The 113,227-nt window shown below is 62.0% G+C and carries 105 protein-coding genes and 1 pseudogene (1 of these 106 cut by a window edge); 51 read left to right on the forward strand and 55 right to left on the reverse strand.

Going from position 1 to position 113,227, the window contains the following annotated elements; translation table 11 throughout:
• The 11 genes from BLP76_RS05020 to BLP76_RS05070 all read left to right on the forward strand — a co-directional run.
• Positions 1 to 313, forward strand: the 3' portion of a protein-coding gene (locus BLP76_RS05020; RefSeq protein WP_092810257.1) for a DapH/DapD/GlmU-related protein. The gene continues 311 nt to the left of window position 1, outside the view; only the last 313 of its 624 coding nucleotides appear in the window; the start codon falls outside the window, past its left edge; its stop codon occupies positions 311 to 313.
• 133 nt (positions 314 to 446) lie between these two features.
• Positions 447 to 1,325 carry a phosphonate ABC transporter ATP-binding protein gene (phnC, locus tag BLP76_RS05025; protein ID WP_092810259.1) on the forward strand — a complete coding sequence of 293 codons (879 nt, stop codon included), beginning with the start codon at positions 447 to 449 and terminating at the stop codon, positions 1,323 to 1,325.
• A gap of 56 nt (positions 1,326 to 1,381) precedes the next feature.
• Positions 1,382 to 2,389: a phosphonate ABC transporter substrate-binding protein gene (gene phnD, locus BLP76_RS05030; protein ID WP_092810261.1), complete on the forward strand. Its 1,008-nt coding sequence runs from the start codon at positions 1,382 to 1,384 to the stop codon at positions 2,387 to 2,389.
• A 63-nt stretch (positions 2,390 to 2,452) separates the two neighbouring features.
• Entirely contained in the window at positions 2,453 to 3,262 is an 810-nt protein-coding gene (gene phnE / locus BLP76_RS05035) for a phosphonate ABC transporter, permease protein PhnE (protein WP_092810263.1), read from the forward strand.
• A 23-nt stretch (positions 3,263 to 3,285) separates the two neighbouring features.
• Positions 3,286 to 3,993 (forward strand): DUF1045 domain-containing protein, encoded by a 708-nt coding sequence (locus BLP76_RS05040; RefSeq protein ID WP_092810265.1) that lies wholly within the window; start codon positions 3,286 to 3,288, stop codon positions 3,991 to 3,993.
• Positions 3,990 to 5,129, forward strand: coding sequence for an alpha-D-ribose 1-methylphosphonate 5-triphosphate diphosphatase (locus tag BLP76_RS05045; RefSeq protein ID WP_092810267.1), 1,140 nt, complete (start codon positions 3,990 to 3,992; stop codon positions 5,127 to 5,129). The genes BLP76_RS05040 and BLP76_RS05045 overlap by 4 nt, the downstream gene beginning before the upstream one ends.
• Positions 5,126 to 5,710, forward strand: coding sequence for a phosphonate metabolism protein/1,5-bisphosphokinase (PRPP-forming) PhnN (gene phnN, locus BLP76_RS05050; protein ID WP_092810269.1), 585 nt, complete (start codon positions 5,126 to 5,128; stop codon positions 5,708 to 5,710). Before BLP76_RS05045 ends, phnN begins: the two co-directional genes overlap by 4 nt.
• 70 nt (positions 5,711 to 5,780) lie before the next feature.
• Positions 5,781 to 6,770 carry an ABC transporter substrate-binding protein gene (locus BLP76_RS05055; protein WP_092810271.1) on the forward strand — a complete coding sequence of 330 codons (990 nt, stop codon included), beginning with the start codon at positions 5,781 to 5,783 and terminating at the stop codon, positions 6,768 to 6,770.
• Positions 6,771 to 6,810: 40 nt separating this feature from the next.
• The gene (locus tag BLP76_RS05060) at positions 6,811 to 8,499 is read left to right on the forward strand and encodes an ABC transporter permease (protein ID WP_092810273.1); all 1,689 of its coding nucleotides are present in this window, start codon (positions 6,811 to 6,813) and stop codon (positions 8,497 to 8,499) included.
• Entirely contained in the window at positions 8,487 to 9,539 is a 1,053-nt protein-coding gene (locus tag BLP76_RS05065; protein WP_092810275.1) for an ABC transporter ATP-binding protein, read from the forward strand. Before BLP76_RS05060 ends, BLP76_RS05065 begins: the two co-directional genes overlap by 13 nt.
• On the forward strand, positions 9,539 to 10,621 hold the full coding sequence (locus tag BLP76_RS05070) for an MBL fold metallo-hydrolase (RefSeq protein ID WP_139163690.1): 1,083 nt from the start codon (positions 9,539 to 9,541) through the stop codon (positions 10,619 to 10,621). Before BLP76_RS05065 ends, BLP76_RS05070 begins: the two co-directional genes overlap by 1 nt.
• A 3-nt stretch (positions 10,622 to 10,624) precedes the next feature.
• Here BLP76_RS05070 and BLP76_RS05075 read toward each other — a convergent pair whose 3' ends face one another.
• The 28 genes from BLP76_RS05075 to BLP76_RS05210 all read right to left on the reverse strand — a co-directional run bounded on the left by BLP76_RS05075 (position 10,625) and on the right by BLP76_RS05210 (position 41,984).
• Entirely contained in the window at positions 10,625 to 11,746 is a 1,122-nt protein-coding gene (locus tag BLP76_RS05075; RefSeq protein WP_092810279.1) for an ABC transporter permease, read from the reverse strand.
• Position 11,747: 1 nt separating this feature from the next.
• Positions 11,748 to 14,519: a ribosome-associated ATPase/putative transporter RbbA gene (gene rbbA / locus BLP76_RS05080; protein ID WP_092810281.1), complete on the reverse strand. Its 2,772-nt coding sequence runs from the start codon at positions 14,517 to 14,519 to the stop codon at positions 11,748 to 11,750.
• Positions 14,516 to 15,640 (reverse strand): HlyD family secretion protein, encoded by a 1,125-nt coding sequence (locus BLP76_RS05085; protein ID WP_092810283.1) that lies wholly within the window; start codon positions 15,638 to 15,640, stop codon positions 14,516 to 14,518. The genes rbbA and BLP76_RS05085 overlap by 4 nt, the downstream gene beginning before the upstream one ends.
• Before the next feature lie 211 nt (positions 15,641 to 15,851).
• Positions 15,852 to 16,688, reverse strand: coding sequence for a CheR family methyltransferase (locus tag BLP76_RS05090; RefSeq protein ID WP_092810285.1), 837 nt, complete (start codon positions 16,686 to 16,688; stop codon positions 15,852 to 15,854).
• Positions 16,685 to 17,878 (reverse strand): protein-glutamate methylesterase/protein-glutamine glutaminase, encoded by a 1,194-nt coding sequence (locus tag BLP76_RS05095; RefSeq protein ID WP_200170567.1) that lies wholly within the window; start codon positions 17,876 to 17,878, stop codon positions 16,685 to 16,687. Before BLP76_RS05095 ends, BLP76_RS05090 begins: the two co-directional genes overlap by 4 nt.
• Positions 17,875 to 18,252, reverse strand: coding sequence for a response regulator (locus tag BLP76_RS05100; RefSeq protein WP_092810289.1), 378 nt, complete (start codon positions 18,250 to 18,252; stop codon positions 17,875 to 17,877). Before BLP76_RS05100 ends, BLP76_RS05095 begins: the two co-directional genes overlap by 4 nt.
• A 27-nt stretch (positions 18,253 to 18,279) precedes the next feature.
• Positions 18,280 to 18,750 carry a chemotaxis protein CheW gene (locus BLP76_RS05105; RefSeq protein ID WP_092810291.1) on the reverse strand — a complete coding sequence of 157 codons (471 nt, stop codon included), beginning with the start codon at positions 18,748 to 18,750 and terminating at the stop codon, positions 18,280 to 18,282.
• Positions 18,747 to 21,500, reverse strand: a complete 2,754-nt coding sequence (locus tag BLP76_RS05110; protein ID WP_092810293.1) for a hybrid sensor histidine kinase/response regulator — start codon at positions 21,498 to 21,500, stop codon at positions 18,747 to 18,749. Before BLP76_RS05110 ends, BLP76_RS05105 begins: the two co-directional genes overlap by 4 nt.
• 35 nt (positions 21,501 to 21,535) lie before the next feature.
• Positions 21,536 to 23,215: a methyl-accepting chemotaxis protein gene (locus BLP76_RS05115; protein ID WP_244514455.1), complete on the reverse strand. Its 1,680-nt coding sequence runs from the start codon at positions 23,213 to 23,215 to the stop codon at positions 21,536 to 21,538.
• Between the two features lie 533 nt (positions 23,216 to 23,748).
• A complete protein-coding gene (locus BLP76_RS05120; protein WP_092810295.1) occupies positions 23,749 to 25,425 on the reverse strand; it encodes a methyl-accepting chemotaxis protein in 1,677 nt (558 codons plus the stop codon).
• Between the two features lie 78 nt (positions 25,426 to 25,503).
• Positions 25,504 to 27,177, reverse strand: a complete 1,674-nt coding sequence (locus tag BLP76_RS05125; protein ID WP_092810297.1) for a methyl-accepting chemotaxis protein — start codon at positions 27,175 to 27,177, stop codon at positions 25,504 to 25,506.
• Between the two features lie 72 nt (positions 27,178 to 27,249).
• Positions 27,250 to 28,926, reverse strand: a complete 1,677-nt coding sequence (locus BLP76_RS05130) for a methyl-accepting chemotaxis protein (protein WP_092810299.1) — start codon at positions 28,924 to 28,926, stop codon at positions 27,250 to 27,252.
• 42 nt (positions 28,927 to 28,968) lie between these two features.
• Entirely contained in the window at positions 28,969 to 29,424 is a 456-nt protein-coding gene (locus BLP76_RS05135) for a hypothetical protein (protein WP_092810301.1), read from the reverse strand.
• Positions 29,424 to 29,801, reverse strand: a complete 378-nt coding sequence (locus BLP76_RS05140; RefSeq protein WP_092810303.1) for a hypothetical protein — start codon at positions 29,799 to 29,801, stop codon at positions 29,424 to 29,426. The genes BLP76_RS05135 and BLP76_RS05140 overlap by 1 nt, the downstream gene beginning before the upstream one ends.
• Positions 29,802 to 29,814: 13 nt before the next feature.
• A complete protein-coding gene (locus BLP76_RS05145) occupies positions 29,815 to 30,381 on the reverse strand; it encodes a rod-binding protein (protein WP_092810305.1) in 567 nt (188 codons plus the stop codon).
• A gap of 49 nt (positions 30,382 to 30,430) precedes the next feature.
• The gene (locus BLP76_RS05150; RefSeq protein WP_092810307.1) at positions 30,431 to 30,829 is read right to left on the reverse strand and encodes a hypothetical protein; all 399 of its coding nucleotides are present in this window, start codon (positions 30,827 to 30,829) and stop codon (positions 30,431 to 30,433) included.
• A 4-nt stretch (positions 30,830 to 30,833) separates the two neighbouring features.
• Entirely contained in the window at positions 30,834 to 31,589 is a 756-nt protein-coding gene (gene fliR / locus BLP76_RS05155) for a flagellar biosynthesis protein FliR (protein ID WP_092810309.1), read from the reverse strand.
• The gene (flhA, locus tag BLP76_RS05160) at positions 31,586 to 33,676 is read right to left on the reverse strand and encodes a flagellar biosynthesis protein FlhA (RefSeq protein ID WP_092810311.1); all 2,091 of its coding nucleotides are present in this window, start codon (positions 33,674 to 33,676) and stop codon (positions 31,586 to 31,588) included. Before flhA ends, fliR begins: the two co-directional genes overlap by 4 nt.
• Positions 33,677 to 33,718: 42 nt before the next feature.
• The gene (gene fliQ / locus BLP76_RS05165; protein WP_092810313.1) at positions 33,719 to 33,985 is read right to left on the reverse strand and encodes a flagellar biosynthesis protein FliQ; all 267 of its coding nucleotides are present in this window, start codon (positions 33,983 to 33,985) and stop codon (positions 33,719 to 33,721) included.
• Between the two features lies 1 nt (position 33,986).
• A complete protein-coding gene (flgD, locus tag BLP76_RS05170) occupies positions 33,987 to 34,388 on the reverse strand; it encodes a flagellar hook assembly protein FlgD (RefSeq protein ID WP_092810315.1) in 402 nt (133 codons plus the stop codon).
• Positions 34,389 to 34,458: 70 nt separating this feature from the next.
• Positions 34,459 to 34,869, reverse strand: coding sequence for a flagellar biosynthesis repressor FlbT (gene flbT, locus BLP76_RS05175; RefSeq protein ID WP_274605716.1), 411 nt, complete (start codon positions 34,867 to 34,869; stop codon positions 34,459 to 34,461).
• Positions 34,866 to 35,213: a flagellar biosynthesis regulator FlaF gene (flaF, locus tag BLP76_RS05180; RefSeq protein ID WP_092810319.1), complete on the reverse strand. Its 348-nt coding sequence runs from the start codon at positions 35,211 to 35,213 to the stop codon at positions 34,866 to 34,868. The genes flbT and flaF overlap by 4 nt, the downstream gene beginning before the upstream one ends.
• Before the next feature lie 23 nt (positions 35,214 to 35,236).
• Positions 35,237 to 36,277, reverse strand: a complete 1,041-nt coding sequence (locus BLP76_RS05185) for a flagellar hook-associated family protein (protein WP_092810321.1) — start codon at positions 36,275 to 36,277, stop codon at positions 35,237 to 35,239.
• 4 nt (positions 36,278 to 36,281) lie between these two features.
• Positions 36,282 to 37,748: a flagellar hook-associated protein FlgK gene (gene flgK, locus BLP76_RS05190; RefSeq protein WP_092810323.1), complete on the reverse strand. Its 1,467-nt coding sequence runs from the start codon at positions 37,746 to 37,748 to the stop codon at positions 36,282 to 36,284.
• A 34-nt stretch (positions 37,749 to 37,782) separates the two neighbouring features.
• Entirely contained in the window at positions 37,783 to 39,039 is a 1,257-nt protein-coding gene (locus BLP76_RS05195; RefSeq protein WP_092810325.1) for a flagellar hook protein FlgE, read from the reverse strand.
• Positions 39,040 to 39,113: 74 nt separating this feature from the next.
• A complete protein-coding gene (fliI, locus tag BLP76_RS05200; RefSeq protein ID WP_092810327.1) occupies positions 39,114 to 40,436 on the reverse strand; it encodes a flagellar protein export ATPase FliI in 1,323 nt (440 codons plus the stop codon).
• 42 nt (positions 40,437 to 40,478) lie between these two features.
• A complete protein-coding gene (gene flgF / locus BLP76_RS05205) occupies positions 40,479 to 41,201 on the reverse strand; it encodes a flagellar basal-body rod protein FlgF (RefSeq protein ID WP_092810330.1) in 723 nt (240 codons plus the stop codon).
• Positions 41,202 to 41,204: 3 nt separating this feature from the next.
• Positions 41,205 to 41,984 (reverse strand): DUF1217 domain-containing protein, encoded by a 780-nt coding sequence (locus tag BLP76_RS05210; RefSeq protein ID WP_092810332.1) that lies wholly within the window; start codon positions 41,982 to 41,984, stop codon positions 41,205 to 41,207.
• 174 nt (positions 41,985 to 42,158) lie between these two features.
• Between BLP76_RS05210 and motA the strand changes: the two genes are divergently transcribed.
• The 25 genes from motA to BLP76_RS05335 all read left to right on the forward strand — a co-directional run bounded on the left by motA (position 42,159) and on the right by BLP76_RS05335 (position 65,689).
• A complete protein-coding gene (gene motA, locus BLP76_RS05215; protein WP_092810334.1) occupies positions 42,159 to 43,049 on the forward strand; it encodes a flagellar motor stator protein MotA in 891 nt (296 codons plus the stop codon).
• Positions 43,050 to 43,052: 3 nt separating this feature from the next.
• A complete protein-coding gene (locus BLP76_RS05220; RefSeq protein WP_092810336.1) occupies positions 43,053 to 43,982 on the forward strand; it encodes a flagellar motor switch protein FliM in 930 nt (309 codons plus the stop codon).
• Positions 43,963 to 44,112 carry a hypothetical protein gene (locus BLP76_RS18755; RefSeq protein WP_170130499.1) on the forward strand — a complete coding sequence of 50 codons (150 nt, stop codon included), beginning with the start codon at positions 43,963 to 43,965 and terminating at the stop codon, positions 44,110 to 44,112. The genes BLP76_RS05220 and BLP76_RS18755 overlap by 20 nt, the downstream gene beginning before the upstream one ends.
• A gap of 64 nt (positions 44,113 to 44,176) precedes the next feature.
• A complete protein-coding gene (fliN, locus tag BLP76_RS05225; protein ID WP_092810338.1) occupies positions 44,177 to 44,554 on the forward strand; it encodes a flagellar motor switch protein FliN in 378 nt (125 codons plus the stop codon).
• Positions 44,555 to 44,564: 10 nt separating this feature from the next.
• Complete coding sequence (locus BLP76_RS05230; protein ID WP_092810341.1) at positions 44,565 to 45,593, forward strand: flagellar motor switch protein FliG; 1,029 nt, start codon at positions 44,565 to 44,567, stop codon at positions 45,591 to 45,593.
• Positions 45,594 to 45,604: 11 nt separating this feature from the next.
• Positions 45,605 to 46,690: a flagellar biosynthesis protein FlhB gene (gene flhB, locus BLP76_RS05235; RefSeq protein WP_092810343.1), complete on the forward strand. Its 1,086-nt coding sequence runs from the start codon at positions 45,605 to 45,607 to the stop codon at positions 46,688 to 46,690.
• The gene (locus tag BLP76_RS05240) at positions 46,668 to 47,120 is read left to right on the forward strand and encodes a hypothetical protein (protein WP_139163691.1); all 453 of its coding nucleotides are present in this window, start codon (positions 46,668 to 46,670) and stop codon (positions 47,118 to 47,120) included. Before flhB ends, BLP76_RS05240 begins: the two co-directional genes overlap by 23 nt.
• A 102-nt stretch (positions 47,121 to 47,222) precedes the next feature.
• Positions 47,223 to 47,606: a flagellar basal body rod protein FlgB gene (flgB, locus tag BLP76_RS05245; RefSeq protein WP_092810347.1), complete on the forward strand. Its 384-nt coding sequence runs from the start codon at positions 47,223 to 47,225 to the stop codon at positions 47,604 to 47,606.
• Positions 47,606 to 48,025 (forward strand): flagellar basal body rod protein FlgC, encoded by a 420-nt coding sequence (flgC, locus tag BLP76_RS05250; protein ID WP_092810349.1) that lies wholly within the window; start codon positions 47,606 to 47,608, stop codon positions 48,023 to 48,025. Before flgB ends, flgC begins: the two co-directional genes overlap by 1 nt.
• Positions 48,025 to 48,348: a flagellar hook-basal body complex protein FliE gene (gene fliE / locus BLP76_RS05255; protein ID WP_244514459.1), complete on the forward strand. Its 324-nt coding sequence runs from the start codon at positions 48,025 to 48,027 to the stop codon at positions 48,346 to 48,348. Before flgC ends, fliE begins: the two co-directional genes overlap by 1 nt.
• A gap of 10 nt (positions 48,349 to 48,358) precedes the next feature.
• Entirely contained in the window at positions 48,359 to 49,147 is a 789-nt protein-coding gene (gene flgG, locus BLP76_RS05260) for a flagellar basal-body rod protein FlgG (protein WP_092810351.1), read from the forward strand.
• A gap of 8 nt (positions 49,148 to 49,155) precedes the next feature.
• A complete protein-coding gene (flgA, locus tag BLP76_RS05265; protein WP_092810353.1) occupies positions 49,156 to 49,686 on the forward strand; it encodes a flagellar basal body P-ring formation chaperone FlgA in 531 nt (176 codons plus the stop codon).
• Positions 49,683 to 50,852 (forward strand): flagellar basal body P-ring protein FlgI, encoded by a 1,170-nt coding sequence (gene flgI, locus BLP76_RS05270; RefSeq protein WP_092810355.1) that lies wholly within the window; start codon positions 49,683 to 49,685, stop codon positions 50,850 to 50,852. The genes flgA and flgI overlap by 4 nt, the downstream gene beginning before the upstream one ends.
• Positions 50,853 to 50,916: 64 nt before the next feature.
• A complete protein-coding gene (locus BLP76_RS05275) occupies positions 50,917 to 51,582 on the forward strand; it encodes a MotE family protein (protein ID WP_092810357.1) in 666 nt (221 codons plus the stop codon).
• Complete coding sequence (flgH, locus tag BLP76_RS05280) at positions 51,579 to 52,286, forward strand: flagellar basal body L-ring protein FlgH (protein ID WP_092810359.1); 708 nt, start codon at positions 51,579 to 51,581, stop codon at positions 52,284 to 52,286. The genes BLP76_RS05275 and flgH overlap by 4 nt, the downstream gene beginning before the upstream one ends.
• Positions 52,286 to 52,804 (forward strand): flagellar basal body-associated FliL family protein, encoded by a 519-nt coding sequence (locus BLP76_RS05285; protein WP_092810361.1) that lies wholly within the window; start codon positions 52,286 to 52,288, stop codon positions 52,802 to 52,804. Before flgH ends, BLP76_RS05285 begins: the two co-directional genes overlap by 1 nt.
• A gap of 38 nt (positions 52,805 to 52,842) precedes the next feature.
• Positions 52,843 to 53,622 (forward strand): flagellar type III secretion system pore protein FliP, encoded by a 780-nt coding sequence (gene fliP / locus BLP76_RS05290; protein ID WP_092810363.1) that lies wholly within the window; start codon positions 52,843 to 52,845, stop codon positions 53,620 to 53,622.
• 164 nt (positions 53,623 to 53,786) lie between these two features.
• Positions 53,787 to 55,481: a methyl-accepting chemotaxis protein gene (locus BLP76_RS05295; protein ID WP_092810365.1), complete on the forward strand. Its 1,695-nt coding sequence runs from the start codon at positions 53,787 to 53,789 to the stop codon at positions 55,479 to 55,481.
• A 302-nt stretch (positions 55,482 to 55,783) separates the two neighbouring features.
• Entirely contained in the window at positions 55,784 to 57,067 is a 1,284-nt protein-coding gene (locus BLP76_RS19150; RefSeq protein WP_092810367.1) for a flagellin N-terminal helical domain-containing protein, read from the forward strand.
• 187 nt (positions 57,068 to 57,254) lie between these two features.
• Positions 57,255 to 58,907, forward strand: a complete 1,653-nt coding sequence (gene fliF / locus BLP76_RS05305; protein WP_092810369.1) for a flagellar basal-body MS-ring/collar protein FliF — start codon at positions 57,255 to 57,257, stop codon at positions 58,905 to 58,907.
• A complete protein-coding gene (locus BLP76_RS05310) occupies positions 58,907 to 59,578 on the forward strand; it encodes a hypothetical protein (protein ID WP_210183562.1) in 672 nt (223 codons plus the stop codon). Before fliF ends, BLP76_RS05310 begins: the two co-directional genes overlap by 1 nt.
• Positions 59,571 to 60,851 carry a flagellar motor protein MotB gene (locus BLP76_RS05315; protein ID WP_092810373.1) on the forward strand — a complete coding sequence of 427 codons (1,281 nt, stop codon included), beginning with the start codon at positions 59,571 to 59,573 and terminating at the stop codon, positions 60,849 to 60,851. Before BLP76_RS05310 ends, BLP76_RS05315 begins: the two co-directional genes overlap by 8 nt.
• Before the next feature lie 485 nt (positions 60,852 to 61,336).
• Entirely contained in the window at positions 61,337 to 63,478 is a 2,142-nt protein-coding gene (locus BLP76_RS18550; RefSeq protein ID WP_139163692.1) for a hypothetical protein, read from the forward strand.
• A 2-nt stretch (positions 63,479 to 63,480) separates the two neighbouring features.
• The gene (locus BLP76_RS05330; protein ID WP_139163693.1) at positions 63,481 to 65,106 is read left to right on the forward strand and encodes a flagellar hook-length control protein FliK; all 1,626 of its coding nucleotides are present in this window, start codon (positions 63,481 to 63,483) and stop codon (positions 65,104 to 65,106) included.
• Positions 65,057 to 65,689 carry a transglycosylase SLT domain-containing protein gene (locus tag BLP76_RS05335; protein WP_092810381.1) on the forward strand — a complete coding sequence of 211 codons (633 nt, stop codon included), beginning with the start codon at positions 65,057 to 65,059 and terminating at the stop codon, positions 65,687 to 65,689. The genes BLP76_RS05330 and BLP76_RS05335 overlap by 50 nt, the downstream gene beginning before the upstream one ends.
• 153 nt (positions 65,690 to 65,842) lie before the next feature.
• Here BLP76_RS05335 and BLP76_RS05340 read toward each other — a convergent pair whose 3' ends face one another.
• Positions 65,843 to 69,529, reverse strand: coding sequence for an NACHT domain-containing protein (locus tag BLP76_RS05340; protein ID WP_092810383.1), 3,687 nt, complete (start codon positions 69,527 to 69,529; stop codon positions 65,843 to 65,845).
• 670 nt (positions 69,530 to 70,199) lie between these two features.
• Between BLP76_RS05340 and BLP76_RS05345 the strand changes: the two genes are divergently transcribed.
• Positions 70,200 to 72,827 carry a putative bifunctional diguanylate cyclase/phosphodiesterase gene (locus BLP76_RS05345; protein WP_092810385.1) on the forward strand — a complete coding sequence of 876 codons (2,628 nt, stop codon included), beginning with the start codon at positions 70,200 to 70,202 and terminating at the stop codon, positions 72,825 to 72,827.
• A 127-nt stretch (positions 72,828 to 72,954) separates the two neighbouring features.
• Here BLP76_RS05345 and BLP76_RS05350 read toward each other — a convergent pair whose 3' ends face one another.
• The 3 genes from BLP76_RS05350 to BLP76_RS05360 form a co-directional block, all read right to left on the reverse strand.
• Entirely contained in the window at positions 72,955 to 73,917 is a 963-nt protein-coding gene (locus BLP76_RS05350; RefSeq protein WP_092810387.1) for a hypothetical protein, read from the reverse strand.
• 767 nt (positions 73,918 to 74,684) lie between these two features.
• Positions 74,685 to 75,134 carry a GNAT family N-acetyltransferase gene (locus BLP76_RS05355; RefSeq protein ID WP_092811305.1) on the reverse strand — a complete coding sequence of 150 codons (450 nt, stop codon included), beginning with the start codon at positions 75,132 to 75,134 and terminating at the stop codon, positions 74,685 to 74,687.
• 177 nt (positions 75,135 to 75,311) lie between these two features.
• The gene (locus tag BLP76_RS05360) at positions 75,312 to 76,055 is read right to left on the reverse strand and encodes an AraC family transcriptional regulator (protein ID WP_170130498.1); all 744 of its coding nucleotides are present in this window, start codon (positions 76,053 to 76,055) and stop codon (positions 75,312 to 75,314) included.
• Positions 76,056 to 76,264: 209 nt separating this feature from the next.
• Here BLP76_RS05360 and BLP76_RS05365 point away from each other — a divergent pair, with 209 nt between their 5' ends.
• Positions 76,265 to 77,236, forward strand: coding sequence for a threonine dehydratase (locus tag BLP76_RS05365; protein ID WP_092810391.1), 972 nt, complete (start codon positions 76,265 to 76,267; stop codon positions 77,234 to 77,236).
• 217 nt (positions 77,237 to 77,453) lie between these two features.
• Here BLP76_RS05365 and BLP76_RS05370 read toward each other — a convergent pair whose 3' ends face one another.
• Positions 77,454 to 79,565, reverse strand: coding sequence for an ankyrin repeat domain-containing protein (locus tag BLP76_RS05370; RefSeq protein ID WP_139163694.1), 2,112 nt, complete (start codon positions 79,563 to 79,565; stop codon positions 77,454 to 77,456).
• A 304-nt stretch (positions 79,566 to 79,869) separates the two neighbouring features.
• Here BLP76_RS05370 and BLP76_RS05375 point away from each other — a divergent pair, with 304 nt between their 5' ends.
• The 4 genes and pseudogenes from BLP76_RS05375 to BLP76_RS19240 all read left to right on the forward strand — a co-directional run.
• Positions 79,870 to 80,691: a hypothetical protein gene (locus tag BLP76_RS05375; RefSeq protein WP_092810395.1), complete on the forward strand. Its 822-nt coding sequence runs from the start codon at positions 79,870 to 79,872 to the stop codon at positions 80,689 to 80,691.
• Positions 80,692 to 80,985: 294 nt separating this feature from the next.
• Positions 80,986 to 81,804 carry a DUF2711 family protein gene (locus BLP76_RS05380; RefSeq protein WP_092810397.1) on the forward strand — a complete coding sequence of 273 codons (819 nt, stop codon included), beginning with the start codon at positions 80,986 to 80,988 and terminating at the stop codon, positions 81,802 to 81,804.
• 205 nt (positions 81,805 to 82,009) lie between these two features.
• Entirely contained in the window at positions 82,010 to 82,579 is a 570-nt protein-coding gene (locus BLP76_RS18905) for a cupredoxin domain-containing protein (RefSeq protein WP_092810399.1), read from the forward strand.
• Positions 82,563 to 82,736, forward strand: a pseudogene (locus tag BLP76_RS19240) (GNAT family N-acetyltransferase); the annotation flags it as partial. The gene BLP76_RS18905 and the pseudogene BLP76_RS19240, both read left to right, overlap by 17 nt.
• Positions 82,737 to 83,114: 378 nt before the next feature.
• On the opposite strand, the gene BLP76_RS18910 reads toward BLP76_RS19240, so the two are convergent.
• Together BLP76_RS18910 and BLP76_RS19040 are read right to left on the reverse strand one after the other, a co-directional pair.
• Complete coding sequence (locus BLP76_RS18910) at positions 83,115 to 83,486, reverse strand: hypothetical protein (RefSeq protein ID WP_200170577.1); 372 nt, start codon at positions 83,484 to 83,486, stop codon at positions 83,115 to 83,117.
• 419 nt (positions 83,487 to 83,905) lie between these two features.
• On the reverse strand, positions 83,906 to 85,114 hold the full coding sequence (locus BLP76_RS19040; protein WP_244514461.1) for a TetR/AcrR family transcriptional regulator: 1,209 nt from the start codon (positions 85,112 to 85,114) through the stop codon (positions 83,906 to 83,908).
• Between the two features lie 102 nt (positions 85,115 to 85,216).
• Between BLP76_RS19040 and BLP76_RS18915 the strand changes: the two genes are divergently transcribed.
• Positions 85,217 to 85,690 carry a hypothetical protein gene (locus BLP76_RS18915; protein ID WP_200170568.1) on the forward strand — a complete coding sequence of 158 codons (474 nt, stop codon included), beginning with the start codon at positions 85,217 to 85,219 and terminating at the stop codon, positions 85,688 to 85,690.
• 91 nt (positions 85,691 to 85,781) lie between these two features.
• Here the strand turns inward: BLP76_RS18915 and BLP76_RS18760 are convergent, their stop codons facing one another.
• Positions 85,782 to 85,970, reverse strand: a complete 189-nt coding sequence (locus BLP76_RS18760; RefSeq protein WP_420867624.1) for a SecDF P1 head subdomain-containing protein — start codon at positions 85,968 to 85,970, stop codon at positions 85,782 to 85,784.
• 564 nt (positions 85,971 to 86,534) lie between these two features.
• Here BLP76_RS18760 and BLP76_RS05405 point away from each other — a divergent pair.
• The gene (locus BLP76_RS05405; protein ID WP_092810403.1) at positions 86,535 to 87,875 is read left to right on the forward strand and encodes a hypothetical protein; all 1,341 of its coding nucleotides are present in this window, start codon (positions 86,535 to 86,537) and stop codon (positions 87,873 to 87,875) included.
• Between the two features lie 363 nt (positions 87,876 to 88,238).
• Here BLP76_RS05405 and BLP76_RS05410 read toward each other — a convergent pair whose 3' ends face one another.
• The 3 genes from BLP76_RS05410 to BLP76_RS05420 form a co-directional block, all read right to left on the reverse strand.
• Positions 88,239 to 89,045, reverse strand: a complete 807-nt coding sequence (locus BLP76_RS05410) for a hypothetical protein (protein WP_092810405.1) — start codon at positions 89,043 to 89,045, stop codon at positions 88,239 to 88,241.
• A 136-nt stretch (positions 89,046 to 89,181) separates the two neighbouring features.
• Entirely contained in the window at positions 89,182 to 89,883 is a 702-nt protein-coding gene (locus tag BLP76_RS05415) for an SDR family oxidoreductase (protein ID WP_200170569.1), read from the reverse strand.
• 186 nt (positions 89,884 to 90,069) lie between these two features.
• Positions 90,070 to 90,933, reverse strand: a complete 864-nt coding sequence (locus tag BLP76_RS05420; protein ID WP_092810407.1) for an SDR family oxidoreductase — start codon at positions 90,931 to 90,933, stop codon at positions 90,070 to 90,072.
• 110 nt (positions 90,934 to 91,043) lie between these two features.
• On the opposite strand from BLP76_RS05420, the gene BLP76_RS05425 reads away from it, so the two are divergent.
• Positions 91,044 to 91,937, forward strand: coding sequence for a LysR family transcriptional regulator (locus BLP76_RS05425; protein WP_092810409.1), 894 nt, complete (start codon positions 91,044 to 91,046; stop codon positions 91,935 to 91,937).
• A gap of 39 nt (positions 91,938 to 91,976) precedes the next feature.
• Here the strand turns inward: BLP76_RS05425 and BLP76_RS05430 are convergent, their stop codons facing one another.
• Together BLP76_RS05430 and BLP76_RS05435 are read right to left on the reverse strand one after the other, a co-directional pair.
• The gene (locus BLP76_RS05430; protein ID WP_092810411.1) at positions 91,977 to 92,348 is read right to left on the reverse strand and encodes a SecDF P1 head subdomain-containing protein; all 372 of its coding nucleotides are present in this window, start codon (positions 92,346 to 92,348) and stop codon (positions 91,977 to 91,979) included.
• A gap of 96 nt (positions 92,349 to 92,444) precedes the next feature.
• Entirely contained in the window at positions 92,445 to 93,113 is a 669-nt protein-coding gene (locus BLP76_RS05435; protein ID WP_139163696.1) for a hypothetical protein, read from the reverse strand.
• 179 nt (positions 93,114 to 93,292) lie between these two features.
• Here BLP76_RS05435 and BLP76_RS05440 point away from each other — a divergent pair, with 179 nt between their 5' ends.
• Entirely contained in the window at positions 93,293 to 93,706 is a 414-nt protein-coding gene (locus BLP76_RS05440) for an ASCH domain-containing protein (protein WP_092810415.1), read from the forward strand.
• A gap of 118 nt (positions 93,707 to 93,824) precedes the next feature.
• On the opposite strand, the gene BLP76_RS05445 is transcribed toward BLP76_RS05440, so the two are convergent.
• Entirely contained in the window at positions 93,825 to 94,841 is a 1,017-nt protein-coding gene (locus BLP76_RS05445; RefSeq protein ID WP_092811308.1) for an NADP-dependent oxidoreductase, read from the reverse strand.
• Positions 94,842 to 94,993: 152 nt separating this feature from the next.
• On the opposite strand from BLP76_RS05445, the gene BLP76_RS05450 reads away from it, so the two are divergent.
• Entirely contained in the window at positions 94,994 to 95,542 is a 549-nt protein-coding gene (locus BLP76_RS05450) for a TetR/AcrR family transcriptional regulator (RefSeq protein ID WP_092810417.1), read from the forward strand.
• A 57-nt stretch (positions 95,543 to 95,599) separates the two neighbouring features.
• Here BLP76_RS05450 and ptsP read toward each other — a convergent pair whose 3' ends face one another.
• The 3 genes from ptsP to dhaK are packed head-to-tail and all read right to left on the reverse strand — an operon-like array spanning position 95,600 to position 99,866.
• Entirely contained in the window at positions 95,600 to 98,140 is a 2,541-nt protein-coding gene (ptsP, locus tag BLP76_RS05455) for a phosphoenolpyruvate--protein phosphotransferase (RefSeq protein WP_092810419.1), read from the reverse strand.
• A complete protein-coding gene (dhaL, locus tag BLP76_RS05460; RefSeq protein ID WP_092810421.1) occupies positions 98,137 to 98,796 on the reverse strand; it encodes a dihydroxyacetone kinase subunit DhaL in 660 nt (219 codons plus the stop codon). Before dhaL ends, ptsP begins: the two co-directional genes overlap by 4 nt.
• A 2-nt stretch (positions 98,797 to 98,798) precedes the next feature.
• A complete protein-coding gene (gene dhaK / locus BLP76_RS05465) occupies positions 98,799 to 99,866 on the reverse strand; it encodes a dihydroxyacetone kinase subunit DhaK (protein WP_092810422.1) in 1,068 nt (355 codons plus the stop codon).
• Between the two features lie 695 nt (positions 99,867 to 100,561).
• On the opposite strand from dhaK, the gene BLP76_RS18920 reads away from it, so the two are divergent.
• Positions 100,562 to 101,275, forward strand: coding sequence for a hypothetical protein (locus BLP76_RS18920; protein WP_200170570.1), 714 nt, complete (start codon positions 100,562 to 100,564; stop codon positions 101,273 to 101,275).
• A 71-nt stretch (positions 101,276 to 101,346) separates the two neighbouring features.
• Here the strand turns inward: BLP76_RS18920 and BLP76_RS05475 are convergent, their stop codons facing one another.
• From BLP76_RS05475 to BLP76_RS05485, 3 genes are all read right to left on the reverse strand, one after another.
• Positions 101,347 to 102,009 carry a cytochrome b/b6 domain-containing protein gene (locus tag BLP76_RS05475; protein WP_200170571.1) on the reverse strand — a complete coding sequence of 221 codons (663 nt, stop codon included), beginning with the start codon at positions 102,007 to 102,009 and terminating at the stop codon, positions 101,347 to 101,349.
• Between the two features lie 94 nt (positions 102,010 to 102,103).
• The gene (locus tag BLP76_RS05480) at positions 102,104 to 102,559 is read right to left on the reverse strand and encodes a c-type cytochrome (protein ID WP_092811310.1); all 456 of its coding nucleotides are present in this window, start codon (positions 102,557 to 102,559) and stop codon (positions 102,104 to 102,106) included.
• 340 nt (positions 102,560 to 102,899) lie between these two features.
• Positions 102,900 to 103,586 (reverse strand): protein phosphatase CheZ, encoded by a 687-nt coding sequence (locus BLP76_RS05485; RefSeq protein WP_092810424.1) that lies wholly within the window; start codon positions 103,584 to 103,586, stop codon positions 102,900 to 102,902.
• Positions 103,587 to 103,758: 172 nt separating this feature from the next.
• Here BLP76_RS05485 and BLP76_RS05490 point away from each other — a divergent pair, with 172 nt between their 5' ends.
• Positions 103,759 to 104,142, forward strand: a complete 384-nt coding sequence (locus tag BLP76_RS05490) for a response regulator (RefSeq protein WP_092810425.1) — start codon at positions 103,759 to 103,761, stop codon at positions 104,140 to 104,142.
• A 641-nt stretch (positions 104,143 to 104,783) separates the two neighbouring features.
• Positions 104,784 to 105,452: a response regulator transcription factor gene (locus tag BLP76_RS05495; RefSeq protein ID WP_092810426.1), complete on the forward strand. Its 669-nt coding sequence runs from the start codon at positions 104,784 to 104,786 to the stop codon at positions 105,450 to 105,452.
• A gap of 189 nt (positions 105,453 to 105,641) precedes the next feature.
• Here the strand turns inward: BLP76_RS05495 and BLP76_RS05500 are convergent, their stop codons facing one another.
• From BLP76_RS05500 to BLP76_RS05525, 6 genes are all read right to left on the reverse strand, one after another.
• Complete coding sequence (locus BLP76_RS05500) at positions 105,642 to 106,445, reverse strand: response regulator (protein ID WP_244514464.1); 804 nt, start codon at positions 106,443 to 106,445, stop codon at positions 105,642 to 105,644.
• A gap of 340 nt (positions 106,446 to 106,785) precedes the next feature.
• Entirely contained in the window at positions 106,786 to 107,211 is a 426-nt protein-coding gene (locus BLP76_RS05505; RefSeq protein WP_092810428.1) for a response regulator, read from the reverse strand.
• Positions 107,211 to 108,959, reverse strand: coding sequence for a sensor histidine kinase (locus BLP76_RS05510; RefSeq protein WP_092810429.1), 1,749 nt, complete (start codon positions 108,957 to 108,959; stop codon positions 107,211 to 107,213). The genes BLP76_RS05505 and BLP76_RS05510 overlap by 1 nt, the downstream gene beginning before the upstream one ends.
• Entirely contained in the window at positions 108,949 to 109,311 is a 363-nt protein-coding gene (locus tag BLP76_RS05515; protein WP_139163698.1) for a putative pterin-binding protein, read from the reverse strand. Before BLP76_RS05515 ends, BLP76_RS05510 begins: the two co-directional genes overlap by 11 nt.
• Positions 109,312 to 109,985: 674 nt before the next feature.
• Positions 109,986 to 110,519, reverse strand: a complete 534-nt coding sequence (locus tag BLP76_RS05520; protein WP_171904372.1) for a hypothetical protein — start codon at positions 110,517 to 110,519, stop codon at positions 109,986 to 109,988.
• A gap of 67 nt (positions 110,520 to 110,586) precedes the next feature.
• Positions 110,587 to 111,288: a GntR family transcriptional regulator gene (locus tag BLP76_RS05525; protein WP_139163699.1), complete on the reverse strand. Its 702-nt coding sequence runs from the start codon at positions 111,286 to 111,288 to the stop codon at positions 110,587 to 110,589.
• Between the two features lie 169 nt (positions 111,289 to 111,457).
• Here BLP76_RS05525 and BLP76_RS05530 point away from each other — a divergent pair, with 169 nt between their 5' ends.
• Positions 111,458 to 111,871, forward strand: coding sequence for a DUF3830 family protein (locus BLP76_RS05530; protein WP_092810433.1), 414 nt, complete (start codon positions 111,458 to 111,460; stop codon positions 111,869 to 111,871).
• Positions 111,872 to 111,961: 90 nt separating this feature from the next.
• Here the strand turns inward: BLP76_RS05530 and BLP76_RS05535 are convergent, their stop codons facing one another.
• Complete coding sequence (locus tag BLP76_RS05535) at positions 111,962 to 112,948, reverse strand: aldo/keto reductase (protein ID WP_092810434.1); 987 nt, start codon at positions 112,946 to 112,948, stop codon at positions 111,962 to 111,964.
• Positions 112,949 to 113,227 lie beyond the last annotated feature (279 nt).

Consider the following 113,227-nt stretch of genomic DNA (forward strand, 5'->3'; position numbering starts at 1 on the left):
AGACAATCCGGTCGTGATCGGCCATGACGTTTGGATCGGCCACGGTGCCATCCTCCTGCCGGGCGTGACGGTCGGTGATGGGGCGATCGTTGCGGCCGGCGCGGTCGTCTCCCGGCCTGTCGGGGCCTACAAAATCGCGGCGGGCGTGCCGGCGCGGGTCATCAAACGGCGATTTCCCGAAGAGATTGCGGTGCGGCTCCAGGGGCTTGCGTGGTGGGACTGGCCGCATGCTCGCCTACGTGCGGCGCTTGCGGATTTCCGGGCGCTTTCGGTCGAAGATTTTCTGACAAAATACGAAGAAAAGGCCGTCTGATCAGTTGCTTGCCGGACATTTCCGTAGGCTTTTCCTGCGACTTCGAAATGTCATGAAAGCGAAATCGAAGCGATAAAGTCGACTGTTAGGGAACGGTTATCGATAAGCCCGGCTGGCCGGGCAGGTGAGGCCGATGCCCATAACCGCTTCTGCGAATGTTCCTGCAGTCCGTGTCGAAAAGCTGTCGAAGCGCTACGGCAAGACGCTCGCCTTGCGCAATGTCAGCATCGATGTCGCCCCGGGCGAAATGGTGGCGCTGATCGGCGCCTCCGGCTCGGGCAAATCCACGCTTATCCGCCATATCGCCGGTCTGGAGCGCGGGAGCGGCGATGAATGCCGCGTGACGGTGCTCGACCGCATCATGCAGGCGGACGGACGGTTGTCGCACGATGCGCGCCGCATCCGCCGCGAGATCGGCGTCATCTTTCAGCAGTTCAATCTGGTCGGGCGCCTGTCCGTTCTGACCAATGTGCTCGTCGGCTGCCTCGGCAGCGTGCCGGCCTGGCGTGGAACGCTCGGTCTGTTCACACGGGGCGAACAGGAGAAGGCGATGCAGGCGCTGTCCCGTGTCGGCATTGCCGAGACGGTGCGGCAACGCTCATCGACGCTGTCCGGCGGGCAGCAGCAACGCGCCGCGATCGCCCGCGCTCTGGTTCAGGGCGCCAAGGTCATCCTCGCAGACGAGCCGATCTCCTCGCTCGACCCGTCATCCGCACGGCGGGTGATGGAAGCGCTCGGCGAGATCAACCGTGCCGACGGCATCACCGTCATCGTCTCCCTGCATCAAGTGGAATATGCGCGCCTTTATTGCCCGCGCACCCTGGCGCTGCGCGATGGCGAGGTCGCTTTCGATGGGCCGTCCGCGGCCCTGACCGACGATTTTCTGCGCGAGATCTACGGCGATGCGAGCGAGGAGCTCGTTCTTCCGGGCGCGCCGGCCGAGCAGCCGCAGCCAGTGAAACGCCCCGAGCCCGCGGTCGCCAAGATGGCCCGCGAATTGGCTGTGACTTGATCCGCCACGAGGCGGTGAACTCCCGCCCCCGCGGCGGAGCAATCGAGGAGTGAAACATGAATCGACTGACGAAAGGTATTGCCGCCGCCGCCCTTCTGGCTGCGTTCGGCACCTCCGGCGCCTTTGCGCAGGATCAGAAGGAACTGAACTTCGGCATCATCTCGACGGAATCGAGCCAGAACCTGAAGACGGTTTGGGATCCGTTCCTGGAGAACATGTCCGAACAGACAGGCCTCAAGGTGAATGCCTTCTTCGCCTCCGATTATGCCGGCGTCATCGAGGGCATGCGCTTCGGCAAGGTCGATGTCGCCTGGTACGGCAACAAATCCGCGATGGAAGCCGTCGATCGCGCCAATGGCGAGATCTTCGCGCAGACCGTCGATGTGGAAGGCAATCCCGGCTACTGGTCGGTGCTGATCACGCAGGCCGACAACGACAAGATCAATTCGCTCGACGACGTCTTGAAATGCGACAAGTCGCTCGATTTCGGCATCGGCGATCCGAACTCCACCTCCGGTTTTTTGGTGCCGACCACCTTCATCTTCGCCAAAAACAGCGTGACGCCGCAGGATTGCTTCAAGACGGTGCGCAACGCCAATCATGAGGCGAACGCCATGGCGACGGCCAATGGTCAGGTCGACGTCGCCGCCAACAACACGGAAAATCTCCGCCGCCTGGAAGTGACGGCGCCGGAAGCGCGCAAGAAGATCAAGGTGATCTGGCAGTCGCCGCTGATTCCGTCCGATCCGCTCGTCTGGCGCAAGGATCTCGACGAGGAGACCAAGCGCAAAGTCTACACCTTCATCATGAGCTACGGCCGCCTCGGCACGCCTGAAGAGGTCGCCGGTGCGCGCGAAGTCCTCGAGGGTCTGGGCTGGGCGCCGTTCAAGCCGTCTTCCGATGCGCAGCTTTATCCGATCCGCATCATGGAGATCACCAAGCAGGAAGCGAAGATCGAAGCCGCCGACACGATGTCGGACGATGAGAAGAAGAGCGAACTCGAAAAGCTCGATGCCGAAAAGGCCGAGATCGAGAAGCTGATGGACAAAGTTCCGCAGGCCTAAGGCCGCAACCCTTGCTGATCTGGCGCCGGACCCGAGGTCCGGCGCTTTTCACTGGAGAGACGAATGGCGGTCGCCACACAGGCTGAGAAGACAGTTTCGGTTCCCCCGCGCGGCTTTACCGAGCGGCTTTATGGGTACATCGTCTGGGGCGGCATCGCACTGGTGCTGATCTGGAGCTGGGGACCGGCCGAGATGGTGCGCTTCCTCAACCTCTTTACCGACGCTAGCAATATGGCCGACTACGCGGGCGGCTTTCTCTCACCGAACTTCCGTGACTGGCATTATTACGTCGAGGAGATGATCCTCACCGTGCAGATCGCTGTCTGGGGCACCGTGCTGGCGATCGTCGTCGGCATCCCTTTCGCGCTTCTGTCGTCCTCGAACATCGCGCCGATCTGGATCGTGCAGCCGGTGCGCCGTCTGATGGATGCGACCCGTGCGATCAACGAGCTCGTCTTCGCTGTTCTCTTCGTCACGGCCGTCGGGCTCGGCCCCTTTGCAGGGGTAATGGCGCTTTTTGTGCATAATACAGGTATTATCGCGAAGCTCTTCTCGGAGGCCGTGGAGGCGGTCGATCCAAGGCCCGTCGAAGGCATCCGCGCCACCGGCGCGACGCGCCTGCAGGAGATCGTCTTCGGCGTCGTGCCGCAAGTGGCTCCTTTGTGGATCTCGTTTTCGCTTTACCGCTTCGAGACGAATGTGCGTCAGGCGACGGTTCTTGGCATCGTCGGAGCGGGTGGTATCGGGCAGGTGCTGTTTGAATCGATCCGCTCTTTCCTCTACGCCGAGACGGCGGCGATCATCCTGATCGTCATCGTCACCGTCTCCATCGTGGACATCCTTTCGGCACAATTGCGCAAAGTGGTGATCTGAGGAGATACCAACGAAAGATCCCCATGCGCGTCGCCATCTATTTCACTCCGGCCGTCGACCATCCGATTACCCAAGCCGCCAATGACTGGATCGGCCGTGATCTGTCCGATGGTCCGGTCCGGCAAAAGGCTGTGGGTGCCTTGAGTGCCGAGGAAGTGCGCGCCATCACCGAGGCGCCGCGGCGTTACGGCTTCCACGCCACGTTGAAGCCGCCGTTCGCCCTCGTCGACGGCGCGTCAGAGGAAGATGTGGATCAGGCCTTGCGCAACTTCTGCGCCGAGCATGGTGTCATCGAACTCGGGCCGCTCGAGATCCGCGCCATCGGGCCTTTCTTCGCCCTTGTGCCGCAGAATGACGTCCCCGCGGTCCGGGCGCTCGCGGACGCCGCGGTGGAGGCGTTCGAGCCGTTTCGCGCGCCTTTGAGCGATGAGGATCGTGCACGCCGCCGGCCGGAGGAGCTCACCGAACGCCAACGCGAATATCTCGATCGCTGGGGCTATCCTTATGTCTTCGATGAATTCCGCTTCCACATGACACTGACGGGCCCGGTCTCAGACGAGCGGCGCTCGATCGTACAGGGCGCGCTTCACCAGCATTTCGGTTCCGTCATCGAAACCTCGCTTGCGCTCGACGGCGTCTCGCTTCTCACCGAGCCGGAGCGCGGAGCCTTTTTTCAGATTCATGCCCGCTGCAATCTGCGCGGGCCCAGCGAGAGAAAAGCTATCTCATGAGCGAAGTCGTTTTTCGCAATGCCCGCATGGTTCTTGCCGATTCCGTTGAGGACGGCGATCTGATCGTCGCCGGAGAGACGATCCGTGAGATCGCGGATCCGGGGTCCGGCTCTGGCGGCGTTGATCTCGAAGGCGACTGGCTGTTGCCGGGGCTCGTGGAGCTTCATACCGATCATCTCGAAGGCCATTTCGCGCCGCGTCCCGGCGTCAGGTGGAACCCGGCCGTTGCCGTGCAGGCGCATGACGCTCAGGTCGCGACTTCCGGCATTACCACGGTCCTCGATGCGCTTCGGGTCGGCGCCGACGAGGATGCCCGCGTCCAGGTCCAGGAAATGCGCGGTCTCGCCGATGCGATCGAGGAGAGCCAGGACAAGGGCCGGCTCAGAGCCGAGCATTTCGTGCATCTCAGGTGCGAGGTTTCAGCCTCCGACGTGATGGACGGTTTCGCGCTTTTCGAGAACGATCCACGTCTTAAGCTCGTCTCGCTGATGGATCACACGCCCGGACAGAGGCAGTTTGCGAGCTTTGACGCCTACAAAATCTATTATCAAGGCAAGACCGGTATGGACGACGAAGCTTTTCAGAGTTTCGTCGATCGCCGCATGGCGGAGGGGGGGCGCTGGTCCGCCCAACACCGCAAGCTCATTTCCAATCTCTGTCGTGAGCGCGGTATCCGGCTGGCAAGCCATGACGATGCGACCGAGGCCCATGTCGCCGAGGCCGTCGAGTTCGGTGTGCATGTGGCGGAGTTTCCAACGACAGTCGCCGCTGCTCGCGCCTCCAAAGAGGCGGGCATGCAGGTCTTGATGGGGGCGCCCAATATCGTGCGCGGTGGCTCGCATTCCGGGAATGTCGCCGCTGCCGAGCTCGCTGCGGAGAACCTCCTCGACGTGCTTTCTTCGGATTACGTGCCGTTCAGCCTCATCCAGGCGGTCTTCGCGATATCGGAGGCCGTCGAGGGTGTGGATCTGCCGCAAGCCGTGGCCATGGTCTCGGCCAATCCGGCAAAAGCGGTCGGGCTCGACGACCGCGGCGTCATTGCGCCAGGAAAGCGCGCCGATTTCGTTCAGGTGCGTTTCGACGACGGCGTGCCGGTGGTGCGGTCAGTCTGGCGCCAGGGGCGTCGCGTCGCGTGAATGATCCACAGCCTTTTCACCTCGGCACCTTGGTGCTGGTCGTCGGTCCGAGCGGGGCCGGCAAGGACAGTCTGATCGACTATGCGCGGCAGAGGCTTTTGGATGTGCCTCACGTGGTCTTTCCCCGTCGCACGGTGACGCGGAGCGAAAGCGATTTCGAAGACAATCTCGCTTTGAGCGAAACGGAGTTTGCCGAAGCGGCGACGGCGGGCGCCTTCGCTCTTTCCTGGCGGGCGCATGGGCTCGCCTATGGCATCCCGAAGGCGGTCGAGGCGGATCTTGCCGGAGGGTCCTCGGTCGTCGTCAATGTCTCACGCATGGCGATTGAGCCGGCGCGCGCGAAATACCGGCCGTTGCGCGTCGTCGTGGTGCATGCGCGTCGGGAGGTCCTTTTTGAAAGGCTCACCGCGCGCGGGCGCGAGAGCTCGGAGGAAATCGCGCGCCGTCTCGATCGGGCCGATCTCGTCTCGGTCACCGGCGAGGACGTCACCGTCATCGACAATTCAGGTCCGATCGAAGCGGCAGGCGAGGCGTTTGTGTCGCTCTTGCAAGGCTGTATCCGAGGCAGGCAAGAGCGTTAGACAAGTGTCACATGCCTCTGTTAGCCGGTGGCGGGTTTTCGCCTGCCTCTACCTCAAAAGGACGTCCAACATGATTAAGCCAATCCTCGGGCTTGCGGCTGCGGCCTTTGCTTTCGGCATGGCCGGCAGTGCTGCCGCCGACCCCTCCGGCACGCTCACGGTCTACACCTCGCAGCCGAGCGAGCAGATGCAGAGCGTGATTGCAGCCTTCAACAAGGATTATCCGGACGTCCAGGTGGAACTCTTCCGCTCAGGAACGACCGAGGTGATGAACAAGCTGCTCGCGGAGTTCGCCTCAGGTTCCTCGCCCGCCGATATCGTGCTCATCGCCGATGCCGTCGCCATGACGCAGCTCAAAAACGACGACCGTCTGATGACCTATGACGATGCGCCGATCGCCGATATTCCCGATGCGCTGATCGATCCCGACCACACCTTCTTCGGCACCAAGCTCATCACCACCGGCATCGTTTACAACACCAATCTCGTCGATAAGGCGCCGACCTCCTGGGCGGACCTGAAGGCCGAAGACGTCGCTTCCAAGACGACCATGCCGTCGCCGCTTTATTCAGGTGCCGCCGTCATCCATGTCGGCACCATGGTGCAGCAGCCCGAGTTCGGCTGGGATTATTATGAGGCGCTTGCCGACAACGGCGCCATCGCCGGGCAGGGCAATGGCTCCGTCATCGAGGCCGTCGCCCGCGGCGAGAAGGCCTATGGCATCATGATCGAATACATGGCCTTCAACGCCAAGAAGAAGGGCTCGCCGGTCGAGTTCGTGTTTCCGCAAGAGGGCGTGACCGCGATCTCTCAACCCGTGGCGATCCTGAAGTCGACCGACAATGCGGAAGCCGCCAAAGCCTTCGTCGATTGGCAGCTTTCCAAGAAAGCGCAGGAACAGTCCGTGGCTCAGGGCTATTTCCCGATCTTCGACGATGTGACGCCGCCCGAAGGATATCCGAAGGTGGGCAACCTCAAGATCCTGCCGACAGACGCCGAGACGCTTCTTGAAAACGACCAGGCCAACAAGGAGAACTTCGCTGAGCTCTTCGGCGGTTGATGTCGGTGCGGCGGGCGCGGCCTCCTCGCGCCTGCCTCTCTTGCGCTTTTTTGAGCGCCATTTCCTCCTCGTTCTCGTTGCCCTCTATCTTGCGGCCTTCGCTTTGTGGCCGCTTGGACAACTTTTCGCCGAGGCTCTGGCGCCAAACAAGGACGGCGTGCTTTTCGGAACGTTCCTCGATCAATGGGAAAGCCGCTCAGCGATCCGCGCCCTGAGCCATACGCTCGAGGCTTCGTTTCTCTCCACGCTCGTTTCCGTCTTCATCGGGGCCGTTGCCGCCGTGCTCCTCGTTCTCACCGATATGCGGTGGAAGAGCGCGATCGTCTTCATGCTGCTTTTGCCGCTCCTGATCCCGTCGCAGATCATGGCGCTCGCCTGGATCGAGCTCACGGGTCCGACGAGCCCGATCCTCGCGCCGCTCGGGCTTGCGCCCGAGCCCGGCACGACCAACCCGCTTTATTCCAAATGGGGTATCGTCATCGTCATGGGGGTGGAGCATGCCGCTCTCGTCTTTTTGACGGTGCGCGCGGCGCTTTCTTCGTTGCCCATGGATATCGTCGAGGCGGCGCGGCTCGCCGGCGCCCGGCCTCTTCGCATCGTCATGCGCATCTTGATGCCACTCGCCTTTCCCTCCGTCCTGAGCGGAGCCGCGCTCGCTTTCGTCGCGTCGATCGGCAATTTCGGCGTGCCGGCGCTTCTCGGCATTCCGGGGCGCTACACGATGCTGACGACGCTCATCTATCAGCGCCTGCAAGGTTTCGGGCCGCAGGTGCTTGGTCAGGTCGCGGCGCTTGCCGTCATTCTGACGCTGATCGCCGCTGCCGGTCTTCTCCTGCGCAGCCTCGTCGCACGGCGGTTCGGGGCTGCCATCGAACGCTCCAGCGCGCCTCTCGTGCCGTTCCCGCTCGGCCGCGCGCGTTTGCCGGTCGAGGGTGTGTTTCTCGCCTTTCTGGCCGTCATTGCCATCCTGCCGCTCTTCGCCCTCGTCGGCACGTCGCTGTTGCCGGCGCTTGGCGTGCCACTGTCGCTCGAGACTCTGACGCTGGAGAATTACCGCTTCGTGCTTTTCGGCTACGAGGCGGCGCAGCGTGCCTTTATCAACAGTTTCGCTCTCGCGCTTTCGGCAGCGATGATCAGCGCGGCGGTGGCACTGCCGCTCGCTTATCTTTCGGTGATTGAGCGGCGTCCGCTTGCGCGCCTTCTCGACCTTTTCGCCGATGCGCCCTATGCCATTCCCGGCACGGTGCTCGCCATCGCCATTATCGTCGTCTTCCTGCCGCCGCTTCCTGGTCTCGGCGTCAGCCTCTACAATACCGGCTGGATCATCTTGGTCGCCTATCTCGCCCGTTTTCTCGCCCTCGTTCTGCGCCCGACGGTTGCCGCCATGGAAAGCCTCGATCCGGGCATGGACGAGGCGGCCCGTGCTGCCGGCGCCGGCATGCTCACACGCCTCAAGGCGGTCGTCGCACCGCTTCTGGCGCCAACGCTAGCGGCCGGTGGACTTCTCATCTTCATGCAGGCTTTCAACGAGCTCACCGTCTCGGCGCTTCTGTGGTCGAGCGGCTGGGAAACGCTCGGCGTCATGGTCTTCTTCCTGCACCGGGAAGGAAACACCACGGCGGCTGCGGCGCTGGCGACGCTCGCGCTAGTCGCGGCGCTCGGGCTTGCCGGCATCGCGGCGCTCTTTGCCCGCAGACTGCCTTCCGGAGTTGTGCCATGGCGGGGATGACGGCCTCGGGTCTCGGTAAGCGTTTCGGCGAGACGGACGCGCTGCGTGCGGTCGACCTTGCCATCGAAAACGGAGAGTTCCTGGCGCTTCTCGGGCCTTCCGGTTGCGGCAAGACCACGCTTTTGCGCTTGATCGCCGGCTTTGAAGTGCCGGATGCGGGCGAATTGCATCTCGGTGACGAGGTGGTGGCGCGGGCGGGCTGGGCCTTGCCGCCCGAAGAGCGCAACGTCGGCATGGTGTTTCAGTCCTACGCGCTCTGGCCGCACATGTCGGTCGCCGACAATGTCGGTTTCGCGCTCAAGGTGCGCGGTCTAGAGGCTGGCGAATGCCGTCGGCGGATCGAGGATGCGCTCGAACTTGTGGGGCTCGGCGGCCTTTCCAGGCGCAAGCCGGCGGAGCTGTCGGGCGGACAGAAACAACGTGTGGCACTTGCCCGCTGTCTTGCCATGCAGCCCTCTGTCGTTCTTCTCGATGAGCCGCTCGCCAATCTCGACGCGCATCTGCGCGAAGCGATGCAGATCGAATTCCGCCGCTTTCACCGTGAGATCGGCGCCACCTTCGTCTACGTGACGCACGACCAGAGCGAGGCGATGGCGCTTGCCGATCGGGTCGCGGTGATGGATCGCGGGGCTTTGCAACAGGTCGCGGCGCCGCGGGAGCTCTACGCGGAGCCCGCAACCGAGATGGTGGCACGTTTCGTCGGACGCGGCATGGTCCTACCGGTGACGGTTGTCGGCCAGGACAGCGGCTTCATCGTCGCGGAGGCCTTTGGTGCGCAGATGCGGGTGAGGGGAACGGCGGCGGCCGGCGAAGAGCGCCTTCTCTGCGTGCGACCTGCCGATCTCGCGCTTGATGGTGCCGGTATGGAAGCGCGCGTCACCGCGGCTGCTTTCCAAGGGGCGGCGACCATCGTGTCGGCGCAGATCGAACAAGGAGAACATGTTTTGAGGCTCGAATGCCATGGCCTGCCGCCTGAGGAAGGCGCGGCTGTCAGAATTTCCGTGCGCGATGGTTGGTTGTTGCCCGCGGGGCGCGCGTGATGGGATTGATGTTCAAGGCGCTGTCCGGTCTCGGCCCGAAGCAGCCGGCGACCTTTCTCGTCGAGGCTGAGGGGCGGCGCATCATCTTCGATCTCGGAGAGGAGAAGGCGACCGGTCGACGTGCCGATCTATCAAATCTCGGCAAAGTCGACGCCGTCGTCATCAGCCATGGCCATTTCGACCATATCGGTGCGCTCGAAAACTTGGAGATGCTCGGCAATCCGGCACTTTATGCAAGCGGATCGGTGCTTGCGCGTATCGACCGGCCGGCCAATGCGCAGGAACTTCCCGTGTATGGCGAGACGGAAATCGCCGGTCTTCGCGCGAAGACCGGGCGCGACGGGCATGCGATCGGAGGGGTCTGGACCTTCCTCGATGTCGCTGGCGGCTTCATCTATATGGGCGACCACACGGATGAATCGAACGTCTTCGCCTTCGATCCGCCGCCGCCGGCGGCGACCATCGTGCTCGATGCCTCCTATGGTGATGCGGACGAGCCGCGGTCGGCCCAAATCGGTGACATTCTGCAGCTCACCGCAAACGGGCGCGTGCTCATCCCGATCCCTCCCGATGGACGCGGCATCGAGATGGCGTTGATCGCCGACGAGGCCGGGCGCAAGATTGCGATCGACGAGAACGTTCGGAAATATCTTCGGCGCATCGCCGGTCCCGATCGCGAGTTTGCTTTGCCGGGCGTTGCGGAACGCGCCGGGCACCTCGCCGAAAGCGCAGATGATGCGGCCGATCCCGGGGCCAAGGCGGACGTCTTTCTTGCCGCCGATGCCGATGGTGATTTTGGCGTGAGCGGGGAGATCATCGATCGCTATCTGCGCGACCTCTCCGTCGTCTTTACCGGTCACCTGCACAAATCGACGCGCGGGTACAAAATGGTGCAGGATGGCGAAGCCGTTTTCCGCCGGTACAACGTGCATCCGACATTGCCGCAGAACGTGCGCCTGGCGCGTGCCGTGAACGCCTCGACGGTGGTTCCGGCCTTTGCCGATCCGGGGTATCTCAGCGCTTTTGAGACGGCCTTCGCGCCCGCCCGTGTCGATCTCTCCGGCGCGTTTGCGACCGGCTGAGGCTCACGCCATTTCGGTGATCGTCTTGCGAAAGCGGGTCAGCGCAAGGGTGAAGAGAACCGCACCGATCGCTGCGATTGCGAGGAATTGCGGCCACACGACGCTGAATCCCGCACCGCGATAAAGGATTGCCTGCGCCAGCGAGACGAAATGCGTGTTCGGTGCCGCGAGCATGATCGTCTGGACGATATCGGGCATGCTTTCGCGCGGCGTCATCCCGCCCGACAGCATTTCGAGAGGCAGAAGGACGAGGATCAGCAGAAGCCCGAATTGCGGCATCGATCGTGCCAGCGTTGCGAGGAAGATGCCGATCGAGGTCGAGGCGAAGACGTGCAGTGCGGCGCCCACGAGAAAAAGAGCGATCGAGCCTTCGATCGGCACCGACAAGAGCCCCTCGATCACGACGGTGAGCGACAGGAAGCAGGATACGACGACGACAAGGCCCATCGCCCAGATCTTGGCCGCCATGATCTCAAACGGCGTCACGGGCATGACGAGCAGATGCTCCACCGTGCCATGCTCCCGCTCGCGGATGAGGGCCGCTCCGGTCAGCACGATCGACAGAAGCGTGATGTTGTTGATCACCTCCATGATGGAGCCGAACCAGGCGCGGTCGAGGAGCGGATTGAAGCGGGAACGCAGCTCTAATTCGACCGGGAGCCGGTCGATGGCGCGGTAGTGGCGGGCGAAGTCCTCTACCTCGCCGAGGACGATCGATTGGATATAGCCCGATCCCGTGAAGGCCTGGGTGACGAGCGTTGCATCGACATTGAGCTGCAAAGTCGGCGTGCGCCCGGCGAGCATGTCGAGTTGGAAATCGGGCGGAATGACCAGCGCGAACGTGTCGAGGCCGGCATCCATCCGCTGGTCCATTTCCGACGCGGTGATCATCTTCGGCGGAACGAAATAGGGCGGATAGAAGTCTGAGACGATGCGCGTCGAGAGCGGCGATCGATCCTCATCGACGATGCTGATGGTGGCGCGGTTGAGGCTTTCCGGCATCGAGGTGGCTGCCGCATAGACGCCAAGTGTGAAGGCGTAGACGATGAGGATCACCATCATCGGGTCGCGCACCAGGCTGCGTAATTCCTTCACCCCGAGATTGCCGATATTGGCGAGCCGCATCTCACCGCTCCTGTTTTTTGAGGAGAAGAGCGGTGGCGGCAAGGAGAACCGGGGTCGCGAGCGCCAGCGGCAGGAAAGCTCCGCTCAGCTCCGAGAATCCGAGGCTCTTTGAGAAGGTGCCGCGTGCGATCGTGAGAAAATGCGCGGTCGGATAGATCTCGCCGACCAATCTGCCGATGCCTTCGAGTGCCGAGACCGGATCCGTCAGCCCGGAAAAGTTGACAGCCGGAAGGATGGTCAGGATCGCCACGCCGAAAATCGAGGCGATCTGGCTTTTCATGAAAGTCGACATGAAGAGGCCGAGTGCCGTGGCCGAGCACACGTAAAGGAAGGCCGCCGTCGCAAGGGCAAGAAAACTGCCTTTGAAGGGAACGGCGAAAACCGTCACGGCTAGCGCCGTCAGAAGCAGAAAGCTCAGCCAGCCGAGAACGATATAGGGGATCTGCTTGCCGAGAAGAAACTCCAGCTTCGTCGTCGGCGTCACGTAGAAATTGACGATGGAGCCGAGCTCCTTTTCACGCACGACGCTCAAAGCCGCGAGCATTGCGGGGATCAGCATCAACAGGATCGGGATCACCGCCGGCACCATGGCGACGATGCTCTTCACGTCCGGATTGTAGCGGAAGCGGGTCTCTAGATCGACGAGACTGGCGAGGCCCGTGGAGCGGCCGGTTTCCTTCGCCTTGGCGAGCAGCCACTGGGTGTGCATCCCTTGCACGTAGCCTTTGATCGTTTCCGCTCGTGTCGGCATGGCGCCGTCGATCCAGGCGCCGATCTCGACATTGTCGCCGCGTGCGACATCACGGGCGAAACCGGGCGGGATTTCGATCGCCAGACCAATTTCTCCGGCGCGCATGCGCTGGTCCAGATCTTCGTAACTCGTGATCGGCGGCTTCTCGATGAAATAGCGGGAGCCGGCGATGTTGAAAGCATAATCGCGCGACAGGCCGGTCTGGTCGCGGTCGAGGACGGCGAAGCTCAAATCCTCCACGTCGAGGCTGATGCCGTAACCCATGATGAACATCAAAATGACGCTGCCGACAATAGCGAGCGTCAGGCGGATCGGGTCCCGGCGGACCTCCTGGCTTTCGCGGCGCGAATAGCTCGCCATGCGGCGCAGATCGAAGAAGCGGCGCGGGGGGCGCATCTCAGTGGCCGGATCCTGGGAGATGAGGGCGGTTTTGTTTGGGGCCTGTTCCTCATCCGCTCCCGCCTCTTCGAGATAGGAGATGAAGGCATCTTCGAGAGAGGCGGCACCGCGTTTTTCGACGAGGTCTTTCGGTTTGTCGGTTACGAGCACCTTGCCGGCATGCATGAGCGAAATACGGTCGCAGCGCGCCGCCTCGTTCATGAAGTGCGTCGAGATGAAGATCGTCACCCCGTCGCGGCGCGATAGCTCCACGATCATCCGCCAGAACGCGTCACGGGCGACGAGATCGACGCCGGAGGTGGGCTCGTCGAGGATGAGCATCTCCGGCTTGTGGATCATGGCGACCGCGAGCGAGAGGCGCTGACGGTGCCCGAGCGGCAGGGAATCGGGAAAATCGTCGAGGATCTCGGCGAGGTCGAAACGCTCCACCATCTCGCGGATGCGCGCCGGAATGTCCGCCTCCGGGACGCGGAAGAGACGGGCATGGAGCTCGAGATTCTGTCTCACCGACAGCTCGGTGTAGAGGGAGAAGGCTTGCGACATGTATCCCACCCGCTCGCGCGTGGTGAGGTCGCGCGGATCGACCTCTTCGCCGAAGAGAAAGGCTTTGCCTTCCGAGGGGGCGAGCAGGCCGGTCAGCATCTTCATCGTCGTCGTCTTGCCGCAGCCGTTGGAGCCGAGGAAGCCGAAGATCTCGCCGCGCGGAATGCGAAAGCTCACATGGTCGACGGCGGTGAAGCTGCCGAAGCGCATGGTCAGCCCTTCCGCCTCAATGGCGGGGGCGCCGCCGTCCTCTTGTGACTGCGGCGGGATGACGACCGGCTGATATCCGGCCTGCTTCTCTTCAGGCAGGAGCGCGATGAAAGCTGCCTCAAGCGTCTGCGTTCCGGTTTTCTCAAGAAGCTCGTCCGCCGTTCCCGTGGCGAGCACATGGCCGCCATCCATGGCGACGAGCCAGTCGAAGCGTGCGGCCTCTTCCATATAGGCGGTGGCGACCACGACGCTCATCGTCGGGCGGTCGGCCCGGATCTGGTCGATCAGTTCCCAGAACTGACGGCGGGAGAGGGGATCGACGCCGGTCGTCGGCTCGTCGAGAAGAAGGAGGTCGGGGTCGTGAATGAGTGCGCAGCAAAGACCGAGCTTCTGCTTCATGCCGCCCGACAATTTGCCCGCCGGGCGTGTCAGGAAGGGGCCGAGGCCCGTGGCCTCGGTCAGCTCGTGGATGCGGCGTTCCCGTTCCACCTTTCCGTGGCCGAAGAGGCGGGCAAAGAAATCGAGGTTCTCGGACACCGACAGTGTCGGATAGAGGTTCTTGCCGAGCCCTTGAGGCATGTAGGCGATGCGCGGGCAAACCGCGGCGCGGTGGCGGGAATCCTTCATGCTGCCGCCGAGCACGTCAACCTCGCCCTTCTGGACGCGACGGGCTCCGGAGATGAGGGAAAAGAGGCTCGATTTGCCGACCCCGTCGGGACCGATGAGCGCCACGGCGCGCCCGGTAGGAATGTCGAGCGTGATATCGTCGAGCGCCTTAGTGGCACCAAACCGCAGCGCCACATGCGCGAGGGTCGCGACCGGCGGATGCGTCTCGCCGTCAGAATTGGACGTCGGCAGGGGCGGCTTCATTCTGCGCCCGTCAGCGCGCCCCCGGGCTCAGGCTCTGGCGAGCCCCCTCGCGGCACATTGACCTTCAGATGGTCCGGCCAAGCGGCATCGCTGTCCGTCTTCACATAGGCCATTCCGGGCAAACCGGTTTTGACGTAGCGGATATGCTCCTTGAGCAGCTCAGAGGGGATCTGAGCTTTGACGCGGAACATCAATTTTTGCCGCTCTTCGGCCGTTTCCACGGTTTTGGGCGTGAACTGGGCGACGTCGGCGACATAGGAAATGGTCGCCGGGATCACATATTGCGGGGCGGCGTCGAGCACGATGCGCGCCTCAGCCCCCAGTGCCACACGGCCCGCCTGAAGCGTAGGCAGGAAGAACGTCATGTAGACATCCGACAGGTCGACGAGGTTCAAAATCGCGCTGCCGGCGTTCACGACCTCGCCAGGCTGGGCGACACGATACTGAATGCGGCCCATCCGGGGTGAGGTGAGCGTGCTGTCGTCGAGATCGGTTTTGATCCGCTCCACGGTGGCGCGCACGGCGTCCACTTGCGCTTCGGCGTTGATGACCCCCGCGCGCGCGTATCCGAGCGCCGCGTCGGCTGCTGCCACCTTGGCTTTTGCGGCCGCGAGCGCCGCCTTGGCGCCTTCGTAGGCGGCCTTGTCGTCGTCATATTGTTGGACGGAGCCGGTGCCCCGCTCCGACAAGGTCTGGCTGCGGGTGAGACGCTTTTCTGCGGCCTCCAGCGTAGCATCTTGCTGCGCGACGGTGGCTTCGGCTGCTTCCTTCTCCGCCTGGCGCTGCGTCACCTGGCTTTTGGCCGTGTCGATGCCGATTTCGGCAGAGCGCAATTGCGCCTTCGCCTCGCGCAATTGCGCTTCGAGCGAGGCGGTATCCATCTTGGCGAGCTCCTCACCCGCGGCGACATAGTCGCCCTCCTGGACATAGACCTCCTGCAGCCGCCCGGCCGTCTTGCTGGCGACGTCGATCTCGACCGCTTCGATACGGCCATTGCTGGCGGCGATCGCCGCGTTCTCATCCTCGCCGGTGGCGAGGGTTTTGAGCTCGGGCCAATAGGAATAGCCGACGCCGGCCACAATTGCCGCAATGAGGAGGACGAGCAGGAGCTTTCTTGTCATGGAGACAGGCCAGTCTTCGCTGGCGGCGTGGGGGACTGCGACGGACGTCGCAGTTTTGCCGCTTCGCCTAAAAGGTACTCTAGCGGACCTATCCTGGCAAGCTGAAGCTTGGGTCCATCACACGCCCTGAGCGCTGATAGATCAGGGCGTGTGACGATGGGATGCACGTCGAAGAAATAGCCGCTCCGCCTTGGTGCGGAGCGGCTTTTGATCAGGCCGCGACGACCGCCGATTGGCTGCCTGCAAGGCCATAAAGGTTGCGCTGGCCGGGGACGAGCGTGAACTTGCTGCTCACGCCAACCACCGTCTCGGCGCCGCCGAGTACGAGATAGCCGTCCGGCCGCAAATTGCGCGAGACCCGATCCAGAATGTCGCCCTTCGTGGCCGCGTCGAAATAGATCAACACATTGCGGCAGAAGACGATGTCGAGCATGCCGAGGGTGGTGAAGGAGTGCAGCAGGTTGAGATTTCTGAACGTCACCATGCGCCGGATATCGTCGGAAATCTGCCAGTTCTCTCCATTCTTCTTGAAGTATTTGAGAAGCAGCTGGACCGGCAGGCCGCGCTGAACCTCAAACTGTGTGTAGATGCCGGCGCTCGCCCGTTTCAGCATGTCGTCGGAAATGTCGGTCGCAATGATTTCGACCTTGCGTCCGCCGACCATTCCCACTTTCTCGCGAAGGATCATGGCGAGAGAGTAGGGCTCCTGACCGGAGGAGGCCGCCGCGCACCAAATGCGCAATGGCTGGGTCACCGGGCGATTGCGCAAAAGCGTCGGCAGCATCACGTCGCTGAACAGATCGAACGGCGTTTTGTCTCGGAAGAAGAAGGACTCGTTGGTCGTCATCGCATCGACGACCGCCTTGCCGATCTCCATGGAACCCTGCCGCAACTTTGCGGCAAGTGCTGCGATACTCGGCAGACCGAAATGCGTGGCCACCGGAAGCAGGCGGGACTCCAGCAAGTAGGTTTTCCCCTCCTGCAGGACCAAGCCCGATTGCGCCTTCAGATACCTCTGGAAGAACTCGTAGTCCGCAGGTGTGATCATGAGCGTCCTCCTGAGATTCGCCGAACCACGCGGGGTCCGATTTCCGCTATCGGTAGAATTTCGGAGCAGGCTCCGACCTCGGCGGTCGCGCCTGGCATGCCCCAGACCACGCTCGATGCTTCGTCCTGCGCGATGACGGCACCGCCGCCGTCGGCGATGATGGTCGCTCCCTTGGCGCCGTCGGACCCCATGCCGGTGAGAACGAGGGCAAGGGTTGCACTGCCATAGACGTCAGAGATCGATTGAAACATCGGATCCACTGCCGGCTTGCAGAAGTTGACGGGCGGTGCATCCGAGAGCTTGATCACCGTCGTCCCGTTCGATTTTGCGACCAGCATGTGCTTGCCACCCGGAGCCACGTAGATGTGACCGGGACGCACGGGCTCGCCATCGACCCCCTCGGCAGCCGGACGACCTGACGCCTTCGCGATGTGCTCGGCCAAGATCGTGGTGAAGGTCGGCGGCATGTGCTGCGTCACGAACACCGGAATGGTCGTCAGTGCGCTGCCGGCATCGGTGAAGAAGCGGGTCAGTGCCTGCGGACCACCCGTGGAGCTGCCGATCGCCAAGGCACGCACCGCGCTCATCGATGCTGGGCGCAGACGCACCTTGGGCTTGGCTGCGGCGGGAATGGCGGCCCCACGTGTGGCCGCCGGCGCGGATGCGCCAGGAGCCTGCCGCGCAGTTGTTGGAGCCGGTGTACGGAAGCTCTTGCCGCGACGCACCCCGGCACCAAGGCTGCGCACCTTGGAAATCAGGTCGTGGCGGAAGTCGGCCGCCGCCAGCAGGCCATTGGCGGAATCGGGTTTCGGGACATAATCGGCAGCCCCCAACGTCAGAGCACGAATGCTGACCTCGGCGCCACGGCGCGTGAGCGTCGAGGCCATGATGACGGCCGTGCCCGGCCGCTTTTCGAGAATGAGGGGCAGTGCCTGCAGCCCGTCCATCTCCGGCATCTCGATATCGAGAATGGCGACATCGGGCTGCGAACGGATGACATCATCGACCGCCCGCCGCCCGTTGGGATGGGAGGCGACGAGAGCGAGGTCCGGCTCCTCGGAGATCCAGCGGGCGAGGATGCCGCGAATAAAAGCGGAATCATCGACCACCATAACGCGGATGGGTTCGTCGCTCTTCGGGCGGGCCGCAGCGGGGCGGGTGCCAGGTGGAGGGGCGGCGATCGCGTTCATGTCGCCCTCGCGAGAATGCCGACGGATTCCAGCTTTTCGCGCAGGATTTCGGCGTCGTAGGGCTTCATGATGTACTCGTCGGCCCCATCCTCGATGGCGCGCGCGATGTGATCGAGATCATTCTCCGTCGTGCAGAAGATCACGCGCGGCGCCTCTCCGTCCGGCCGCTTGCGCAGAGCCCTGAGAAAATGCGGACCATCGGTGACCGGCATGTTCCAATCCAGAAGGATCGCATCCGGCATCGCCTCCTGGCACCGCTCCATCGCGGTCTCGCCATTGTCGGCTTCGCGCACCTGGAAGCTCATCTCTTCCAGCATGCGCCGGGCCACTTTTCGAACAACGGAGGAATCATCCACCACAAGGCAGGTTTTCATCGCGGGCTCCTTGGAAAGCTGCTTGTGTCAGGCAGCAAGAGCGACAGTTACGCGGGCAAGGGCTGCTTCGACGTCGAGGATCAGCATGAGCTCGCCCGAGACGTGATAGACACCCTTGACGATCTCGGCCCAGCGCGGGTCGAGGTTTGGAGGGCAGGGCTCGAGAGCCTCTTCCAAGTGCATGACCTCGCCGACCTCATCGATGATGAGGCCGAAGGATTCGCTCTTGTACTCGATGCCGACGGCCATCTTTTCCTTCGCATCGCTCGGCGGGAAGCCGAGCAACTGGCGAAGATCGATGGTGGTGACGATGCGTCCACGCAGATTGAGGACGCCTTCCACTTCCTTCGGGGCGAGGGGAACGCGCGTCACCTGTTCGGGGACGAACACCTCGTGGACCGCTGCGATCGGGAGGCCGAAGCGCTGGCCACCGATGCGGACGGTGACATACTGATTGGCGGCCGACGTCCGCACGTCGTGGACGTTATGCTGGCTCATGCTGCTTCTCCATAGATCGGGGCGCATTGCTTGATCGCCGCGATGAGTTCGCTGCGATCGATCTTTGTAGTGATGCGATCGAAGCCGATGAGGTTCTCCTCACCCGGGCGCACCCGAGACTTGGCGCTGCCGAGTGCCATCAGGGGGACATGCTGCATTTCCGCCTGGCCGCGTATGGCAGCCGCGAAGGCGGCCGGGTCCATCGCCGGGGTGTCGAGGTCGGTGACCACGAGGTCGAAGCGATGCCCTTCGGTAATCTGAGCGAGGGCATCTTCCGCGCTCGAGGCCAGCGACACCCGATAGCCGGCGCTGCGCAGGATCGGCTCCACCATGTTGCGGTAGAAGACGTTCCCCCCGACGAAGAGGAGCTTCTTGCCCTTGCGTTCAGCCTGTTCGGGGGCGTCGCGGAAGGCGATCTCGAGGAAATGCGAGATGTCGACGATATCCGTCGCCTTGCCACCGAGCACGGCGCTGCCGAGAAGCCCCGGCGTCTCGGAGGGAAGCTCGATATTGAGCGGCTCCTGGACGATGTCGACGATTTCGTCGACGACGAGGCCCATCGTGTTGCCGTCGTCGGAGAAGACGAGCATCGGCTGGGTTCCCGTCGTGCGCTGTTCCACTTCGTGGTTGACGTAGACGAGCGGGATGAGCGCACCGCGGTAGTTGAGGATCGGCTGACCCCCGGCCCATTCGACCTTTTCGGTCTCGAATTCCTCGAGGCGTGTGACGAGCGACAGTGGCACCGCTTTCGGCTCGCGACCACCTGCCCGGAAGACGAGCATGGAAACGGCGTCGTTCGATTCCTCTTGTTCCTGCGCATCGGCGGTGGCCGTGGCGATTGTCTGCTCGATGCTGCTCGCAGCCTGCTGGGCGACACCGTTCGGATCGACGATCATGATCACGCGTCCGTCGCCCAAGATCGTCGAGCCGGAGAACATGCCGATGTGGCGCAGCATGGAGGACATCGGCTTCACCACGATTTCCTCGGTGTGGAAGACCGCGTCGACGATGACGCCGAAGATCTGATTGCCGACCTGCATGACGGCAATGAAACCGCTCTCCTGGTCTGCGAGCTCGTCTTTGACGCTGCCGAGAAGCGCACCGAGATGAACGATCGGCAGGAGCTTGTCGCGCAGACGCAGGACGGGTGCGTCCTTGAGACGTTCGATCTTGTGCTCGGAATCCGGCTGGATGCGAACGAGCTCGACCACGGCCAGCTGCGGCACAGCAAAACGCTCGCCGGCAACTTCCACGATCAGAGCCGGCACGATCGCCAGAGTGAGCGGGATCTTGATGACGAAGGTCGAGCCTTTGCCCTGCGTGGAGCGCACGTCGACATTGCCACCGATGATCTCGATGTTGGAGCGCACGACGTCCATGCCGACACCACGGCCGGAGACGCTCGTCACCTTTTCCGCGGTCGAGAAGCCGGCGTGGAAGATGAAACGATGGATCTGGGCATCCGACATCTTGGCGAGTTCGGCTTCCGTCGCCAGACGGTTTTCCAGCGCTTTCTCGCGGATGCGGTCGGTGTTGAGGCCGCGACCGTCATCGCTGATCTCGATGATGATGTGACCGCCCTCGTGGAAGGCGGAAAGCCGCACCAGCCCCTTCTCGGGCTTGCCCGCGAGGCGGCGCTCTTCCGTCGTTTCCAGGCCGTGATCAGCGGAATTGCGCACCATATGGGTGAGCGGGTCCTTGATCAGATCGAGGACCTGGCGATCGAGTTCGGTATCGGCGCCGACCATCTCCAGCTCGATCTGCTTGCCGAGATCCTGTGCAAGATCGCGCACGATGCGGGGCAGCTTCTGCCAGGCATGGCCGATGGGCTGCATGCGCGTGCGCATGACGCCTTCCTGAAGCTCGGCCGTCACCGTCGACAGACGCTGCAGCGAGACCTTGAAGTCGGAATCTTCCTGACGGCGCGCGATCTCCATGAGCTGATTGCGGGTCAGAACCAGCTCGGAGACCATCGTCATCAAATGCTCGAGTGCATCGAGATTGACGCGGATTGACTGGGAGGAAACGCTCGAGCTGTTGTTGGCAGCAGGCTGGTCTTCAACCGGCTTTTTGGCCGGTGTTTCAGGCGCCTTAGCGACCGGTGCCTTCGTCTCGGGCTCTTCCTTCTTTGCCGGCGCGGCCGCGGGAGAAGGCTTCTCCTCGCTTGAAGAAGCCTTTTCTTTCGCTTTGGCCGGGGCTTTTTTTGCCTTCGTTTTGCCCTTGGCAGCCGGGTTTTCCACTTCCGTCTCGCGGAAGATCCGCTCCAGTTCGTCGAGCGGGATTTCGCCCGGCATCAGCGGACGTTCCAGCACCTGGTCGACGATGGTGCCGACGGTCACCTCGGCCTCTTCGACGACCTCCTCTGAAACGGTTTCCCCCGCCGCCATCTTTTCCAGAAGTTCGATGAGGTCTGCGTCGCTTCCTTCAGGCTCCTGCCCGCCATTCTCTTCGAGCTTCGCCAGGATGTCCTTGATCCTGTCGATGGTCTTGAGGACCAGGCTCACCGCTGCCGGCGTGACGGGCACGCCTTCGCGGAACTTGTCCATCAACGTCTCAGCGGCATGGGCAAGCTTCGCCAGGCGAGGCAGGCCGATGAAACCGCAGGTGCCCTTAATGGTGTGCACGAGACGGAAGATGTTGTTGAGAATGGCGGCGTTGTTCGGTTCCTGCTCGAACTTCACGAGCTCGACGTCGGCGACGTCCAGGCTCTCGTTCGTCTCAGTCAGGAACTCGCGAAGCAGTTCATCCATTGCGGGGCTCCGATTGGCTTCGGGGGGGGTGGGGCCTAAGCGGCCCGCACCCTTTCGATGAAGATGTCGACCTGCTGACGGAGGCTTGAAGCCTGGGTGTCGAGGTCGTTGGCGGCGTGGACGATCTCGCTAGAGACGCGTCCGGTGTCGTTGGCCGCACTCGTGACGGCGACGATGTTGGTGGAAACCTCCTGCGTCCCCTGAGCAGCCTGCTGAACGTTTTGGGCGATCTCGCCAGTAGCCGAGCCCTGCTCTTCGACCGAGGAGGCGATCGTCGAGGAGATTTCGTCGATCTGCTTGATCGTGCCGGTGATCGATTCGATCGCTTTGACGACCTCGTTGGTGGCTTCCTGCACAGCTGTGATCTGCTGCGAGATCTCGCCGGTCGCCTTAGAGGTCTGTTCTGCGAGCGTCTTCACTTCCATGGCGACGACCGCAAAGCCCTTGCCGGCCTCTCCGGCACGAGCCGCCTCGATGGTGGCGTTCAGGGCCAACAGATTGGTCTGCGAGGCGATGTCGGTGATGAGGTTGACGACCTGGCCGATGCGCTGGGCGCTGGCGGCAAGACCGCGAATCACTTCGCCGGTGTTGGACGCCTGACCATTCGCGTGGCCGGCGACATTGGCGGCCATCGAGACCTGCTGACCGATCTCACGAACCGAGGCAGCAAGTTCTTCAGCGGCCGATGCGACCGTCTGGACGTTAGTGGTCGCCTGTTCGGCGGCTGCTGCAACCACGGTCGACTGACGATTGGTTTCCTCAGCGGAAGAACTCATCGTCGAGGCCGACTGCTTCAGTTGCGTGACGGCGGAGACCACCGTGCGCACGATGCTCGAGACTTCCCGGTCGAAATCGTCGGCGAGCGCGTGCATGGCCTTGCGCTTGTCTTCTTCGGCGCGAGCGGCGAGCTCTTCCTGTTCGCCGCGCAGACGCTCGGCCTCGGCGAGACCGTCGCGGAAGATCGCGATCGCCTTCGACATTTCGCCAATCTCGTTCTGCTTGTCGGCATACGGGATCTCGGTGTCGAGCTTGCCGGCGCTCAAGTCGGTCATGACGCCGGTGATGCGGCCGATCGGGCGGATCACGCCGGTGGAGACGTAGACCATTGCGGCGCCGGCGATGATGACGCCGAAGGCAATGGCAATGAACATCTGAAGGCGTGCGGAATTGTAGGCCGACACCGACTCCGCGTAATCGCTTGCCGCGCCATCATTGTTGATCTGGACGGCGCTCATCAGGTCGTTGGAGAAGGAATCGAAGATCCGCCTCATCTGACCGCGGAGCAGATCATTGGCTTCCGCGGTCTGTCCGGCTGTGATGAGGCGGGCGACCTGCGGCTCGAGGCTGAGATACTCGGTGAACTTGGCGGAGAAATCCTTATAGAGCTTGCGCTCTTCATCGGAGGAAATCAGCGGCTCGTACTTCGCGCGCAGCGTGGCGATTTCTCCGATATTTTCCGCGATTGCAGCTTTCAGAGTCTGCTGCTCCTGCGGGTCGGTGGCCAGGAGATTGGCAATCTGTGCGATGCGCAGGTCAGAGGTGGCGGTGTTGATCTTGTTGATCGTGTCGATGCTCGGAACCCAGTTAAGGGCCTCGTTCTCGACGTTCGCCTGAATTTGGGCGAGTTTGCTCACGGACGTCCATCCGAGTGCGATCATTATGACGATCAAAACGCCGAAGATCGCTGTCAGCGTGGACTTCAAATTCAGCTTCATCACATTCTCCGTTCCGAGCCTGCCCTGCATCTAGCTTTCAAAGCTTGCTCGTAGCTGGCAGTTGATGGCTCGCCTGCCGGGGGTGGTTATCTGCTGCTGTTGCAGTGTCGGGTACGTGATCGTCCGTGACGCATCTGGACGGACCTGTCCGTTGTCTGCTCGTAGCCGACGGACTGATGGACCGACCGGGCGGCGAAACAGGCGGCATTTCTCGCGCCTGTGGGATACGCCCTTTGATCCGATGCCCCGTGGCATTGCAGCGGTGATTTGCGTGCAAGTGAAGTGTGCTGAAGACTCTGAAATTTCAGACGATTCGCGGACTTCGTCTCGCCTCGCAGACAGGACAAAACCACTCAAGACTTGCGTGTAGCTTGCCTAAATATCTCGTTCTGGGTGTATTTGCGCGGTGATCTGGATGGGTTCGGATGCTGTGTGTTTTGAGCCACAAACGCGAACAGGCCCCCCTGTCGGAGGGCCTGTCGAAGGCGCATTTAGAAGCGCGCGGTCCGGCTGAGCCGGCGCCGTAGGCCGTGCTAAGCGGCGCGAACCCGACTGATGAAAGCGTCGACCTGAGCGCGCAGGTTTTCCGCCTGACTGTCGAGATCGCCTGCAGCTTGCACGATCTCTCCGGAAACGCGCCCGGTTTCGTTGGCTGCTCGCGACACCGAAACGATGCTTGTGGACACCTCCTGGGTGCCCTGTGCGGCCTGCTGAACGTTCTGGGCGATCTCGCCAGTAGCCGAGCCCTGTTCCTCGACCGAGGAGGCGATCGTCGAGGAGATCTCGTCGATCTGCTTGATCGTGCCGGTGATCGATTCGATCGCCTTGACGACTTCGCTGGTGGCGTCCTGGACGGCCGTGATCTGCTGCGAGATCTCGCCCGTGGCCTTTGAGGTCTGTTCTGCGAGCGTCTTCACTTCCATGGCGACGACCGCAAAGCCCTTGCCGGCCTCGCCGGCGCGGGCTGCCTCGATCGTCGCGTTCAGGGCCAACAGATTGGTCTGCGAGGCGATGTCGGTGATCAGATTGACGACCTGGCCGATGCGCTGCGCGCTGGCGGCAAGACCGCGAACCACTTCGCTGGTGTTGGACGCCTGACCGTTCGCCTGGTCGGCGACGCTCGCGGCCATCGACACCTGCTGACCGATCTCGCGGACGGAGGCGGCAAGCTCCTCGGCTGCCGATGCAACCGTCTGGACGTTGGTCGTCGCCTGTTCGGCGGCGGCCGCGACCACGGTCGACTGCTGGTTCGTTTCCTGGGCCGAGGCCCCCATGGTGGAAGCGGACTGCTTAAGCTGTGCGGCGGCCGACACGACCGAGCGGACGACGCCTGAGACTTCCCGTTCGAAATCGTCGGCGAGCGCGTTCATCATCTGGCGCTTCTTCTCTTCTGCGTGCGCTTCCGCCTGCTGCTGTTCGGCGCGCATCCTTTCGTTCTCGCGCAACTCCTGGAGAAAATGTTCTGTCGTGCCCCAGAGTTCTCCGATCTCGTCGGAGGAACGGTTCTGCTCGATTGTCACGTCGAGATCCCCGGCCGCCATGCGCTTCAGCGTACCGCTGACGCGGGTGAGCGGGCGGCTGATCTGACGCGTGCCGATCCACACGGCGATTGCAGCGCCTGCTGCGAGACCGATCAGCATCGTCGCCACGATCAGAAGCGTCATGCGCTCGCCGAGGGTGGCCATCTCGGCAAGGATCGGTTTGAGCTCGTGCTGAAGATCGGCCCTTACCGCATCGACGTCGGTTTGCAGAGCCTTGCGGTTCGCCCGGTTTTCTTCATTGTTGCCTTGTATATTGGCTGCATCCGGCGAGACTTCGAGGCCGAGGCGGACGGTTTCTGTGCGGTAGGCACGGAAGTCGGCAATTCCTGCGATAACGTCGTCGAAGGCTCTGGCTCGCTCGGGCGTCCTGACGTAACTCCGCGCTTCGGCGGCCGCGGCGTCGAGTTCGTCGAGGCTCTGCATGAGGCCCGCGGCGAATGCCTTCGTCTTTTCCGGAGTCTTACTCACATAGATGCCGCGTGAATCCATCACGACTTTGGAGATAAGACCGTTGACCCGTTCCATGCGGATCGTCATTTCCGCGTTGCGCGCGTAGCGGTCGGCCAAATTCTCGCTACGCTTCAAAGCATAAAGACCCATTCCCCCGACAAAGATGCTTGCGACGCCTAGGACGCCCAGCATCATATATATTTTATGACTTATTTTCATTTTCCGAACTCCTGCAAGGGTCGCGCCGGCCCTGCGGGCCGACGCAAGTCAAAAGGCGAGCATTGCAATGCTCTGTTATTAGGCAGCCCGTACGCGGCCGATGAAGGCATCGACCTGGCTGCGTAAGTTCTCGGCCTGGCTGTCGAGGTCACCGGCAGCCTGCACGATTTCGCTTGAGACCCGTCCGGTCTCGTTGGCCGCCCGTGACACCGAGACGATGCTCGTCGACACTTCCTGGGTCCCTTCGGCGGCTTGCTGAACGTTTTGGGCGATCTCGCCGGTGGCAGAGCCCTGCTCCTCGACCGAGGAGGCGATCGTGGAGGAGATCTCGTCGATCTGCTTGATCGTACCGGTGATCGATTCGATCGCCTTGACGACCTCGTTGGTGGCATCCTGCACAGCCGTGATCTGCTGCGAGATCTCACCCGTGGCCTTTGAGGTCTGTTCTGCGAGCGTCTTCACTTCCATGGCGACGACCGCAAAGCCCTTGCCGGCCTCGCCGGCGCGGGCTGCCTCGATAGTCGCGTTCAAAGCCAAGAGGTTCGTCTGGGCTGCGATGTCGGTGATCAAGTTGACCACCTGGCCGATGCGCTGGGCGCTGGAGGCGAGGCCGCGCACCACTTCACCGGTGTTGGTGGCCTGGCCGTTGGCCTGACCTGCGATCGTGGCGGACATCGCCACCTGCTGGCCGATCTCGCGGACGGAGGCGGCCAGTTCTTCAGCAGCCGAGGCAACCGTCTGCACATTCACGGTCGCCTGTTCGGCCGCGGCTGCGACCACCGTCGACTGATGGTTCGTCTCATCGGCAGAGGCGCCCATCGTCGAAGCCGACTGCTTCAGCTGCATTGCGGCGGAGACAACCGAGCGCACGACGCTCGAGACTTCATGTTCGAAATCGTCGGCGAGCGCATTCATCATCCGGCGCTTGTCCGCCTCGGCACGCTCTTCGGCCTGCTGCTGCTGTTCGCGCAGCGTCTCGGTCTCCTTGAGCGCGACGACGAAATGCTCTGTTGCTTCCCAGATTTCGCCGATCTCGTCACCGGAGCGCTTCTGCTCGATAGAGACGTTGAGGTCGCCTCCGCCCATACGCTTCAGCGTGCCGGTGAGGCGGACGAGGGGACGGCTGATCTGGCGGGTGCCGATCCACATGGCGATCCCGATGCCGAGGAACAGGCCGGCTGCGATGACGGAGCAGATCAGGATGAGCATGCTCTTGTTGAGCGACAGCATGTAAGCGCGAAGCGGGTCGAGGCGCCCAGCAACGTTCTCAACTCCCGCCGCCAAGCTCGCTTGTAGGCCCTTACGTCCGCCGCGGACTTCATCGCTGGTGCCGTAGGCACGCGCCGCGTCCGGACTGATTTCGACACCGCGGCGCACCAATTCCGTGCGTTCCGCCCGGTAATTCGCAAGGTTCTTGCCGAGCTCCTCGACCACAGGCATGTCTTCAGCTGGCGTAAGGCTCTCGAGGCGGCCAAAGTCTGTGTCGATTTCATCGAGCGCGGCCATGACTTCTTTGCCGTATTTGGCGGCGTCGGCGGGGCCATCGGCGAGGTAGACGCCGCTTGATGACTTGCTCGCCTGGATGACCTGCGTGCCGATCTGCTGCATCAAAAGTGCGCGGGAGGACGTTCTGTCGAACTCCTCTGCCGTGCGGTGCATCTCGTTGATTGCATAAATGGCGATGGCGCCGACACCTATCGTCACGACGCCGAGTATGGCCACGATGGTGTTGATCTTGCCGGTAATTCTCATGGGTCTCATTCCGTTTCGGGCCCTGAGGCCGACGTCCTTTGGTGGGAGGGGCCCTTCGAGGGCGGCTCTCGATCAGGCGGCTCGCACCCGTTCGATGAAGATATCGACTTGCTGGCGCAGTCCTGCCGCGCGGCTATCGAGGTCGTTTGCGGCGTGTACGATCTCGCTTGAGACGCGTCCGGTGTCGTCGGAGGCTGCCGTGACGGCGATGATGTTTGAGGAGACTTCCTGGGTGCCCTGAGCAGCCTGCTGAACGTTCTGGGCGATTTCGCCTGTCGCCGAACCTTGTTCTTCCACCGAGGATGCGATCGTTGATGCGATCTCGTCGATCTGCTGGATCGTGGTGCTGATCGACCCGATCGCGTCGACGACCTCGTTGGTCGCATCCTGTACGGCCGTGATCTGCTGAGAGATCTCGCCGGTTGCTCTGGAGGTCTGCTCGGCGAGCGTCTTCACTTCCATAGCGACGACCGCAAATCCCTTGCCTGCCTCGCCAGCCCGTGCTGCTTCGATGGTGGCGTTCAGGGCCAGCAAGTTCGTCTGCGCGGCGATGTCGGTGATGAGGTTGACGACTTGCCCGATGCGCTCGGCACTGGACGCGAGACCACGAACGATCTCTGTGGTGTTGACCGCCTGACCGTTCGCTTGCCCGGCAATTTTCGCCGATAACTCGACTTGCTGACCGATCTCGCGGATGGAGGCTGCCAGTTCCTCGGCCGCCGAGGCAACCGTCTGGACATTGTGCGTTGCCTCCTCGGCTGCCGACGCGACGACGGTCGCCTGGTGGTTTGTCTTCTCCGCCGACGAACTCATGGTCGACGCGGATTGCTTGAGCCGGGTGACGGCGGAGACGACGGATCGCACGACGCCTGAGACCTCGAGCTCGAACTCGTCCGCCAGAGCGTGCATGGCCTTGCGCTTGTCTTCTTCCGCCTTTGCGGCAAGCTCGGCCTGTTCGCCGCGAAGACGTTCGGTTTCGCGTAGCTCGGCGAGAAAACGTTCTGTCGTTGCCCAGATCTCGCCGATCTCGTCCTTGGAGCGCCGGGTTTCGATCTCGACGTCGAGTTCACCCGCCGCCATACGCTTTAGAACGTCAGTCACACGGATGAGAGGTCGGCTAATCTTGCGCGTGCCGATGAAGATCGCGATGGCTGCGCCGATCAGGAGGCCAGCGGCCGCGACGGCGATGATCGTGGTCATCATCCGGCGATCAGCGGTGGCGATCTCCTGTTTGATTTCTTCCACTTGCGTGCGTCGCGCATCGATAAAGCCGTCGATGTCCGCCTGCAGGGCGAGCCTGTTGGCAGTATTCACCTCGTTGTTTCCGACGGTTTTCGCCGTCATCGGTGAGATGCGGGTGGCGAGCTGCACAAGGCTCTCGCGGAAGTCCTTGAAAACCTGGAATTCCTCGTTGAGCTTATCGAGTTGTTCGAGACTCTGCGGGTCGAGGAGAAGCGGGCGCGTTTCGGCGAGCAGGACGTCGAGATCGGTGAGACTTTGAGTGATTGCCTGACCGAAGGTCGCCACCGCTGCGTCGTCGTCGGCGGAGTAGATCCCGCGCGAATCCATCACGACCGCGGTGATCAGCCGGTTCATCCTCTGGCCGTTGATTGCAGCTTCCGCGAGCCGTTCCAGGTCGACGGTCCGCTCCGCGCTCTGTTTCAGCGCGTAAGTCGCCATGGCGGCCACGAGGATGGTGGCGAGGCCGAGCACCCCCACGATCGCATAGATCTTCCCGCTGATCTTCATCTTATTCCCTCTGCAGCCTCCAGGCATGAAACCCATGAGGCCTTAGGATTGACCCATGCTTCGTCGGTCGACGTAGTTGATTTCTTCCACAAGGATGTCCTGAATAAATCCAGGGCCCAATCTCTTGTTGGTGTTTTCTTTGATGTTGCTGATCAGGCGATCGAGATTGTATTTTGCCAGGCGGCCAAACTCGACTTTGCCGTTGTTGTAGAATTCACGAAATGCTTCGTCGGTGACGAAGGGCGCGGGATCCATGGAGAGCTTGCTCATCGCGCCGGCATCGGCGGTGAAGACGAGGCGGGCGAGGATGTAGCCCTGCAAAACGCCGTCCTGAATGACGGGCACGGTCATCGGTTCGAGTTTGCGATGCTCCAGCCCGACGAGGGCCGGGCCCTCATCAGGAGCGGGCTTCACATCCGCCTTCCATTGCGCGGCAAAGAAGCTTGCAAGCAGTGCGACGAGGCACGCCCATATGCCGATGCCGAGGGTCTTGACCATCAGACCCGCGCTCCAAGCGGCACCGAATACGTGCCGTCGGACTCAGCATCCGACATCGCCTTGGCGATCAGTCCCGCGACCGTCTGTACGGCGCTGATATGGGTCTTGAGCAGGTCCTGATTGCGCTGAAGCTTCTCGCGCAGGCGGATGATGCCGATGCGGGCGTCGGTGCTGATGTTCTCGGCTGGAACCGCGCGAGCCATGCGAGACAGCTCCAGAAGCGCACGACTCTTGCGGTGATTGAATTCCTGAAGATCGATCGGCTGATTGTGGCTCAGCGCCTCGCTTTCCTGGTCAACAAGCTCCTCAAGACGTCCGATGCAGGTCGTCAAGGCGCGGCTTGCGGCCGGATTGGCCGAACGTGACATCGCATTCATGGCTGGCTCCTCTCTAGATCAGACCATTCGCGTTTTCGGGTAGTGCGGGGGTGGCCTCGGCGGTGCGCACGGCATCAGCGATGCCGATGCCGCCGGCTGCGGCCATCTTCGTGGCGATCTGCTGGGCGAGCATCGAGCGCCACATCTCACCGGCCTGGCCGCCACCGAACATCGCGTCCGTGCTCGCCGGGAGCATCGTCTGCACGAAGGTCGACAGGAACATCGCCTCAAAGCCGGTCATGGGATCGTCGCCCGCCTTGGGCGACGACAGGCTGGAATGGGCAAGGGAGGTGCTCGTCTTCAATCGCGACAAAGCCTGCGCGGAATCGAAGGGCATCTGGATGACCGGGGAAATCGGCCGTTCGGCCGTCTTCGTCGTTTCCTCCGGCCCCGTCGCACCAGGCTTCGTGACCTGGTCGAAAACGTCTTCAAAGGCATCGTTGGCCGCGGTGTAGGCGGCCGGTGTCGTGCCGGATGATGGAGAAAGGCGCGTCAGCCGTGCCGCGGCCTCTTGATAACGGGTCGGGCTTGCGGCGCGAGCAACGTCCAGAACGATGTCGGACGGCGGGCTGATCGACATAAGTCACCTGCGACAGATTAAGTCTTCGCAGGCTTATTGCGGGTTTCCCTTACGCGGGGCTTGCATCCGTCGGACGTGCGAAAGCTTCTAAAAGCAGCTGAAAACTCCGGCGTTCTTCCGCCTTGCGGCTCTCGCGCTCAAGCTTGCCGGAGAGCCTTTCGGTGGTCTTCAGGCGGCGCGCCTGAGCGAGCACCTGAGCGGTCTGCTCGGCCTGGCGACGGGCGAGCTGATCGGCCTCGCTGCTGAGGCGTGACAGACGTTTCACCTTGGCGTCCACGAACAGCCCGTGGAATGTGTCGTCGTCGTTCAACGCTTCGATCAGCGCCCGACGTTCCTGATCGAGCGCGCTGCCCTGCCGTGAGATATCGGCAAGTTCCCATTCTGCGACTTCGTGCATTTTCTTTTGCACTTGCAGAATGCGCTCGATCTTCTTGCTGCGGTCTTTCACTGGATTAGCCTCCCACCAACCAGATGCCGAAGGCATCGATGAAATTCGCCAGAAATTCGTGCGCGACCATCATCAGGAGGATGAGGCCGCCCGCCGTCACGAACGGCATGGAAATGAAATAGACCGGGATCTGCGGGCTCAGCTTGTTGGTGATGCCGATCGCGAGATTGATGACGATCGAGTAGACAAGAAACGGACTGCCGATGCGCAAAACGAGGAAGAAAACTGCCGAAAGCTGATCGGTCAGATTGATGAGTGCGCCTTGCGCGTCGAAGCCCTGCGCCGCCGGCAACGTCTGGTACGAATCGATCAGCCCCGACAGCAACAACCAGTGCTGGTCGGTGATGAACATGATGGTGATGGCCGTCAGCGAGAACAGCGATGCGACGGTCGGTAGCTGGGTATCTTCCTCCACCGCGATGCCCGGCATCGCCGAGAGGCCGATCGACTGGCTGACGGCCACGGCGATCGTCTGCAGCCCCAGGAAGAAGACGCGGCCGACGAGCCCGATCAAGACGCCGATCAGAAGCTCCGAGACGATCGCTTGCAGCATCGCCGCAGGCGTACCGTCGCCCACCAACGGGCGGGTGTAGCCGATCAGCATCGGTGACAATGTCAGCGTGATCGCCACTGCGATGAACAGGCGAAACTGCACGGGTATGCGCGAACTCGAAAAGCCCGGCATCAGCATCAGGCAGCCGCCAATTCGGCAGAAGACGAGGAAGACGGCGAGGATCGTCTCCGAGGCGAGCTCGGTCACGAGATCGATCCGAGCGACTTGATCTCGATGCCACGGGCGATCTCCAGATGTGAGAGAACCGCAAGCGAAGGAAACATGCGTTCGATGATCATGCGCACGTAGATCCGGGCTTCCGGTGCGGTCACCAGCACGATGCTCTCGTTTTCGGCGAGGCGCGCACGCAAGACTTCGGATGCCTCGCTGGCGAATTCCTCCACCAGGCGCGGATCAATGTCGAACTCGATGACCTCGCCTTTGGCATCGCGCTTCAGGCTCTGATGGAAAGCCAGGTCCCAGCGATTGCCGAGCCTCAGAACGTTGAGCACACCGCCCTGGGCAAGGTCACCGCAGATCTGCTGCGCCATGCGCATACGCACATGTTCGGCAATCTGCTCGGAGCGGCGGGCATGCGGGACGATCTCCGCCAGCGCTTCCAGAATGAGATGCAGATTGCGGATCGAGACGCGTTCCGTGAGCAGGAGCTTCAAGACTGCCTGAAGCCCAGAATAGGTGATGTGGCTCGGGCAGATGTCGTCGACCAGGCGCTTGTACTCCGGCTCCAGCCGGTCGAGCAGCATGCGCACGTCCTTGTAGGACAGGAGCTGCGCCAGATTGTTGCGGATGACCTCGCTCACATGGGTGAGCACCACGGAGAGATTGTCGATCGGCGTGTAGCCCTCGCGGCGAACCTCCGTGGCGAAGGCGTCGGAGATCCACATCGCCTGCATGCCGAAGGCGGGCTCGCGTACTGTGTCGCCGGGCACGTCCGGTCTCGCATTGTCGCCGGTGACGACCAGCAATTCGCCGATGCGCATTTCGCAGGTCGCGAAGACCGTTCCGTGGATGCGGATCTCGTAGCTCTTCGACGGGACGTTGAGGCTTTCCGTGAGTTTGATCTCAGGCACCACGAAACCGTATTGCTGCGCGAACTTGCGCCGCATGCGGCTGACGCGATGAGCGATCTCGGGCATGTTGGAGAGGATTTGCGTTGCGAGCTGCTTGCCGATGCACAACTCGATCTCGCAAGTGCGCAGCGATTCCTTGACGGAATTGCGCGCTTCCACCTCGGCAGCTTCCTTCTTCTTTTTTTCCTTCGTCTCAGCTTCCTGGCGCTTCGCCTCCTGCTGACGGGGAATGGTGTAGGCGACGAAGGCGAGGAACCCCCCGAGCGCGCCAAAGGGCAGGAGCGGCAGGCCGGGCATCAAGGCGAAGATGAACATGAGCGCAGCGGCGACGCCGAGCGCTTTCGGATAGGCGCCGAGCTGGCCAAACACGGCTTTTTCTGCCGAGCCGCGCGTGCCTCCCTTGGAAACGAGGAGGCCGGCGGCGAGGGAGACGACGAGAGCCGGGATCTGAGCCACCAGACCGTCGCCGACCGACAGGCGCGTGAAGACGTCAGCCGCCTCGTCGAGCGGCATGCCGTAGCGGGTCGTGGCAATGATGATGCCGCCGAAGATGTTGACGGCAATGGTGATGAGGCTGGCGATCGCCTCGCCGCGAACGAACTTCGATGCGCCATCCATAGAGCCGAAGAAGGAGCTTTCCTCCTCCAGTTCGCGGCGGCGCAGCTGGGCTTCCTTGTCGTCGATGAGGCCGGCGTTGAGATCGGCGTCGATCGCCATCTGCTTGCCAGGGATGGCATCGAGCGTAAATCGCGCACCGACTTCGGCGATACGCGTCGCGCCCTTGGTGATGACGAGGAAGTTCACCGTGACGAGAATGAGGAAGACGACGATGCCGATGACAAAATCGCCGCCCATGACGAACATGGAAAAGCCGTTGATGATGTTGCCTGCGGCCGTCACACCTTCATTGCCGTGGGCAAGGATGAGGCGCGTCGTCGCCACGCCGAGCGCGAGGCGCAGCACGGTCGCGATCAAAAGCACCGTCGGGAAAGAGGAGAATTCGAGAGGCTTCTGGATCCACAGAGCCACCATCAGGATCAACACCGAGAAGGCGATCGACAAGGCGAGGCCGAAATCGATCAGAAAGGTGGGGATCGGCAGGAACAGAATGACCAGCATGCCGATGATCAAGGTGGCGAAGCCGATATCCCGCTTCGACTTCTTTTCGAGCCCATCGCCCGCAGTGAGCAGCATCTCCGACATGATCAATTCTTCCCCGGATATGGTCCGTCGTGAGAACGCGCGCTAAAAGCCGGTGGCAATGCGCCCGTAAACTTCATTGGTGAAGGCGAAGATCTGAGCGCCGATGAAGGGCGCGCTGATCGCGGTCATGAGCAGGATGACAATGATCTTCGGAATGAAGGTCAGGGTGACTTCCTGGATTTGTGTGAGCGCCTGGAAGAGCGCGATGCCGATACCAACGAGCATGGCCGCGCCGACCGCCGGTCCGGCGGCGATGATGATCGTCCAGATTGCCTGGCGGACGACCTCAAAGGCGTCGACTTCGTTCATCTCAGGCCACGGTCACGCCGGCGCCGATCAACATCTCCGTGCCGTCATCGAGGTTGGCGACGAGGCCATTGGAGGTGATGCGCACGGAGGAAACGGTGCCCGTGGTGCTGCCGTCAGGCGAGGTGACGGTGTGCCCGATGAGTTCGTTGGCCTGGCCGATGGCCGAAGAGGTCAATATCTCGTCGAGCTTGTTGTTGGTCTGGATCGTCTGCTCGACCTGCGAAAAGCTTGCGAGCTGCGCCATGTACTGAGTGGTTTCCATGGGCGAGGTCGGGTCCTGGTTCTTCAACTGCGTGACCAGGAGCTTCAGGAAGGTGTCGTAATCGACGGTAGAGCCGGGGTTGTTCGTATTGCTGTTTGCGGCCGCAGTTGTGCCTGCGCCCACGCCAGAGGTGGAAGTCATTATTAGATCTCCAGATGTTCGCCGGGCCCCGCTGGGAAAAGCGGGACTGCTCACGCGCGTGCGGGCCGCCTTAGGCGGCGAAGGCTGCCTGCTCGGAGCTCTCCAGGATGCGGCTTTCCGCTTCGAAGAGGTTGCGTAGCTTGCGTAGCGCCTCGAAGCTGCGACCATTGTCGACGAGCCCTGCAACCCCTTCGAGATCCTTCAAGATCGCATCGTTCTTGAAGGTCGTCTTCAAGCGCATATGCATATCGACGAAGAGCCGACGGGCTGCTGTGGCTCCGTCAGGATCGATCAGCATCGTCTGGATCACGAAATAAAGCTGCCGCAGTGGCGTCGTCGTCTCGTGCGCCTGAAGGATGTGATTGTCGAGCAGGAAGGTCGCGTCATTGAGGAGCGTGAACGTGACCTTGTGGTCGACGCGGATCACAGCTCCATTCAAGAACAATCTCTGCCCAGGCCTGAGCGAGATCCGCATGGTCATTTGAGACCGTCCCGGATCGTCTGGTTGACCTCGATGAGCGCGGCGAAATTGCGCGAAGGATCAACGAGGACGTTTTCCGCCTCGCGGATGACCCACAGTCCCACGGAAATGAGATCCCGGCGAAGCTCCTGGCCGAGCCCATTTTGCGGGCTGGCGAGGTCGCGGATCATGAAGTTCCAGAGCTTGTTGACATAACCAAGAGCCTCGGCGGCTTCGGGGCTGCCCGAGCCGCGGATCTCGGCGACGTGCAGAAGCTCCAGCGCGTGATCGAGCGCCATCTGCTCGCGAGCGCGCGATTCCCCGCCGGAATCGTCGAGGATTTCCGCGTAAGAGAATTTGTACATTTGAACCTCCACCCACGCCTGAATCAGGCGTACTTCAAAATGCTCAAGTTCATGATCTGAGTTGTCAGTGCGTAGGACATCTCGATCTGTGTCGTGAGCGTATCGAAGCGAACTTTCGCTTCGGCCGGATCGACATTCTCCAGTGACTGAATGCCCTTGGAGATGAGATCCTTTTCGGCTGTCATCCTCTCGGTCGCCGCTGTCACACGTTGCTGTGTGAAGCCAATAGCGCTTTGCATGTCGGTGAGCTGAGGCAGAGCACTGCCGATCAGCTGACGGGCCTTGTCGACGACGACCTGGATGGTTTCCGGTCCAAGTTCTGTCGTTCCGACTTCGGCTACCATCGTATAGGCCATGGCGAGGTTGCGCAGAGCTTGCGTGTTGCCGTTCACAGAGGTGGTCAGCTCCTCGTGGGGAGAGATCCGGCTCGTGATGTTGGTGTCGGAGGCGTTCGACCAGACGGTTCCCCATGACGGATCGTCGAAAAGTGCCGCGAAGTCACCGTCGAGGAAAGTCTCCATGTCGCTGGGGCTGATGCCAGAGACTGCGGTGTCGCTTTGCGTGAAGCCGAAGAAACTCGCAAAAGCTCCATCGACCGCAGCCTTCGGACCCCCAGTTGCGTAATCGTTGAAAGGTGCCGCGCCGGTGTTGATGCCGGAAAAGAGGTACTGCCCGTCGGCGGCCGTGTTGCCGAGCGAGATAAGCCCGGAGAGCGCGGCTTTCGCTGAGGCCTGAAACTCTTCGGAGGCAACATAGGGATCTGACACCGACACGAAGACCGCGAGGGTCTTGTTCGCCGTGTCCGCGATCCCATCCATTGAGATCTGCGTGCGTTGCAGCTGAGAAGAGAGAAGGCCGTTGGTCGAGATGAAGGATTCCGCCTGCGTAAAATCGTGGCGGAACGACAGCGTCCGTGTTGTCGAATAACCGAGCGTCAGCCCGACATCGGCGTGCCGGCTCGTCGCCATCTCGACGCCCGCCTTTGCGAGCTCGGACTGCATGCGCGGAACGCTCGACCGCAGGTTGTTGGCGAGAGCGTACGTGGAGACGAAGGTCGTTTTCATGGCGTCAGCGCGCGTTCATGAGCAGAGTTTCGAAGAGCTCGTTGATCACCGACAGAACCTTGGCGGATGCGGCGTAGCTTTGTTCCAGCTGCAGCTGCAGTGCATATTCGTCGTCGAGATTGACCCCAGTCGCGTTGGAAAGCGCGTCGGAGCTGTGAGCAACGAGTGTGTTCTGGTATTCCACCTCGGCCGTTGCCGCCTGGCGCCGACCCTCGAGCCAGCCCGAGGAGGACGTGGTGAAATCTATCAGGCTCTGGCTGTCCTCGAGCTGCGTTGAAGGATCGAAGCCGCGTGCCGTGCCCATACCGGTCACGAGCGCGTCGAGCCGATCGGAGAAGGCGGCCGCGCCGGTCGAATTGTAAGCGTAGGCCGCCCCGTTGACGCCACCGTCGCGCAACCGCGACAATGCTCCTCCCTGCAAGGGGTCGATAGCCGCGTTGACAGTAATCGAAGCGGCGAGGCCGGATACCGACGTCCCGCTTGCCGGAACTCCGGGACCGCCAGGATACGTGAAAAGCCCGGCTTGATCGGGAGCGCCGCCCCCGGTTTGATCGGATTCCGCAAACACCTCGATGAGGCCGCGAGCAACTTCGTCGAGCTGGTTTTGATAGGTGAGGGCGACGTCGTCGCGCAATGTCGTGAGACCGACGAGCGCGCCGCTGTTCAACGGCATCGTCGCGGTCGGGCCGGTGACCGGCACACCGTCGACGAAGACCGCATTGCCGGGCGTGCCAGCCGTCAGGGCCGGCGAGGCAGCAAAGGTGACGCTCCGGGCCGTCGTCTCGAACAAGGTGGCGCCACTATCGGTATAGAGCACCATGTCGTTATTGCCGCGGGTGACGGCCGAGACGCCCATCTGCTCGGAGATTTGAGCGAGCACGGCATCGCGCTTGTCGAGCGGATCGGTGACGTCGGCCCCTGCGAAAGAGCCCTGGACGACGAGGTTGTTCAGCGTCTCGAACTTGTCGAGAAGGCTGTTGAGGTTGCTCACCGCGTTGGCGATATCGGCGTCGGCGTCCTGACGGACCTCGGCGATCGTCTCCGCGGCTGAATGGAGCTTCGTTGTCAGCGCGTTGGCACGCGTGACGACATTCTGCGAGAGAATGGAATCGTCCGGCCGGTTGGCATATTCCTGCAGCGTGACTTGCAGCTGGCTGAGCTGCGCGGCCGGCGAATACTCAGATTTCGGATCGCCGATTGTCGCCGACAGCCGGTTGAGGCCGGCGACGAGAGCATCTTCGCTCGCGGCGCGTGATGTCGCGCCGAGCATGGTTGTATAGAGCGCACGGTCTGTGGCGCGGGTCGTTGTCACGACGCGCACGGCGCCGTCTGGCGTCGTTATCGACGGCGCCAACTTGCGTGAATAGGTCGGGTCGCCCGCCCCGGAGACATTCTTGGCAGAGACCGAAATCTGTGCCGCGGTTGCCTGCAAGGAGGAACGCGCCGTCGTCAGCGCGGCCTGAAGGCTCATGGCTAAACTGCCCTTTCAGTGGGAGAGGACGCGCTTAGCGCTTGAGGTTCATCAGGACGTCCAGAAGCTCTGAGCCTGTCTGGAAGACCTTGGAATTGGCCGAATAATCCCGCTGGGCGACGATCATGTCGGTGAGCTCGGAAGCCATATCGACATTCGATTGCTCAAGCGCTCCGGAGACGATTGCGCCGCGTGATCCTTCCGTCGGGAAGCCGACCTCGATCGCGCCCGATTCCAGCGTCACCGAAAAGACGTTGCCGGAGAGGGCTTCGAGCTTGTCCGGGCTCGGCACGTCGGCCAGCGGCAGGCGGAAGGCCGGGGTCATCGCGCCATTGGTGTAATTGGCGTAGACCGTCCCGTCCTCGGAGATCGTCACATCCTTGATCGTCGCCGGCGCATTGCCGTTGACGGTGGCCGTCATCGGTATGTAATCCGCGGCAAGATGCGTGGTGCCCGTGAGATCGAGCGTGATCGCTTCACCGCCCGGCACGGTCAGTGCGATTTCAGCTGGTGTGCTCGTCAGGGCCCCGGCGTCGTCGAAGGTGACCGTCTGGGTCGACAACGCGGGCGATGCGTAGGGAAAGCCACCGTCGGTGGCGCCGGCGTGATCGTAGACCGTGTATGCCCATTCCGCCGGGCTGTCGCTCGTCTTCGACATGTAGATGTCGAGCGTCACTTCGTTGCCGACCTTGTCGAAGACGGTAATAGACGACTTGGCGGTATAGGCTGAATCCGCCGCATTGGCGGACGGCAGGTTGCCTGTCACGACCTCTGCGCTGTCGGGCAGATTGACCTTGAAGACGCCGCTGGTGGTCGGATTGGCGGTCATGTTCATGCCGCCGAAATTGACGGGCTGAAGTCCCGTGAGTCCGTTCAGGACAACACTCGGATCGCCACCGCTGATATCGTAGCCCATCAGCGTGTAGCCGGCCGTGTTGACGAGATTGCCGGTGTTGCCGTCGAGGGTGAAGGCGCCTGCCCGGGTCAGATACGGATTGCCGTTCGGGTCGTTGACCACGAAGAAGCCATTGCCCTGGACGGCGAGGTCGGTGTTCGACGTCGTATAGGTCAGCGGTCCGCGATCGCTGATGGCATGACGGATGTCCGTCTTCACCGCACCCGGATTGTAACTGCCTTTGCCGCTGTTCAGGAGCAGCGATGAGAACTGGGTGTCAGCGCGTTTGTAACCGATCGTACCACTGTTGGCGATATTGTCGGAGACCGTGCCGAGCAGATTCGATTGCGCGTTCATCCCCGAAACGCCCGTGCGGAGCATCCCATAGAGGCTCATCAGCTTAATCCTTTTCCTCAACCCTTGTGTGGCCTGTTTGGCCCGGTGAGCTTGCGTGAAGCTGTCGGTGGCGCCTACTGACGCAACAAGACAGCGAGGTCTGCGAAGGCGTCCTGGGCAAGCGGGCTCGAGGGGTCCTGACGCAGCGCATCATAGACGCGCGGCACGAGCTGAACGGCCCGGTCGAGCTCAGCATCGGCACCCTGGTGGTAGCCGCCCATGAGCCTCAAATCGCGTGTGTCTTCGAAACGAGAGATCAAGGTGCGCAGCTTGCGCACCAATTCGCGCTGGTCGGACGTCCAAACGATCTGCGCCAGTCGCGAAATCGATCCGAGCACGTTGATGGCCGGGTAGCGGCCTTGATCGGCAATGGAACGATCGAGCACGATATGACCGTCCAGCGTGCCGCGGATGGCATCGGCAACAGGATCATTATGGTCGTCACCGTCGATCAGGACGGCGAAGATGCCGGTGATCGATCCGGCTCCTTCCTCGCCAGGGCCGGCTCGCTCCAAAAGCTTCGGCAGATCGGAAAAGACGCTGGGCGCATAGCCCCGCGCCACCGCCGGTTCGCCCGCAGCGAGCGCGATGTCGCGTGCCGCATGCGCGTAACGGGTGACAGAATCGACGATAAGCAGGACGGAATCGCCCTGGTCCCGAAAGTACTCGGCGATCGCCATGGCCGAGAGCGGGGCGAGGCGGCGCATCATCGGGCCTTCGTCGCCGGTCGCCACGACCGTCACGGCGCGGGCACGATTGCCATTGAGCGCGCCTTCGATGAATTCCCGAACTTCACGGCCGCGCTCGCCGACCAACGCCACGACGACCGTGTCGAAGCCGTGAGAATGCGCAATCATCGACAGAAGCGTGGACTTGCCGACGCCAGAGCCGGCGAAAATGCCGATGCGTTGTCCTTCGCAGATCGGCGTGAAGATATCGATGGCGCGCACGCCCGTCGTCAGAGGCCTGTGCAAGCGCGCGCGGGTCATTGCTGGTGGCGGTTCGGCGTCGACATTCATCATGCGCTCGCCGTGGGCGAGGGGGCCGAGACCGTCCACCGGCTCGCCCATGGCATTGATGACGCGGCCTTTCCATTCGTCGCGGGGGGCGAGGCCGATCGCGCCGATACGATGCGCCTCGGTGCCTATGCCAAAGGGCATCCGTGTCTCGAAGGGTTTGACGATCACGTCACGCCCGTCGATGCGGACAACTTCGCCAAGCGCGTTCATTTTGTCCCAAGAAAAACGCACTCGCTCGCCGAGTCGCACGAATGGGGAAAGACCGGCGACGCGACAGTAAGTCGGCGCCACCTCCGTCACGAGACCGCCCACGCGCACGGGCGGGATTTCGACCGCTGCACTGTCGATCGCGGATTTGAGACGCGCGAGAGCGGTCATTCAGCCATCCCCCCGATGTCGGATCTTCTATTTTCTGATGGATCAGGACGGGCCGAGAGAGCGGATTGCCTCTTGCTGCGTGGATTCGCTCTTCTCCACGGCCGAAGCCGCACTATCGAAGGCGCGTTGCAGCATGATCAGCTTGCTGATCTCGGAGATCGGATTGACGTTGGCGCCTTCGACGTAGCCCTGACGCAGGCCATTGACGGTCATATCCTCAACGGGCTGCGCCGCTTCGCTCGGGATTACCCCGGAGTTTTCATAGCGGCTGAGCTTGGCAGTTTCGGGGATCGAGAAAAGCCCGATTGCGCCAACCTGGTTGCCGCCTTGGGAAATGGTGCCATCCCCCGCGATCGATATCTCGCTGCCGCGCGGATCGAGAAGAATGCCAGCTTCGCCGGGATCGAGAACGGGATAGCCGGCGGTGCTCAGGAGCTCGCCGGTTGCCGTCATCTGCAGACGACCGTCGCGCGTGTAGACGGTGCCGTCTGGGGTCGAAAGCGCCAGCCAACCATCTCCTTGTACCGCAACGTCGAGAGAGTTGCCCGTGTAGGAGACGGAGCCGGGATTGCGTGAAATATAGGTGTCGCCGGGTGACGAGAAGGCGACCTTGTCGGTGCCTGCCCGCGTCATCACAGCGTCGAATTTCACCTCTTCTGCGCGAAAGCCCGCCGTGTTCATGTTGGCGACGTTGTTGGCGATCGTCGTCAGGCGGCGGTCGAGCGCCACCTGTGCGGAGAGTGCGACGTAGGTGCTTGTCGGCATGTCTCAGGTTCCGCCGTGCTTCAACTGGTTCAAAGTCAGGAGGAGATCGGCGCTGACCGATGTCGAGCGGCTGTTGGAAAAGAGATTGAGGATCGGATCCGCCGTCACGTTTTCGGTTGCGTCCCACATGATGGTGAAACGCTGGATGAGCTTGGCGAGTTTTTCCGGATCCTGCAGGTCAGCGATGTCCATCCGCTGCTCGACGGCCTTTGCCTGTTTTTCGATATCGGCGTTGGCCATTTCGGCGGGAAAGCCGAAGGTCGTTTTGATAACGGCCCACAGCGCATCATCTGCGAGGAGCCCATAGGCCGACTTCACCTCGGGCGCGGCACGCTCGAAATACAATGCGAGGCGGACGCCCTCGTTGTCGTCGCCGGCCCTCTCTTCGAGCGTCTGGCGGGTATAGAGATCGACAACGCCCTGCTGCGCCTCTTTCGCGGCGGTGGTCGTTTCGCCGTTCTCCGTGAAGTTGAAAACGGTTGCCAATTCCACGAAACGATCGTCCGACATGCGATTGGCAAAGCTCTTCGGATCGCTCACGCCCTCTTCCAGGACCTTGCGAATTAAGCCCTTTGCGTAAGCCATATCTTCAAGGCCGAAGGCCTTCATCGCGTAGTTGTAAACGCGATCGTTGTCGAAGAAGTCGTCGATCGATTTGATCGTGCCGATATTGGCGAGGTAGTAGTTGGTTTCGCGCGTCACGATCCGGTCGCTGGAGACACGGCTCAGAGACTTGTCCATATCGCCGGAGATGCGCTGATAGCTGAGAGATGTCGAGATCATTGCGGCCTCACAATCGAGATGAGGCTCTAGGTCGCCAAGCTTGCGCGAGACTGGCTTTCTCCTGCCGCTGCCAGCTGCTTGGCGATACGGCCGACGCTGCCGAACGCTCCAGCTTCACGCAAGCCAAATCGAACAGTGAGGGCTGCGAACGAAACCACTTCATGGAGCAGGCTCTTGGCTATCCTACTCGGCTTGGTGATCGGCATCGGCTCGATGCTCGGCGGCTTCATGGCTATGGGCGGCCATGTGGGTGTCATCTGGCAGCCCTTCGAATACGTGATCATCGTCGGAATCGCGCTTGGCACTTTCATCATCGCCAACCCGATGGCGATCATCAAAGATGCCGGGGCGGGTATCTTCGAGGCAATGAAGGGCACGGCGCCGAAGCGGAACGATTATCTGAGCATTCTGAGTCTGCTTTTTGCGTTGATGCGAGATCTCAGGACGCGACCTCGCAACGAGGTCGAAGCTCATATCGACGATCCGGCGAATTCGGTGCTGTTTCAGCACTTTCCGACGATCCTGAAGGATAAAGAGCTCACTGCTTATATCTGTGACTACGTTCGCCTGATCATTATCGGCAATGCGCGCTCGCACGAGATCGAGGGGCTGATGGAGCAGGAGATCTCGACGATCAAGAAGCACAAGCTGAAGTCTGCCGGAGCATTGGGGACGGTCGCCGAAGCGCTTCCGGCGATCGGTATCTGCGCCGCTGTCTTGGGTATCGTGAAGGCGATGGGCGCTATTGATCAGTCACCGGAGATTCTCGGCCACTATATCGCCTCGGCGCTGATCGGAACGTTCATCGGTATTTTTCTTTCCTACGCAGTGCTTTCCCCCCTGGCGGGGAAGATCAAGATTTTGCGTGAAAAGCAGTGCCAGCCGTTTGTCATAGTCAAGCAGACGCTCATTGCCTTCATGAATGGTGCGCTGCCCCAGGTCGCGCTCGAGCATGGCCGCAAGACGATTTCTTCCAAAGAGCGCCCGACCATCGACGAGGTCGAAAACGAGGCGATTTCCAACACACCGAGCTCATCGGCAGCTCCCATGCAGCAGGCGGCCTGATCCATGTCCGAACCACAAAAAGGCACTGACATCCGTGACATGCTGCTCGATGCAGCAGGTCTGTCGGTCGATAAGCTGCCGATGCTGCAGATTATCTTTGACCGCATGGCCACCTTCTGTGCCGACAGCTTGCGCACGCTGGCCGCGTCTCAGGCCTATTACTCGCTGAGCCATGTGGAGAGCGGGCGTATCGGCGACATCCTAGAGATGTACGAAGCGAATGCCGTTGCCGGTATCTTTCATGCGCCGACCTGGGACAATCACATCATCGTCGGTTTCGATCGGGATTTCATCTTCTCGATGGTGGAAGTGCTTTTTGGAGCCGATGGTTCGGAACCGCCTTTCGACGACGAGCGCAACTTCTCCACGATCGAAAACCGTATCGCACAGATGCTCTTCGAGCAGGCGGGCAAGGCACTGCAAGCGTCTTTCGCGCTCGTCTCAGACACACCGTTCAAATTTGAACGGCAGGAAACCCGCATGGACTTCGCCGTCATCGGGCGGCGCAACAACATGGCGGTGGCGGCGAAGTTTCTGCTGCAGGCCCTCGGGCGCGGCGGTGAGATGTTCGTGATCATCCCGCAATCGGCACTTACGCCGATGCGGCAGGTGTTGTCGCGCGTGATTTCCGGCGAATCGAATGCCGGTGATCCCAATTGGTCGCGTCAAATTCGTACTGAGGTGAAGAAGGCGAGTGTGCCTCTCCGGGCTGTGCTCGAAGAGCGCAGCATCATGCTCGACGAAGTCGCTCACTTTAAGGTGGGCCAGGTGCTGGAACTGCAGGCTACGCCCGCAAGTCGGGTCAAGCTCGAGGCGAATGAGCAGCCGCTCTTTTGGTGTCAGCTTGGCCAGACGGAAGGCTCGTACAAGCTCCGTGTGGAAGAGGTCTTTGATCCCGAGAAGGAGTTCATCAATGACCTTCTTTCTAGCTGACCTGGCGATCTTGGCCGCCTTTGCTGGAGCGAGCGCGGCTGCCGTCGCTTTGCAGGTTCGCAACCGACGTGAAGAAGCCGTGGTCACGGTTAAAGGCGCGCGCGCCAGGAAACTGGCGCGGCGGCGCTGAAGGGGGCTGGTCCGTCGCAGCGATGCGTTAGGGCCTGCAGGATTGAATCGAGAGGAGCATTTTCATGTCTGGAGATCCTTTGAAGGATATGCAGGAAAAGCTGGATGAGACTGCCACGCACCAGGATGACTTCACCGTGGACGTGCCGGCAGGGCAGGGCGAGACTTTTGGCACCGGCCGCAATCTTGAATCCGTCATGCGGATTCCAGTGCTGATGCAGGTCGTGCTTGGATCCGCGCGTATGCCCGTCGCCAATCTCATGAAGCTTGGTCGAGGAGCCATCGTGCCGCTCGATCACCGTGTCGGCGAACCGGTCGAAGTGGTGGTCAACGGACGCGTCATTGCGCGCGGCGAAGTTGTGGTCGTCGAAGACGACAATTCCCGCTTTGGTGTGTCGCTGACCGAGATCGTTGGTCCAGCTGGCGCTGAGCTGACGAACTAAGCAGGGCGAGATGGCAGCCACCGCAAACAAGCCGCCTGTGCCGCGGCCCCTCCAGGGGCCGGACCGGGTTGCCGCGCTGCTCATGGCGATGGGCAAGCCTGCGGCTGCCCGCGTGATGAAGCATTTTGATCCGGAGGAGATCAAAATCATCACGCGCTCCGTGGCGACGCTGAAATCTGTTCCGCCGCAGCAGATCGAACAGCTGATCGAGGAGTTTGCCTCAAACTTCCTGAACGGCGCGCAGCTCGTGGGTACGACGGGCGAGGTAGAAAAGCTTCTGGAAGGCGTTCTGCCTCCCGATCAGATCGGCGAGATCATGGCGGACGTCATGGGCAATGCCAGCCGTTCGATCTGGGACCGTATGTCCAACGTCTCCGAAAACCTGATCGCTGCCTACATCCTGAAGGAGCATCCGCAAACGGCGGCCCTCATCCTGTCGAAGGTGAAGCCGACATGCGCGGCGAAGGTGATGGGTCATCTGCCGCCAGATCGTCGCAACGAGGTGATGCGGCGGATGCTCGGTTTCAAGCCGATGGTGGATGAGACGATGCGTATCATCGAGCGCGTCGTGCACGAAGACTTCATGACCAATCTGTCTCGCAACCAGGGTGCAGATCCTCACGCGAAGATGGCCGATATCGTCAATAAGATGGAGCGCGATCACATGGAAGACGTGCTCAACAGTCTGTCGGAATCCCGGCCGAAATCGGCGGAGATCCTGAAGAGCCTGTTGTTCACCTTCGACGATATCTCGAAGCTCACGCCGAAGGCCCGGACCGCGCTCTTCGATCGCGCACCGACCGACAAGGTGGTGATGTCACTCAAGGGGACCGATGCGGAATTCCGCGAGATCATTCTTTCCTCCTTGTCCTCGCGCGTTCGGCGCATGGTCGAGCAGGAGCTCAACAGCAGCGAACCGGCTCCGCACCGTGAGGTGACGGATGCTCGCCGTGTCATCACGGACATGGCGCTCGATATGGCAGGAAAGGGTGAGATCGACCTCAATTCGGACAACGAGGAAGACGCCTACGTTATGTAGGCGCACTCGCGATGTCGGAGAAGCCGGACAAGGACAGCCAAACCGAGGAACCGACAGAGAAGAAAATCTCGGACGCGGTGGAGAAGGGCAATACGCCGCATTCGCGTGAAGCGGCCATCTTCACCTCGATTCTTGCGATCCTCATCATCATGACGCTGCTCATCCAGGGCGCAGCCCGCGATCTCAGCGCCATTTTGATGCACTTCATCGACAATCCGGGAGGCTTTTCCCTTTCGAACGGAACCGAGGCGACGCTCTTCCTCTGGCGCGTTGCCTGGGATTGCGGGCGGCTCATCCTGCCGGCCATCTTTGTTTTGGCGCTTTTCGGCATCGCCGCGTCGCTCTTTCAGAACGTGCCGAGCCTCGTATTGGAGCGCATCCGGCCGCAATGGTCGCGTATCTCGCCTGCTGCCGGATGGAAAAAGATCTTCGGCAAACAAGGCGCTGTCGAGTTTTTGAAAGCGCTTTTCAAAGTCACGGCCGTGGGCATCACATGCCTGCTCGTCATCAACGCGGACCAGAACGCCCTCATGAGCGCCATGTACAGCGACCCGACCCTGGTTCCGCAGTTGATCCTATCGATCTCCGTGCGCCTTGTTTCCACCATTTGCGTGGCCACTATTGTGCTCGTGGGCGCAGATATCGTCTGGTCGCGCGTGCGCTGGCGCAACGATCTCAGAATGACACGTCAGGAGCTCAAGGAGGAATTCAAACAGGCGGAAGGAGACCCGATCGTGAAGGGGCGCTTGCGGGCAATCGCACGTGAACGCGCCAAACGACGGATGATGGCGGAAGTGCCACGCGCCACGCTCATCATCGCCAATCCTACTCATTTCGCCATTGCTATCCGCTATGAGCGTGCCGAGGGCGGAGCGCCTTTGGTCCTCGCAAAGGGAGCCGATTTGGTGGCGTTAAAGATCCGCGAAATCGCGACCGAGCACAATGTTCCGATCATCGAGGACAAGCCATTGGCCCGCGCCATGTACGATGCTGTCGAAGTCGACCAGTTCATTCCGGCGGAGTTTTATGTCGCCGTCGCGAAACTCCTCCATTATATCTATTCGCGTGAGAGTAATGCACATCACCACTCAGCGTAGAGTGATCGAACGGTGCCCGGAGAACGAGCAGGACTTCCTATCCTGCGAGAAAGCTCTCGCGGAGGCGTTGAAGCCGTTCATGGCGGAATTCTACCTCATCAACGCCGGCGTGATGGCCTACTACATCTACGCGGAGCGTGAGGCGAATATCCGTGATATCGTCGATTCCTCGGCTGAAATGCTGCGGCGCCCGGAGCTTTTGCGCTACGCACGGCAGGCCGCCGTGCAGTTCGACTGGCACAATGCTTTCGCTATCGCCATCCGCATGGAGTTCGTCCACGACAAGGTCACGGCCTTGTTCGATCTCGTCTTCAACACCGATTATGTCGGGCTCGACATCCTCTCCATTGTTTTTCACGGAGAAGATCAGGAGGATTTCTGCGAACGTTTCCGGCAGGCCGTCGCCGACCTGACCCGCAACGACGCCTGACGAAAGGCGGTACCTGCCGCCATTCCCTTTCGCTTCCCACGCCAGCTTCGGGCAAGGCTCGATGTCTAGCTAGGGTCGCGTAGAGCGAAAGGGAGGTTCCTCTTGCAGCCCGTTCATTTATTTGATCTCGCTGCCCGTCAGGCGCAATGGGCGTCCGTCCGGCAGTCGCTGATCGCTGGCAATATTGCCAATGCCAATACACCGGGATACGTCGCCAGGGATATCGAGCCTTTCTCCAAGATCTTGGATTCCACGCATCTTGAGATGACGCGTACCGCGTCGGGCCACGTCGATATATCCGGCACGTCTCTCGAGACCGGCAAGGTCAAGCCTGAGGATAGCTGGGATGTGAGCTTCTCGGGCAATTCCGTCAGCGTTGATCAGGAACTGATCAAGGCCGGCGGGACCGAGCGCGCCTTCCAGCTCAATGCCAGCCTGGTGAAGGCCTTCCATCGCATGTTCCTGATGAGCGTGAGGTCGAGCTGATGATCGATCCACTCGCCAGCGCCTCGCAGATCGCGGCTTCCGGGCTCAGAGCCCAGTCGACGCGTCTCAGGATCGTTGCTGAAAACCTCGCCAATGCGCAATCGACCGGTACGACACCAGGCGCCGATCCTTACGTGCGTAAGACCGTTTCTTTCGAGAGTGTGCTCGATCGCACCATCGATGCCGCCAGCGTCAAGGTGAAAGCGCTCGGTGTCGATAATGCGCCGTTCCGTCTGGAGCACGACCCGAGCCATCCGGCAGCCGATGAAAACGGCAACGTCAAGATGCCGAACGTCAATCCGATCATCGAGATGGCCGACCTTCGCGAGACGACCCGATCTTACGAAGCGAACCTGCAGGTGATTAAGCGGGTGCGCAACATGTTCTCCACCACGATCGATCTCTTGAGGAATAGTTGATGGTTTCTCCGGTTCAGTCGCTGTCCTTCATGGTCGACAGCGCGGCCTCATTGAGCGCCACGCGCTCGACGGCCGCTACGCCCTCCGTCGCTGGTGCGGCAGGCGGCGCCGATTTCGGTAGCGTCCTCGCCAATATCTCAGGCGATGCGCTCAACACTTTGAAGGCCGGCGAAGCCGCGGCCATTACGGGTATCAACGGCGGTATGCCCGTCCAAGACGTGGTTCAGGCCGTGATGGCGGCCGAGCAAACCCTGCAGGCGTCTCTGGCAATCCGCGACAAGGTCGTGGCGGCTTACCAGGAAATCAGCCGGATGCAGATCTAAGGAGATTGAGATGAGAGCGCTCGCAATCGCAGCGACCGGCATGGCTGCTCAGCAGATGAATGTCGAAGTCATCGCCAATAACGTCGCTAATATCAATACTACCTCGTTCAAGCGCGCCCGCGCTGAATTCTCCGATCTTCTCTACCAGACGGAGCGGACGGCGGGCGTGCCCAATGCTGGCGGTGGCAATCCCGTTCCGGAAGGTGCCCGCATCGGGCTTGGCACGCGAACGATCGGCGTGCGGAACCTGCACATCCAGGGTCCGCTCGGCCAGACCGGTAATCCGCTCGACCTCGCCATCAACGGCGGCGGCTGGTTCCAGATTACCAATCCGGCAGGTGAGACGGTGTACACGCGCGCCGGCTCGTTCAACAAAGGTCCGAACGGCGAGCTCGTGACGATCGACGGTTACACCGTCGAGCCTGCGATGACCTTTCCCGCTGATACAGTCGACATCACCGTGAACGAGTCCGGCGAAGTCTATGCGACCGTCGCAGGACAGGCCGATCCGCAGCTTCTTGGTCAGCTGACGCTTGTGAACTTCGCCAATGACGCAGGTCTTGAGCCTCTCGGCAGCAATCTCTATCGCGAGACGACGGCTTCGGGTCAGCCGACCGCGGGCGTGGCGACCGATCCGGGATTCGGCAAGATCAATCAGGGATATCTTGAAGGCTCCAACGTTGATCCGGTGAAAGAGATCACCGAACTGATCGCAGCCCAGCGAGCCTACGAGATGAACTCCAAGGTGATCCAGGCAGCCGACGACATGTCGGGCACGGTCTCCAAGGGCATTCGCTGAGCAAGCCGATGATGGGGAGGAACTTCATCGGCCTTCGGCGTAAGGCAACGAACGCGCTCGCGCGTGTCGTTTCCGCCCGACGCATTCTCGCCGCCTGCGCATTTGTGTTCGCGGCGAGCGTTCCTGCTGCCGCGCAGCAGCAAGGTCAACCCTACGATCTCCTGCCTGTTCCCTCTGTTACCGTCTATCCGGGCGATGTGATCGATCGGGACATGCTGAAGGAGATGAATTTTCTGCCGAATACGCGTTCGCGCTATCCGGTGGTCGACAATATCGATGCCCTCATCGGCAAAGTGGCGCGTCGGACTCTCGTGCCTGAACGGCTTATCCCGTCTAACGCGGTGGAGGAGCCGGAAATCATCGCGCGTGGCTCGCTCACTCGGGCCGTCTATCAGTCCGGTGGGCTGTCGATGACGGCAGGCGTGCTCGCTCTCGAAGCCGGCTCTCTCGGCGATGTCATTCGCGTCCGCAATGTCGATTCCGGCCAGGTGATTGCCGGTGTCGTCCAGGCGGACGGAAGCGTGAAGGTGGGACAATGAAAAGGCTTGCCGCCGTCCTTTGCGCTGTCGCGCTCGTTGCCGCCGACACCGTCTGGGCTGCAGATTTCGTCGGCAATGTGCCGATCGGAGATCCCAATCAGATTGCCGGTATCGATCCGTCCTCCGGAGCCAGGATCAAGGACATCACCACGGTTCAGGGCGTGCGTGAGAACCAGCTGATCGGCTACGGCCTTGTCATCGGCCTGCAAGGTACGGGCGATTCCATGCGAAATTCGCCCTTTACGGGTCAGGCACTGGAATCGATGCTCGACCGTCTTGGCATCAATGTGAGCGGCGCGGCCCTTCGCGCGCGCAACGTTGCCGGTGTGACCGTGACCGCCAATCTGCCGGCCTTTGCCGGGCGCGGTGGAGAGATTGATGTGAACGTCGCGTCCATTGGCGATGCAACCTCACTTAAAGGCGGTACCTTGTTGATGACGCCGCTTTCAGCAGGCGATGGTGAGGTTTACGCCGTCGCACAGGGGCCGGTTGCGGTCTCCGGCCTCAGTGTGGGCGGGGAGGCCGAGACTGTGACGCAGGGTGTTCCGACGGTCGGTCGGATCCCGAACGGAGCGATCGTGGAGCGTGAAGTTCCGGGCTCGATGGAAGACCTGGGCGAGCTCGTCCTCGTGCTCAACAATCCGGACTTCAAGACCGCCGCGATGATGGCGGATGCGGTCAATGCCTATACGAGCCGTCAGTTCGGGCGCTCGCTGGCCGTTGAACGCGATCTGAGGAGTGTCGTTGTCCGCAGGCCTGCTGGCGTTACGTCCGCTCGCTTCATGGCCGCGATCGGGCAACTGAGAGTGGCGCCGGATACACCCGCTCGTGTTGTCGTGGATCAGCGCACCGGCACGGTCGTCATCGGCTCCAACGTGCAGATCTCACAGGTTGCCTTGACCCATGGCAATCTCACGGTGCGGGTTACTGAGATGCCGCAGGTGTCGCAGCCGGAGCCCTTTAGCGATGGACAGACCGTCGTCACGCCGTTGACCCAGGTCGACGCCACCGAGGAGGACGGTCATCTCGCTATCATCGGCGGGACCGACCTGAAGACCCTTGTGCATGGGCTCAACCAGATCGGGCTCAAACCGAGCGACATCATCGCGATCCTTCAAGCGATCAAGACTTCCGGCGCGCTTCAGGGTGAACTCGTCGTTCAGTAGCACAGACCGTCGCGCACTCATCCCGCCCCGGCCTTGAGAAAAATCTGGAGAAAGGCAGCCGAAAATGAGCAGGCCTGTCCGAGAATTTCGTAAGTCGATTGCCTGTTTCCTGGCAACGAGCGTCTTAGTTTTGGTGCCTGCTTTTGCCACGGCGCAGACGTCAGATGCTGCGCAGCAGGCACGGGATATAGCCAATGTCCTGCCCATTCCGTTGGACGCGGAACCACCTGCGACCGGCGCGGTCTCGGGCGACAATAATGCCGCCTCGGTCCTGCAGAACGAGCCTGCGCCTGCGCCTGCGCAGAGCGCGGCGGCTGTGCAGTCTGAGAACGCACGGCAGTATTGTAGCAACATCACCGATGAAGCCACGGATGCGCGCTATGCGCGCCAGGTCGCGGCGCTGAAGAAGCTCGAAGAAGACGTCAATGGGCGCATCGAAGCTCTCGAAACGAAGCGTGCGGAATATGAGGAGTGGCTGAAACGTCGCGAGGACTTCCTGCGCAAGGCTGAGGAAAGCGTCGTTGCGATATTCACCCAAATGCGCCCCGACGCAGCGTCTCAACAGATGGCTGTGATGGCGCCGGCCGCTGCGGCCGCGATACTGGTCAAGCTCAAGCCTCGCATCGCGAGCGCGATCTTGAACGAGATGGAGCCAATCAAGGCGGCGCAGCTCACGACTACAATGGCAGGGCTCGCAAGAGCGAGCGATGAGGCGAAAAACCCAGGATGAAAAAGATCTGCACAATCGCGGTGCTGCTCGTCATGGGCGGCTGCTCGCACGACAACATCATCACGGGCCCCGAGTTAAGCCCGGTGGGTGAGGGGATCGTTGTGAACCGCCAACCTTTGCCCGTCAGCTTTGTCGAGCCGGAGCCGAAGACGTTCCAGTCGCTCTGGAGCGGGAACAAGCAAGTCCTCTTCACCGATCGTAAGGCACGCCAAGTGGGCGATGTCATCACGGTCAATATTCAGATCAACGACAAGGCCCAATTCGACAATCAAAGCGACCGCTCGCGAGATTCGAAGTCTGATCTCAGCTTTGGTGGGTTCCTAGGCTTCGGCGGCTTCAACGTCGAAAAGGAATCTGGAGAGGGCTCCGGTGGTCTCAATGTCGCGTCGAAGACTTCGACAAAGGGTGAAGGCTCGATCGATCGCTCGGAAAAATTGCGCTTGTCGATTGCAGCGCTCGTCACCGAGGAATTGCCCAACGGGAACCTGATGATCAGCGGATCACAGGAGGTGAAAGTCAACAACGAGGTCCGCGTGCTCAACATCGCAGGCATTGTCAGACTTTCCGATATCTCCACGGATAATTCTGTCTCCTATGACAAGATTGCCGAGGCGCGCATCTCCTATGGCGGCCGCGGCCGAATTTCCGACATGCAGCAGCCGGCTTGGGGGCAGCGGATTTACGACAAGGTGGTTCCTTTCTGATGAGCGACGCATCCGCGGATTTGGCCGACGACGTCGGCGAGGAGACGGCGCCCAAGAAAAAGGGCTCCTTCCTGATGGGCCTTCTTGGCGTGCTTGCCGTGACTCTGCTTGCTGGCGGTGGTGGTGCGGGCCTCGGAATATACCTGGCTGGCGCCATTGAGGCGACGGTCACGGAAAAGCTCAAGGAAAAGCCGGCGGACGAGCCGCAGCTTCTGTATTCCGGCGACATGGTTCTGCAGCCGGTCGGGCCTGTCGTGGTCAATGTGGCTGACCCGGCGGATGTTTGGGTTCGCCTCGAAACCGCGATCGTGTTTCCGAACGGCGCCCTTGAAAATCCCGAAGTCACCGCCGGGGAGATCCGCGAGGATATCATGGCGTTTGTGCGGACCATGCCCCTTTCGCAGTTCCAGGGCCCGAGTGCGTTGCAGCACTTGCGCGATGATCTCAACGATCGTGCCGCCGTAAGGACAAACGGCAAGGTGAGCGAGCTGATCATCGAGACTATGGTCGTTCAATAAACACCAAGGGCGTTTTGCCGCCTCGTGAGACAGTTTCGATGAAGCGCTTGTTCTTCGCCCTTTTGCTGGTGCCCTTCCTCGGGGTTGCGGCCCATGCACAAGTGCCCGACCTGGAGAGCCTCATCCCGTCTGGCGATGCGGCCGCGACCGGCCGCATTGTGCAGCTCGTCGCTATTTTGACAGTTCTGTCGATCGCGCCGGGCCTCCTAATCATGGTGACGAGCTTCACACGCTTCATCATCGCATTATCGTTCTTGCGCTCCGGGCTCGGCCTGCAGGGCACGCCGGGCAATCTCGTCTTGATCAGCCTGTCGCTGTTCATGACCTTCTATGTGATGGGACCGACTCTCGATCGGGCCTGGACCGAAGGTCTCCAGCCGCTCACAAACAATGAAATCACCGAACAAGAAGCGTTCGAACGGATCACGGATCCGTTCCATGATTTCATGCTCACACAGGTCCGGCCGAAGGATCTCCAACTTTTCGCCGATCTGTCTGCCAGCAAGCCTGGGGCCGAAGATGGAACGGAGCTGGTGCTTCCGGAGACAGGAGCCGAGGCGACACAGGCCCAATCCGTGCCTTTGCGCGTTCTCATCCCGGCTTTCATGATCTCGGAGCTGCGGCGTGGCTTTGAAATCGGTTTCTTGATCGTGCTGCCATTCCTGGTGATCGACATGATCGTTGCCACCCTCGTCATGTCGATGGGCATGATGATGATGCCGCCGGCGGTCATCGCTTTGCCCTTCAAGATTCTGTTTTTCGTTCTGATCGATGGCTGGAATCTCTTGGTCGGAGGGTTGGTTCGTTCGTTCTTCTGACCTCGAGACATCGAAGTCGTTTCAAAAACGCTCAAAAAATTAACCGCAACTTCGATCAAACCGGCCTGGCGCTTCCGTGAACGTTAGGGGAAGTTTGAAGCAAGCCCGGTGCAAGCTGACTGAAGCCTTGTGTGCTGACGCAACGTCATTAGGGGGCGCACACAATGAAAAGAGGACTTCGTCTCAAGCTGGGACACAAGATTTATGCCGTTCTTGCTGTTGGTTTTATAGGTTTTTCGATCATTTCCGGGTTCCAGTTGCTTGAACTGGGTCGCGCGCTCGAAGATCAAAAGAGCCGTGAGCTGTCGCACCTGACAGAGCTCGCACTCGACATCGCGAAGGAAGAAGAGGCCACGGTCGCGACTGGCGCTAGCTCGCTTCAAGAGGCGCAGGCGGATGCGGCTCGCCGTATCGGAGCGCTACGTTATGGCGACAACGACTATTTCTGGATCAAGGATCGCAACGCCCGCATGGTGATGCATCCGATCAAGCCGGAGCTCAATGGCACGGATCTGACCTCGATCACGGATCCGTCCGGCAAGCACCTCTTCGTTGAGATGCTCGATCTGGTGGCCAAAGAGGGCAGGGGGTTCGTTCGCTACGAATGGCCCAAACCCGGTTCAGCGGAGCCGCAGCCCAAGCTTTCCTATGTCGACAAATTCGCTCCCTGGGGCTGGGTGATCGGCACTGGCGTCTACATTGATGATTTGCGCGCGCAGACATGGGCAACGGCAAAGACCGTTCTCCTGATTGGTGGCCTCGTGCTGCTCGTCGTGGCGGCAATCTGCGGTTTCGTTGCCAGACGTATCTCACAAGCAATGCATGCCACGACCGCGGCCATGAACGAACTCGCCGGTGGTAATTTCGAGATTGTCCTGCCGGGGCTCGATCGGGGCGATGAAGTGGGCGAGATTGCTCGCGCCGTTGAGGTGTTCAAACAAAAAGCCATCGAAAAGGCGCGGCTCGAAGCCGAAGAGCGCGAAAACAAGGCACGCCAGGCCGAGGCAGAGAGACGCCAGGAAATGCAGCGCCTGGCGGATATGTTTGAAAATGCCGTCGGCGAGGTCACCGAGGGCGTGTCGTCTGCGGCAACGGAACTTGAAGCGGCCGCCGGTTCGATGACGGAAACGGCGGAACGCACCGAAAGCCTCTCAAGCACGGTCGTCAGCATTTCCGGCCAGACTTCGTCCAATGTCCAGTCCGTCGCGTCTGCCTCAGAAGAACTGGGCGCGTCGGTTGGAGAGATCAGCCGTCGCGTTCAGGAGAGCGCGAAGATTGCCGGCGAAGCTGTCGAACAGGCCGGCAGCGCCAATCGCCGGGTGGTCGATCTCGCCGATGCGGCCCGTCGCGTGGGTGCGGTCGTGAACCTGATCACGGCGATTGCCGAGCAGACCAATTTGCTTGCGCTCAACGCGACCATAGAGGCAGCCCGCGCCGGCGATGCCGGCAAGGGCTTCGCAGTCGTGGCGATGGAAGTGAAAACGCTCGCTGCTCAGACGGCGAAGGCGACGGAAGAAATCATCGGTCAGATCACTTCAATGCAGAAGGCGACAGGCGAGGCGGAGAGTTCGATCCGTTCAATCACGGAGACCATTGCACGCATGTCTGAAATATCTGCGGCGGTCGCCGATGCGGCGGAGCAGCAGTATGAGGCGACCCGCGAGATCGCCGAGAACATTCAAGAAGCGGCGCATGGCACGGCGCAGGTCGCGACCAATATCCTCGATGTGCAGGAGGGTGCAGGCGCGACGGGTGCTGCCTCTTCGCAGGTTCTGGCTTCGGCGCGCTCTCTGTCTCAGGAGAGCCATCGCCTCAAGCAGGAAGTGCAGAGCTTCCTGGCAACGGTGCGTGCCGCCTGAGGTCGCGACAGCCCTTTTTTGACGCTCTGCGGCGGGGGCTTCCCCGCCGTTTTTGTTTTGAGAACCAGCGCGACCAGAGAATTTTTGCGCAGCCGTCCGAAAAACCGGCGTGTCTGCAAGCTTCACGCAAGCTTGCGCTGCTATCCCTTCATGCATGGCAGGTTGGTTGCTCGACACGGGCAGCAGTTACGGAAGCCGAGTGCTCCGTCCCACCAAAGGCATGATGCCGCCCTGCCATGCCGGTGAAAGCCCGGCATGTCCCCATCAATATCTCTGACACTTAGTCTGAAGGGACATCAATTATGTCTAGCCTTATCACCAACACCTCCGCAATGGTCGCCCTGCAGACCCTGCGTTCGATCAACTCCAACCTGGACGAGACGAACAACCGGGTTTCCACCGGCCTGCGGGTGAATACCGCTTCCGACAACGCCGCCTACTGGTCCATCGCCACGACCATGCGCTCCGACAATCAGGCCATGTCGGCCGTGAAGGACGCTCTTGGCATGGGCTCGGCCACCGTCGATGCGGCTTATACCGGCCTCTCCAAGGCTGAAGAAGTCCTGACCAAAATCAAGGCGAGCCTTGGTGCTGCGACGGGCGAAGGTGTCGACCGGGCGAAGGTTCAGGAGCAGATTTCGGCTTATCAGGACCAGCTGAAGACGATCGCGGAATCCGCGTCGTTCTCCGGCCAGAACTGGCTGAGCACGGGCTCCAGCACGGCCTTCAACAAGGAGATCGTGTCGTCGCTGTCGCGTGATGCCAACAACAAGCTTGCGATTGGCACCATCGACGTCGATATCACCAACACCCGTCTTTATGGCGATGGTACCGCTCAGTTCGGTATCCTCGACAAGACGATCGACCTGAACACCTACACCTCTAACTCGGGTCAGGCGGCAAGCGTCGAGACGGCTGCGGTGGCCTTTGCTGCGGCGGATGACAAGATCAGCTTCAGCGTGTCGCAGAACGGCGCTCCGGCCAAGACGGTCGAGATCACTCAGCAGACCCTGGCGGATGCCGGCCTGTCTGACACCTCGATCCGCTCGAATGCCGATCTTGCGGCGGTCTACACTCAGGCCCTGAAGGATGCCGGTATTGAGGGCATCGACGTGGTTCTGGACGGCACTGACCAGGTTGAGTTCTCGTCTACCGATGACTTCAGCATCTCCGGTGCCACGACTGCCGGCGCGACCGGTATCACTGTCGCTTCGCTCGGCCTGTCGGCCACCGACGTGACGACTTCGGCGGCTGCGGCTGGTGCTGCCTCCGTTGCCACGATCGACATCTCGTCGGCTTCTGGCACCGAAGTGCAGAACTTCATGAAGGTCGTCGACGAGGCGCTTGGTCAGGTGACCTCGGCTGCGTCTTCTCTCGGTACGGTTCAGACCCGCATCGACATGCAGACGGAGTTCGTGAAGACCCTGATGAGCACGATCGACACGGGCGTTGGTGCCCTGGTCGACGCGGACATGGAAGAGGAATCCACGAAACTGAAGGCTCTCCAGACCCAGCAGCAGCTGGCTGTGCAGTCGCTCAGCATCGCAAACTCCTCGAGCCAGAACATCCTGTCGCTCTTCCGTTAAGCGAGGTGAAGATAGCGAGGTAAGAACCTTCCAAGGTTTCGCCTCACGCTCCTCCCCCGTGCAGGCGGACCAAGAGAGCCACGCTCCGAAAGGAGCGTGGCTTTTTTCGTATGCAACGCTGAGGCAAGCTTATCACGTCAAATCCCCATGAGACGCAATGCAAGACTGTATGGCGTGGGGAGACTTGATGAACGCGCGCGAGCAGATGGATAAGCTGTGGGCCAATCTCGCTGGGCTCGGCGGCCGGCGGCTTGCTGCCCTGGGAATTGTGGGCGCGACCGTGCTCCTGGCGATCGGTCTCGGGGCCTTCTACCTGAGCAAGCCAGAACGAGAGATCCTCTATAGTGGTCTCAGCCGCGAAGATGTCGGCCAACTTGGATCGGTCCTGAAAGACAACGGAATTGGCTTCGACGTCGCTCCCGATGGCACGTCAGTGCTGGTCGGTCACGCCGACACGGCCCGTGCCCGGATGCTTCTCGCCGAGAAGGGCCTGCCCCAGAGCACCCATTCCGGCTATGAGCTTTTCAACGAGCTCGGCTCCTTCGGCCTCACCTCTTTCATGCAGGATGTCACGCGTGTGCGCGCCCTCGAAGGCGAGCTTGCGCGCACCATCCAGACGATGGACGGAATCAAGGCTGCGCGCGTCCACATCGTGCTGCCCGATCGCGCCTCGTTCCGGCGCGACCAGCAGAAGGCCTCAGCCTCGGTTGTTATCCGTACGCGTCTTCCCGATGATGCGACGGCCGCCAATGCTATCCGTCATCTCGTTGCCGCCTCCCTGCCTGGCATGGACACGAACAACGTCACCGTCCTCAACACCGAGGGGGTTGTTCTGGTCTCGGGGGATGATCCCTCCGCCTCTGGTGGCGGCCTCATGGACGATCTCAAGCGGCGCGTCGACCGTGAGCTGGAAGAGAAGATCCGGCGTACGCTGACGCCTTATCTCGGCTACGACAACTTTCAGATCAGCGTTTCCACTCGTCTTAACACTGATCGGAAGCAGGTGAGCGAAGTCATCTACGACCCGGAGTCCCGGGTGGAGCGCTCCGTACGCGTCGTGAAAGAGACCGGCACCAGCCAAAACAGCACGACAGACTCCGCTGCGACCGTACAGCAGAACATCCCAGTCGCGCAGATGGAGGCCGGCGGCGGCAATAGCTCCAACGAAGAGAACGAGCGGCGCGAAGAGCTGACCAATTTCGAGATTTCCTCAAAGAAAGTCGACACTGTTCATGACGGCTACGAGGTGGAGAACTTGTCCATCGCGGTTCTCGTCAATCAGGCGCGGCTGCAGGCCGATGAGGGGCAGCCCGACGTGATGCCGATCGAAACGCGGCTCATGGAGATCGAGCAGCTCGTCCAGTCGGCCACAGGCTTCGACAAAGAACGCGGCGATCAGCTCAAGGTCTCTTCGGTCATGTTCGCCGATGGCGGTAACGACCTCGAGCCAGTGCCTGGTCCTTCGATGGGCGAAGTGCTGATGCGTCAAAGCGGTACGCTTATCAATGCCGGCACTATCCTGGTCATGGCCATATTGCTGATCTGGTTCGGCCTTCGTCCAACGCTGAAGACTGTCCTCGGTCGTAGTCAGCAGCTGGAAGCCGGTGCAGTCGCGATCGAAGGTGAGATGGCTGCCGGTATGCTGCCTGGCCCGGATGAAGCTGACATGGCCGATGGTCATGTCGCAGGACTGGCGCCTCCGGAACAGGTCAACCTGATCGAAGATCTGACCAGCAAAAAGAACCGCACACCGCAGAAACGTCTCGAGCAGATTATCGACTTTGACGAAGAGCAGGCGGCGACGATCCTGCGGCAGTGGATGCGCGTGGAAGGAGCATGATGATGCATGCTCTTGTCCGCCTTCTGCCCGACTTCGATGAGCCTGAGGCAGGCCGCAACTTGCGCAAGGTTCTCCCAGAGTTTCCAGCTGAAACGCCGCGTGTCGAACCGACCCTGGCTAGTATTTTCGCTGTCAAACCACCGAAAGAGGATCCTGAGAAGGCCTTGGCGGTAGCGAGAGACGCTGGGTTCGCAGGAGGGCTTGCGGCCGGCCGACGCGAAAAAGAGTTAGCCCTGGAGGAGGTGCGCGCCAGTTTCGCAGCAGAGCTCGAAGAAAAGCGCGGCGGTTGGGTGGCTGAGGAAGCAGAAAAGATTGCCGAAAGCATCGGCAATGCGTTCAGCGAACTCGATGCAAGCCTCAGTGAAGCTGTGGCCGCCATTCTGGTCCCCCTGGTCGGTGCTGCAATCGCCCAGAAGGCCGTCGCCGAGCTGTCAGACATGATCATCGACATGAGAAGCCGTGAGGACGAGCCGGTCCTCGAAGTGGTGGGGCCGGAGGATCTTCTTGAGGCGGTGAAAACTCGTCTGGGCGAGATGGCCAGCGGGATCGGTTTTAGGGTGGGTGGGGGGCCGGATGTGCGGGTGACCGCCGGCCCCACCATCATCGAGACGCAGTTGCAAGCCTGGCGCGAGCGCGTGTCGCTGGCGATCAGCGAGGCCGAAAATGTCTGACGACGCCAAAGAACATCAAGAACTTATCATCATCAAGCGCTACGAGGACGAAGAGCACGAGTCTCATTCGAGCGCGTGGAAGGTTGCGCATGCCGACTTTATGACGGCGATGATGGCCTTCTTTTTGATCATGTGGCTGATCAACGTCACCGATGAGGAAGTGAAAAAGTCGATTGCTAACTATTTCAATCCGGTGAAACTTTCGGCCAGCATCACCGATCGGAAGGGCCTTAACAACCCGGAGGAGATTGGTGAAGGCGATAGCGAAAGCAGACGCTCCGGCGACGGCGCGGAGCGTGGCACCCCAGGCCCGCTCGAAGGCGGCCACGGTCAGGATGAAGAAGCTAAACGTGACGCCTCTACTCACGAGGAAGCTCGAGGAGAGAGCGCTGGAGGTGCCGAGGGCAACTCGCCTCCAATCGACCGTCCTGCACCCGATGCAACGATGACTGCTGAACAGGCGGCCTTCAGTGATCCCTATCTCGTCCTGGCTGAGCTTGCCGATGAAGTTCCGCCGGCCGATCCGGCGACGATGGAAGCGCCTGTCGGCGAGACGGGAATCGTCGGTGTGACGGGCGGCGAAGTTTATCGTGATCCGTTCGACCCCGTTTACTGGCAGATGCAACCAGCTTCTCAGTCGAAGACCAAGAAGCCTGGGGACGTTAAGAAGATTGCCGAAAGACCAAGCGATCGGCGGCTGGATGCCACTGCGGCGAGCGACAAAGATGTTGCGGACGTTTCCTATGATCAGCCCCAGCTCTTTCCTCAGGTCGTGCCGGATTCTTCTGACGGCGTTAGCCGTGCCGAAAGGGTCGAGGCCGCCCAGATGGAAGCGCAGCTTCAAGCAGAACTAAAGAATAAGCTCGGCGAACTCGATGCACCAAACATCAGCGTGCAGGCGACCCCCGAGGGCATTCTGATCAGCCTTACGGACGAAATGGACTTCTCCATGTTCGAAATTGGTTCGGCGATTCCGAAACCCGTCGTCGTCGTTGCGATGGAAAGTGTCTCGGAGCTCCTGGTTGATCGTCCAGGAGATATCATCGTTCGGGGCTATACGGACGGACGGCCCTTTCGTTCTCCGACCTACGACAATTGGCGCCTGTCCACGGCCCGCGCCCATATGGCGTATTATATGCTGACGAGAGGACGTCTTCCGGAAACGCGCATTCGCGCGATCGAAGGTTTTGCCGACCGCAACCTCAAGAATCCTGAAGATCCGAATGCGGCTGAAAACCGTCGTATCGAGATCCTGCTTAAGGAGCCGGCATGATGTGCGTCATGAGGCTCAGGATCGTGGTGGCGCTGTCGCTTCTTATCGTGGCCGTGCCGAACGCCGTGTTCGCACAGACAGGTTCAGACCGTTTGCGTCCCGCGCGCGTCCTTGATCTTCCGTCATCAACGGATCAGGGCGGCCGCGCTTCTTTTTTCTCTCGGGGCCTTAGGCTCTTTGGGCGTGAAGAAGTGCCGCCTACGCCTGCACCGAACTTAGATACAGAAGTCGAGCCTGAGACGAGTGACCAGCCTACGAAGGCACGCCGGCGCACGCCTGCGTCCGCACCCCGGCTTCCGCGTGCACGGCCAATGGTCTCTGAAGCGGACAAAGGCGATGTCGCTCAAAACGCTGGTGCTACGGCGGATGTCGACGCTGAAAACGTTCAGGAACTTCCGGGAGTGGCTGTGTCTTCCGAGCCCACGGAGGAACCTCTAGCGGCAAGCTTATCGGATGCCCGAGGTGAGGGGGCACTTGATGAGGCGATGCAAGCTGAAACCGGGCAGGGTGATAACGTTGCTGCCAACGATGTTGCCGAGCAGAACGCCGCGTCTGCCGATGTCGAGCCTGCGGGTGATGAGGAGTCTGTAACCCAGAGCGAAGAGCCGACCCCCATCGTTCCAAAGGACGCGATGGATGGTGAAATGCTCGCGGCCCCTCGCGCTGATGGTGACGGATCGGCTCCCACGGAAGCTGGGGTGGCCGAGGGTTCCGGTGCTGGTGAGGATGGCGCTCCAGCGTCCGTCTTGGGCTCAGCCGGCTCTACGGCAGACCCGTTCTCTCAGAGGCCGGACGATGGCAGTGCCGAGGTTGCTGGCGGGCACGAAATTGCCGAAGGCGCTCACACTGAAGTTGGTGGAAGGTCTGCTAGATCGGCCGACCGACACACGTCTGAACAGACATATGAAACCAGCGTCGGGGGTGAGAAGTCGTCTGTCCCACAGGATGGAGCGGATGAAAACCACGGTGCGAGCGTCGATCCTGAGGAGGGGACGGACCATGGTGGTCCCCACGTCGTCGGTGATGCCTCGACGGTCCAGACCGGAGCGCAGCCGAATGAGGTGGTGCCTGCTGTCGAAACATCCCATGCGCCGGCGACGAATGAGGGCGCTCATACGGACATCGCTCCGCACGATGACGCACATGCCGACGCGCACGAGGCCGACAATGGTCATAAAGCTCTCCAGCAAGCGGAAGTGAGCGACGACGAGCGTGCATCTGAGGAGACGCATGTTGAAGACGGCGTCAAGGCGGAGGCCGGCCGGAGCTCTGAAGGTATTGATGACGGCCAGAGCAGCGACCACGCTGATGATGAGACCGAAAGTGGTGCCGATAAACATGCTGCGGACGATGCGCATGCGGGCAGCGAAACTGAACAAGGTGCGGGCGATGACGAGTCAGTGCCGGCCGGAGGTGATGGCGATGGTAAGGCCGCGGAGAAGGTCGAGCCCTTGCCGATTGCCACGCGTCCCGGGCTCGATGCTGCAGCGCTGTTCCGCGACCTGCAAAGTGTGCAGGATCGGATTGCTCAAGGATCGACGGAGGCTCTGGCCGAACAGCGCCAGGTCCTCGATCGCATCGAAGTCGAGTTCCGTAAGGCGGCGCCGGAGACCTGGCAGGATCCACGCAATGCGGTGTCTCTTGTCGGCTACGTGCTGAGCGGCGGGAGGCCCGCCGTGCTGCGGGACATTCTGCGCTCTGAACCTCTGCCGGCCATCGATGAGCAATTGATGCGAGGTGCGCTTGCCTATGCAGAAGGGCGGGCGCAGGCTGCGAAGGAAGCTCTGGCGGAGGTGAAGGCGCGGAACTTCACCTCGACGGGAAGCCAGGTCGCCATCGCTCAAGCGGCTCTCGTCGTGTCGGAAGATCCCATGCGGGCAGCCGCACTCCTTGACGAAGCGCGTTTGTTGGCGCCGGGCACGCTGGCCGAAGAAGCGGCTTTGCGGCGCGAGATTCTCGTTGTGGCGGAGCTTCAGCAGGTGGAGAAATTCGCGCTCCTGTCGCGCCAGTATCTGCAGCGGTTTCGCCACTCGGTCTATGCGGGCAACTTCCGGCAGCGTTTCGCGACGGCGCTCACGCGCATGAAGTTCGTCGATAATCCTGAGGAATTACCGAGGCTTGACGACATCTTGAGCGACATGGAGCCGGCGGCGCGTCAGGAACTCTATCTGATCATCGCGCGCGCGGCCGTCGTGCAGGCGAAGGCACCGATTGCGCGCTTTGCGGCGGACCGGGTCCTCGCGATGACGGATCTCGGCGACACCGCCAAAGAGCAGGCGCGTCTCTATCGGGCAGCTGTGTCTGTTGTCGGGGTGGAGACGTTCGATGGCGCGAGCGCGGCTCTCAAAGAGATCGACCGCAGCCATTTGGAGGAGGCGGACCGCGATCTTCTCGACGTGGTTCTGGGGATTGCCGACAGCATCCGTAGGGCACCGCAGGTCACACTGGCGGATGTGGCGGCCGATCTTCCGGCGGACGAAACCGCTCCGGACGCGACCCCGGCAAGCGCCGCCGCGTCGCCGCAAGCGGCTGAATTAAAAGATGAATTTTCTCAAACAAATCCCACCATCACGCGCGCCCAACAGGCGGTTGAGGCGGCTGATGAACTGCTCGGGGGAGCCCAATGAACGTGGCTGATCTACCTTTTCTCACAGGGCCGGCGCGGCCGGACGGCAAGGCGAGTGCGGGCGGGAAGGGCGCGGCGGAGGCGGGAGACGGCTTCGCGAAGCTCATGCAGAATGGCGCTGCGGAGCCGGAGAAAAACCCGCAAACGCTGCGCCAAGATGCTGATATTCCTGCAAAAAAAGGCGCTGCGCAGAGCCAAGATGGCGCCCGCGGGGAAGCGGCCGGCGAAGGGGCCAGCGCGGAGGATGCGGCGGCGCGGCTGAGGCGGCGTATCGCCGGTGCAGAGGCAGAAGAAAGCTCAAATAAAACAAAGACTTCCGAAGACGAGCCGCGGATCGCGACGCGCCGGGCCGAGGCGCAGAAACGCGACAAGGACGCGGCGGCGAAGGCGGCCGGCGAGGCGGGCGCGGACAAGGCCGCCGAGGCTGCGGAAGACGGCGCTAACACGCTGATGGATAAAGATATTTCGTCGGCGCTGCAGGATTCTGCGCCCACTGAGGAGAGCACAGAAACGCAGGATAAATCTCGTCCCGGAGAGGCCAAAGCGAACGAAAAACCCGCGCAAAATATCGATTTTGCGGCGGATGCGCTCGCGAATGTCGCCGATAAGGGAAAAACCAACGAGACGGCCGCGGCGAAGACGCAGAATGGACCCGCAGGGCTCTTCCCCGGCTCGCGTGCCATCACGCAAGCCTTTGAAGGATATAAGCTTTCCGGCGAAGCGGGGACATCTTCCTACGTCATGCACCGTGTCGACGTGATCCAGCAGGAAACGAACTTCGCGCCGGTGCTGACGCCCGGATCGCGCTTCGCACAGGCGCTTTCGACCGCCGAGCTGTCGCAGAAAACCGTTTCTGCGGAAGGGCTTAGCACGCAGGCGGCAGGGCCGGAACTGGTGCTTGGGCGTGAGGCGCGCGGTCAGGGCCGGACGGGCACGCAGGAGCGGGGAGAAGCGGCACTCTCGGCGAAGTTGGCCGAGGCTCGTGCGGCAACCGCAGAAACCGCGGACTTGGCCGAGGCGGGCGCCGACGGGGACAATGCCGGCCTTCCGGGCGGCGAGTTGAAGCGGATCGCGGATGCGATCGTGGCAGAAAACCGCGGTGGCCGCGGATCGCAGACCTCGGATGCGGCGCGCTCGGGGAATTCCGCGGCGTCCGCCAGTTCGCCGGCGCAACAGGCGTTCAACAGCCCGGCGCGGCTGTTGCGCATCCAGTTGCAGCCGGAATCGCTCGGCACCGTTCAGGTGGAACTTCGCATGCGCCAGGGCGAACTTTCGGTGACCTTGAAGGCGAGCCGGCCGGAAACGGCCCGCATGCTGGAAGAGGACAGCCACAAGCTGTCGGAGATTTTGAAGGCGGCCGGGCAGGAGCCCGACAGCGTGACCATCCAGTCTGAACGCGCTCTGCCGCAGATCGATACATCGTCGAATGCGGCACGCTCCGGCATCGCGTTCGCGATGGGCAACGGTTCCGCGAATGGCGGGCCGCAGGCCGGCACGCAACAGGGCGGTGCCGGCGAGAACGGAACCGGCGGCCAGAATGGTGGCGGCCGTCAGACCCAAACCCCAGAGGAGCAGAGACATGGCCAGTCTTCTGAGGAAAACCGCTCTCGCGGCGGCCTGTTCGTTTAGCCTGATCGCCGCGACCTGCGGGGCGGCGGGGGCTGCCGCCACGCTCGGCGACGGCGCCGGCGCGGCCGGCAAGGCGGCGGGGAAGGTAGCGGGCGGCAATATCTGCGAGCGCGAAATGGCGGTCGCAGCGAAGAAATACGGCGTGCCGCTCGGCGTTCTTTATGCCGTCGGGCTGACGGAGACGGGCCGCAAGGGCTCGCTGCAGCCCTATGCCATGAACATTCACGGCCGCCCGTTCTTCGGCAAGAGCGTCGCCGACGCGCTCGACGAATTCAAACGCTCGCGCGCCGCCGGCTCCAAGCTGATCGACATGGGCTGCATGCAGATCAACCATCATTTCCATTCCGAACATTTTGCCTCGCCGGCGGAAATGTTCAATCCGAAGAAGAACGTCGATTACGCGGCGCGGTTTTTGACCAATCTCAGGAAGCGCGAAGGCAGCTGGACGCTTGCGGTCGCCCGCTACCATGCCGGGCCCAACAACAACCCTGCCCAAAAACGTTATGTCTGCGCCGTCATCACCAACATGGTGGCGACGGGGTTCGGCGCCTGGACGAAGGAATCAAGGGAGTTTTGCGGGTAGGGGGCTGCTCTATAGTTCACGGCGACGAACTCGCCAAAGCGGGGCTGTCAGGTGCCTCCTCTTAGGTTAGGAGACTGCTCTTACAGTGCGATCTAAGGAGACGGTCCTGTTCCTCTTCAACGCCTTAGATAACAGCGGACTTGCATGAAGCCCTCATCTAGCTGGCTGAAGACTGCGCCGTCTTATGGCGAAACGCGTATCTGAGATCAACGCATCACGAGAGGTCGGGTCTTCGAATATCGCCGATGCCAATACCTCGACATCTTCTTCCCGTCCGACCGAACGCAGGATAGCCGCGGCCGCTTCCGGTGCTGCGGGACTATCCGTCTGCCAGAGCCATGACGTCAGCCGATCGAATAGCACGGCTCGATCCAATCCGTTCGTGAGCCACCCTTCCAACTTCGTCACGCTAAAGCTATGCGGCTGTTCGCGGGCAACTATCTCGAACCACTCTTCGAGTGTATCGGTAGTCCATGCATATCGGCCATCATCTTCGTTGAACGCCCTGCCTATCGTGGCGAAGCCGAGGTCCTCGCATCGTTGACGAAAACTCGCTCGCGTCATGTCGTCGAGGTAGGCGCGGTATGGCAGCAATCGCTTGAATTGTTCCTCTCTAGTTGCTCCCGGATGTCCATTAGTTTGTCCACTGAAGAACATGTCCGCGAACTGAAACAAGTTTCTCGGGTCGGCCGCCTCCTGAACCGTGCGTTCGGCCAAGTCTTCGAGATGGGCACCTCCGAGGAAAATTGCTGCCTGAACATAGAAGCCATGCCGTCCAGCGAGCGACCATGTCTCGATGAGGATGCGCTCTGAGAGAGGAGAGGCGTCTCGGGTCAGCAAGTCGGCGGCGACCTTCGCCCATCCGTGGCCTCTTTCCTGCTCTTGCAAGTCGCCCGCATTCGCACGCAGCATTTTCGGTATCTGTTCGAGTATCTGCGGGCAAAGCACTTGATAGGACTGATACCACCAGCTGAACTGTCTCTCGGAATGCTGAAGCCTGTCGATCAGAAGAGGCACGCAGCGGCGGTCTCCTCGCTCCATGCGAACAGCCAGTGCACTATCCTTGAGATCGTTATCGGACTCGAGCAGCGCCAGCGAGGAGATTTCGAGTTCCGTTGCTCCGAGGCCCCAAAGCCGCAGTCCGATCTGTCGTTCGGCCAGCTTGGCCTCCGGATCACGCCACAGCCTGTTGAGAGCTTCACGCGTCGATCCAGAAAGCTCTCGACCGTAATCTCGTTGCCTCTGCCAGTGGAAATAGATGCCGTCGGGAACGAAGGCGCTTCTTTTTCTGATCTCTGCCTCGAAGGCGATTTTGAAAAGAACTACGTCGGGATCATCGAGTCCACCCAACGTCCATGCAAGCACCGCCCTTAGGGCCGGCTCCGACGCGCGGCGAAGCAGATGAGGAATAGCGTCAACTGGCGGGTGATGGGCGAAGCTAAGTCGCAAGTCATCCAGAAGAAAGAGTTTAGCTCCGCTGTTATCGCTCGCACTCTTCCTCGCCAAGTTAGCCCAAAGATCAAGGGCCGCGTCCAGCGCCTCTGACGCGTGCGGAAGAGCGTAGCAACGGGCTGCCGCCCACACATAGTCCGCGAGGTGCAGCACTTTTTCTTCATCACCTTCCGATCGCCATCGCTCAGCGATCGCGTTTGCGAGTTCTGTCTGGGCACTGATGCCTGCTACACAGAAGGCAGCACTCTTCACACGACCTGTTATCTGGGGATCCAGGATGATCTGGGTCATCGCTTTGATGAAGCCAGATGGCCACTTCTGCGCGATATGTGCGATCAGCGCGTCCCTCTGCCAGTGCCGAGTGGCGATATCAGAGGTGATGCATAGTTGGAGAGCTCCGCTGAGATCCCTGTTGCGAAGTCGCGCGACATCCGCGAAGCGCGTTCGCTCAGGAAATTTCTGCAGAAGGCTTACAACGCCATCAGCTTCAATCTGAGCGAGTGTCCTTTGTGCCATCCAGCGGAGACTATAGTAGCGCCGACCTCGATGCTGGTCGTCTTCCAGCCATCCCTTCAGAAGAGCATGGATTGCATTGCGATGTTCTACGGGAACTGCTCTCGCGAAGGCGCTGAACGCTGCCAACGGGTTCGCTTGAATGAGCCGCTCTGCGTTTGCGACGGGGTCCGAGCTGCAAGCGCAAGCCGCGCCGAGCCACTCAGCGTAGTACGGCTCCTCGATAGTGGTGGAGTTCAAGGTGCCTTCGTCGAACTGGCGGCGAAGGCATTCCGTCAGAAGCCAATCGCGTACGCGATCGTGCCGGAACCGGAGTCTACAGCTTAGACGGGTACGGTGAACGGAGATAGGTCCACCGAAGTCGATAAGGTGGCAGGCGATGTCTTCAAGACCGTCGTGTGCCAGCCACTCGAGAATGTCATCGATATCGGGCACCAACGTCCGATATCGCAGCATTGCGTCTCCAAGTGCGAACAGAGCCCTTTCAGCTTTATGACGAACACTTGGTCGGCCAGCGGCAAACTCACTCAGCTTTCGCTCCACATAATTCCCGATCACGAGTGAGGGATCTGTGATTTCCTTGGGTTCGTATAGACCGATCAAAAGCGGGTCATCGCCGAGCGCATCCGCGACCGCTGACGCTTCGAATGGCGTGACTACCTGCCCGAGTAATCCCATGCGACGTCGAACGGCGGCTGAGGCTTCGGTTTTGGTCAAGGGCGGAATCTCCACCCGAAATGCCTCGATCCCTCTCACTCGTTCGATCGGCAATAGGTCAAGCATGTGTGGCTGGACCGGACAGACTAGATGCCATGGCGCGCCGGGAATCTGGTTCTCACTCGATACTCTCTTGGAGGACGCCCAACCGACAAGAAGTTCAAGTAGTTGGCTAGGGTTCTCTGAGTTCGTGATATCTTCTAAAACAAGTTGGAGACGTTGGTTCGGTCCGCAGATCGAAAGTGCAGACACCGATGGTTGAAGCTGCGGGTAAAGTGCCTGGAGCTCGGTCGTGATCGCTTGGTCGATTCCCCGGGCACCCTCAAGCGTCCGTTCTCTCAAAACAAGGCATGCCACGTTTTCGTCACTTAGCGAGTTGCGCAGCCACTCGTGCGCTGCGACACTCTTCCCAGAGCCGCTCGTGCCGACAAGCAAGGTCAAAGGGCCGTTCCTCCCCTTGAGAAGGCACTGTGCTCGAGTAGGGATGCGAGCCGCAGGGTCATCAGGAAGGGCTAGTTCACGCACCGACTGCTGGCCAAGTTTGCGCAATAGATCCCAGGACAATGCTTCTTGCGGAATGCCTAGCAGCTGACGTCGTACTGACTGTCCAGCGGGGATGTGGTCCAGCACATGTGCGATCGCCGACCGAGATAAAATGTGAACCTCTAAGCCGCGAGCGGCGCCGAATGCCACAACGTCCCGCACAAGCCGCTGATCGGGCTCCTTGTTAGTCGTCAGGAAGAGGATCGCCCGTATAGTAGGCGTTCGTTGACGCTCGGTTGCCGCGATTTCTTGTGCCTTCAGAACGTCGCCTTTTGGTTGAGTTGGCTCCCGTCCGGTGCGAGGCCGGACCGCCTTGGGGTCATGCATCCACTTCCCGCGTAGATCCTTCGCTGCGGCGACCGTATGCTGGACCATCACGAGCTGAGCCGTGATCGAAGCGTGGGTCATCGTGATACCGTCGACAGGCGCCTTACACGTCTTTCCGTCAACATTGATCCCGAGTTCGATTAGTTCTCCGTATTCAGGATACTTGATACGAATGACGGCGTTTCCAATACTCTCGAAGAGACCGGCGTCATTGACGCTGGCAAGTCTTTGCTCTGTTGTCTGAGCAGGGGCAGGCCGCTGGGCCGGATCTGTGGTCTTTTCGTCCATCTATTGCGCTGCCTGGTTCGTCGAAGTCTCTTGGTTCTTCATCTGCGTTGGTTATACGCTTCACGAACCCATCGGAAAGCGCATTCATGGATGCGATATCGCTTCTGTGACAAGCTTTGCTGATTTCCTTTGAGCGCCGCGTGCTTGAATAGGGGCTGATCCCATGGCTTAGCCCTCACCCGCCGCTTCGCGGCGATCTCTCGCCAGGGGGGAGGAACAGGCCGTGCCCGTGAGTGGGGCTGCGCCTGACACAAACGTCCCCCTCACCCGACCGGCTTCGCCGGCCACCCTCTCCCTCAAGGAGAGAGGGGAGGCCGTGCCATGGGTTGGCGCCGCTGTGCCCTGAGCTGGTTCGGAGTGACCCCTCACCCGGCTGCCTGCGGCAGCCACCCTCTCCCCGCAAGGGGGCGAGGGTTGGGCCGTGCCCTTGGTTGGGGCTGTGCCGGAATGTCGTGCGGCGGGGGTTTGTTCTTGAGAAAAGTCGCAAACTGGCTCGCCGTTTTGGCGGGGGCGGCGCGGTGTTGCTCGTGTTGCGTGTATTGTGACAGTTTTATTGCAACAAATTATTACCCTTTGGTTAGAACTCGCCGTTACACCTGACGATATCCTTGGGGGTGCTAATGGGCCCAAGTGATATCGATATTGACGTCAAGATGATCGAAGCGGTGATATGGCCGGAGACGAGAGAGAGACTGGTGCGGTGAAGGCGGGGTTGCGCCTCGACAATCCGGTGCAGCATTTTTTGCGGCGTTGGGCTTCGGAAATTCGGCCGGGCGAGACGCTGCCCTCTTATGAGAGCGTGGCGCTCGGCCATCTCGGGCGCCTCATCGAGATGAAGGCGCTGGCGTTTCGCGATCGGCGCGAGGCGGGGGCGGTCCGGCTTTTGCGCATCGGGTCGCTTTTTGCCGCCTGGGCCGACACCGGTGCCGGGGAAAACGAGATCGGCGAGAACGAGATCGGCGACAATGGGACGGCGGCGGTCTGCGCGCTTCGCCGCGACCGGGCCCGCGCCATTTGCGAGGTGATCGCGCGCGCCGAGGAAAGCTGCCGGCCGGAGCGCGTCGAGACGCATATGATCGTCAACGGGGCGATCGCCACCTACAATCTGTGGGCGCTGCCGCTTTCCAACCGCTCCCTGTCGACGCAATGGGGGGAGGTGAGTTTCATTCTGCTCCTCGAAGAGCACGCGGCGCGGCAGGATCTTCTGGAGACGATGTTCGGCGCCACGATGGAGGGGATGCTGGCGCTGCAGGCGATCCGCGACCGGGCGGGGAAGGCGGTCGATTTCGAGATCATCGCCTTGAACCAGGCGGCAGCAAGGCTCCTCGACCGGGAGGCGGGGGCGCTCTCCTGGCAAAGAATGTCCGATCTTGCGGGGCTGTTTCCGGGGCAGGATCTCGTTTCGGCGCTTCTCGCCTGCGTCTGCGACGGGGGGCGGACGCATTTTGAAGCGACGTTCGAGGGGGCGACGTTCGAGGGGGAGGCGGGCGCACGGCATCTGCGCTTCGGCGTGGCGCCGACGGGCGATCTCGTCTCGGTGACGGTGAGCGACATCGCCGATATTCGCGCCCGCGAGGAGGCGCTGCGCACGCTCTTCGACGACAATCCCGTGCCGATGTGGCTCGTCGACAAGGAAAGCCGCCAGATCATCCGCGTCAATCGGGCGGCGAGCGTGCATTACGGCTATGGGCCTGAGGACTTTCTGGCGATGGATGTGCTCGATGTCGCCACCCCCGGCGACCGCACACGGATGCGCGAATTTCTGGAGACGCTGTCGGACACGCGCTCGGGGGCGGGCGAGGCGGCGCGTCCGGTGGAGCAATCGTGGATCCATGTGACGGCCGACAGGCGGCAGATCGAAGTGTTTCCCTATGCGCGCGAGCTTCTTGTGGAGCGGCGGCCGGTCATCCTTCTGTCGGTGATCGACGTCACCGAACGGCGCAAGGCGGAGGCGCGGGTGGAGCATATGGCCCATCACGACGCGCTGACCGATCTGCCGAACCGGTTTCTTTTCCGCACGCGGCTCGAAGCCGATCTTCTGCGCGCGAGGCGGATCGAGGGGGCGCTTGCCGTCCTCTGCCTCGACCTCGATCACTTCAAAGGTGTCAACGACACGCTCGGCCATCCGATCGGCGACAAGCTGTTGCAGGCGGTGGCGGAGCGCTTCAACCGGACGCTGCGCGAGACGGACTTTGTCGCGCGGCTCGGCGGCGACGAATTCGCCATCATCCAGACCGATCTCGACGATCCGTCGGATGCGAGCGGGCTCGCCGGCCGGCTCATCGAGGCGATCGAAAAGCCTTTCGATATCGACGGCCATCAGGTCGCCGTCGGCACCAGCATCGGCATCGCGTTTTCGCCCTCAGACGGGCGCGAGGCGGATACGCTTTTGAAGAACGCCGATATGGCGCTCTACCGCGCCAAGGCCGACGGGCGCAGCACCTTTCGCTTCTTCGAGCCCGGCATGGATGCGCGGCTGCAGGCGCGGCGCGCGCTCGAACTCGATCTGCGCAAGGCGCTGGCGAACAAGGAATTTGAACTTTATTACCAGCCGCAGCTCAATGTCGCGACGCGGCGGGTGACGGGGTTCGAGGCGCTCTTGCGCTGGCCGCATCCCGAACGCGGCATGATCCCGCCCGACGAGTTCATTCCGGTCGCCGAAGAGATCGGCCTCATCGTGCCGATCGGCGAATGGGTGTTGCGGCGCGCCTGCGCGGAGGCGGCGGGCTGGCCGGAGATGATCAAGATCGCCGTCAATCTCTCGCCGGTGCAGTTCAAGAGCAAAAGGCTCGTGGAGACCGTCGTCGAGGTGTTGCAGGAGACCGGGCTCGATCCCTCGCGGCTTGAACTGGAGATCACCGAATCGGTGCTCCTGCACGGCAGCGCGGGCAATGTCGCGGTGCTGCAGGAGCTCAAGGATCTCGGCATCCGCATTTCCATGGACGATTTCGGCACCGGCTATTCCTCGCTGAGTTACTTGCAGAAATTTCCCTTCGACAAGCTCAAGATCGACCAGTCCTTCGTGCGCGAACTCTCCGACCGGCCGGAGGCGATGGCGATCATCCGCGCCGTCACCGGGCTCGGGCGCAGCCTGCAGATGCTGACGACGGCGGAGGGGGTGGAGACGCCCGAACAGCTGGAACGCCTGTCGCGCGAAGGCTGCACCGAGGTGCAGGGCTATCTCTTCAGCGAGCCGCGGCCGGCAAGCGAACTCGCACGCCTTCTCGCCTGCGGCACGCAGCCGTTCGAACGCCTGGCGAAGGCCGGCGAGATGAGGGCGGGGGAAGCCGTGGCGTGAGGGGCGGAAGTGGACTGAGAAGTTCCATCGACAGATCTAACGAAGTGGACATTCGTGCGAGGCGCAGAGCGAAGCCGAGCCTGCTCCCGCCAGCGCGACCTCGGTTGTGTGATGCGCTGCGGCGACCCTACTCTCTCATCATCTTCTCAGCCATGTACGCGCAATAGCTACAAAGGCCGGGGTACTCGGAATTGTATTCGTTTACGTCTATCCCGGCCCCGCACCTGATGCATTCGCCAGCGACGCTTTCCCCGCAAACGAAGCAGAGGCTGATTTCGCCAGTCTCGACGTAGGCGCTAGCATTACATTCAGGGCAATCGGCTATCGATGGGTTCAGCCCTTCCTTCGCACGGATGTAGGCATCAACCTCGTAGGAGGAGGCGACAACCATCTCCATAAACTTCTCGAAGGAGATCTCCTCGCCGCATTGGTAACATTTTCCAATGACGTGCTCGTGGTCCTTGTTGTCTGGATCTAATTGACCGAGCAGAGACGACTGGCAATTAGGGCAAGCCATGCGGTCAAGGTGCGACACTTCGGCGGGCCAAGCCACGTTCTCCAAGCTGTCGAGGCATTTCTCTTGAACCTTCTCGAACGCCTCCCGCTTTTCGAGAATGGTATCCCACACGCCGGCAAGGTTCGTCTGGGGATCCTCGTTGAGAATATTGAAGAAGTCTACGACCATTGGAAATGACGACGCGATCGCCTCGCTGAGGGCAGTCATTGGTTCTTTCAGGTGGTAGTGCTCGAGATCATTCCGAAAGCGTTGCAACTTGTTTATATCTGCATTGGGCCACGCTAGGCCGAAGTCCTTGAACCGTGCTTTTAGCTTATGGAGGTCTACGGTCGCATAGCCTTCGACCTCATGCTCGACGCCGCCGCTCCCATCGGGCTTAGGTTTGAACTTAGCCCCGATGACCTCCATCGCATCGGCTTTGGGCGCTGCACGCACAAGGCACTCCTTCGCCAGCAGAAGTAGACCGGCGTAGTAATTCCGTGCCGCACTAAGCATCCGCTCGTCGGTTCCGGTTTCAAAATCCTCGATGCCGAGGGCAATTGACGTAATAGCGTTGTCGAAGATCTCTGACATATCCCTGTTCCGAGCTAAAACTATAAGGGCACTCCTGCTTCAGTTGACACTGTCCGCACTACTGAAATGCAAGATAAAACATATTTCTCTCGGTGCGTCCGCCCAACGACCGGGTCTACTCACGTTGTCCGGACGCCCGGGTGGAGCACAAGACGCCCGGGTGGAGCACAACATGACCTTCGCGGCCACCCTCAGCGGCGTCACGCGACAATCACGATGAACGAGATCAACAACATCTCCGACCTCCAGATGAAGGATGCAGCGAGTTTCGGTTGCCAGATCACGGACTTCGTCACGGCCCCGTAGAATATTTCGGCCTATTACGCTCATGGTCTGACTCGTCTTTCTAAGCTTGAAAGCTCGTGCCGGTGTCACTCTCGTGGGTCAGATTTCTGCGCATGGCCGACAATTGTGCCAAGCGAGTCGAAAGACAGTTCTTCGCTTTCTTTACAGGTGCTGCCAGCTATATCGAATGGCAGCTTCGGGGCGTGGCGCGGAAGAGCCTAAACGACTGATATGGGCGCAAAGCGATCGGTCCCAATAGAGATTGCTGGTGTTCGAAGCGCGTATCTGAGGGGCGAGAGACCGGGGGTGCTTGGATCAATCGCATCATGCGGCCGATTTTGGCGGTCACACACTCTCTGCCGGGCGCGGACTGAAGAGAGCAGGCTGGCGGGCTCGCTGCTTGGGGCGCGGTTACGCTGATACCTTGGGGGCGGGCGAGATGGAGACGGGGGAGATGCAGGCGGTGGCGTGAGGGGGGTGCCTCAGCGGACCCGCCTGCGCAGGCGGGCGTTTTCGAACGGAAAGCCCTCATCGTCTCGGGGGCGGCGCGACACTTCCTCAAAGCCTTGCGCCAGATAGAAGCGCAAAGCGCCCGCGTTCTCGGTGTAGACCTCGAGGGTGAGCTCGTCGCGGCACGTGAAGGCATGGGCGATCAGGCGGGCGCCGATGCCTTGTCCCTGATGCGCGGGGGCGACGAACAGGCCGCCGATGAAATTCTCCATCAGGGCGATGAAGCCCGCGGGCTCGCCGCTTCGACACGCGACCCATGTCTCGGCCGCGGGAAGATATTTCTCTTCGATGAGGCGCCGCTGTTCCAGGAGCCGGGCGCGGCCGATGAAGGGATGCGCCAGGAGCGAGGCGTCGAGCCAGATCCCTGAGAGCGTTTCGGTGTCCCCGGCCGGGTCAAAGGCGCGGATCGTGACATCGTGCATGAACCCCTCGCAAAAGACGATGCCCCGTGCAGAGGCCGCCGGCACGGCAAGGCTTTCGGCCTTGCAGCCAGCGCCGGAGCGCGGTGAACGGTCTGCCGTTAATGAGAGAAGGAGAGGCGCGTCAAGGCGCGGGATGCGCGTTCCGCCGTGGGGCCTCAGAGCCTGCAGCCATCGACGTCATGTCCGCCGAAATTGGCTTGGGCACATGCCCAGTCTTTGGCTGAACTGTGCCGTCATATGGGCGTGAGAGGAGAAACCGCTCGCCAGGGCGATGGCGGCCAACGGCGCATCGCTCTTCAACAAGAGATCTCGCGCATGGCGAATGCGGCGGTCGATGATGGCGTCGCGCGGGGTCCGGCCGAAAGCCGCGCGAAAGGCGCGGGTGAAGAAATCGGCAGATAGATCCAAGGCCTCGGCCAATTCCGCGACGGTCAAAGCCTGGGCAAAGCGGGCTTCGATGATCGCCTCGACACGCTTCATGCGTCTCTGCGTCATCCATTGCGCCGCCAAATCGCGAGGTTCCGAGCCATCGATGATCGCCGTTGCGGCACGCTCGAGGTCGAGGGCCAGCGCTTCGATCGTGAGGGGATCACGGGTGTCTTGAAGCAGAATTTCCCGGCGCAAACGGTGGGCTGAATCGGTTGCCGCCCGATCGGCCATATCGCTGAAGTGCCGCTCGCGCGGCCTCGCATATTGGCCGTTCTTGCGCAGAATTCTGAGGTATTCGCCACCGCCTTCAGAGCGCGAGTAGATTTCGCAGCCGGCGGGCAGATAGGCGAAGCCGTTCGCGCGGGCCGCAAAATCACGGTTCCTGTCGCCCGCAAAGGCATGCACGCCATTCTGTCGGTCAAACGCAAAGCCGATCACCGGTCGCTCGGGCGTGTAGCGCGTTTCGTAGGCCTGCCGGGGGAGGAGCTCCACGCGCCAAGTCGTATCCTCGTACGTCCTGACGGGCTCTGTGGATCCCGTGACCATGCTGTGCGTCGTCGTCATGCCACAGCGTAGCATTTTGCGGAGGCATCCTCACCCGCAGTTGATGGACGCAGGCGATTTCGCATCGGATTCGTGAAAGCCCGGCGGGGCAGGCGGGAGGCATGATCAGAGAACCATTGCCACGCAAGGATTTTACAATGCTCTTTTCCATGAACGACCTTGGCGCCGCCGTTGCCGTCGTCGGCACGACCGTCAAACCGACACCTGCCTATGCCTGGCCTCTTCTCGCGAACCGAACCGGGGCGGAGGTCATCGTCAAGCATGAAAACCACACGCCCACCGGCTCGTTCAAAGCGCGGGGCGGGCTGTTTTATGTCGAAAAACTGCGCCGCGCCGGCGCCTTGCCGCCGGGCCTGGTGACGGCGACGCGCGGCAACCATGGCCAATCCATCGCCATCGGGGCCGCCCGAGCCGGCATTCCGGCCAAGATCATCGTTCCGGAAGGCAATTCGTGCGAAAAGAACGCGTCGATGGCGGCGTTCGGCGGCGAAGTCATCGTCGCGGGCAAGGATTTCGACGAAAGCCGGGAGATTGCGGCGGGCTATCAGGCCTCGCACGGCTTTGCCTTCGTCCCCTCCTTCCAGCGCGATATCGTTGCGGGCGTCGCCACCTACGCCCACGAATTGTTCACCGACCACGCCGATATCGATGCCGTCCTCGTTCCGGTCGGCATGGGATCGGGGATTTGCAGCCTGATCACGCTGCGCGACCTGTTGGGGCTGAAGACGGAGATCTGGGGCGTGGTCGCCCGAAACGCGCCGGCCTTTGCGCAATCCTTCGAAGCCGGCAGCCCCCAACCCACCTCGACCGCGCGCACATTTGCCGACGGCGTGGCGTGCCGCGAGCCTCAGGCGGAGGCGTTGGAGATCATCCTGAACGGCGCGGCGGGCATCTTGCAGGTCGGCGAGGACGAAATCGCCGAGGCGATCCGCATTCTCTACACCGACACGCACAACATGGCGGAAGGGGCGGGTGCCGCGCCTTTGGCCGCGATGATGGGCGAGCGCGAACGCTTCCGCGGCAAACGCGTCGCCCTCATCCTGACCGGGGGCAATATCGACATGCCCGTCTTCCGGCAGGTTCTTTCGGGCGAAACGCCGGTGGCTTAGATGCGGTGGAGGTCAGACTTGGGGGGCGGTGGTGTGCGGGTCGAGATCGCCGGGCGCGATTTTGCCGGGGGGATGGAGGGCGGACTGGAAGCTCTGTGGACGGTATGGCGAAAAGCTGCCCTTCGGCTCCCGACTCTTTGCTGCCATGAAGACCCCAGTTGCGTGGTCCCGAGAGCTATCAGTGCGGATCGCCGATGTGGCGTGAATCCTGAACGCCTCACCGTGCCGATGTCAGAGCGCCTCGAAGGTCCTGCCTGGAGCGAGGGATCAGGTCGAGCGCCCGTTTGCCGTTCGCATCTCGCAGGCTTTTATCTGCACCCCGTTCGAGAAGAATTTCAATCGAGGCGGCGTCTATGGCGTTCGGTGCCGCGATGTGAAGGACTGTCTGCCCTGCATTGTCCTGTGCGTTGATATCAAGACCTTCGGCCAGGAGGATGTCGAGGATCTCCACCTCCTTCGGGAAGTTTGCGCGGATCACACTATGCTGTTTGTAGAGGCGGTGCAGGAGCGTGCCGCCGTCGGGCATGCGCTCGTGCGAATCGAGACCGTAAGGCCTCATCAACTCGAAGGCCGGGACGTTGGTCGCATAGCCGAGCGTGGGGTAGCCTTCGCCGTCGCGTTTGGAGGGATCTGCTCCGAGATCGAGAAGCGTCTCGGCCAGTTCGGTTCCGCGCAAGTCAGCGAGCATGAGCGAAGACTGCAGCGGCGTGTAGACCGGGTCGGTTTCACTCTTCCGCCCGTTCGGAGATGCGAGGGCATTCACGTCGGCTCCGACTTCGACCAGAACGCGGGCGACAGCGGCCGAACGTGTGAAATGGAGCGGCGTCATTCCGTTCGGGGCATGATAGTTCGGGTCGGCGCCGTACCGTAGCAGGATGCGGGCGCTCTCTGGCCCGCTCCACATCAGCATGGTCGTGCCGTTGTCCCAAGGGGCATCCGGCGCGGCGCCGCTTTCGAGCAGCGTTTCGAGCATGGCCAGGTAGTCCTGCTGCGTGATGAAGGCTTTAACGTCCCGCTGAAGCAGCGGCTCCAACGCCTCACGTCTGAGTGCCGCGGTCTCGGCATCCATCTCATCGCTGTCCAGGCCGTATTCTTCTCTGAGCTGTAGTTCGAGTTCCTCGGGATTTGCGGCGACGAGGCGCTGGCGCTGGGTCATGAGGAGGTGGATGGGCCAGTAGCGCTCATTCTTCCAGCCATCGACGCGCGCGCCCTTACGGCAGAGCCAGCGTAGGGTATCAACCGACGCACGGGATACAGCCTCCGCAATGGCCAAGTGCCGTGTGTCGAGCGAGGCGCCATGGGCCAAAAGCCGCTCGACAAGGCTTGTGTCGTTGCGACGAACGGCAAAGGTCACGGCCGTGGCGAACTCGTCGTCGGATGCTGATGACGGCCGGTTCCGTATCCACTCCGGGTTCCAGACCACATCGGGACGGGCGCCACCGGCCAAGGCGGCCATCGCCGCAGGCGTGTCGCCGCGTTGCGCGGCTTCCAGTAGGACTCGCTCGGCCGCGGTTTCGCCGAGGATCACCGGCGGCGGCTCGTCAGGCTCCACCACGGCCGGGTCACTCTCCAGCCATCGCCGCCACTCACGCCCGCCGGGACTATCGGCACGCAGGTAGTAGCGATCCTCGTCCCATTCGCCGAAGAGCATCCACGAGGCCCATTCGGTACCTGCCTGGCCGAGCCGTGCCATCTCGGAGACGAATGTCAGGAAGTCGGGCGCGAGTGCCTGCCCATGCAGCACCTCCAGCTCATGGCTGAAGTAGCGGACGGGATGCGGGCCTTCAGGCCGGCGCATGTCGATCGTCAGGATGTCGCCGTTGATCAGCCAGAACACCGGGAACTGCCGTTCCCACATGTCTGGCGTGTTGGGCGCTTCGCTTTCGTCCACCTCGGCCAGACCCTGCTTCATTGCGAGGAAACCCGGGATCGCATGGTTCGCGATCTGGTCGAGATCCCAGACGAAGCCGCGGTTGAAGCTGCTGGTCGGAAAGTTGCGCTGCTCCATCGGGGTGAGATGCGAAGGCATGTTCCATCCGAACCTCACGCTGGCGGCACAGCCTGACAGCACCTCGCGAAGCTGTTCGGGAATGGACATTCCCGCCGCCGCCTCAAGGCGCCGCAGCGCGGCCCCACTGGCCGGGGCAGAAATCGCCACGGGAGATAGGTCCCAGCCTCGCCGCTCGGCGACCTGTTGCATCCATCGCCAGTCGGCCTGCCACTGGTGCCACAACTCATTCATCCTCGCGTTCTTCTCCTTGCAGCCTGCAAGCGTCAGCCCGGCTGCCGAGAACGCGACCATTTGAAGGAATTCACGCCGATGCTGCACGAAGCCTCGCGATTCAGTTCTTGGATGGTCAACGTAGTCGAACTTACGGTGAATGCTACCCAGGGTCCGAGGTCCGCTATTCGGGAAAGTATCCCGAAGTGGACTGGAAGCTCTCGATTGCGGAACGGCAGCTTCACGTTGGATGCTGCTACAAAGCTGTCGATCCGGTCTCAGCCCAGAACTGAAGTGCGGCGTTCACTTTCGTTTTTTGCCACGGAGGCCATAGGATCGGATCGTCCGCTATGGCGACCTGATCGACCAAATTTATCATATTGAGACATCGGGCACGGAAGGACTGGCTCACATGACGCATTGGCGGACCGTGATGGCCACGATCTGCATCACGGCGGCTGGACTTGCCGCCACTCTTTGGACTTGGACGGAGGAAACTGCCGCGACATTGGCCCCTGCGAAGTCCTTGCCGGTTACTCTTCTCGGGGACGTCGTTTCGTTTCACCAGCACATCGCGGAGCCACCTTATATGGGGCATGACGGCGGACGCGAGGACATCGGCACATTTTTCTTCGAGGCCCCCGCCGCGGCGACTGAGGGTCCGGACGGATATGTCCTGCGTTACGAAGATGGCGAATGCCCGCCCGTGATCTTGCCTGCGGGACGCATGGTGGCTGTCGATTACGTCGGGCCGTGGATCTCCGGCGTTTCCGCGACCCTGCCGATGGAGCCACTCTCTTTCGAGGAGGCGCGCGCGATGGCCGAGGAGATCATGGAGAAGATGATGGCCGCCAGCTGGGAGCGGACGTACCATCGTCCAGACTTCGATGCGGCCCGTATCGCGAATGTCATGGGCCACCGCCACACGCTCGCAAGATTCACCGTCTGCGGCGATACAGGCACCTACGCATCGGTGGTCGTGCGCAACTACGGCGATGGCCCTGCGGGGCATTCGATTCCGCCGATGGCCGTAGGCCAACCCTTGCCGGAGAACACGCCGACGCGTTACCTCGTGCGCGTCGAGATCCTGGGCCGGAACTTCTCCGACGACACTCCAAACCTCATCGATGACCGTAAAGCTGCGGTCCGATCCATGCGCGAAAAGGTCTCGGGCAACGCGAAACAGGCGATCCCGCTCTCCGTCTGGCTAGACCAGCCGGATTGGCAGCCCTAACCGGCGAACATGGGATAATCCGATCGGACGCGATCGAGGTTGTGATGCTTCAATGGCCTTGGATGAGTTCGACTGAACGTCCGCAAGGTATCAGCCGTCGATCTGCGGTCTCGCGAAAGACTGCTTCCAACCGCCCGGAGAGGTCCATAATGGCTCTCCTGGCACTTCTTTCCGAAGGGTTGTCCGTTTTCAAGCAGCAGATTTGACTGTCGCAACGACCGAGATGGGGCATTGCTGCCGCGATTGACTGGGTGCGGAGGCTGGCATCGCAACGGTCCGTGCTTAGAATGAGGCGTGGATGCAGTCGATCGATATAGATTTGGGCCGCCGGATGACACGCCAATCCTGCCTTGGTTTGGTGGCGCATACACGCATGGCTTTGTCGCCCTCCATCCCTTTTTCACTGTAGATGGGCTGGACCCGACGATCTGCGAATACGGTACGCTCATCCTCTCGCGGGCAGCTCTGCCTAACGGGCTCGGTCTGTTGGAGTGGGGCGACGACGAGGAGGCCAAACGACGTGTCGGCAAGGACGTCGATCCCGAAGAGGTCGATCGCGCGGCAAAGCGGAATGGGCTTCGGATCGGCTGGCAAACGATCTGCCGGCAGGCTGGTTTTGCCGACCACTGCGAACTGGATCAGGCCCTTCGTACGAGCATCGACGGTCTCAGAGATGATCTCGCGGACGCAGCCAAGTCCGACCGGCTGGCGTCTTACTGCTCTCTGCATCGCATATTTCCGCCGAACGAAGGGCGTTTCGAGCCGCTGATGCAAGCCAGCCTCGCCAGCCTATTCAGACGAACCGGTCACGACCGGGTGATCGTGGGAGATGAGTTCGGTGACAACGAGCGCCTGGTTGACGCTGGCCTGTTGGAACAAGGTGATTTGTGGGATGCCATGGCCGAACTTCCACAATATGGCGTGAAGCGTCTTATCGCTCCCGATCGATCGCTTCTCGCATGGGTCCACTGGGATAGCTTTTACACTCTGATCCTAGGGAAAGCCGAGACGTTCCAAGAGCTCGAAATCGCCGGGCTATTTGAGGGATTTTGGTGTTCCGACGAAACGGAGACTTACTGGCTGACACAGCCCTGCATCCCGCTTGCGGAATAGATCGCAAGCCAATCGGCCTTTTCAGATCGGCTGGATAATAGCGGCCCGGCGGGGACCCGAACGGCGTCACGTCTGCGATGGCGCCGCGTCGTCGTGTCTGCGGGCGATCGGTGGTGGATGGTTGGAGATCGTGGGCCCGATTGGCCGCGGACGCGTTATCGTGGGAGCTCGAAACGAGGTGCTGGCTCTCGATGGAGTATGACGAATGATTGCCAATCGCAGGCTTTTTTCTGTCCTCGCCCTGATGATGCTTGCGGAGCCTGTCTGTTCGTCGTTTGCCCAGGAGGCGATGACGCCGCAGGAATTCTGCGCGGGACTGCCCCCCTTGGCGCAAGAAAACTGCAATGCTGCCGGCGAGCTTCTTTCGGCCCCGCCGACCGAGGAGCATCTCACGGTATTCTTGAGGGCCAGCGACGGCGCTCTTTCCGTCGAATACCGTTTCTCTGGCGAAGGCGCTTCTGACGATCATTCGGTCGAATGCTCTGCGGAAAACGTGATCACTCTTCCGGCGGGCGAAGTTGTGCGTCTGCTCTTCACGTCATCGGATGCCATCTACAGCTTTGACGTGCCAGGTTATGCGGGGCCGGTCGACCTTGTTCCGGGTCGCGTGAACGAACTCCTTGTCAAATCTCCTTCGCAGCCGGGTGAGATAGATGGAACCCTTCAGACGGATTCGGAGGATACAAAGAGAGCCGTGCGCTTGCGCTTCGTCGCGGACAAACAAGCGTTCAATCCGCAAGACGGAAGGCGAGTGGCAACTGGTTGCCCTCGATGAAGGCCGACCCGTCGGATTCATCTCGGTCTGGGAGCCCGGCAATTTCATCCACCACCTGCATGTCGACCCGCGAGAGACAGGGCGAGGCATCGGTCGGGCGCTGCTGTCCGCGTTGCCGGGCTGGGAGGTGGCTCGCTACCGGCTCAAATGCGTGTCTGCGAACGCGGGGGCGCTCGCTTTCTATCGTGCGAGCGGCTTCATCGAAGTTGGTGAGAGCAGCTCCGTCGCCGCTCGAAAGGCGTGGGCGAATGTTCCCGCGCGATCTTTCTGGCTCGCGCGATCTATCCGGCCTGCGCGCTCGATCCGCCCCCGCGCTCGATCCGCCCCGGCGATCGATCCGGAAGGACACCTTCGCCTTCAGCCGTCGCGCCTGCAGCGGTTGCGTCTGGCGCTAACGCGACCTCGTCGCTTCTTCAATCGCATCAGACAGATGCGCGCCCTTGCGGCCAGCTATGACCGACGAGCCGACAGCGGCATGGCCGCGGGCAGGTTCGCTGCATTCCGCATCTGGATCAATGCGGGAGACGTCGACGTCCTAGCGTTGTGTCTTGATTTCAAGTTTCGCCGTCGGAAAGTCGAAACGGACGGAGGAGGAGTCCGGTTTCCAGGATATGACGGAATGGTGCTCGCGCGATCCGAAGGGCGGTCCCGGCAGGGGCCGGCTCGTGAACTCGTAGAGCACATCGGGCCCGCTTACCCCGATCTCGAACCATCGCCTGGATGCGCCGGTGAAAAAGCTCTTTTCGGAGAAGCTCATGACGGATGCCTGGAAACGTCCGTCCGGCGACATCTGCACTTCGCCCGTGCCGATCGGCAGGGAATCCACGTACCGGGACAAGCCCAGAAGCCCGACCACCCCGACCATCGCGAAAACGGCGGCCCCTATAAAGATCTTGCGTAACGGCACTCTCTGCCTCCCGGTTGACGCAGACCATACTCCCGGCGTGACCCACGCGTTTTGGCCATGTGTCACGATCCGCCGGAGACAGTCCTATTTGACCGGACCGGCGGGGGTTGGATTTGGGTGCTGAACCCGATGAATGCGCGGGGCGATCGAAGCTTCACGCCCGCGTGCGGAGTATGGCGGTTTCAAAAAGACATGACATGTCGCTGCAGGCGACGAAAATCGACGCAGTGCTGCCGTCCGGCGAGCGTGATCCGAACGACCGCTGACGACCTGTCTGCGCCACCGGGGATTTTGTCGCGATCGGGCCGGAAGCGGACTGGCTTTCCAGACGGCATCGTGGATAGCTGCCATTTGTTCCCGGCCCTTTGGCTGTCACGTTCGCATCGCGCGGCGCATGTCGGCTTCGAGCCGGTCGTCGCCTAAATGCAGCCGGCGATCATGGATGAGAAGGTTCTCGTGACCTCGGTCTTGCTCCGCACTCCGCGCAGGACGGCCATCGAGAGCGCTTCGCCCGCGCCGACGAGACCGATGCTCCGCCGTTCGAGTTCGGGGGACGGCAAATTGCTGTGGGGGGCGAGAACGGCGGCGAACATCTCGACGGCCTGGTCCAGAAGCTCCTGCAGGACATTCGCCTTCTCATCGCTCCCCGCCAGTGCGGCGCCGACCGCATGGAAGTCTCCGGAGATGTCGGTGGCGCAGTCTATGTAGGCGGCGGCGAGTTCTTCGATCGCGTCTGCCCTGGTGGGGTTGCGGCTGACAAGGCCGCTGCGGAACGTGTTCATCCGCTCCGTGTCGATCCACCTGTAAAGCGCGATCAACAAGCCGGATCGATCGCCGAAGTGATCGTAGGCAACCGGCTTTGATACGCCGGCACGTGCGGCGAGATGGCCGAGACTGAGCCGGTCCGTGCCTTCTTCCCTGACGATCGTCCGCGCCGTGTCCAGCAGCTGATGGCGGCGCTCCGCCTTGGAAAGCCTCGCGGCGGCGCTTCGCCCATCGGTTTTCGGCCTGATCTGCTTTTCCGTCATACGTCGCCCCTTGTAACCTACCAAAAGTAGGTTATGTGCATTCCTACGAATGGTAGGTAATAGGACAAGGAGGGCATGACAATGTCGCTCAACCCAATCTTGCTGGTGGGAGGCTCCGGTATCGTGGGGCAACACACGGCCCGGTATCTGCGGGACGCGCACCCGGACGTGCCACTTCTGATCGGAGGGCGCGATCTCGACAAGGCGCAGCGCGTCGCCGATCGGATCGGACATGCGGAAGGCGTCGCCATCGATTTGGCGGCCGGGGATCTCGGCATAGGCGATCGCCCCGTCGGAGCCGTCGCGGTCCTGTTCACCGACCAGCGGGTCGCGGGCCTGCGCTTCGCCCAGGGCCGGGGCGTGCCTTACGTGAATATCTCCCCTGGTATCATCGAGCTCGGTCCGGAGGTTGCGGCTTACATCCACCGCCCCGATGCCGCCGCGGTCGTCCTCGGGACGGAATGGTTGGTCGGCGCAACCAGCGTACCGGCCTTGGCGGCCGCGAACGCTTTCGGGCATGTTAAGGAGATCCGCATCGGTGCTCTCCTCGACGAGGAGGATGCCTTCGGCCCGGCCGCCGAGACCGACCTTGAGCGACAAACCCAGGTCATGGCGGCGGCTCTGGAACGTCGCGACGGTGCCTTCATCTGGCGAACCGGGGACGCCGCAACTTCCCGGTTCCGGGCCGTCGATGGGACCGAGATGGAAGCCTTCGCCCTTTCAACGAATGATCTCCTTGGCTTGTCCATGGCGACGGGCGCTCCCGATGTCCGGTTCGACCTTTCAATCGGCGTCAGTTCCAGCCGTCGCCGGGGTGAGCCGCTCTCTGCCGAGATATTGATCGAGATCTCCGGCACGGACCGTGAGGGAAACCCCTTGGCCCTGCGATTTGCCGTCGTGCATCCCGGTGGGCAGATGCCGCTGACCGGGCTGGGGGTGGCGATGGTTCTTGAAAGCCTGACCGGGCTTGGCGGTCAGGCACCGACGCCGCCGGGGCTCTATTTTCCCTACCAGCTCTTGGACGCCGGCAGCTACTTCGCGCGGTTCAAGCAAATCGGCGGGTCGATCATCGATCTGAAGGCCGAGGGACAGAGACACGAAACGGTTTCGATGGAGCAGATCGTCGAAAATGTCAGGAGCCGCGCATGGGGCGAGAGACGGCACTCCGACAAATAGGCCGTGAGCTGCGGGCGATCCCCGCCTGTGTGCTGAGCGGAGACGTGAGCGTTATCGTGGGATGACCGCGAATGCGGCCCGTGGGCGGTGGCTAGTCCTGAGGGGCGACCGTGATGACGGAGCGGCCGCTCCGCAAACGCTCGGCCAGATCCCGGCTCTTGGCCTGGCTTTCCGAGCCGCCGATCGGGAGAGGGCCGGCATAGATCGGTGGGCGGATGGTCGGCGTGACGACCACCTTGCCGTCCACCATGACGTCGATCTTTTCTTGCCGATGGGCCAGGCTTCATGGACGGTCTGGCGAAAAGCTGCCCTTCGGCTTTCGACCCGTCTCTGCCCTTTCACGTCGCTGAGACCGGACCTGGAAGCGGACGTCCGAACTTGGCGAACCGTCCACTTCTTACCTTCTATGCTCTGAAGCAGATTGGCCAGCGTGCATTATCGGGACACGGATTCACAGTAGGGCGCTTCCGTGCGGCCTCTGACCTCAAGTGGGGTCTAATTAAGCTGGTTTTAGTCGCGGTGGAGAACGTTCAAGGTAGTGGAATGCGCGCGGGAGGGCATCGTGCAAGAAGTGTTTCGGTTCGCGCAACCAGGGGTCAGCACATAGGACGGACCCAGATATACGCTCTGGCACTTCCCATCCTCTATCGGAACGATACCATAGTCTTCCGACGCGCCACGTCACCTGCTGGGTCGGTCGCGTGGATCTTGACGATGATCGCGACGGCTCGGTTCGTCTGAATGTGATTTCCGCCGACGGCCTTAAAGCCCCCAGCAGGCCAGTGACTTAACACTCGTTCGCCTCACAGAAGGGAACGGACAGAAGGTCGGAAAGGTATTGACTATGTTTTATCGTCTCGCCGTGGCCGCCGCGCTTGTGACGTTCCATGTCTTTCCCGTCGAAGCGGCCTGCGAAGACGCCATCACGACCCGCTGTCTCGTCGAGGAAATTCGCGCCGGGTTAACGCAAGATTTCGACGATCCCTTCGCCGTCAGTCGGATCCGGGCCCATCTCGCCCGTGCCGAACTTGCCGACGGGGATGAGGCGGCCGCGCTCGCCGCAAACGAGGCGGTGGAGCAGGAGGGCTGGCGGGAGGCCTTCATCCTGCCCTATGCGCGGTTCCTGCGTAGCAAACAGCGCGAGAGCGAGGCGCTCGATCTCATGCGATCGCACCCGATCGCAAACGCGCAGGGGATGGACCTTCTGAACCGCATCGGCGCGGTCTCGGCCTTTGCACGCGAGCTCTCGCTGGCCGGTGACGGCGAGGCCGCACGAGCGTTGCTGGACCGCGCCGCCGCGACACTGGACGAGATCCCACCCAATTCGATGACGCTGGGCGGCATGGTCCAAATCGCCGAGGCATCGGATGAGATCGGTGAGAGCGGCCAGGCGAGCGTCCATGCGCGCAAGGCCTACGACTGGTTCGATACGGGCGCGCTGACGCTCTCGCCCGAGGAGGCGGTCCTCCTGTTCCGCACGCTCGCGCGGTTCGATCGCTCCGACAAGCCCAGAAAGGACGCGGCCGAAACCATCCCGTTGTTAGACGAGGAGGGTCGGAGTCTGTACGAAGGAGCGATCTGGACCGGTGTCGCGCTGGGCCTTCAAGCGCGTGAGGCAGACGCCTCAGCCGAGCTCGATCTTGCGGTCAACGCACTCGACGAGGCACCCGAACGCGCGATCGTCGGGGTCGTGGAAGCCAGTCTCGGACCCGCTCTCGCTTCGGCCGGGCGCGGCAAGGAGGCGCGCGACCGTCTCGTCGCTGCCGCCGAGGCCGCGATCGGCAGCGATCCGAAGATCTATGCGGGAATTACCGGGCCGGTGGCGACCGCTCTCATCGACATCGGCGAGCGCGGGGAGGCGCGCCGCATCCTCGACCGCCTCGTCGCGGATGCGCGTCGGCCGTCGGCGGACGGCGCGGAACGGTCTTTCCCGCTGGCCTTCTTCGCCCAGACGGCGATCACGCCGTATGTCCGCCTCGGCGAGGCGGATAAGGCGCTGGCGATCGAGCGGGACTTGGCAGGGCGGGATGGGCTCTTCTCCGCCATCGCGCTCGTCGGCGCCGGAGAGTTCGAGCGCGCCTTCGCGGTGCTGCGGGACCTCGATGACGACGCGCGATACTTTCTGATGGCCGCGATAGCCGAGCACCTCGCCTATGGGGAGGAATTGGGGAGGTCCGCACCGTGAAGTCCCTCCATCGTGCCGCACCCCAGTCTCTATGACGTGTATGAGACGATCGGGCAGCCCCTTGTTCAATGGGGCCTCCTCGAAGCGATGATGACAACCGAAGGGATTGATTGGCGACACACCGCGCTGGAGTTTCTGTCGCCTTTTGCTGACTTCCTGATTGCGCTGGCCGCGCCCCGAGCAACCCGAAACACTCTGTCGCACGGCATAGTGCCTGCACGGGCAGACCCGTGGTCATCGGAAGACCCCTCGATCACTTGTCGAACCCTGACGGGAGACAAGCGAGCTACCTTGCTGTTCCGAACACGGACACTCGGCGGATCCCTGCGTCACATATTCCGGCAGAGTGTCTGCAAACCGCCGTTACCTGTAGCGACAAAGGGGAGGACGAGGCGATCCCATTTGGGTAGCGTTTGTTCCTTCGTACCACCCAGCCCCGATCGTCATCACCTTGACCTCGAAGAATGTCCAGGCGTTTGGGATCTTCCTTTCATGCGTCGAAGCCATGAACTCGTAGCTCGGACTCGTGTCGTTGGTGCAATCGACCTTCGGAGCGTCCTCTCGAATTAGCGCATCGAACTCTCGGTCGCGTGCTGCCTGCGACTGTCGGATGGCCTCGATCTCTGGCACGTCGGCGCAATCGCCGGTGAGGATTTGGAAGCCAGGAGGTGTGTGAAATGGCGAGGCCTGGTAGAAGGCGAGGTCACCGCTGCGCAGGTTCTCGGCGATGAAGCGAACATACTCGATCATCGCCTTGTCGGCGTCCCAGCCGCGGGTTGCCTGCACTCGCTCCATGATAGCAGGGCCGTCGATGAAGCAGCCGCGATCGCCAAGGTCGGCGTAGGCGTCGATCGCTGTTGTCAGCGCAACGACTTCCGGATCGTCCAAGCGGATCTCACTGCGCACGGCAGGCGGACGGATTTTGCAGAGGCTCGTCGGCAGTACGATCCACCCTCCGGTGCGAACCGTTTGCGCATCTTTTTCCGCATCGGCAACCATGGCATCAAGGGCCGCTACGTCGAGACCTGCGGCGCTCACACGCTGCTCCGTATGCGGACCGATCGCACAGCCCTCGGCTGCCAAGATATCTGCGATGGTTGCTCTTTGGGCTCCACCTGCGCTGGCAGCGCCCGCCACGACCAAGGAGATTGCGGCAATTGCAAGCCTCATTCTGATCGGTCCTCCCTGCGAACATCACTCGAATCCCGGCCTTGGCCAAAGCGGTCGAGACCAACTTCACGTACGTCAGCTCTCTGCCATTTTAATACGAAACCAGACATTCCGCTTTCCACCCGTCCCAAGCCATCTATGGGGCGGTCGTGATGGGCTGAAAGGAGACCTGCAGATTTCGAGTTACGCAAGCGGAAACGGCCGCCTCCGAATGAACGGGCTTGTACAGGAACGCCGTGCGGCCGTCCGTCTTTGAGATGACCAGGGCAGCGTATTGCCTCGCCAATCCAGATAACGGTGTTCCCGGCATCCCGTATTGGCTTTCAGCACCTCGACCATCCCGGTCACTCTTTCCTCGACGCTGATCTCCGCCGCGACCGTCCCATCCAGCGCGCCCATGGCGGTGGCGACCCAGCCGGGATGGATCGACAGGACGGTCAGCCCGGTGTCGGCACGGATCGTGCGGGGCGAGCATGTTGCGGGCCCGATAAAGGCCCAGCTTCAGGCCCGGCTCCGTGTTTATCGCGATGCTTGCGCGGTGCGACGACATCACGGCGAGCGTTCCGCCCTCGTTCAGCCGGTCCAGCAAGTGATGGGCCAGGCGGATGGGACCGAAGCAATTGGTCATCATGATATCGGACAGTTCGTCCTCGGTCGCCTCAACAACCGAGTTGTGCAGCGGACCGTAAACACCGGCGACCAGGAAAATGACGTCAAATGTGCCGATTGCAGCGCGCAGCGGCGCGATGTCGTCGGCCCGCGTGACATCGATCGGAAACGGGCCGGCATAGATCGGTGGGCGGATGGTCGGCGTGACGACCATCTTGCCGTCCACCATGACGTCGATCTTTTCTTGCCGATGGGCCAGGCTTCATGGACGGTCTGGCGAAAAGCTGCCCTTCGGCTTTCGACCCGTCTCTGCCCTTCATGGCTTCCTCTCTGCGTCTTCAAAGCGGAGGTCGGGCCGAGACGACAGCGCTCCGCGCAAGCGGAACGCTGTCAGGTCTGTCATGGCCGGTCCAGGCTATGCAGCGAGGGCGGCGGCAGCATCGCGGTACGAATGGAGCGGGCGACCGAGAAGGGCGACAAGACGCTCGCGGTCGCCTTCGTCCGGGATCATGCCGTCGCTGACGTAGCGCTCGGCCATCAGACGCATTTCGTAGGCGGTCCATTTCGGCATGATGGTCGCCATGTTCGCTTCGAAGCCACTCGGATCATCCCCGCCATAGACAACAGGTCGTCCGAGCACGTCGGTCCAAATCTGGGCGACGTCCGCGCCCGTCAACGTGTCCGGGCCGACCAGGTTGATGGTCTTCATCGGCAACGGACCAGGTGCCTCCTCGCGGCGCATGAGTTCGATGGCGGCGGCCCCCGCGATATCGCGGGTATCCACCATGGCAACGCCCTTGCTGCCGATCGGCATCGGGTAGACGCCGTGCTGAAGGATGACGTCGCGCACCATGACTTCGTTGTCGATGAAATAGGTCGGCCGCAGGATCGTGGCGCCGAAGCCCATCGTTTCGAGCATCCGCTCGGCGCCGTACTTCACGGCGAAATGCGGAACGTTGACAGCACGATCGGCGTCGAACACCGAAAGGTAGACCACACGATCGATACCGGCCTCGCGGGCGATGTTCAGCGCGATGATGGCTTGCGTGAACTCGTCCCCGGTGACCGCATTCAGCAGAAAGAACGAGGTGACGCCAGAGAAGGCGGCGCGCAGGGCGTCAATGTCGAGAAGATCGCCCTTCACGACCTCGACGCTGTCGTCGAAATCGGCCTTGGCGGGATCGCGGGTGAGGACGCGAACCTTCGCGCCGCGCTCGACGAGTTCACGAACGAGATGGCGGCCGACACGGCCAGTGGCTGCGGTGACGAGAATGGTCATGTTCTTTGCTCCGTTTGGGTTTCAAGCCGTTTGGCTAAGACCCAAATTACTGATCCATTTATGCGCCAATAGCCGCTATATTGAGACCCTCTGTCTCGCTGGTGGAACACATGGATCTCCTCGCTCTCGCCGATTTCAACCTCGTGGCCAGGCATGGAGGGTTCGGAAAAGCCGCCCGCGCATCCGGGCGCCCGAAAGCGACATTGTCGCGACGCGTCGCGGAATTGGAAGCCGCGCTGGCCTTGCGTCTGTTCGAACGGGGAGCTCGCGACCTCAAGCTGACCGAGGAAGGGCGTGCGATCTACGAGCGGACGTCGGCGCTGCTCATCGATCTGGAGGAGACGACTGCGGCGATCGCCTCGGGGGGCGGGGCCGTGCGCGGTCGGCTTCGCGTCAGCGCACCGCTTCTGTTCTCGCAGATGGTCATGGGCCGGCTCGCCGCGCAACTTGCGCTCAGATACCCGGACTTACGGCTCGAAGTGACCTCCGACGATCGCGCGGTCGACATGATCGAAGAAGGCTACGATCTCGTCATTCGGGTGAACCCGGCTCCCGACGAAAGCCTGGTGGGACGCGCCTTCCTGCGCGATCGGCTGGTTGTCGCGGCGAGCCCGTCGATGAAGCAGCCGGGAGACGGCGACGTCCTTCCCGTCGTGATCCGTGGATTGTCCGGGCAGAACGAAACCTGGGAGGTGGCAACGTCGCGAGGGCGACGCGCAATGGCGACCGAACCGGTGCTTCGCCTGTCGTCACTGCCGATGGTTCGCGATGTGATCCTTGCGGGGGTCGGCGCGGCCAAGCTTCCCATCTCGCTCGTGAAACGGGATTTTGACGAGGGCAGGCTCGTTCATTGGGGCGACGTACCCGGTTCGGAGATCACACTCTGGGCGCTCTATCCGTCGCGGCGTCTTCTCAGTGCGCGGGTTTCCGCGTTCCTCGATCTCCTGAAGGAAGCGTTTCCCACCGGCAGCCCAGACGAATTGGCCGCCTATAGCGCACATTGAACTCTCGGATCGAACATGATGTCCGCGTCTCAGTCGGTGCTACTCCGCCGGGGCGACGGTGAGGATGGCGCGGCCGCTTTTCAATCGCTCGGCCAGATCCTGGCTTTTGGCCTGGCTCTCCGAGCCGCCGATCGGGAGAGGGCCGCCGTAGATCGGTGAGCGGATCATCGGCGTGACGAGCACCTCGCCGTCGACCATGACCTTGATCTGCTGCTGCAGATGAACCTGCGTGAACTGGGCGAAGGCTTTCGCGCTGTCATCGTCGAGACGGATGACGACCTCCCATTTCTGGCTCGCCTCGTTGAACATGGTTTCGGCCTCTGCCAGCGACAGCGCGAGCATGTCCGCAAGGGCGTGCGTCGGGAGAAGGCCGGCCAGGAGGGCGGCGGCGAAGATTTGTCGTGTCCGCATGGGTTTCCCGGGTTCGATCGTCAGACATGAGAATGCGCAAAGGCGCGGCGCATATATGGCGGCCATCGGAGGCACCGGCACGATCGATGCGTCCGCCTAGTCTCCGAGGATGATTCCGGCCCGTCTCAGCCATGCTTCGGGGTTGGCGGATTGCGAGGTTCCGCCGGCTGCGCAGACCAGGGGACGTACCTCTCGATTGGGAGGCCATTCGACCTTCGCCTTGTCGAGCGCCGCGAAATCGCAAAAGACCGGGCTCGTTTCTACGAACTGCGTGGGAAAGCCTTCGATGATGCCCGTCACACAGGAAAGCTTTTCCTCTCCATGCCCGGGGCACAGCAGCCAGACGAAGCTCATCAGCACGACGTCGCTGCGATAGCGAAAGGAGCCGTCGGGATCGACAATTCTATCGCCCAGTTCTGGCTCCATGGATCTTGCGACGTAGAAGCCGTGAAGGGCGGATCGTTGCGCTTCGGCGATCTCAATGGTGCTGCTGGTGGCGACGTTGAGGATGGCGCGGACCGTGGAGCTTGGGCAATTCGTATCCGGCACGGGCGAGCGTCCATTGCGCAGGCCGCTGAAATAGTCGAGCCACGGGCCGACCTCCTCGATGCGTTCCAGGACGAAAGTTTGCCGCTCGCAGAACGCCTTTGCCGCATCGAACGGCTTCGCCTCGGCGGCTTGTGCCTGGATCGCAAAGAGGGCTGCGGCTATAGCCGCAAACAAAGCGGCCCCCCACGATATAAAGAGCTGCTTTGGCTGAGGCATGTCTTCCTTCCTGCTGTCAGAAGAGGAGCTTTCCGCCGAGGGTCTGAGTTTTCTGCCATGAAACGTCAAGTTCGCAATTCGGTCATGCTCCGAAGCGATATGCAAGGCGTCGGATGTGCCATATCCAGCGGGGCTTGGTGGGGCCCGGCGGGGCTTGGAGAGCTGGAGGGAATGCGCTGATGTCTGAGGAATTGGCGGAGCTGAAGCGGCGGTATCCGGGGGCGGAGACGTTCAAGTTCGGCGACAGCGCCGAGTTGTGCGCAGCACTTGTCGCGCTGGTGCGCGCCGGCAAGAAGGTGGCGACCTGCGGCGCGCTGCGGGACTATCAAAACGGCGAGACGATGCCCGCCATCGGGCGGCGGGATATCGCCCTCAATTGGGACGACACGCCGGCGCTCGTCATCGAGACGGCCGAATTGGTGGAATGCCGCTTCGACGAGGTGACGGAGGCGATGGCGCTCGCCGAAGGCGAGGACGACAGCCTGGAGGGATGGCGCGCGGGCCATCGCGGCTATTTTGAGCGCAATGGCGGATTCTCGCCGGATATGCCGATCCTCTGGGAGCGGTTCGTTCTCATTGAAGATTTGGGCTGAGAGAAGATTTGAGCTGAGAGGAAGCCCGGGCGCTCGCTCGCCCGGGATCTCAAGCTCCTGCATTCAAGGCAGACAGAACGGCGGTCTGGTGAGGGGCGGGCCCGGCTCCGGACCGGTTTCAGGCAATGGTGAGGACGATCTTGCCCTGGATGTGGCCCTCCGCGGCGCGCTCATGCGCCTGACGCGCTTCGGCGAGCGGGAAGGTGCTGTCGATTTGCGCGCGAAAGGTACCGTCGTCGAGGAGGCGGGCGAGTTCGGCAAGCTGCGCACCGCTTGAGCGCACCTGCGTCGCGGAGACCGTGACGCCGCGCTTTTCGGCCTCCTCAGTGCCGGAAAAGCCGAGCGGGAAGATCGGAAAGAGGGCGCCGCCGGGTTTCAGGGTGGCGAGGAAGCGGCCGGTTTTGGCGCCGCCGACGGCGTCGACGCCGAGATCGAGATTGCGGACGACCGCCTCGGGCGCGGTTTTGGTGTAGTCGATGAATTCATCGGCGCCGAGATCGCGCAGAAAAGCCTCGTTGCAGCCGGAGGCGGCGGCGATGACATGTGCGCCCTGCCACTTTGCGATCTGCACCGCGAAATGCCCGACGCCGCCCGCCGCGCCGTTGACGAGCACTCTCCTGCCGGCAAGCGGGACCGGGCGATGCTGCGCCGGCTGCAACGGGTTCGGCTCATCGTGGCCGAGATCGATCAGAAACTGCCAGGCGGTCAAAAGCGACATCGGGGCGGCGGCGGCATGGGCGTGATCGATGCCGGCGGGCTTTCGTGCAAGCTCGGACGCCGGCACGGCGACATATTCCGCGTAGGCCCGGCTTTGTCCCGCAAGACCTTCGGGAAAGCGCACCATCGCATAGACGTCGTCGCCCAGGGTGAAACCTTCGGCATCGCGGCCGAGCGCTTCGACGGTGCCGGATATGTCGGTTCCCGGAATGGCCGGGAAGTCGACCTTCGGCTGCCATTCGGGCGGCAGCATGCTGTAGCCGTCGCGCAGATACCAGTCGGGCGGGTTGAGGCCGATCGCATGAACGCGCACGAGGACTTCGCCCGGGGCCGGGGAGGGTTTCGGCGCATCTTCGTAGCTGAGCACGTCCGGCCCGCCGAAGGCGTGGAAGCGAACGGCTTTCATTGTTTCGGGCATGGTCTCGGGCATGGTCTCGGCGGTCGACCCGCTGAACGTCTCTGGGAGCGTCTCTGGCGACATGGCTTTCACCCTTGCGGCAAATCGGATAGGAATATCCGGAATGGTGCTCCATATATTCGGAGCGGCGTTCCGCTTGTCAAGGGGAGAGAATGCGAGCCGACGCGAAGAAGAATTACGCGCAGCTTCTGGCTGTCGCACGCGACGTGGTCACCGAGGACGGTGCAGAGGCCTCGCTGCGCGACATTGCGCGCCGGGCCGGCGTGGGATTCGGGACGCTCTACCGCCACTTTCCGAGCCGCGAGGCGCTGCTCGACGCGCTGCTGCGCGAGAGCTTCGATGCGCTGACGGTGCGGGCCGCGGAGCTTGAAGCGACGCAATCATCGGGGGAGGCGCTGGTGACATGGCTGCACGAAGCCGTTGCCGTCGCCCACAATTTCCGGGGGGCGATCGAGGCGATGGTGGCGGCGATCGCCGACGAGGGCTCGGCGCTTCACGCCTCCTGCCAGGAGATGCATGCGGCGGGCGGGCGGCTTCTCGCCCGGGCGCAGGCGGAGGGCACGGCGCGCACCGATCTCGACGGCACGGACTTTTTTGCGCTTTTGAGTGCGCTCGCCTGGCTGCGCGATCAGCCGGCGCTTCAGGCGCGCGCCGATCATCTTTTCGATGTGATCGCCGGCGCCATCCTGACGAAGGGGTGAGGCGCCGGCGGGGTTCTTTCGGAGCGGGCGCAGGCCCGCCCCCGGCTTGGCCCGGTTTCAGGTCGTCTCGATCTCGTCCAGGAAGGCCGCGACGCGTTTGCGGACGGCTTCCGCGCCGTCGAGTTTTAACACTTCGGCGGCAAGTTCTTCGCAGGCGGGTTTTGTGAGACGGCGGATGGTGAGCTTGAAGCTGCCGATATCGGTGGGCTTCATGCTGAACTCGTCGAGCCCGAGGCCGAGAAGGACCGGGGCGGCGAGGCGGTTGCCGGCCATCGCCCCGCACATGCCGATCCAGATGCCGGCCTCGTGGGCGGCTGCGATCGCGCGGGCGACCATGCGCAGGACGGCGGGCTGCAGCGGATCGGAGAGCTTTTGCACCTTCGGGTTCGCCCGGTCGGCCGCCATCATATATTGCGTGAGGTCGTTGGTGCCGATGCTGAAGAAATCGACTTCCGGGGCGAGGAGGTCGGCCATTTCGGCGGCGGCCGGCACCTCGATCATGATGCCGATTTCGAGCTTGTCGTCGAAGGGCTGGCCGGCCTTGCCGAGCCGGTCTTTGACCGCCTGAAGCCGATCCTTGGCGGCCCGCAGCTCCTGAAGCGTTGCGACCATCGGGAACATGATGCGCACGGGACCCTCGACGCTTGCCCTGAGGATCGCCGCGAGCTGGGTGTCGAAGAGCGCCGTCTCGTCGAGACTGTAGCGCAGGCCACGCCAGCCGAGATTGGGGTTTTCCTCCGCCGGCCGGTCCATATAGGCGACCGGCTTGTCGCCGCCGATATCCATGGTGCGCACGGTGAGGGGTTTGCCCTTCAGACCGGCGATGATGCGCTTGTAGATCTCCGTCTGCTCGTCCTCGTCCGGCGCCGCATCGCGGTCCATGAAGAGGAATTCGGTGCGCATCAGGCCGATTTCTTCCGCGCCGCTGTCGGCGACGGCGGCGAGCTCTTCGAGCGCGGCCATGTTGGCGGCGGCACGCACGAGGTGGCCGTCTTTGGTTTCGGCCGCGAGGTCTTTGGCCGCTTCCGCTTCGGCGCGAAGAGCTTCGAAGGCGGCGCGGTCGCGCTCCATCTTGGCGATATCATCCGGATCGGGCTCAAGATCGAGCCGGGCCTTGCCGCCGTCGAGCAGGACTTTCTGGCCGTCTTTCACGCCGTTCAGTCCCTCGCCGAGAGAGAAGACGACGGGGATCGAGAGATTGCTGGCCAAAATGCCGGCATGGGAGGTTTCGCCGCCGACGGCTGAACAGATGCCGAGAACCGACGTGTCGGCGAGGCGCAGGACGTCGGAAGGGTGCAATTCGTGAAACGCCAGAATGGCCGGCTCGTCGGGGAGGGCGGAGGCCGCCTCGTCGCCGATGAGAAAGCGCAGGACGCGCTGGCCGACATCGACGATATCGGCGGCCCGACCTTGCAGGAGCTTGTCTTCGAGGCCGGAATAGGTGTCGGCGAGCTCCGACATCGTCTCCTGCCAGACGGAGGCCGCGGCGAGTTTTTCGGAGCGGATGCGCTCGCGCACGCCGCCGGTGATTTCCGGGTCGTGGAGATATGTGATGTGGGCGGAGAAGATCTGGCGATCGTAGTCGCTCAAGCTGTCGCCCATCGCCTGCATGGCGGCCTCGATCTCCGCCTCTGCCTCGGCGAGCGCTTTGTCGAAACGCGCGATTTCGGCGTCGGGATCGTCGATCTTGGCCGCCTCGATCGTCGGCATTTCCTGGCGGACATGATGGAGAGGGCCGAGGGCGAAGCCCGGGGCGATGGTGATACCGGTCAAAGTGTCGGTCGCTTCCGGCGCCTCTGAGGTTCCGGCAGAGGGGGCGGCTTGGGCCTCGGACGGGGCCGGCGCGGAGGGCGCGGGCGCCTCGGCCGGCACCTCGTCGTCTTCGCCGAAATTGTCCTCGACGAGGCGGCGCATCGCGGCAAAGACCGCATCTGCTTCTTCCGGTGACGCGGTGAGGCGGACGTGGTCATTGCCGGTGACGGCCGACAGCATGATGCCGTTGATGCTCTTGGCGTTGACCGGCTTCTTGCCCTTGGTGAGGTTTTCCAGGCGGATGTCGCCATCAAAGCCGTTCATCGTCTGAACCAGCAGCGAGGCCGGGCGGGCATGCAGGCCGTGATGGTTGCGGATGACGAATTCCTCGGCCCTGGTGTTGCTGTCGTCCCTGGCCGCAGGCGCGTCGGTTTCCGCCGTATCCGCCTCGGGGGCGGCGACGGCACCGGCTTCCTGGGCCTCGCGCATGACGTCGGCGAGCTTGCCGCCGGAGGCGATCTGGACGGCGGCCGCGAGAACGCCTTCCACCAGCGGCGCGTCGCAGAATTTTACCTTTTCCTGCTCGTCGGGCTCCAGGAGGTCGATCGCCATGTCGGCGCTGAGCTTCGCCGAGCCCAGATCGGCGAAGATCAGGACGCCTTCATCCGACATGACCTCGTGGATCGCCTCCAGGACACGGATGCCATCCGTGCCCAGAGGGTTTTCCGGATCATCGACGCCGCCGGCCGCAGCGATCGGGATCTCGACCTGGGTCATCCCATCGGCGAGTTCCTTCACGCCCTCGGCAAGCCTGGCGCTGTGCGAGACGACGACGATACCGATCATTGCGACGTCTCGGCAACCGCCTCGGCGAGCGCACGGATGATCAGGTAGCTCGAGGTTGCGCCCGGATCCTGATGGTCGATGCTGCGTTCGCCGAGATAGCTCGCGCGGCCGCGCTGCGCCTGCATCGGGATCGTCGCCTTCATGCCTTCTTCGGCGGCGTCGGCGGCGGCTTTCAGCGCTTCGACGGCGCTCTTGCCCTCCGCAACCGCAGCCTTCAGCGCTTCCGCGGCCGGGATCTGCGCGTCGAGCATGGTCTTCATGCCGGGTTCGGCGCGACCGCGCTTCTTCACCCCGGCGATGCCGTCTTCGAACATCGTCACGAGATCGGCCGGCTCAAGTGCGGCCTTGCCCGCAAAGGGTTTTCCGGCATCGAGGAAGAAGGTGCCGTAGAGCGGCCCGGAGGCACCGCCGACCTTGGAAATCAGCGTCATGGCGACGGCCTTCAGGACGGCGCCCACATCTTCCTTGTCGGAGAGCGTCGCAACCACGGCCTTGAAGCCGCGGTCCATGTTGTTGCCGTGATCGGCATCGCCGATGGGGGAATCGAGCTCGGTGAGGTAGGCGCGCTTTTCGGCGAGCACCTCGGCGCTCTTCTGGAGCCAGAGGCGGATGGCGGCGGCCGAAACGGCCGCCTCGCTGTTCGTGGTGTCGCTCATGGTCACACACCCCAACGCAGGGCCGGCGTGTTCACCGGCGCATCGTAAAGGCGCAGGATCTCCTCGTCGGCCTTCACCAGCGTGATGGAGACGCCCGCCATTTCCAAGGACGTAATGTAGTGGCCGATGAGCTTGCGCACGATCTTCACGCCGTGCTTTTCGGCGACTTCGGCGAGCTTGGCGTAGACCGTGTAGAGCTCCGAGATCGGCGTCGCGCCCATGCTGTTGACGATGGCGATCACTTCGTCGCCGGACTGGAAGGTGATGTCCTTCACTTCGACGTCGACCCAGTCGCCCTTCTCAGAATCCCATTCGGTCAATTCGCGCGTATAGGCGCCGTCTTCGAGAATGCGGGTCGCCAGAATCTCGGTGATCTCGTCGGCGCTCTTGATCGGCATACGCTCGGTTCCGGGTTCGCCATGGATGCCGATGCCGATTTCCATCTCGTCTTCGGCGAGTTCGAAGCTCGGCGTGCCGTTCTGCGGCGTGGTGCAGGGGGTGAGCGCCATGCCCATGCTCTTGCCGTGGATGTTGACCTTCTTGCAGAGGGCTTCGAGGCGATCGAGATCGTAGCCTTCCTGCGAGGCCGCACCGCAGACCTTTTCCGCGATGACGGTGGTGCCGAGGCCGCGCCGGCCGGCGGTGTAGAGCGAATCCTTCAAGGCGACATCGTCGTCGATGACGACGTTGCGCACATCGATGCCTTCGTCGCGCAGGAGATCGGCGGCCATGCGGAAGTTCAACACGTCGCCGGTGTAGTTCTTGATGATCTGCAGGATGCCCTTGCCGCCGTTCACGGCCTTGCCGGCTTCATACATCTGATCGGGCGTCGGCGAGGTGAAGGTCTGGCCGGGGCAGGCGGCATCGAGCATGCCCATGCCGACATAACCGCCGTGAAGGGGCTCGTGGCCGGCACCGCCGCCGGAGACGACGGCCACCCGGTTCTGAACGCCGCCGGCGACGGCGACGTAATTCGGGTCGAAATGGACCTCAATTTCAGGATGGGCGAGGCCGAACCCCTTGAGCTGTTCCAGCGTCACGTCTTCGGCGTTGTTGATCAACTTCTTCACGGCTTGTCTTCCTTTTCAGGAGTGGGGAGCTTGGGTGGCGCGGAGATATCGCGCCTCTGCGCCGGGCCTCGGCCCATGACACAGCATCTGCCTCTCGGCACGGAACGGCCTTCATGACGCGCGGCGGGTGAACCGCGGTCGGTCGTCGGGTCCGAGATGAAGATAGGGGAGGAGAGGGCGTTTCGAAGACCCGCGCTGCGTCGCGCCTGTGACGGCGGCGCGCCTTCGCCCTCCGGCGGGGCTGCGTGCGGCCGGTCATTGGAACGCGAAGCTGCGGGTGAACGGGAAGTCGCGGGGGAACGGGAAGCTGCGGCCGTGCGACGGGGCGGACGAGCCGAAGCGGCGCGAGCCCTCTTGAAGATGAGAATGGCGCGTCTGGCGCCGGATTTTCCAAAAAATAACGTCGATATCGGAGGCTTTGCGCCCGCTGAGCTTACTTTTTCAAGTATAGATCCCGACACCATACGCCTATTCTCTACGATGACATCAATTTTCCCGTGGAGATTGAGATGTCATGCGTATGCACCTAGCGTAATAGACCTTCGTAACTGTCATATAGTCATGCAAAACCGGGGGCAAGGTGTAATTGATTGAAATCAAATGGACATCCCGGGGAGCTTCGGCCTGTGTGCGGGGCATGCGGGGCACTGGGCCGTTGCGGGGCAACCTTGCCGCGCCGCGGGCGTTCCGGAGCGATGACGCGCTTTTCTTCTCTTTCCTTTCTCCCGCTCGTTCTCCTCGTCGGCCTTGCAGCCTGCTCTCCGGACGCAGATCAGCAGGAGGCGAACGGGGCTTCTTCGCAAACCTCGGAAAGCCTGGCAGGTGCTACGACCGGCGCGGCTGCGGAGCCTGAAAAGGCGGCAGCGGCGGCGAGCGGGGCGGCGGCGACGGATGCACTTGGCGCGGCGTCCGCAACAGGAGCCGATTCATCCTCCGGGGCCGGGTCGACCCCAGCTTCCGCACCTGACACGTGGTCCGGAAAAGTGATCGGGCTTGAGGGGCTCGGCGATCTCAAGATCGGCGAAGCGGTGCCGGAAGGTGGCAGCTTTGCGGAGCGGGGGGCGCAGACGAGCGAGGCCTGCCGCACGGTGAGTTCGCCCGATTATCCCGGCGTTTATGCGATCGTCGCCGACGGCAAGGTGCAGCGCATCACGGTCGGTCAGCGCTCAGACGTCAAACTGGCCGAGGGTGTGGGCGTCGGCTCCACCGAAAAGGAGGTGCGGAGCTGGTTCGGCGGCTTCCGCGAGGAGCCGCACAAATATGAAGAGGCGCCGGCGAAATATCTGACCGCGCCGAACGCCGAAAGCGGCAGTTCGGCGCTGCGCTTCGAGATCGGCCGGGACGGGAAGGTGAAGCTGTTTCATATCGGCGTGATGCCGTATCTCACCTATGTCGAGGCCTGTGCGTGAGGCCGCTCACGGAAGGTCCGAGATCCCATCCGGCGAGACGGCCCGCGGGGGGAGCCCGCGGACCGGGTTTCTCACAGGCCTTTCTTGCGGCCGGTGAACATCGGCGTGATCAGGTCTTCATGCTTGTAGAGCTTGTAGAACACGATCGAGGCGATGTGGACGCCCACCATGATCAGGAGCAGCGTCGAGAGGGGTTCGTGCCATGAGAGCGCCTGCCGCGCCGTCTCGATGGAGACGTATTTGGCGAGCGGTCCGGCATTGATGTAATCCTCCGGATCGGCCAGCAGGCCGGTGCCGATCTGCATCGCGAGCACGATCAGAACGCCGACGATGAAGAGGGCGCCGAGAGGATTGTGCCCCGGGCAGTTCGATGGCTCGCGCGAGGCGAAGTGGCTGGCATAATGCAGGATTTTGCGCGGTCCTTTGACGAAGTTCACGAAGCGCGCATTGGCGGACCCGACAAAACCCCAGACGATGCGGATGACGACGAGAGCCGCCACCGTGTAGCCCGCGTAAAAATGCAGGGTCATCTCATCCGGGCCGAATTTGCCGAGACCCCAGGCTGCCGCGAAGGCTACGACCAGGGCCCAGTGAAAGATGCGCACCACCGGATCCCAGACGCGGATCTCCTCGCCGGCCTGCAAGGGCGCGTGGTCGGAGGTCTTGTCCTGATGTGGGATGCCGCCGGAGGGGCGGGGGACTGAGCCCCGGCCCGGTTCGCTCATTGTCGACATTTTTCAGATCCCTTGGGTTTCTCGTTCCTCGGGTTCGAGGATCGCCTGGTCCAGACCTTCTCTGAACCAGGCATCCCAGGCTCGAAATTCCGGCTCAGAAGTCCTTGGCGCGGAAATCGTCGTGGCAGGATTTGCAGGTGCCGCCGAGCTTGCCGACCGCCGGACGCAGCTGGTCGAGGCCTTCGCCGGCGACGGAGTTGAGGTTCTGGACGGCGGCGACATAGGCCTCGGCCTTTTCCTGCACGCCTTCCATGTTCTCCCAGATCGCCGGCAGAGCGCGGGTCTTGCCGGGCAGGTCGGCATTGGAGGTGCCGGGAGCGAGGAGGGCTGCCATCGAATAATGCGTCAGCGCCTCGAGGTTGGCAGCATGGGTTTTGGCGGCCTCGGCGTCATAGTCTTTTTCGCCCTTCGCCATGGCGGCGAGGTCGTGCATCTCGAGGCCGAGAAGGCGGAAATAGCCGATCCGGGCCTCGGCCACATCCTGCGGCGACTGGGCAAGCGCCAGGCTCGGAGCGGCAAGGACGGCGAGGGAAAGGAGAAGTCTACGCATCATAATATCCTTCGGGTGATTTTCATTCAGGTGCGAGTTCGCAAAGCTGCGAAATCCGCGGAGGTGCCCCGTCCCCGCCGGGCCGGTTTTGCCAATACATATCGAGACCGGAATGCGACACCGGGACACCCCACGAAAGGCGTAGGCCCGGAAACGGCGGTTCTCTGCGGAAGTCTCCGTCGCCGCTCACGAAGTTGTGCGGAATCCGTGATGCGCCAAAAGAAAACGCCCGCGCGAGGCGGGCGTGTGCGAAGGCTCAAAGGTGGTTGCCGAAGGGCCGTTCAGGCGGTTTTCAGGCGGCTTCCCCGGACGGCTGCGATGCTTTCGGCCGGGGAAGAGGTCAGTTGAAGAGGGAATCGATGTCGTCCTGGGAGACGACGTTCTCGTCGCTCTTGAGCGCCGGACCGTTGAGGAGAGCCTCGTCGCCCTCTTCCTCCGGCTCGTCCTCGGCATGCTGCTCGAAAGACGTGGCCTCGCCGGACCAGATCTTCAGCATCTTTTCGATGCGGCTTTCGATGAATTGCAGGAGGTTGACGACCTTGGAGATGCGCTGGCCGGTGATGTCCTGAAAATTGCACGCCTCGAAGATGGCGATACAACGCTCATTGATCGCCTGCAGCTGGGCGCGCTCGTCATCGCCGAGCGTCTTGCCGAGCTTTCTGGCGATGTCGTCGATCTCTTCGGCGGAGGTGAGGATCGTCTCGGTGGCGCCCTCCGTGTCGGCGACGACGGCATCAAGCTCGTCGGCAGCGCGGTTGAACTGCTTGGAATCGACAGCCTTGGCGTGGATCGACGCGATTTCTCCGCGCGTATCGCGGATGGCGTGCTGAATGGACTCGACGCCAAGCCACAGCTTCTGCTGATCGGCGACGACCTCATCCTGCTTGCCGGCGATCTGCCGAAGCTCGGAAAGCTCGGTGAAAATCTTGTCGAGGCGAAGTGCCAGGCTGAGCTGCTCTGTGGCGTGCTGTGCCCAGGCTTCCTGCTCGGTCACATCCTTTTTCGCGGCGGCGCGCTGTGCGGACATACGTGTACCCTATCCCATCAAAGAAAGTGGCGACTGTATATTCGAAGGGCCGAAAAGAGAAAAGATAGCGGGGGTTTGCGGCGCAAGCCTGGCGCAAGTCAGTTCAATTTAAACACACCTCGATCCCGCCGGAGATAGCGGTGCAGTTTAGATTCTATACGGAGCGCGGCGAATGTCGTTGAACCTTTCCATGCCGATCCTCGTCGTCGACGATTACAAGACGATGATCCGCATCATTAAGAACCTGTTAAAGCAGCTCGGCTTCGAAGATATCGACGAAGCGGCCGATGGCAGCGAGGCGCTCAACAAGATGAAGGAGCGCGAATACGGCCTCGTCATCTCTGATTGGAACATGGAGCCGATGACCGGCTACGAGCTTCTGAAGCAGGTGCGTGCCGACGACAAGCTGAACGCGACGCCGTTCATCATGGTCACCGCCGAGGCGAAGTCGGAAAACGTCATCGCCGCCAAGAAAGAAGGCGTGAACAACTACATCGTGAAGCCGTTCAACGCGCAGACGCTGAAGGGCAAGATCGAAGCCGTCTTCGAGAACTGATCACCTGCCGCAGGCCTGACCTTCAAGGCCTGGCCTTCAAGGCTTGGGCTGACGCGTCGGTTGTGATTCCGGATTGTCTTTCCGGAGGCTTTCGGCGCAACCTTCTCAACGACCGCCGCTCCTCTCACTCTCGCGGTCGTCCGCGCGGCTGCTTCGGCAGCCGCGCGCCCCACACATCCCTCCTCTTTCTTCCCCTCTTTTCAGGTCTTTTTTCTCCCCTCCGCGCCCGCGTGTGGGTCTGACCTGCCGAGATCGTTCCTATTTGAGTCCAAAATACAATCTAATCGCCCCGCTTCCGGGGTGATCGGGCGCGGTCGGCCGTCCTTTCGGCTGGAAAACCGTGGCGCATCGGCAACAATCCGGCCCCTCGAGGCCCTCGATCGCCCTTCTCGCGCGCCAGACGCGCGTTGCGCGCCGCCCGAACCCCTCTGAAAACCGCAGAAATCCGGGCTTTTTTTGGCCCCCGAATGGTAACATTTTATTATCCAGCATTTTGGAGTGAAACGTCTCCGGCAACGGATTCAGTTCTGATTGAGTGGAGCGAAGTTGATCGGTACTTCCAAACCCATCGGAGCCGCAGTTCTCCAGCAAGAAATACTGCGGAATACGGAAAATTTTAATTTAAATACCGAGGGTGCGAGATGTACGTCGTTGTTGATCCCCGGGCAGAGGTCGCTGCCGGTTTCACGTCCATGTTCAGCCGCGAAGGGCTTTCTGCCGTCGGTTTCGACTCCGGCGAGTTCCAGGAATGGTTGACGACGGCCGCTGAGCGGGATCTGTCGGCGGTGCAGGGCTTCCTCCTCGGCGATTTCGCCGACCGGCCCAACTATCCGAACCTCATCCGCAGCCATTCGCGCGCCCCGATCATCGCCTTGAGCGACGTGCGCTCGCTGGAGCAGACGCTGGAGCTCTTCACGGCCGGCATCGACGACGTGGTGCGCAAGCCGATCCATGTGAAGGAGATCGTGGCGCGTTCCGACGCTGTGTGGCGCCGCATGAACGGCCCGAAGCAGGAGGTCGAGAGCGACCGGCTGAAGATCTTCTTCGACGGCCGCGATCCGGAAGTCGACGGCGAGCCGCTCGCCCTGCCGCGCCGCGAGCGCCATATCCTCGAATATCTGGCGAAGAACCGCATGCGCCGCGTGACCAAGTCGCAGATCTTCAACGCGATCTACGGCGTCTTCAACGACGACGTCGACGAGACGGTGGTGGAAGGCCACATCAGCAAGCTGCGCAAGAAGCTGCGCCTGCGTCTCGGCTTCGAGGTGATCGATGCGAAGCGCTATCTCGGCTATCAGTTCGTCGCCTGATCGGCGGCGAATTTTCCCCGAGAAGACCGAGATTCCCCGAGAAGATAGAGACACCGGGAGAGCAACGGAGAGATCCGGGCAGGAAACCCGGGCAGAATGCGGGCATAACCCGGGCAGGAGCCCGGAAAGCGTTCTGAGAGCGACCCCCGAAAGAGAGCCCCCGAGAGATATCGGGAGGGCTGGGGCGGTTCAGTCGACCTTGAGGCCCAGGCGAGCTGCCTGACGCTCGACAAACGCATGCATGCGCTCAAGACCGGTTTCGGTCAGGCGGACGAGGGTGCGACGACGGTCGGTCTCGTCGGGAAAGCGCATGATGAGATCCGCTTCCTGCAATTCATCGATGCGGCGCAAAGCCGTCGTCGTGGCGACGCCGGAGGCGAGACACAGGCTGGTGACGGAGACGAAGCGGCCCGTGGCTTCCGCGACGGCGAGATCAAGCATCATATCCCAGGCGGGATCGGAAAAGAGCTTCGCCTTGAAAATCGCGTCGCGATCGGTGCGTGCTGCGACCAGGGCGCGAAGATAATCGGATTCCGTCGCGGACTTGGAGGGTTCGGGCCTCGCGCGGCCGGTGAGGTCGAGGGCTCGGCGGATGGCGATCGCCACCTCTTCCGCAGACACCGGCTTTTGCAGAAAATCGACAGCGTTGAGACGCAGCGCCGCGACGGCGCGATCGAGCGAGGCGTTGCCCGTCATGACCACGGCCGTAAGAGGCCGGCTGTTCCGCCTTGCCGTCAGCTTCTGCAAAAGCTCGATTCCATCGATCTGCGGCATCTGCAAATCGGTGACGATGACGCGCAAACCTGGGTTGCGCTGTACGATCGCCAGGGCTTCGACGGCGGTGTTCGCTTTCAGCGGCGGCAGGTTAAGCGCGGTCAGCCCTTCGGCCAGCTCATCGAGGATATCGACATCGTCGTCGACGAGGAGAATCTGCGGCTGGGAATTGGTTCTGGCACCAGGTTCCTTGGTATCCATATCGTGCTGATACCTCACGATGCCTCCTCCCGTGTTCCGGCGGAGATTGAGAGGCACTTCCTAAGACGGGGTTTAGTCAATTGATCCGAAACGCGCGAAGCTTGCTAAGCTTTTATTTATGATAGACCCATCGCGCCGTTCGGCCGAGATCGGTCCGCCATAGCCCGAGCGCCCCACGGGGGGACTTAATCTGTTGATCCGCATCGTGTAAACAGCCTGAAGGTCCGCATCATTCTTGCCCGAAGGCATTCTGCCTCCAGAGATCGGAGACAGAGGCTGCAGCAACAAAAGAGCGTTCTGCGTCCTTTTGTTGCATTGGGCCAAGTCTCTCAGCTTTGGGCGATAGGGGCAAGGGGCTTCAACGCGAAGCTGCATTCCGGCGGACCGTTGAGAGCGGCCAGCGGATGATTTTGCAATCCACGAAGCGCGCCTCCAGATCCGCAAGCATTTCGAACGGGTCGACGGGCTTGAAGAAGAGGACGTCGGGGCCGAAGGGCTCGCCGAGTGCGACGTCTGTCGCTTCGCCGGTGATGAGGGCGAGAACCTGCGGACGCAGCGGTTTCGGAAGCTGCCTGACGCGTCCAATGAGGTCGAGGCCGCTCCTGTCGCCAAGGCGCAGATCGGTCAACAGGCAGTCGGGCGCAAGTCCCTGCACAAGCAGGGCGTGTGCCTGCGAGACGCTTGCGCACAAGGTCGGCCGCCAGTGCTCGGCCTCGAGAAATTCGGCGATTTCGGCCGCAAGCTCGCGCTCGTCCTCACAGATCAAAATTGAGCGAGGTGCCATCAGGCGGCTTCTTCAAGAGAAAGGGCGGCCGAGGCGATGGGCAGGCGGATGGTGAAGCATGCCCCGGCTCTGATGTTGCGAGCGGCGATGTCGCCGTTCATGTCGCGCACGATGTTGCGCGCCATGGAAAGACCGAGGCCGGTGCCTTTGCCGACGGGTTTCGTCGTCACGAAGGGATCGAAGAGATGGGTGATGATGTCCTCGGCGATGCCGCCGGCATTGTCTTCGAGCTCCAGCACGACGGAGCCAGCCTGCACCCGGCCGCGGACCTGGAGAACCGGCGTTTGATCGACGTCGCGATCGTGGAGCGCGTCGAGGGCATCGCGCGCATTCACCAGAATGTTGACGATGACCTGCTCGAACATGGTCTGTTCGCCGGCGACGGCGAGATCTGTGGGGAAATCGAGGTCGATATCGAGGCGGATGCCGGCGGCGCGATATTGCTCGGCGACGAAGCCGATGGCGAGTTGAACGGCGTCCTGAAGGGCGAAGGGCTCGCATTGCTGGGAGGTGAGGCGCCCATAGCGGCGGACCTGGTCGGTGATGCGCTTCACCCGTTCCACCTGGTCGCTGATGCGCGTGAGTTTGGCGGCGAGCGCCTCGCCGGTCTCGCCATTCTCCAAGAGGCGGCGGGCATTGGCGATGGCGAGCCGGATGACGGCGAGAGGCTGGTTGGTTTCATGGGCGATGGCGGTCGCCATTTCGCCGAGGGTCGCAAGTTTTGCCGCCTGCATGACCTTGAGCTCGGCGTCGCGCAATTTGGTGACGTCTGCGAGCGCCAGCATGCGCAGGCGCCGGCCGCGCCAGCGCGCGGGCGAAATGGTGCCGCGCAGGGAGCTGATCTCGCCGTCGCGGCGACCGAAGCTCAAAATCGTGGTGCGGGCGTCGCCCTGACCCGTCGCTTTCGACACGTCGATGGCGGAACGGATGAGGCGGGTCCAATCCGGGTGGGCGAGCGGGGCGCCGACGAGCTCGAGCGCTTCGTCATTGGCGAATTTCACTTCGTTGGTGTCCGGATCGAAGATCAGGGCCACGAAGGGCATCGCCTGCATGGTCTTCTCGAAGCTGGTTTCGACCTCGATCTGAGCGCGCCGTGCTTCGAGGACGTCGTGAAGACGCCGGCGATCGCGCCGTGCCTGAACGACCAGGAGCAAAACGAGGCCGCTGCCGCTGATGAACATCAAGGTGAGGGGAAGCGCTGCCGATTCTTTCGAGAGCACGGCTTCGCGGCGGTTGATCTCGGCGTTGTCGACCACGGCCGCTTCCAGGATGGTTTGCAGATGGCGCCCGAGGGGGACGAGTTCGCTGCGCCATTGGGTGATGAGGCGCCCGCTTTTCGGCGGTGGCGGGAGCGGGTCTTCGAGGCGTTGAAGATAGGTGTCGATGCGCGCCCGGTAATCTTTGAGAGCCGGCGCGAACGCATCGATGCCCGCAATCAGGCGGCCTTCCTCGGACGCATAGAGGAGCGGCAGACGCGAAGCGAGAAGCTCCAGACGCAGTTTGAGCTGATCGATGATGCGGGGGGAGGGGTCGTCCCGGGCGATGTCCAGAGTGGCGGTGGTTTTGACGTATTCGAGCTGCGCCTGATAGGCGACCCAGCCCGAGCTGCGGATGGAGGTTGTGAGGAGCTGGCGTTGCTCGGACTGCCGCAGATACAGCATGCCCGTTGCGATGAAGAGGCCGAGCGTCGTGACGACGAGGGCGCCAAGAAGCAGCTTGGGTGCGATTTTTGCCTTCTTACTCAACACGGAAGTCGATGCTCCGGATCTGCCAGATCATGCGGCTGTGATAGAGATGGCTTGTGAGAGCGGGATACGCATCGACGGGATAGACGATGCGGAAGGGGCCTTTGTCGCGGATGCGCATTTCCTCGCCGTCCTGGCGCACGGCCATAATGATGCCGTAGAGCGCCCAGTCCGATTGCGGGATTTTCGCGGAATAATCGTTGAGCGCGACAAGGGCGGCTTCGACGACGGGCAGACCCGCAAGGTTGGCGAGCGTGGCGAGCAGCGGGCCGCTGAAGGTCTGGGCTCCGTCCGCCCAGGGCGTGTGGGTGACGATCACCTGCTGCTGGAGCGCCTCAATATCTTCGACGCTCATCAGCTCTTCCGCGAGAACGGCGCCGCTTTCGCCAAGCCAACGCAGCGTCAGTTCCTGTGCGGCGACGGGGCTGCAGGCAACAGTCGCAAGTAAGGCAGCTAAGAAAAGTGAAAGGCGAGACATTGGGAGGCCTATGATTTGTATTTTGGGCTCATTGTCGTGCAATAATCAAAATTAGGTTTATCCGGGAAGTTGATTTGTCGTGATAGGGTTTGTCGAAGGATCCCGAATTTCTTCGTCGTATTAAAAACGACATCGTCTCTAAATTGGCAGCTGTGTCGTGGTTATCGTGAATGATCGGTGAGCTGTGGGCCTATGTGTCCTGTGTGCCAGCGTTATGTTGCAGTTTTCGTAAGCTGACGTAGCAGAACAGAAACACTTGATTTTGCAGTTAAGGAGCTTGGCTCGAAGAGATTAAAAACTGACAGGTTTGCAAAGTCGGCCGGGGCGCGGGAGGCAATGCGCCGGCCTGGCAAGGGGCGGAAAACCGCCTGTCGGAGCGTTGTCCAAAAATCCAATCGGCTCTGAGAGACCCGTGGGGAGCCCTTGCGAGCCGGAGCTGCGGCGTGGCGTCGCGGCGGTGGAACCGAGGCGGCGGAAAGGACCGGCGCGCAGCCGCACGGGGCAGGATTGCGCAGATCGCGCAGGGGCTTACCGGCTCAACTCTACCCGGCTCATCTCATCTCGGGGCGGCCGGCACGGAAGGAATCCTCCACGCCTTCGACGACAGAATCGAAAATGCCGCGCTTTGAAGCCGGATATTGCAGGCTGAAGCCCTGCACCGTGTCGCCGCGTATGAGGAACTTTTCGTAGAAGATCGCCGAACCGCGATGGCCGGAGACGACGAGCCAGTTCTGCCCCTGCGGCGAGTAGGTGACGTTTTCGTAGCCGTCGGTTCCGTCCATGAGGGCGCGCAGATCGGCGGCGTCGTCGATGCCTTCGACCACACGGGCGGAGAGTTCGAGCCGCGCCTCACCGCCGACGAAGGCGGTGCCGTAGGCGAGGGACGTTTCTTCCGGGAAGAGCTTTTCGGGGTAGGCGAGCCGGGCGCCCGAGCGGGGATCGACATAGACCGTCCAGCCCTTGGGGGCGGCCGCTGCGGCCGTGGGCACAAGGACGGAGGTTGCTGCAAGAGCCGTCGCGGCGGTGAAGCCGGCAATTGCGGTCGCGCTCAAAGCGGCGCGCAGGGTGGCGGCGAAAGCCCTCATCATGGCGTCCTTTCCACTGTGCGAGTGGAGACGAACGGCAGGGCGGGGGCATCGTTCCGAAAGCGCCTCACTCGCCGGAGAGCGAGGCGATCATGTCTTCCATGCCGGCGGTGTTGTGCATGCGCAGGATGGCGGCGCAGGCGGCGAAATCGTGCCGCCGGAGCGCATCGACGAGGAGCCGGTGCTCTTCGATGACGGAGGCGAGACGGTTCGGCCGGTAGCCGAGGCGCCGTCGCAGCGCATAGATGAGCTCCCAGCCGAGTTCGAAGAGGCGGGTGGCTTCCGCATTGCCGGCCAATTCGAAGAGCCTGGTGTGCAAAGCGCGGTTCGCCATGATGATCTCTTCGAGATCGGCCCTCTCCACCGCCGCGGCGTGAGCCGCCTGGAGCGCTGAGAGTTCGTCGAGCATGGCGAGGGTGATGCGCGGCATGAGCCGTTGCACCGCGAGCGTTTCGAGCGCGGTGCGGACCTCGTAGACGTCCTTCAGGAATTTCTCGTCGATCGGGCGGATGACGGCGCCGCGATTGGGCAGGATGGCGACGAGCCCTTCGCCTTCCAATTTGCGCAAGGCCTCGCGCACCGGCATGGCGCTGAAGCCGAAGCGCCGCGCCGCATCGGCGACCTTCAGGCGCTCGCCGGGCCGGTATTCGGCGGTGACAATGGCACGCCGGATGAGCGCCGTCGCCTGTTCCACAGAGGTCGGCCCAACCTCCTCCTCCTGCGCATCCATCCTGATCACAACCCGAGCCTTGCGGCTCTTCTCCCCCAATCTGTTCTCTTTGGCACAGAAGAAGCATTTGCTCCATTGGTCAAACGGCGCGCACGAGGCGTTTCGGGCAGGGGCGAGGCGGGCCTTCGGAGAGGGCGCGGGGGCGGGTGCTTGTGGCTCTCGCAAAAGTGGGGGAAAAGCGGCCGGTTGCGAGGAATGGGAGGACACGATGTCGAAGCTCGTGGTGCATGCCGGGCCATACCGGTTCGATGCGAGGCTTGAAGAAGAGGCGGCGCCTCAGACCTGTGCGGCATTCCGCAAGGTGATGCCGTTCGAAAGCAAGATCGTGCATGTGCGCTGGAGCGGCGAAGGTGTGTGGATCCCGCTCGGCGACATGCAGTTCGGCGTCGGCTACGAGAACCATACGAGCTATCCGGCGCCGGGGCAGATCGTGCTTTATCCGGGCGGGATCAGCGAGACGGAGATCCTGCTCGCCTATGGCGGCGTGCATTTCGCCTGCAAGATGGGCCAGCTCGCCGGCAACCATTTCATCACGCTGACATCGGGGCTTGCGGATCTTGCGAAGCTCGGCCCGATGACCTTGTGGGAAGGCGCGCAGCCGATCCGCTTCGAATTCGCCTGAGCCGCTGGGGCTCGGGCTTCAGCTCAAAATTCCGCGGAGGCCGGATCGAGAGGCGTTGCCTTGCGATCCGGCCTTTTGCGTTTGCGGGCCTCAGCGACCGGTGGCGGCCAGCAGATGCGCGGGATAGCGCTCGCCTTCGACGTCGATCTCGGCGAGAGCGGCGCCGATGCGGCTGAGATCGTTCTCGCTGAGCTCGATCTCCGTTGAGGCGAGATTTTCCTCAAGCCGGTGGAGCTTGGTGGTGCCGGGGATCGGCACGATCCAGGGCTTTTGGGCAAGGAGCCAGGCGAGCGCGATCTGCGCGGGCGTCGCCTCCTTCTCCGCGGCGACCCGTTTCAGAAGATCGATCAGCGCCTGGTTCTTCTCCATCGCTTCCGGCGTGAAGCGGGGCAGGAGGGCGCGGAAATCGCTCTCGCTGATCTTCGTGTCCTTGCTCATGGCGCCGGTCAGGAAACCCTTGCCGAGCGGTGAAAAAGGAACGAAACCGATGCGAAGCTCCTCGCAGGCCTTCAGGATGCCGTTGGTTTCGACGCCCCGCGTCCACAGCGAATACTCGTTCTGCACGGCGGCCACCGGCTGCACCGCATGCGCCCGGCGCAGGGTTTCCGCGCCCGGTTCCGACATGCCGAAATGCTTCACCTTGCCTTCGGCGATCAGGTCCTGGACGGCGCCGGCCACCTCCTCGATCGGCACGTCCGGGTCGACGCGGTGCTGATAAAAGAGGTCGATCTCGTCGATGCCGAGCCGCTTCAAGGAAGCCTCGGCGACCTCCTTGATGTGTTTCGGCCGGCTGTTCATCCCCGCCTGCTTGCCGTCCACGATGTTGAAGCCGAACTTGGTGGCGATGACGACCTTGTCGCGCATGGGCCTGAGCGCTTCGCCGACGATCTTCTCGTTGGTGAAGGGGCCATAGACCTCGGCCGTGTCGAAGAAGGTGACGCCCCGCTCCACGGCAGCGCGGATGAGCGCCACCGCGTCGTTCTCTTCCGGGAAATCGGTGAAGCCGAAATTGAGGCCCATGCAGCCGAAGCCGAGGGCTGAGACTTCAAGATTGTCGGCAAGCTTGCGTGTTTTCAAAGCGTCTCTCCATTGAAGAATTTTCGAACGGGGCAGGGTTTTCGAACAGGCATGTCCGGGACGTCGTTTTTGAGGGGCGCAGCACTCAGTATCTTGTCGGTGGGTGCGGCCGGCGGGCCTGTGAGGTGTGACAGGATGCATCCTCCCCCGGCGAAGCATCGAAGTCATGCCCGGAAATTAGGTGGGGTGCGGCCGGGCGACCAGACGTCGATCGCCGCCAGGTCGCGCGAACACTTCCCTCAGCCATAGAATAAGCGCAGCAAGCGAGATGGTTGCGGG

The organism is Afifella marina DSM 2698, from assembly GCF_900102695.1.
Taxonomy (GTDB): Bacteria; Pseudomonadota; Alphaproteobacteria; order Rhizobiales; family Afifellaceae; genus Afifella; species Afifella marina.

Excerpts from the sequence above, each read along its gene's own strand:
- BLP76_RS05240 (WP_139163691.1), top strand. The coding sequence starts at position 46,668 with ATGCACATCACCACTCAGCGTAGAGTGATCGAACGGTGCCCGGAGAAC.
- BLP76_RS18550 (WP_139163692.1), top strand. The coding sequence starts at position 61,337 with ATGCAAGCTGAAACCGGGCAGGGTGATAACGTTGCTGCCAACGATGTT.
- BLP76_RS05430 (WP_092810411.1), bottom strand. The coding sequence starts at position 92,348 with ATGCGGACACGACAAATCTTCGCCGCCGCCCTCCTGGCCGGCCTTCTC.
- flgA (WP_092810353.1), top strand. The coding sequence starts at position 49,156 with ATGATGGGGAGGAACTTCATCGGCCTTCGGCGTAAGGCAACGAACGCG.
- BLP76_RS05095 (WP_200170567.1), bottom strand. The coding sequence starts at position 17,878 with ATGAACGCGATCGCCGCCCCTCCACCTGGCACCCGCCCCGCTGCGGCC.
- flgK (WP_092810323.1), bottom strand. The coding sequence starts at position 37,748 with ATGAGCCTTCAGGCCGCGCTGACGACGGCGCGTTCCTCCTTGCAGGCA.
- phnE (WP_092810263.1), top strand. The coding sequence starts at position 2,453 with ATGGCGGTCGCCACACAGGCTGAGAAGACAGTTTCGGTTCCCCCGCGC.
- BLP76_RS05230 (WP_092810341.1), top strand. The coding sequence starts at position 44,565 with ATGGCAGCCACCGCAAACAAGCCGCCTGTGCCGCGGCCCCTCCAGGGG.
- rbbA (WP_092810281.1), bottom strand. The coding sequence starts at position 14,519 with ATGAAGCCGCCCCTGCCGACGTCCAATTCTGACGGCGAGACGCATCCG.
- flgG (WP_092810351.1), top strand. The coding sequence starts at position 48,359 with ATGAGAGCGCTCGCAATCGCAGCGACCGGCATGGCTGCTCAGCAGATG.
- BLP76_RS05040 (WP_092810265.1), top strand. The coding sequence starts at position 3,286 with ATGCGCGTCGCCATCTATTTCACTCCGGCCGTCGACCATCCGATTACC.
- BLP76_RS05335 (WP_092810381.1), top strand. The coding sequence starts at position 65,057 with ATGGCCAGTCTTCTGAGGAAAACCGCTCTCGCGGCGGCCTGTTCGTTT.
- BLP76_RS05475 (WP_200170571.1), bottom strand. The coding sequence starts at position 102,009 with ATGTCGACAATGAGCGAACCGGGCCGGGGCTCAGTCCCCCGCCCCTCC.
- fliE (WP_244514459.1), top strand. The coding sequence starts at position 48,025 with ATGGTTTCTCCGGTTCAGTCGCTGTCCTTCATGGTCGACAGCGCGGCC.
- BLP76_RS05285 (WP_092810361.1), top strand. The coding sequence starts at position 52,286 with ATGAGCGACGCATCCGCGGATTTGGCCGACGACGTCGGCGAGGAGACG.
- BLP76_RS05295 (WP_092810365.1), top strand. The coding sequence starts at position 53,787 with ATGAAAAGAGGACTTCGTCTCAAGCTGGGACACAAGATTTATGCCGTT.
- fliQ (WP_092810313.1), bottom strand. The coding sequence starts at position 33,985 with ATGAACGAAGTCGACGCCTTTGAGGTCGTCCGCCAGGCAATCTGGACG.
- BLP76_RS05115 (WP_244514455.1), bottom strand. The coding sequence starts at position 23,215 with ATGAAGCTGAATTTGAAGTCCACGCTGACAGCGATCTTCGGCGTTTTG.
- flgH (WP_092810359.1), top strand. The coding sequence starts at position 51,579 with ATGAAAAAGATCTGCACAATCGCGGTGCTGCTCGTCATGGGCGGCTGC.
- ptsP (WP_092810419.1), bottom strand. The coding sequence starts at position 98,140 with ATGATCGGTATCGTCGTCGTCTCGCACAGCGCCAGGCTTGCCGAGGGC.
- BLP76_RS05355 (WP_092811305.1), bottom strand. The coding sequence starts at position 75,134 with ATGCACGATGTCACGATCCGCGCCTTTGACCCGGCCGGGGACACCGAA.
- BLP76_RS05090 (WP_092810285.1), bottom strand. The coding sequence starts at position 16,688 with ATGATCACACCTGCGGACTACGAGTTCTTCCAGAGGTATCTGAAGGCG.
- BLP76_RS05505 (WP_092810428.1), bottom strand. The coding sequence starts at position 107,211 with ATGGCACCTCGCTCAATTTTGATCTGTGAGGACGAGCGCGAGCTTGCG.
- BLP76_RS05315 (WP_092810373.1), top strand. The coding sequence starts at position 59,571 with ATGTCTGACGACGCCAAAGAACATCAAGAACTTATCATCATCAAGCGC.
- BLP76_RS05420 (WP_092810407.1), bottom strand. The coding sequence starts at position 90,933 with ATGACCATTCTCGTCACCGCAGCCACTGGCCGTGTCGGCCGCCATCTC.
- BLP76_RS05405 (WP_092810403.1), top strand. The coding sequence starts at position 86,535 with ATGTTTTATCGTCTCGCCGTGGCCGCCGCGCTTGTGACGTTCCATGTC.
- BLP76_RS05310 (WP_210183562.1), top strand. The coding sequence starts at position 58,907 with ATGATGCATGCTCTTGTCCGCCTTCTGCCCGACTTCGATGAGCCTGAG.
- BLP76_RS05340 (WP_092810383.1), bottom strand. The coding sequence starts at position 69,529 with ATGGACGAAAAGACCACAGATCCGGCCCAGCGGCCTGCCCCTGCTCAG.
- flhB (WP_092810343.1), top strand. The coding sequence starts at position 45,605 with ATGTCGGAGAAGCCGGACAAGGACAGCCAAACCGAGGAACCGACAGAG.
- BLP76_RS05105 (WP_092810291.1), bottom strand. The coding sequence starts at position 18,750 with ATGAGCCAGCATAACGTCCACGACGTGCGGACGTCGGCCGCCAATCAG.
- phnD (WP_092810261.1), top strand. The coding sequence starts at position 1,382 with ATGAATCGACTGACGAAAGGTATTGCCGCCGCCGCCCTTCTGGCTGCG.
- BLP76_RS05410 (WP_092810405.1), bottom strand. The coding sequence starts at position 89,045 with ATGAGGCTTGCAATTGCCGCAATCTCCTTGGTCGTGGCGGGCGCTGCC.
- BLP76_RS05055 (WP_092810271.1), top strand. The coding sequence starts at position 5,781 with ATGATTAAGCCAATCCTCGGGCTTGCGGCTGCGGCCTTTGCTTTCGGC.
- flhA (WP_092810311.1), bottom strand. The coding sequence starts at position 33,676 with ATGTCGGAGATGCTGCTCACTGCGGGCGATGGGCTCGAAAAGAAGTCG.
- BLP76_RS05125 (WP_092810297.1), bottom strand. The coding sequence starts at position 27,177 with ATGAGAATTACCGGCAAGATCAACACCATCGTGGCCATACTCGGCGTC.
- BLP76_RS05135 (WP_092810301.1), bottom strand. The coding sequence starts at position 29,424 with ATGGTCAAGACCCTCGGCATCGGCATATGGGCGTGCCTCGTCGCACTG.
- BLP76_RS18915 (WP_200170568.1), top strand. The coding sequence starts at position 85,217 with ATGGAAGCCTTCGCCCTTTCAACGAATGATCTCCTTGGCTTGTCCATG.
- BLP76_RS05195 (WP_092810325.1), bottom strand. The coding sequence starts at position 39,039 with ATGAGCCTCTATGGGATGCTCCGCACGGGCGTTTCGGGGATGAACGCG.
- BLP76_RS05075 (WP_092810279.1), bottom strand. The coding sequence starts at position 11,746 with ATGCGGCTCGCCAATATCGGCAATCTCGGGGTGAAGGAATTACGCAGC.
- BLP76_RS05450 (WP_092810417.1), top strand. The coding sequence starts at position 94,994 with ATGCGAGCCGACGCGAAGAAGAATTACGCGCAGCTTCTGGCTGTCGCA.
- BLP76_RS05350 (WP_092810387.1), bottom strand. The coding sequence starts at position 73,917 with ATGTCAGAGATCTTCGACAACGCTATTACGTCAATTGCCCTCGGCATC.
- BLP76_RS05485 (WP_092810424.1), bottom strand. The coding sequence starts at position 103,586 with ATGTCCGCACAGCGCGCCGCCGCGAAAAAGGATGTGACCGAGCAGGAA.
- BLP76_RS05065 (WP_092810275.1), top strand. The coding sequence starts at position 8,487 with ATGGCGGGGATGACGGCCTCGGGTCTCGGTAAGCGTTTCGGCGAGACG.
- flgC (WP_092810349.1), top strand. The coding sequence starts at position 47,606 with ATGATCGATCCACTCGCCAGCGCCTCGCAGATCGCGGCTTCCGGGCTC.
- BLP76_RS05415 (WP_200170569.1), bottom strand. The coding sequence starts at position 89,883 with ATGGTGGACGGCAAGATGGTCGTCACGCCGACCATCCGCCCACCGATC.
- BLP76_RS05185 (WP_092810321.1), bottom strand. The coding sequence starts at position 36,277 with ATGAAAACGACCTTCGTCTCCACGTACGCTCTCGCCAACAACCTGCGG.
- BLP76_RS05375 (WP_092810395.1), top strand. The coding sequence starts at position 79,870 with ATGACGCATTGGCGGACCGTGATGGCCACGATCTGCATCACGGCGGCT.
- BLP76_RS05045 (WP_092810267.1), top strand. The coding sequence starts at position 3,990 with ATGAGCGAAGTCGTTTTTCGCAATGCCCGCATGGTTCTTGCCGATTCC.
- BLP76_RS19150 (WP_092810367.1), top strand. The coding sequence starts at position 55,784 with ATGTCTAGCCTTATCACCAACACCTCCGCAATGGTCGCCCTGCAGACC.
- BLP76_RS05140 (WP_092810303.1), bottom strand. The coding sequence starts at position 29,801 with ATGAATGCGATGTCACGTTCGGCCAATCCGGCCGCAAGCCGCGCCTTG.
- fliN (WP_092810338.1), top strand. The coding sequence starts at position 44,177 with ATGTCTGGAGATCCTTTGAAGGATATGCAGGAAAAGCTGGATGAGACT.
- flgI (WP_092810355.1), top strand. The coding sequence starts at position 49,683 with ATGAAAAGGCTTGCCGCCGTCCTTTGCGCTGTCGCGCTCGTTGCCGCC.
- BLP76_RS05520 (WP_171904372.1), bottom strand. The coding sequence starts at position 110,519 with ATGAGGGCTTTCGCCGCCACCCTGCGCGCCGCTTTGAGCGCGACCGCA.
- BLP76_RS05480 (WP_092811310.1), bottom strand. The coding sequence starts at position 102,559 with ATGCGTAGACTTCTCCTTTCCCTCGCCGTCCTTGCCGCTCCGAGCCTG.
- BLP76_RS05495 (WP_092810426.1), top strand. The coding sequence starts at position 104,784 with ATGTACGTCGTTGTTGATCCCCGGGCAGAGGTCGCTGCCGGTTTCACG.
- BLP76_RS18755 (WP_170130499.1), top strand. The coding sequence starts at position 43,963 with ATGACCTTCTTTCTAGCTGACCTGGCGATCTTGGCCGCCTTTGCTGGA.
- flaF (WP_092810319.1), bottom strand. The coding sequence starts at position 35,213 with ATGTACAAATTCTCTTACGCGGAAATCCTCGACGATTCCGGCGGGGAA.
- BLP76_RS05425 (WP_092810409.1), top strand. The coding sequence starts at position 91,044 with ATGGATCTCCTCGCTCTCGCCGATTTCAACCTCGTGGCCAGGCATGGA.
- BLP76_RS05110 (WP_092810293.1), bottom strand. The coding sequence starts at position 21,500 with ATGGATGAACTGCTTCGCGAGTTCCTGACTGAGACGAACGAGAGCCTG.
- BLP76_RS05070 (WP_139163690.1), top strand. The coding sequence starts at position 9,539 with ATGGGATTGATGTTCAAGGCGCTGTCCGGTCTCGGCCCGAAGCAGCCG.
- BLP76_RS05530 (WP_092810433.1), top strand. The coding sequence starts at position 111,458 with ATGTCGAAGCTCGTGGTGCATGCCGGGCCATACCGGTTCGATGCGAGG.
- BLP76_RS05210 (WP_092810332.1), bottom strand. The coding sequence starts at position 41,984 with ATGATCTCGACATCTCTCAGCTATCAGCGCATCTCCGGCGATATGGAC.
- BLP76_RS05275 (WP_092810357.1), top strand. The coding sequence starts at position 50,917 with ATGAGCAGGCCTGTCCGAGAATTTCGTAAGTCGATTGCCTGTTTCCTG.
- flbT (WP_274605716.1), bottom strand. The coding sequence starts at position 34,869 with ATGACCATGCGGATCTCGCTCAGGCCTGGGCAGAGATTGTTCTTGAAT.
- BLP76_RS05365 (WP_092810391.1), top strand. The coding sequence starts at position 76,265 with ATGCTCTTTTCCATGAACGACCTTGGCGCCGCCGTTGCCGTCGTCGGC.
- BLP76_RS18920 (WP_200170570.1), top strand. The coding sequence starts at position 100,562 with ATGACGCGCTTTTCTTCTCTTTCCTTTCTCCCGCTCGTTCTCCTCGTC.
- flgD (WP_092810315.1), bottom strand. The coding sequence starts at position 34,388 with ATGACTTCCACCTCTGGCGTGGGCGCAGGCACAACTGCGGCCGCAAAC.
- BLP76_RS05435 (WP_139163696.1), bottom strand. The coding sequence starts at position 93,113 with ATGCCTCAGCCAAAGCAGCTCTTTATATCGTGGGGGGCCGCTTTGTTT.
- dhaL (WP_092810421.1), bottom strand. The coding sequence starts at position 98,796 with ATGAGCGACACCACGAACAGCGAGGCGGCCGTTTCGGCCGCCGCCATC.
- BLP76_RS05490 (WP_092810425.1), top strand. The coding sequence starts at position 103,759 with ATGTCGTTGAACCTTTCCATGCCGATCCTCGTCGTCGACGATTACAAG.
- BLP76_RS05120 (WP_092810295.1), bottom strand. The coding sequence starts at position 25,425 with ATGAAAATAAGTCATAAAATATATATGATGCTGGGCGTCCTAGGCGTC.
- fliI (WP_092810327.1), bottom strand. The coding sequence starts at position 40,436 with ATGACCGCTCTCGCGCGTCTCAAATCCGCGATCGACAGTGCAGCGGTC.
- BLP76_RS05440 (WP_092810415.1), top strand. The coding sequence starts at position 93,293 with ATGTCTGAGGAATTGGCGGAGCTGAAGCGGCGGTATCCGGGGGCGGAG.
- flgF (WP_092810330.1), bottom strand. The coding sequence starts at position 41,201 with ATGCCGACAAGCACCTACGTCGCACTCTCCGCACAGGTGGCGCTCGAC.
- BLP76_RS05515 (WP_139163698.1), bottom strand. The coding sequence starts at position 109,311 with ATGAGCGTCGAAGATATTGAGGCGCTCCAGCAGCAGGTGATCGTCACC.
- BLP76_RS05145 (WP_092810305.1), bottom strand. The coding sequence starts at position 30,381 with ATGTCGATCAGCCCGCCGTCCGACATCGTTCTGGACGTTGCTCGCGCC.
- BLP76_RS05220 (WP_092810336.1), top strand. The coding sequence starts at position 43,053 with ATGTCCGAACCACAAAAAGGCACTGACATCCGTGACATGCTGCTCGAT.
- fliF (WP_092810369.1), top strand. The coding sequence starts at position 57,255 with ATGAACGCGCGCGAGCAGATGGATAAGCTGTGGGCCAATCTCGCTGGG.
- BLP76_RS18905 (WP_092810399.1), top strand. The coding sequence starts at position 82,010 with ATGATTGCCAATCGCAGGCTTTTTTCTGTCCTCGCCCTGATGATGCTT.
- BLP76_RS05100 (WP_092810289.1), bottom strand. The coding sequence starts at position 18,252 with ATGAAAACCTGCCTTGTGGTGGATGATTCCTCCGTTGTTCGAAAAGTG.
- BLP76_RS05445 (WP_092811308.1), bottom strand. The coding sequence starts at position 94,841 with ATGCCCGAAACAATGAAAGCCGTTCGCTTCCACGCCTTCGGCGGGCCG.
- BLP76_RS05345 (WP_092810385.1), top strand. The coding sequence starts at position 70,200 with ATGGCCGGAGACGAGAGAGAGACTGGTGCGGTGAAGGCGGGGTTGCGC.
- BLP76_RS05085 (WP_092810283.1), bottom strand. The coding sequence starts at position 15,640 with ATGACAAGAAAGCTCCTGCTCGTCCTCCTCATTGCGGCAATTGTGGCC.
- BLP76_RS05130 (WP_092810299.1), bottom strand. The coding sequence starts at position 28,926 with ATGAAGATCAGCGGGAAGATCTATGCGATCGTGGGGGTGCTCGGCCTC.
- fliP (WP_092810363.1), top strand. The coding sequence starts at position 52,843 with ATGAAGCGCTTGTTCTTCGCCCTTTTGCTGGTGCCCTTCCTCGGGGTT.
- phnC (WP_092810259.1), top strand. The coding sequence starts at position 447 with ATGCCCATAACCGCTTCTGCGAATGTTCCTGCAGTCCGTGTCGAAAAG.